We start from the raw sequence: 115,343 nt of genomic DNA on the forward strand, positions 1-115,343 counted from the left end.
CGAGAAAAATAAGGTCGATGTCGTAATTTTTTAGACCGTTTTTTGCCTCAATGGCATTACTGTATTCGGCTACCAAAGCCAGATTTGGATGGTTGTTTACCATTCTAGCTATGGCAGTTCGCTGCATGGACGAATCGTCCACTATTATACATCTCAATTTCATAATGGGGGATACACATTTTATTAATTCCAGATCAAAATACATACTTGGCTTTGATAGGAATAATAAATGATGCAAACAGTACCTTAAATGTTGTGTAAAAGAAGATATTCGTAGTATAAGAAATTGGAGAAGTACTCCAGTTTCATTTATTTTTAATGTAATTCATTCCATGAAAAATTAAACCCTGAAAATTGTAGCAGTCTTAACTAAAAATTTAATTACGCTAACTTTGACAATAGCTTTACCATTTAAAATGCAAAAACTTTTCGAGCACATCAACAAATACATCGAAATTGACCAAAATGAGTTTCAAGAAATTGCCAAATATTTTGAAACTCAAACAGTCAAAAAAAAAGAACTGCTTTATGAACCTGGAATCAAATCCTTAGGCCACTATTTTGTTTTGAGCGGCTGTCTTCATTTATACATTATTGAGGAAGGGGGAACGGAGCACACTTTGCAATTTGCCATCGAAAATTGGTGGATAACAGATTATTTGGCCTTTCATAACAATACGGATTCAGAATGTCATATTCAAGCCGTCAAAGCCTCGACCATACTTCACCTAACCAATAAAAATGAAAAGGAATTACTACTTCGATTTCCAAAAATGGAAACCTATTTCAGAAAAATATATCAAACGGCCTATGGGGCCTCACTTAATCGAATAAGGTATCTTTTTATTTATTCGAAGGAGGAAATTTATTTTAGGTTTAAAGAAGCCTTTCCAGATTTCGTAAATAATGTCCCCCAATATTTAGTGGCAAGTTTTTTAGGGTTGTCACCAGAATATGTAAGTAAATTAAAAAGAAAAGAGAATTCTTGAACCAGTTCAAGAATTTTTAAAGGAGAATCCAGGACCTTTGTTCTCTAAATTCTGCACAATGAAAAAATCAGTAATAATTGTGGGTGGAGGTTTTGCAGGCTTGGAGTTGATCAAAAGAATTGGGAATTCTCCCCGCTACGACATCATATTGGTAGATGCAAATAATTACAATTTTTTTCCACCTTTGATCTATCAGGTCTCTACGGGTTTTATGGAACCTTCTGCCATCAGCTATCCATTTAGAAAAATATTAAGGAATTTAAAAAACACTAGATTTCGGCTGGGAAGTTTAATTAAAGTTGTTCCCGGTGAAAATAAAATTATACTGAGCAATGGGGAATTGCACTATGACATTTTGGTAATGGCTACGGGTACGGAAAGTAGTTTCTTTGGCAACAAAAACATTGAAAAATATAGTTTGCCCATGAAAACCATAAGTGATGCCCTTACCTTGCGAAATACTATACTCACTCGATTGGACCGGGCCACAAGACAAGATGACCAAGAGCAGCGAAAAAGGTTGTTGACTTTTGTAATCGCTGGGGCTGGACCAACAGGAGTGGAGCTATCGGGCCAAATGAAATCCTCGATAATAAAAAAAGATTATCCTGAATTGAAAGAAAGCGATTTGGGTAAGATTTATCTGATAGATGGTCAAAATACAGTTTTGAACACCATGTCAAAAAATTCCCAGACCTATACTCATGCCAAGCTCATTGAATTAGGTGTAGAAATAAAACTTAACTGTTTGGTAAAAGATTTTAAGGATGATATTGTTCTACTTTCCAATGGCAGTAAAATCGAATCCAAAAATTTGATCTAGGCAGCAGGGGTAACGGCAAAGGCTTTCGATGGCTTTTCTCCGGATAGCTTTGGCAAAGGCAGGCGATTAAAGACAAACACTTTTAATCTGGTCAAAGGATATGATAATGTTTATGCCTTAGGGGACTGTGCGTTGGTTCTTGGAGATAACGAATATCCAGAAGGCCATCCCCAATTGGCCCAACCGGCAATCCAACAGGCCAAAAATTTAGCCTTTAATTTGGAGAAAGACCAAGGCCTATGGACTCCTTTCGCCTACAAAAACAAAGGTTCATTGGCAATAATTGGTAGGAATAAGGCTGTTTTTGACTTACCGAAAGAAAAGTATTTCATAAAAGGATTTATTGCCTGGCTTATTTGGATACTGGTACATATTATGGGGCTGGTAAATTTTAAAAATAAATTTCGCACACTGGTCAATTGGATCGGTTACTACATCTATAAGGATCAATATTTTAGAATGATCATAAAGCCTAACGATAAAAAACAAATTAATTAAAGTAATATGAAAACACATTTTAAACTACTAATGATGTCTTTAGTTGCTGTGATAGGTTGTAATACAGACAAATCCAAATCCCATACCAATGCTTGGAATTTACAACCCACAAATGTTTCGTTGGATACCTTGACAAAACACCTAAAACCTTTCAAAAAAGAATTGCCAACTATCGGTCTCCTGATGTTCAATGGCGTTCTACAAACTGAAGTAATTGCAACTTCCGATGTTTTTGCTAAACCGAGTATTGATGGCAAGCAGCTTTTTAATGTTGTTACCATTGCAGAAACCAACAGTCCGATAACTACAGAAGAAGGTATGAGGTTTTTTCCCGATTATACTTTTGAAAACTGCCCACGACTTACAGCCTTGTTTGTGCCAAGTGCTTATGACATGTACGCCCAGGTGCATAATGATAAAGTGGTAGATTTTATAAGGGAGAAAAATAACGAAACCTTATACACGGTTAGCAATTGTGCCGGAGCCCAACTTATAGGAAAAACCGGTATTGCAGATGGACATAAAATTGTAACTTGGATCGGAGGGGGCAATCAATTGCAAAAGGATTATCCAAAACTAAAAGTGCAGAATGACAGTCTGGTAACATTTGTTGAAGACGGTAAATTTAGTTCCTCGAACGGTAATTTGGCAAGTTATATATCCGCTTTGAGCTTATTGGAAAAAATGGCCGGTCATGAACATAGAAAGTTCGTGGAGGGCTACCTATACCTTGATCGCCTGCAAAACTGGAAAGATTGAGTATCGCTATTGTCCGAGTTGGCAACAAAAGAGCCTAAACATCATTCATTCTGCCGGGACATAAATATTTTGTCCACGGCAATGTTATCCAACGGCTTTTCAAAATAGCCCTTGACCAAAGAATGGTTCTTAGCACGCTGACGGTCCGTTGAATTGGAAAATGCGGAAACGACATAAATCTCGAAAGGGCTAATACTTCCTCGAAATTTTTCCAGTTCTACCAGAAAGTGCCACCCTGTTAGCACTGGTAAGCCTAAGTCCAATAAAACCTTTTCCGGAAATTCCATTTTACCATCCATACATTCCTTTAGGGCGTCTAATGCCTCCTGAACGGAATAAAATGTACTTACCCTATTGTTGGGGTAAGATTGCCCAATCTTATACTTTATGGCAAATTGTGATACCATATCATCATCAATGATCCATAGGGTTTCTTCTCTCATAATTACTTACAATAGCTTTTTATAATTCATCAACAATTTACCTCTGTGTGGAAGATCGATCGTTGCCTATGTAATCCCCGAATTCGAAAAGTCATCCAAAATAATACCCGGAATTAATGGCTGCTTTTATTATTGGCCTCAAAATAATGACTATATAGCTTCATCCCAATAAAAATTCGCCGAACGGTTTGAGTATTTGGATAATTGTATACACTTTACAATATTCCATTTATTTAAAATTAACTATTTTGGATACTCTTAGGGATCAAAAACAAGGAATGCCTTGATTGGGACAAAGAACAAGAAAAACTGTGAGTCACAATAGAAATTAATATTTAGCCTTAAGAAGTACTGTGGTAAAAAACAAGTTAAAACACATTAATTTTTAACCAAGGTACTTCTATAAGTATCGTCATATATCAATCCTGATTTTGCGATTGCAAAGGCTTGTTTTAGCAGCTTGTTGCACACTGCGATCAATGCCAGTTTTTTACTCTTCCCCTTAGCTACTATGCGCTCATAAAGTGCCCTGCAGGCCCTGTTGCATTTACAAGCGTTAAAACTGCACATAAACAATAGGTTACGGAGTTTTTGGTTACCTATCTTACTTATGCGTGGTCGTCCTTTCACGCTGCTACCGCTCTGTCTGATTATGGGGGTCAGACCGGCATAACTGCATAATTCACTTCCGCTGGTAAAACGATTGAACCCATCTGTTAGAACCACTAACATAACGGCGGTTTTGTCTCCGATTCCCGGAATAGTCTTTAGGCGTGTCAGAACATCCTGGTGCACTTGTTTAACCAGTATCAATAGTTTTTCTTCCAAGGTTTTTAATTCTTTTTGAACTTGTTTCAAACTCCGCTTCAATGATCCAATAACAAATTTACTTGGATTGCCTAAAACAGCTTCTCCGTGCAATTTATTTTTTAGCATCGTGCTCTGTTTTGTATATACAGAAAGGAGCCTGGTCATCTGGAGGCATTCTATCTGATGTTTAGAATTGCCTTGCCAGAGTTTGAGCTTCACCTGTCCTGCATACTCACAAATAAGTCTGGAATCGCTCTTATCGGTCTTGATCTTCGATAACTTCATCTGTATAAAACGTTTTACCGCTAATGGATTTTCCACCGATACTTTCATTCCGGACTCAAGTAAATAATAGGCCAACTGATAATGATAATAACCCGTAGCTTCCATTACGCAGTGACTATCAACACCCAAGATCTTTACGAACTTCTTAAATCCAGAAATATTATTTTTAAAATGATAGTAATTGCCATCGGAATCCGTGATATCGAAAACTAGATGGCTAATGTCAATCCCAAAATATTTGATATCTTTAATCATAAGAAAATGTTTTTTGAAAGGACAATCTACGCGAGTTTCAACGACTTAAAATCGAGGTCCAAAGCCTCATAGAACTGTACGAAATCTGTGTAGAAAAGAGAGGGGATTTTCAATGGTGACGAGATCTATGTCTCTGCGTACGTTATAACCTTATTCCTCTCTTTTGTCTTTTCTGTTTATATTCTAATTTAATGAATTGTAAACTTAAGCCGTACGTACGGGTCTCGTATACGGCGGTTCAATAATGAAACTTAACGATTGTAGTATTCGATTAAACTAACATAACCTTTCCTCTTTAACCGTTTTACGGCGATTGTAGTACGCAGTATTGGGCTTTGGGCTACTGCCCAACCTCCTTTTCTTGTTCTACTCCACGCATAGGCATGGTCTTGGTCTACACCCAATCGGATTAGGTTTTTCCTTTTTCTCTTGGGCTTCTTCCAATCTATCCGAATGCAATAGCGTAACCGGTTCCTAATCCCGTCGTCCATATATCAGAGCTTGCCCTGAATACTTGTACCCCGGAAATAGTTCATTCATCCCCGCTGCACTTGGTTTATCTTGGCAATACGCTGGTCAAAGGTCATCGGACTGGTTTTTCTGGTCATTCTAACAGAATCCAATGAAGTTTGGAATTAAGCAACTGGCAGTAACCACCAAGGTTCCGTGTGGTCGGTATGGCCTGTCCTCCAGACCTTGAGTATCCAAAAAATGAAGACCGTATTCCCTATACTTCAGCGGATGTCCATTGGCCTGAAAGTAATCCACTTCCTAATAATTCCGTTGTTTTTAGACCGGCACATATCAAAAACATCTCAAATTCCGGTTTCCCGCAACTTACTTTTCAAAGAATTGTTTTTCTTTAGTTGCACACAAAATAAGCCAACGAACTATAGCCAGACCCCAGAAAATAGGGTAGGGGTCAGTAGAGCTATAAACCATCTAATTAATAACCTAGGCCAACGAAAAAGTTTTATTAAATTGGACCTATAATAGGAATATAAACACTAATTACTATATTCTAATTGAGCAACAATTAAAATGACACATCCTCTAAGACAACATATAGAAGAAGTAATTAGCCTTACAGATGAGGAATTTGATTTTGTTTTGAGTCATTTTAAGCAAATCAATAAACGTAAACATCAATATCTTATTCAAGAAGGAGAAATTGTAAATAAAGAATACTGGATAATAAAAGGTTGCTTAAAAAGCTACTTTGTTGACAAAACGGGAAAGGAACATATTATCCAATTTGGAATGGAAAATTGGTGGATTACGGATTATGAATCTTTTGTAAAACAAACCAAATCTAAAACTTCTATCGACTGTGTAGAAGATTGTGAATTACTATATATCTCATTCGAAAACAGAGACAAACTAACCGCTCAAATGCATAAAATGGAACGCTTTTGGGCTAAAAAAAGTAAAATCGGTCGTATTGCACTTCAAAATAGGATTCTGTCATTGTTACAAAATTCAACGAAGGAAAGGTACAACTTACTTCTCGAACAATATCCAGAACTTTTCCAACGTGTTCCTAAAAAAATGATTGCCGCCTATTTAGGTGTCTCTAGAGAAACACTTAGTAGATTAGACTCATAACTCTACTTCTTTTTATTATCACTCAATGTGACCTACATCACTTCAAAGAAGTGACAAACCTCCTTTCTAAAATATTAGATTCACTTCACCTTTGTATGACAATTAATTTAACAAAAAAGTTATGCCATACATTAACATTAGAGTTACTGACGAACAAGTAACACAAGAACAAAAACGTCAATTAATAGAGGGTGCTACACAACTAGTAGTTGACATTCTCAACAAAAATCCACAAACAACACATGTAATTATTGATGAAGTACCTATAGCAAATTGGGGAGTAAATGGGAAACAGTATTTAGGAACTAAAAAATAAAGAAAATGAAAAACAAAACCGTAATCATTACAGGAGCATCCTCAGGAATTGGTAAAGAAATTGCAAAATATTTTATAGAACGAGAGAGTAATGTTGTAATGAACTCTTCAAATGAAGAAAATTTAAGAAGGGCTTACAAAGAATTTGGTTCTCCCTCTAATGCTCTATACTTAGCCGGAGATATTAGCAAGCTAGATACTGGGCAGAAACTTGTTGCTCTGGCATTGGAAAAATTTAATTCTATAGATGTTTTAATCAATAATGCGGGAGTATTTGCTCCAAAACCCTTTTTAGAGGTTGAAGAAAAAGATCTAGACCTATATTGGAGTGTTAACCTAAAGGGAACATATTTTACCTCTCAAGCAGTTATCCCTCAAATGATTAAACAACAAAATGGTTCTATAATAAACATAGGAACTGTATTGGTAGAACACGCCATAGATGGATTTCCAGCAACAGCGGCATTAACAAGTAAAGGTGCTATCCATTCTTTAACGAGACAATTAGCAGCAGAATTTGGTAAAAGCAATATTAAGGTTAATACTATCGCTCCTGGAATTATCAGAAGTCCATTGCAAGGAAAAATAGGAATTGAGAATGCTGACAGTTTAGCTGGGTTACACTTGCTAAACAGAATTGGAGAAGCAACTGATATTGCAGAAGCAGCTTACTATTTGGCTACTTCTAATTTTATAACAGGAGAAACAATTAACATAGCAGGAGGCCATACAGTAGGTCACGCTATCTAAAAATAGATTATGTATAAAGAAAGTATAAAAGAAATCGAAAGTATAATCACTAATTATTTCGAAGGGATTTTTCACGGAGATGTAACTAAACTTAAAGCTTGTTTTTATGAAAATGTAGCTATTTATGGAGATATTAAAGGTGTTGAGTATTTAAAAAGTATAAACGAATATCTTGAAGGAGTTAAAAGCAGACAAAGCCCGAAAGATTTAAATGAGACTTTCAAAATGAAAATCATAGGAATAGATATAATGGGTAAAATCGCAATTGCCAAATTACATGTTCCCATGTTAGGGTATAATTATTATGACTACTTATCATTGGCCAAAGTTAATGATGATTGGAAAATTGTAAATAAACTATTCACACATGAAGAATAAATAAACAGTTGCTAGCAATGTATAAAAGCAATAGCGGTTCGGGTGTAAACTCGAACCGTTTTTTTTGTTTAATTCAGTATCTTGCTATCTGAAAAGTAATAGCTTTTAGTTCGCTATTTCTCATAAACAAACACCTTGTAGGCAATTTCACGAAACACGGAAATAACAGAAAAACTGATGAAATTTGACAGATATTTTCCGACAGAAAGACTAAAACCCTACATCAAATATTTTGTAGTGTCGGAAAACGAATTGGCTAATGAATACAAGGTTTTTCCTTCATCTGGCCTGGTCATTGGTTTTCAATACAAAGGACAACTTGCTACAATAAAAGAAAATACTGTAAGCAAGCTGACTTCGGCAGGAATAACAGGAATTACTGATGAATATAAAGTGTTTAAAAATTCAGAAGACATAGGAACCATTTTAGTTTACTTTACCGAAATAGGTTTTACACATTTTGCTTCACATCCTGCCAACGAACTCTTTAATTTAAGCCTTTCGCTTGACGAAATTTTTGATAAAAACAGCATACTAGAAGTTGAAGAAAAATTGGCAATTGCCAACACAGACAAACTTCGGATAAAAATCGTTGAGCAGTTTTTAGCATCCCAGCTCAAAGACATTCAAATAGACAAATTAATAGTTGAAGCCGTAAAACTTATTTACCAAAGTAATGGAATTATCCGTGTAAAAGAGCTGAAAGAAAAGCTATTTATCAGCCAAAGCCCATTTGAAAAGCGGTTTAGAAAAGTAGTTGGAACAACACCCAAAAAATTTGCTTCTATTGTTCGTTTCAATACAGTACTTGACAATCTGAATGAAACGAAAACGTTGACTGAAATCTGCTACGAACAAAATTTCTTCGACCAGGCCCATTTTATTAAAGACTTCAAGCAATTTACGGGCTACACTCCTCAAAATTCAAACGCTTCTTTTAGAAAAACGATTTTTTACAATTATAAGGGTTTTCATCATCCCATCTTTACATCGTAATCTTAATGTAAAAACAAATAATAAAATCAATTCTAAAATCAACAAGTATACTATTAAGTTTGAGCATTATGGTTGCGTGTAATTCAACAAATCATTTAACAATTAAAAAAATAAAAAAAAAATTTTACAATAGAACAAATTAAAGAAGCTCACGGCAAAGTAAAATCAGGTGCGGATTTTCCTTCTTATATTCAAGACCTAAAAAAGTTAGGTGTAACGTACTATGAAACTTATGGAGCAGATGGACATACCGACTACTATGGAGTAAAAGATTACAAAATCATATCCCCTGCAAAATATGAGATGTTAACAGTAGCAGAAAAGTCTAATGATGAACAGTTTAAAACAGATTTAAAAATTCATCAAGACGGCAAGACTGATTATCCAACATTCTGTACTGACTGTGCCAAGTCAGGTATAGAAAAATGGGCGGTTTGTATGGAAAAAATGACCTGCACTTATTATGACAAAGCAGGAAATGAATTGTTGGTGGAAGAAATTCCGGAATAAAAGGTATTAAACCTCAGGGCAAGCCTGTCTACCGACAAAGGCAGGCCCTGAACCCAATAATAGGAATCGACGCAAGGGTCGAGGTATTGATCCTAGATCCCGCCGAAAATGGCGGGATTAGTTCAACTTGCAATTTTCAGTGCGTCTTAGTGACTTCTCAAAATTGAGTTTCACTAATAAAAAACTGCCTACAATAACCAAGCGTGCGGTCGGTACTGAATGTCCAGCAAAATCTGTAGGATCCAAACATGAAGAACGTGCTACTAGTACTTGGTCTGGTTATTATTTATTACGGTGATCACTGAAATTCCTGATTATTTGGTTGGTTTTGTGTTAATATAAAGACCATAACCATGTCGAATTACGGTTTCCTGTAACTCCCTTTTCCAGGAATTGTTTTTCTTTAACGCCCATCATTTGGCAAGCCAGTGAAACTGGACTCATCATGAATGGGGTAGTGGAGGTGCCTTCAATTGGCCCTGGAATAATCAACAGGCCAACAAAAAATATTTACTAAATTAGAGATATAAAAAAATAACTCATCAAATACATTCAGGGATTGCTATAATTTAAAAAAGCTTCTCGACACACTACAAATGACCCAAACCGAACTCATAGTTTTAAATTTTACCGAAATTAGAAGAAGAAGCTTAGAACTTTGGAATGCACTTCCCAAAAGTCAATACTATTGGAAACCGGACGAAAACGCAATGACTGCGATAGAAATGATTAGACATGTATTGGAAGCCGATTATGGTTGGAATATGATTATCAATCAAGGTGATATGACATGTTACAAGACCCCTTGGAAAGACAGACCATTTGTAAGCGTGAAGGATGAACTTGAATTTGCATCACCATATCGAAAAAGATTTCTGCAAAGTGTTCTACAATTCTCGGATCAGCAACTAAGTAAAACAGAAATCATTCATCCAGGAAATGGAGAAAAGAAAATACTCGGAAAATATTTATTACGGATTGGATATCACGAATCTGTACACGCGGGATAATTCTTGTCATATTTACGGGAAATGGGAATTAATCGCCCAGAAATATGGGACTGAACAAAAAAACACAATAGTCCATAACATAGACTTCATGCAATCTCCATTACCCAGTTCAAAATACCTGAAGTAGCCAAACATGAAGATCTTAGAGACTAAACCAAACCTATTTTGTCTTGTCCCAGAGATAGCCAAATTTCCCGATTCTCCGGATGGTTATGTCGTGCTATATAAACTAGAACCCTCAAAAATTACGGTTTTCCGCAACCAACTTCTCAAGAAATTGTTTTTCTTTAGTTCCTTAAAATTAAGCAAACCCATGACAGCCAGACCACACAAAATAGGGTAGGGGGCAGCAGAGCCATCAACCATTATATTAATAACTAGGCCAACAAAAAAGATTTGTTAAATTAGACCTATAAAGCAAAAAATGAATAGTATCAGTGATATAGAGATCTTCCAAAGTTCAGATGGACAAGCAGAGGTAGCAGTAACATTTGATAATGAGACTGTCTGGCTGAATCAAGAACAAATGAGTCAATTATTCGAACGGGATAGAACGGTCATTGGTCGACATATAGGAAATATTTTCAGGGAAGGTGAATTGGCAGAAAAAGTGGTATGTGCAGATTTTGCACATACCACTCAACATGGCGCAATTGAAGGAAAAACACAGACAAAAAAAGCTATATACTATAATTTGGATGTTATCATTTCAGTCGGATATAGGATTAAATCCAAGCGTGGCACACAATTCCGACAATGGGCGAGCCAGAGATTGAAAGACTATTTGATCAAAGGATATACCATTAATCAGAAACGATTAGAGCAAACAAACCAAGAAATCCAAATTCTAAGATCTGGGATTCGAATTCTTGGCAGAGCCATTGAAGATAAGGCTCAGGAGCAAGGGCTTCAATGGTTGACACAATTTGCAAAAGGCCTTACCCTCTTGGACGACTACGACCACGAAAGACTTGATTCAAAAGGCTTATCCAAGGGTCCAACAAACTATCCGACGAAAACAGAATATAAACTGCTTATAGATCAAATGAGGAAGGAGTTTGATTCCAATCTATTCGGGTTAGAGAAAGATCAAGGATTTGACAGTGCAATTTCCCAGATCACAAAGGGATTTGATGAAAACGATTTTTATCCTAGTATTGAGGAAAAAGCAGCAACATTACTCTACTTGATAACAAAAAACCATGCATTCACGGACGGTAATAAGAGAATTGCGGCCGCTTGCTTTCTTATGTTTCTAAAAAAAAACAGCATGTTATCAGATGGAACCGGGATGCCTATAATTAGCAATGAAGCCCTGGCCAGTGTTACACTCCTTGTGGCCGCTAGTAAACCTGAAGAAATGGAAATTGTAAAAAAGCTAATAATAAGTATCCTAAATAGAAATAAGAAATAAAACGCACGACAATAACTAAAATTTACTCCGATCAATACTGCCTGTCCCTGAAAACTGAAGAAGCCAGACTTGGACGCCGTGTAGTCTAATTGAGCCCCAATAATTTCTTCTCATTGGCGCGGTCAAATTTCCGGATTCTTAGGCTGGTTTTTTACCATTATATAACTAGAATTATTTAAAACTACGGTTTCCCGCAACCAACTTCCCAAAGAATTATTTTTCTTTAGCTTCATAAAATTAAGCAAACGTATGATAGCCAGACCCCACGGAATAAGGTAGGGGTCAGCAGAGCCTTAAACCATTAAATTAATAACTAGGCCAAGCAAAAAGTTTTATTAAATTAGGTGATTGTTTGACATCAAATATTGACACTGCTTAGGAGTATTTAAATGCTTTGGAATAAAGAAAATAAATTTACAGAGATCCCATACGAAAGGGAGTCGGAATTGGAAGATGTCGTTAATGACGTAAAAGAAGCCTTATTTGGTCCCTTGCGTATCTATTTAGATGACAAAAAGAAAATTGGAAAAAAGGGGGGTACCAATAATTTACCGGATGGTTATTTAATAGATCTCACCAATAGCCAAGATCCTAAAATTTTTGTGGTGGAAAACGACTTGGCAAGCCACCAACACTTAAAACATATAGCCGTACAGATCCTGGAATTCTCACTTTCCTTTGAAACCAGCAAGGTAAAAGTAAAAAACATCATCAAGGAGATGTTGCAGAAAAGAAAACCAGAATGGGCCAAATGCGAGGATTTTGCCAAAAAGTATGGTTATGAAAATGTAGATTATCTCCTAGAATCCATTATTCACAAAAAGGACTCCTTTAATGCCCTACTTATTATAGATGAGTTAGGCGAGGAATTGGAAACTGTGTTGATCAGTAGGTTCAAATTCCCGGTAGAAGTAACCACTTTGAAGCGTTTTAAGAACCAGAATGAAGAAATTCTTTATGATTTCCAACCCTTTCTAAATGAAGTTACGGAGGACACCGAAAAAGTGGATATCTCGGAAATAGACACCATAGTGGTCCCCGCAAGGGAAGACGGCTTTAAAGAAGTGTTCATTGATGAGAATTGTTGGTTCGCTATACGCCTGAACTCCTCCATGATTCCCAAAATAAAATATATAGCGGCCTACCAGGTGGCACCAATTTCGGCCATTACCCATATTGCAGAGGTTAAGTCTATTGAACAATGGAAAGACACCAACAAGTACATTCTATATTTTACAGAACCCGCGCTAAAGATAAAAAAGGTCCCCTTGGGCAATGCAAAGGGAAAAGCTCCACAAAGTCCAAGATATTCATCAAAGAATAAAATACTAGAGGCGACTACTTTGGACAGTGTGTTTTAAGGATATAAGCAAAAGAAATTTAGGAAAGTTTCCCCGCAATAATAAACATAATAAATAAAAATGAAGGATTGGTTTTTAGATATAAAACTATCTTAGTGTTTTTATTGGACAACAATACATTTAGCGAATAATTTATTTTAAAAATAAGGGCTGGATAAAACAAATCTGGTTGGCTAAACAACTTAGGAAGAGTTACAATATGGTACACTCTTACGCCCAAAACAAAAGACAACCGAGTTTGGAAGACTTATACAAGATTGCGGAAATCTTAAATGTAGATATTTCAGAACTTCTAGTATCAAATACAAATAAGAAATAAAATATGGCCAAAAAAAATCAAAAATCTACTGATACACAAAACCTAGAATCAATCCTATTTAATTGCCGAGAGTATTTACGAAGTAATGCATCTTTAAATGATAAAAGAGACTTGCTATTAACGCTAGTTTTCTTGCGATTTATTGGTGAGAAGTTTGAGAATACACAAGCTGAAATGAGGCAGGAATGTATTGACAATGGTATTACAGACGAAGAAGTAATAAAGTCGTTCCTTAATAGCCCAAGCCGATATAAAGGTATTGCATATGTTCCTGAAGCTGCTCGTTGGGCTACAATTATGGAAAAGCCTGGTGCAAAATTGAATGCAGCACTGGATGACGCTATACAGGAGCTTGAAAATAGTGGCGATGAGTTAAAAGGCTGTATTCGTTTAGGTTTGTTTACATCAATAAATCTCGATGCCAATGTGATTAAAAAGGTGGTAGACGAGGTAAATAAAATCTCTCACAAGACGTTTGGTGAGGAAAAGGATTTAATTGGTCGGGTTTATGAATATTTCCTAAAGTCCTTTGCGGTAAATGCAACCAAAGAAGAGGGCGAGTTTTATACACCACACGATATAGTTGAGCTGATAGCGGCTTTTATTGAACCATATGATGGTACGCTTTACGACCCTTGTTGTGGTTCAGGGGGTATGTTTATTCAGTGTGCAAAGTATGTAGAAGCAAAGCAAGGCGACATCGAAAAAGTAAACGTTTATGGACAAGAACGAGACCCTGCAACGTATCGTCTTGCAAAAATGAACCTAGCTATGCGTGGTATCTCACACCATCTTGGTGAGCAAAATGCCGATACATTTACCAATGACCTACATAAAGGTTTAAGTTTTGATTTTATTATGGCAAATCCGCCATTTAATTTAAAAAAGTGGTATGATATCTCGTTAAGCAATGATAATCGTTGGGCAGACTATGCCACACCACCTGCAGGAAATGCAAACTATGCTTGGATATTGCATATACTCTCAAAATTAAAAGCAGGTAAAGGTATTGCTGGGTTCCTATTGGCTAATGGTGCTTTGGGTGATGATGATGCTATTGCAATTCGTAAAAAACTCATTGAAAATGACAAAATAGAAGCTATCGTGGTATTGCCGCGTGAGCTGTTTTACACTACCGACATATCGGTAACCTTGTGGATACTAAATGAAAATAAAAAAGGTGGCACTTGGCATGATCGTAAATTGCGTAACCGTGAAAAAGAGATACTGTTTATGGATTTACGCCAATGGACTGATAACCCAATTAAAGGAGAACAAAAAAAGAAGATAGAGCTAAAAGCCGACCAAATTAAACGAGCTGCCGAAATCTATTTTAACTGGCAAAGCGAGGGAACAGACGGCACAAACTATACAGAACCAGAACAATACCGCTCTGTTGGGCTAAAAGAATTTGAAGAAAAGAACTACTCCCTTGTACCAAGCCGATATATTGAATTTGTTGACAGTGACTCTAAAATTAACTATAATGAAGTGCTCACCGAAACAGCATCCACTGTTTCTGATTTATTAAAACGTCAAGAAAAGAATGATAAAACACTTCGTAACGCACTAAAACAGTTGGGGTATGAATGTGAGTAATAATTTCCGCTGGGTAAGATTAGGTGACTATATTGACCGAAGTATGGTTAATAATAGGGATTTGAAATATGGTGTTGAGCTAATCGAAGGTGTAAATAGCAGCGGAGAATTTTGCTCTCCCAAAGCGAATACTGTAGGTATAAATCTTAAGCCATATAAAGTTGTACAAAATGGATACTTTGTATACAATCCATCTCGTCTTAATATAGGTTCATTGGCATATAGAACAGATGGCTTATGTATTGTATCACATCTTTATGTAGTTTTTCATCTCAATGACCTTGGTCGAGAAAAGCTGTTGCCAGAATTTCTTTTTATCTACTTTAAACGAAAAGAATTTCTAAGATTAATAGATTACCTGAATTTTGGAAGTCAACGACCTGAGTTTAACTTCTTTGAAATGAGCGAAATTCAAATCCCACTACCCGATATAGATACACAACAAGAATTAGTCAATACTTACAATGGCCTAAAAGCATTAGCAGAACAGAATGAAGCTTTAATAGAGCCACTTACCCAAGCTTGTCAAGCCTATATTGTCGATTGCAAAAAAAAGTATCCTGAAGTTGAGCTTGGTGAGTATATTGAAGAGTTAGACGAAAGAAATTCAGATGGTAAATGTACACTTGACGATGTTAAAGGTATTAGTATTTTAAAGAAACTTATACCGACTAAGGCAGATATGAAAGATGTTTCTCTATCACCTTATAAACTTCTAAAGCCAAATGATTTTAGTTATGTAACTGTAACATCTCGTAATGGCGGTAAAATATCCTTAGCAATTAATGATTCTGACAAAACATATATTGTATCGTCTTCATACAAGGTTTTTAGGTCTAAAAATGCAAAAGAATTACTACCTGAATTTCTGTTCTTATTAATAAGCAAAGATGAATTTGACCGATATTCTCGTTTCAACTCTTGGGGCAGTGCACGAGAGACTTTTGATTGGATTGAATTATGTAGAGTGCGTATTCCATTACCACCACCAGAAGTGCAACAATCTATAGTTAACCTCTACAACTGTGCCGAAGAAGCTAAGAAAATAGCCAACAAGGCTCGTAAAAAAATGAAAACACTATGTCCAGCATTAGTGCAAAAAGCAATAAACGGGTAACTTATGACGAACTTAGAGCAATTTGAAAAAGACAAAGCACTTAATGCTAAAAACATCTTGTTTACAATGTCTGATGATGAGGTTATGGGACAAAGAGAACAAGGGTTTTACGTTCGAGAGTTTGTTGATGATGGAAATGAATGTCTAAATTTCATTTTCGATAATGGACATAAATATATTTTTGATAAAGTTGAAGAAATGCTCTATTTAGGTGAGCCTATACCAGAAGAATACTTTATTCATAAATTTCTCGAAAAAGAAGTTAGTGATTTTATAAATAAATGGTCTATTGACAAATTAATAGAAGACTTTTTTCTTCATTGTTCTGAATCCGAAATTGTAGCAAAATCATTCATTAAATTGCTTCCTTATCGTGAAGAAAAAATTGTTTACCTCACAAATATCATGATACCAATAGAACTTAAACATAAGGGTCTTGGAAAGTTGCTAATAAAACAGATTTTTAATATGTGTCAACGCCTCAACTACCGTTTAATTCTTCAAGATGTTGTGGAATCTTTCAGCAAATCATTAAAGAATAGGAACGCAAAGTTCTTGGACTTTGATGCCATAGAAATTACTAAAGACACTAATTTGAACTAATACAATATGAAAGGAAAGTTTTTCGAAAGCGATTACGAAGAAGCTCTTATTGATTTATTAGAGCAACAAGGATGGATATATGCTTATGGTGGCAATATTGCTCGTAACAATCGGGAAGTTTTATTAAGCAATGATTTAAGCACCTATCTCAAAAAGAGGTACGATGATTTAACCGATTCCGATATTGAAGAGATTACAAACCACTTGCGTTTCACCAGTGGTCAAACCCATTTTGAGTTGCTTCGTAACACTTTTCATCTTATTCGTGATGGTTATCGTTATACGCGTAATAGCGATGGTAAAATATTCGATATAGAATATCTAGATTTTGAATTTGGTAACACAAATAATATTTATAGTTGTGTCAATCAATTTGAAGTTGGTTATGGCTTAAAAGCCGAAGTTCGTATACCCGATGTATTACTTTTTATCAACGGTATTCCTGTATGCATTTTTGAACTTAAAAACCCAACAGATGCCAATGCAACTATTTTTAGTGCTTATGAGCAAATTCATAACCGATACAAAAGAGATATTCCGCACCTATTGCGTTATTGCCCACTATCGTGCATAAGTGATGCAACTGTTAACAATACCAAACTAGGTACTACCTACACACCATACAATCACTATTATGCTTGGAAAAAAGTAAATAATGAAGATGAATCAGCCAAAAAAGGGATAGACCAAATAAAAACCATAGTGGCTGGTGTGTATGAACCTAATCGCTTTTTAGAAGTTATTCGTGACTATGTTTACTTTCCCGACAAAAACTCAGACAAAGAAGAAGAGATAGTATGTCGTTATCCTCAGTTTTTTGCTACCCGTATGTTAAGGGAAAGCGTACTTGAAGCACATTTAGCAAATAGCCGTAAAGGTGGTACATACTTTGGGGCAACTGGCTGCGGTAAAACCTATACAATGATGTTTTTGGCGCGTCAGTTATCCTTACGCTGCAGTGAACTTGGGTCACCAACTATAGTAATGATTGTGGATAGAGACGACTTACAAACACAAGCAGGTAAATTGTTTCTGCGTTCAGAAGAGTTTTTATCCTTGGGAGCTGCTAAAATAATTGCCGACAGACAAGACCTAAAAACAGAAATGTCCATTAGAAAGTCAGGTGGATTCCTTATTTGTACTATCCAAAAGTTTTGTGAAGAAATAGGCGAATTAAATACACGTAAAAACATTATTTGCTTTTCCGATGAGGCACATCGTACACAAGTAAAACTGAATAAGCAACTAAAAATAAAGGATAAAAAACCAGAAACTAAAGCAGAAATTGCAGAAAATAATTTAATAAACACCCCTGGCAAAAAAGACACGTCTTTAGGTGCATTCGTTACAAAGCCTTATGCAGAGCATCTACGTATTGCATTCCCCAATGCAACATTTGTCGGTTTCACAGGCACACCAATAGAAGAAACAATTCAAGTTTTTGGTGAGGTAGTAGATAGTTATACAATGCAACAATCTGTTGACGATGATATTACTGTTGCGTTGAAATACATTCCTCGCATTGCAAATGTTACCCTCGATAGTCAAAAAGTAAAACAGATAGATGCGTATTATAAACAGTGTGCTGATGAAGGTGCTACCGAAGATGATGTGGCAGCAAGTAAAAAAGCAATGAGTGCTATGGAAGTAATTCTTGGCGATGACGAACGTTTAGAACGTTTAGCTAAAGATATTATAATACATTACTCCAATGCTTGCGAAAACAAAGTTGATGTTGTACAAAAAGCAATGATTGTATGTAGCAAACGTAAAATTGCCTACCGCTTATTACAAAAGTTTAGAGTACAAAACCCTGAATGGTTTGAAGAGAAGAAATCACCAAACGACAGCAAGTTAACAAAGGAAGACCTTAAGAAACTTCCGAAAATGCCTACCATTGCAATGGTGGCTACTCGTGGTCCAAATGACATAGCGGATATGTATAAATACATAGGTGATAAATCTAGAATTAAAAAGCTAGATGACGCCTTTAAAATGGAGCATTCAAACTTCCGTATTGTTATAGTTGTAGATATGTGGATTACTGGATTTGACGTTCCAAGTTTAACGTATCTTTATAATGATAAGCCACTTCAAAAACAGACGCTTATTCAAACCATAAGTCGTGTAAATCGCAAATACGAAGGTAAAGAGTTTGGATATGTAATTGACTACATCGGTATTCGTGAAAATATGATGAAGGCTATGCGTAAGTTTGGAGGCGATTCATTTGGCCCCAGTGAAGATGATGTTCAACAAGCTTTGGAGGCTCTAATTATTGAGTTAAAAATAATTAGCGATGTCTTTACTGATTTTGATATAACGCCATTTACAGATTCCAATACAACACCATTGGAGAGATTGGAATGTTTGTCTTCTGCAGCGGACTATATAATAACACTTACTGAACAACTAAATCTTAGCAACGAAAAAGACAAACCAAAAAAAGTTAGTGTAAAGACATTTTTTATGGCTCACATCAAACGATTAAGGACAGCTTATGATATTTGCCAACCATCAAATGTGCTTACAAATGAGCAACTTTCCTTATCGCAGTGTTTTATGGCAGTAGCTTCGTATATCAGAAAAACATCAGGAGATAGACACGATACTGAAAGTATGAACCTTGCGGTGGAAAAAATGGTTGCCGAAGCCTTGAAATGTAATTCAGTAGTAAATATTCTAGATACTGATGTTGAAGAGAACATATTTAGCCCTGAGTTTGTCGAGCAATTAAACAACATAAAACTACCAGCCACAAAACTTGAAGTTTTAATTAAGATGCTTCGTAAGTCTATAAAAGAATACGAAGACACAAATAAGATAGCCGCAGAAAAGTATGAAGAGCTACTAAATAGAACGCTTGAAGAATATCATAATAGAAGAGCAAGTTTATCTTCTGAAGAAGCCACTTCTACACAGGCAGAGGCGGTAGATTCTATTATCAGATATGCTACCCAACAGGCTTTAGAAATAATGTCGAAATTAGGAGAAGATAAAGATAGCTTTAGAAAATTAGGTTTAACTTTTGAGGAAAAAGCTTTTTACGATATTCTTATGCATCTGCGCGACAAATATAACTTTGAGTTCGGTGAGGATAAAAAAGTTGGTAGCTTAATTATAAACGAAAAATGTAAACTCTTGGCTCAGAAAATTAAAGAGCTAATTGATATGCAATCTTCGTTTACAGATTGGCTCAACAATAGTAATGTGAGAGCAGACTTGAATCAAAAAATATTCTTCTGCTTACATAAAAATGGTTACCCACCCCAACATAACGATGAGGTGTTCGATCAGGTAATGGAACAGGTTGAAAATTTTAAACACAAAAATTAATAACGAATAGAATAAGCCAACGCAAGTTCAAGCACATTGCAATCCTCCTACGTGCGGTTGCAAAGAGCTTTCTCGCCAACGCTAAAAGCGAAATGAATAAATGGTCTTGCTACATTTGTTGGGACACTTAGTTAAGGGCAATATTGAAAAATCCTTAACTTGGTAAAACGATGAAAGAAAACAGAAGAATCTACAGTAAAGAATTTAAACAAAAGGCGGTGGAATTGAGCCACGTTCGTGGCAATGTGAACGATATTGCCCGTGAACTGGGTGTCAGATCGGAACTTCTCTATCGCTGGAGACGAGAGTTTGCCCATGATCCTTCCCTGTCCTTTAGTGGCAACGGGAATAAACAGCTCACCCCGGAAGCAAAAGAAGTTGCCAGGTTAAAAAGGGAGCTCGCCGATGTAACCATGGAGCGGGATATCTTAAAAAAGGCGATAGGCATCTTCTCCGCGAGCGACAGGAAATCTACAAATTCATGAAGGACCACCGATTGGAATTTCCTGTTGGGAAGATGTGCAAAGTTTTTAAAGTGAGCAAAAGTGGGTTTTACAGAAGTCAAAGAATGCTTCCTTGCGACCGGGACAATGAGAACCGGATGCTACTTTTTCAAATTGGGCGGATACACCAGAAAAGTAAGGCGACCTACGTAAGCCCGCGGATAACCGATGAGCTCAGGGCCCAAGGATTCGATGTGTCCAGGCCACGGGTGGCCCGGCTGATGAAACAAAAAGGTATACGGGCCGTGCATGCTAAAAAGTTTGTGGTCACCACCGATTCCAAACACAAATATCCGGTAGCAGAAAATAAATTGGACAGAAACTTTTCAGCGCAAGCTAAAGCCCGGGCCTGGGTATCGGACATCACCTACATAAAGACCGGGAGGGGATGGCTTTACTTAACGATAATTATTGACCTTTTCGACCGTAAGGTCATAGGTTGGTCACTCAGTAGCGATCTGAGTGCCGCAAACACTTGTATGGCCGCATGGAGAATGGCTGTTAAAAACAGACCGCTTTCGGGAAAATTGATATTCCATTCGGATAGGGGCGTACAATATGCCTGCAATGCCTTTAGAAACCTATTGGGCAGTTATGAAGGAGTTCAGCAGAGTATGAGCAGGAAAGGGAACTGTTGGGACAATGCCGTTGCGGAAAGCTTCTTTAAATCCATAAAGGTAGAACTCATATACAGGACCCGTTATAAGAGAAAAGAACAGGCCGCTATATCTGTGTTCGAGTGGATAGAAACCTGGTATAACCGAAACAGAAGACATTCAGCTCTGGGTAACCGCACAATACTAGAATTTGAACAAATAATGCAATTTAAAAATGTAGCTTAACTTTTTGTCCCGTTTTTTGTTGCAAGTTCAAAAATAAAATCGACATACAACAATGTGTCCCGAAATTCATTAGTCTTGTCCAATTAACTTAATGTTTATTTTAAATTATTCCTTCAGAAAATTTAAGAGATAAAGCCAGCAGGTAACAACCTATCCAATGAAAAGCACTAGCCCATCCGGATAATTATATGGACCTCAATTTCAAGGTTTTATTTTTTGTCGCTCCTGCACCCAATATGTTATGTGCTGTTTCCCTTTGCGGTTTCCCGCAACTTACTTTTAAATATTTCTTTTTCTTTATGAGAAAAATTGGATAAGTCAATTTATGTCTGGGCTAAAAAATAGGGTAGTGTAAGTAAGGTTTATAAGCCCATAAAAAACAACCAGCCCAACAAAAAGATTTACTAAAATAGGCCTATAAGAGAAATATAATCAATAACCATATCCAATTATTGGCTATTATTTTAAAACAGGCAATCCATAAAGAAATAGTACTTTTATAAAATGAAAATAATTTCAGTTTTTAACAACAAGGGCGGTGTAGGAAAATCAACCTTAACTTATCATTTAGGAAACGCGTTAGCAGAACTTGGACAAAGAGTTCTTATGGTTGACCTTGACCCACAATGTAACTTGACAATTTGTGCAATGATGGAAGAAACACTTCATAAAATTTGGGCACAAGAAGATAGTTACATTGATGATTTTGAAAGTGCTTTCAATCAAAATCCTGACATTATAAATTCACCAAGAAGTATTCACTTTATCCTAAAGCCGGCCGAGGATGGTATTAGCGAACCGACAAATCTTCCACCAGTTTTTTCATTAGGCAACAATATTGACATTTTACCGGGCAGATTGTCTTTGCACAAATACGAAAACAAAATTGCTGAAAGATGGAGTGGTGTTTACCAAGGCGACAATTTATCTATTCGTACAATTACAAACATTAGAAACATATGTCAACGTTATGCCGAAATAAACAATTATGACTACGTCTTAATTGACACGTCACCAAGTTTGGGCATTTTGAATAAAGTTATTATGTCCACTGTTGACGGTTTCTTTATACCAGCACAACCTGATATGTTTAGTTTATATGGAATTAGAAATATTGGTAACGCATTACAATTGTGGCAAAGAGAATTTATTTCTATTTACACATTGATTTCAGAAGAAAAACGCTCAAAATTTCCTTCTAATTTCGTTCAGTTTCTTGGTTATACAATATACAACGCCAAAAGGTATACGAGAGATAACGAGCCATTCAATGAATATAATTTGGCTCAAGCCCATTACCAATACGTTACTCAAATTCCAGAAACTATTGTTGAATATATTCAGGAGAGTAATCGGACAAGTGTTTCAAATGATTTAATTGCAAGTCCTATTGGCGGTAGCTCAATTATTCACTCCCACAACACATTTCCTGCAATGGCTCAAGCATTAAAATGTCCTATGTGGAAAGTTCCTGAAGTTTATGCAGGCTTACAAAGAACCAATCCTGAATACTTGGCATTTCTAAATCAAAATGGATTTGAATATAATAGAGGAAACAATGGTCGATTGGCTGAGATTGGTGTAAATTATAGAACATTCACAAACGAATTATTAATAAGAATAAATTCGTTATGAGTGAGAACGTAGACGAAATAAATTCTGTTGTAGAGTTTTACAAAGACAATCAACATAGATTGATTCAGTTTCAAGCTTCTGTTGAAGCTTTTTTTTTCAAAACACCCTAAATTGACTCAAAAGCCATTTCCTATAATTCATTCTATAAAGACAAGGCTTAAAGACCCAGACCATTTAAAAGACAAAATAGAACGCAAATTAAGAGATGGTGTCCAAATATCTAACGACAACTTATTCGGAAAAATTACTGATTTAATAGGTATAAGAGTTTTGCATTTATATCAAGACCAGTTTCCCATAATTCATAATGAAATTCTGAAATACATTGAACAAGGTGATTGGACTTTTGTAGAAGAACCCAAAGCAATGACGTGGGACCCTGAATCCAAAAAAATGTATGACGACCTAAAAATCACAACAGAAATAAGATCTACATTTTACACAAGTGTACATTATCTAATTAAACCAAACAATAACAATCCAAATCCGATTTGTTGTGAAATACAAGTAAGGACACTTTTTGAAGAGATTTGGGGTGAAATTGATCATAGTATTAATTATCCTCACCCAACGGACAATGTTGCGTGTAGGGAACAATTAAGAGTTCTCTCAAAACTTGTTGGTACTGGAACACGTCTAGCAGACTCAATATTCAGAACGTTAAACGACCATAATAAAAATGGAATTGACAGCATTAACAAATAAAAATACAAACCGCAAACAACGGCTTCAATGAAAAGCACAAGTCCAGTTCTCTTACGTTACTATTTAGATAATTTAATGTACTCTTTCATATCAAAATCAAAAAGCTGATTGATTGTAACATTAAGTTCTTTTGAAATCATTAGTAAGGTCTCATACCTTGGGTTAGTATTCCCTCTTTCAAGTTCACCAATTGTCTTTTTAGCGTGACCAGTCCTAAAACCTAATTCCTCTTGAGAAATAGGTTTTCCTGTTTTAGGGTTGAGTACTGTTTTTCTAAGTTCAGCAATTCTATATCCTAAAGCCCTTTTTTCATTCTTAAGGTCAAAATTCTTCATTAGGATAAAATTCCTTCATTAGAGTTAAAATTTAGGATACTTATAAGTATCCTTTGTTGTTTTTTTATTATATTTGTCTCATTAACATATGTTTGCGATTCTTCTTTGTTTGAATTAGTCTAGAAGCAGTCGCTTGGATTCCCGGTCTAAAAACTGGTAACTTAATGCACGGGATGATAAGCAAGATGCCCATGACCCGGGGCGTGGGTTTTCTTATCAAAGTGTACTACACCAGTATATAGACCTTAAAGTGAGATTCAATCCACTTTATCTGAGCGTTGTTTTACTCAGAAGTTTTGCAAGCAGTAACCAAAAGGCTAAAAGAGCTATGAAACACACCTTATGTAACTTAAATGGTAAAACAGCCACTGGGCAACTTACCGTTCTTTTGCAGCATACCGCGTACGACATTCTCTTTACCAAAAAGCCCAAGAACCCAATATAGGTTTGCACAGAACTGGTTAGAAAAAGTAAACCGGTTCATCAATTATGGGATTTGTGTTGTACCCTTTTTTCCGGAACTCGAAAATCCTTTTATCCCATAATCACGATCCACACATTTCTTGGCATCCGGCCAAATAACGACCAAGCAGCCTAACATCATTTAAGGCCAGCCCTTTGCTGATTCAGCTGTGCTATAATATAGCATTGTTGACAGGCTAGGGGAGTAGCCATAAAAGTGAGCTAGCTGAGGTATGCCGATAGGGCAGCCATAATCTTGCACACCAAACAGCAATACCAACTAATAGATCCTTATTGCCTATGACATAGAACATATACAAAAATAGCCTCCCAAACCCTGTTTGACCGACTAGTTTGGAAGGCCTTGACAAAGAATTCATTTGGAATTTTTCAATTGGCTAAAAAATCGCCCTTTTTCACCCACTTTTTGTCTTTTTTTCCTTCCGTAGCCCTGCTATGCAACTCAAAAAAGCCTTCAATAGGGCAAAAAATGACAGATTTTCGCTTCAATCCAAAAAGTCTAAACGAATTCATAAATAAAACTAAGTTTCATCTAATCTTCAAAATTATGAAAAATAATCTTGAGTACAGGGGCTTTATACGCCTATGTTTACTATATATCTGCTTTCTTGTTCCCCCACCTTACTTTGCCCATTTCCCCCATGGGCATTGTTTTAATTCTTTTTCCAACCTTGATACCCAACAACAGCACCAGATCTCCGGTACCGTTACCGACAGCTACGGTCCCATGCCCGGGGTACATGTACTTATCAAGGGTACTAATACCGGTACTTTTACCGATCCAAACGGGAACTATTCCCTTATGGTAAACAACAAGGACATCCTGGTCTTTTCCTATCTGGGCCACCACAGCAGGGAACTCTCCGTATTGGGCCGTACTACACTGGACGTGCAACTATTGTCCGAGGTCACCGAACTACAGGAGGTGGAAGTAAATGCCGGCTATTATACCGTAAAGGAAAAGGAACGCACCGGGAGCATCAGTAGGGTCACCGCCAAGGAAATAGAGCTACAGCCTATTATTAGTCCGTTAGAAGCCCTGCAGGGCCGCATGGCAGGGGTAGAGGTGGTACCCAATGGAAACTTACCGGGTATGGCATCCACTATTCGCATAAGGGGGACCAACAGTCTCCGTGCAGAAGGGAACCTACCCTTATATATTATTGACGGTGTACCCATTATTTCTACTCCTATTGGGAGCAATTCATTGATCGGCAATTTTGGACCTGGAGCCGATCCCCTGAATATGTTGAACCTTTCCAATATACAGAGTATAGAGGTCCTGAAAGATGCAGATGCTACTGCCATCTATGGTTCTCGGGGAGCCAATGGGGTAATCCTGATCACCACTAAAAAAGGGAATCAAACGGGGACCAAAATAGAGGCCCAGGCGTATTCCGGAATGTCAACGGTCCCCAATAGAGTTAAAGTTTTGGATACCCAGGAATATTTGAAGGTCAGAAATTCAGCCTTCGAAAATGATGGCTTGGAACCTACACCTTTCAATGCATACGATTTGGTGGTATGGGACCAAAACCGCCAAACGGACTGGCAGGATGTCTTTTTTGGAGGGGTTTCACCGGTTACCGATCTTAATTTGTCCTTTTCCGGCGGAAATGCTTCTACCAACTATAGTCTGAGAGGATCCTATCATAACCAAGGTACTGTCTTCCCGGGCGATTTCAAATACAACAAGGTTACCACAGCCCTTAATTTGAACCACTTGTCCGAAAATCAAAAACTGGGCATCAATCTATCCGTTAATTATGGTGTGGATACCAATGATTTGGTAGGTAGTGTTAATTTGACCACTAGAGGGTTGAGTCTACCTCCCAATGCCCCACCTATTTTTAACCAAGATGGCAGTCTTCATTGGGAAGAATGGAGCGATGTTGGACAGAACAACCCCTTGATGGGCTTTCACAATTCAAGCGAAACATTGTCCAATCACCTGGTGGGCAATATGGGCATCACCTATCAGCTTGCAAAAGGCCTCAGTCTTAAGGCCAATTTAGGATACACTGACTTTGAAAGTAGGGAAGTGGTAAAATACCCCAAAAGATCCTATAACCCTGCCTGGAGTTTTATTGAACACCAATCCGAGCACCTTCAGTTCAATAGAAAATCTTGGATCATAGAACCTCAATTAATATATGGCAACAACTTTTTGGGTGGCAAAATCGACATCTTGTTGGGTACCACCTTTCAGCAAAGTACCAACAATATGTTATCCATAAATGCAACGGATTATGTATCCGAAAGCCAAATAGGCAATCTCAGGGCCGCCAGTGCGGTTACTGTTAGGGCCAATGAAAATATAGACTATAGATACAATGCAATCTTTGCTCGCCTGGGACTTAACTGGAACCAAAAATATTACCTGAATTTCACTGGAAGAAGGGATGGTTCCTCCCGATTTGGTCCCGGCAAGCGTTTTGCCAATTTTGGTGCCATAGGAGGGGCATGGATATTTACCGATTACAATTCACAAAAGGGAAAGGCCTCATTTTTGAGTTTTGGGAAACTACGGGGAAGTTACGGTATTACAGGAAATGACCAAATAGGGGACTACGGATATCTGGACACTTACGAACCCACACCGGGTCCTGGAGGTCTTTATCCTACCCAATTGGCGAATACCGATTATTCTTGGGAAGAGAACAAGAAATTGGAAGCGGCCCTTGATCTTGGATTTCTAAGGGATAGGATCAATTTAGCAATTAATTGGTACCGCAACAGGTCCTCCAACCAATTGGTAGGATATCCTTTGCCTGCAATGACGGGCTTTAATTCCGTACAGGCCAACCTGCCGGCCACAGTCCAGAACACCGGATGGGAGGTAGGACTTACCACTTTGAACATAAAGAACAAGGCAATACGTTGGCAGACTTCTCTAAATATAAGTTTCCCCGAGAACAAACTTTTAAGCTATCCCGATATTGAACAATCCTCTCACGCAAATACGTATAGGGTAGGCCAGCCGTTGAACATTGCACTATTGTACCAATACGATGGTCTGGATCCACAAACCGGATTTTATAAGATGGCAGATATTAATGGGGACAATAGGTTGGATTATAAAGACCGTGTTGTTATAAAGGATTTGGGGCGACAATATTTTGGAGGTATAAACAACAGTTTGAGCTTCAAAAATTTTTACCTTAATTTCTTATGGGAATTTGTTAAGCAGGAAGGAAGCCTTCATATGTTCAATGCAGGAAACCTAAGTATGCAGCGGCAGGAGGTGGTGGAGGCCTTGGAAGAAGGAAGCAAATTTCAAAAAGTTTCCCGATCCATACAGGCGTTGATTGCCTATTCCAATGCTCAGAATTCCTCCTTTCCCTATACGGACGCCTCCTTTATTCGCTTAAAGACCCTTTCCGTTGGATATGATCTACCATCTAATATCATAAAAGAAGTTGGACTCAGTGCTTGCCAACTTTTTGTGAACGGACAGAACCTAATAACGATCAGCAATTATGGTGGTCTGGATCCTGAAATGCCAATTGGCGGAACACAGTTTTCCGCACTGCGCACGATCACCTGTGGAATAAAACTGAATTTCTAAAATAAACCCTATGAAAACACAAGTATATATCAAGCAATTCATGGTGATCATTTTCTTTTGCCATTTTGCCTCCTGTGAAGAATTCGTTGAACTGGAGTCTCCTGACCTAAAAATAGTCAGCGAGGTAGTTTTTAACAACGATGCAACGGCCATAAGCGCTATGAAGGGCGTTTATAATGAGCTGGTCCGTGCCTCTTTTAGCGGTGGATGGCAAAATAGTGTTACGGCCTTGGCAAGTTTGTCCGCAGATGAATGTAGCGGTTTAAGTACGACCAATTTAACCTATACAGAGTTTGAAGAGAATGAAATAATGCCATCCAACACAAGAAACCTGGAGGTTTGGTCCAGTGCCTACAATATTATTTATATGACCAACTCACTGTTGGAAGGCTTGGAAAATTCCAAAGATCTGACCGAGGAAATCCGTTTACAGTTGGTAGGTGAGGCAAAGTTTGTCAGGGCCTTCTCCTATTTCTATTTGGTGAACCTTTATGGCCCTGTACCACTACTGTTATCCACAGAGTATCAAATAAATGCCCGAGCCTCCCAAAATACGGAAGAGGAGGTATATAGGCTGATGGTCAAGGATCTTCAAGAGGCCATAGGGGTTTTGGGAGACGAATACGAAGAGGGGGAAAGAACATATATAAATCGTTTTGCCGCTATGGCCCTAATGTCCAGGATAAACCTATATCAACAAAATTGGGCAGAGGCCGAAAATTGGAGCAGTCAGGTAATTGCTGAAACTGCTAGGTATGAAATATTGGAGAATTTGGATGAGGTCTTCCTGGCCAATAGCAAGGAAGCAATTTGGCAATTGTCCCCTGTGGGCAACGGGGATTCTTCAACACAGACGAATGAAGGGTCTATATTTATAATCCACCCAACATCTCCTTCGGCATCATTATTAAAACTGAACGATGATTTGGTGGGGTCATTTGAATCCCAGGACAAACGACTGACCCACTGGATAAACTTACATGAAGGGATCAATGCATACTATCCTTATAAATACAAGGATAGAAACAGCACCAACAATCTAACGGAATATTCTATGGTGTTTCGGTTGGCCGAACAATATTTAATAAGGGCGGAGGCCAGGGCAATGATGGACAATCTGCCCGGTGCAATCGCCGATCTCAACACCATACTAAATCGTGCAAACATTGCGACCATTTTAGAAACGGATCCATCCTTAAATAAAGAGACTCTTTTGCAATTGATAATAAGCGAGCGAAGAAATGAACTGTTTACGGAATGGGGGCATCGTTGGTTGGATCTGAAACGGACCGGAATGGCATCTCAAGTATTATCTCCCAGAAAGCCATTGTGGCAGGAGCCGGATATGTTGTATCCCATTCCTGAACAGGAACGTTTAAAAAATGCTAACCTTGGGCAGAACCCTGGCTATTAAAAGTTTGCAAAATGATGAACGTAAAATTAAAGTTCGTTTTTCTCCTTACAATGGTTCTTCACTCCTTGAGTACCGCCAAGGCGCAATCCTACATACCAAATAAAATTGATGATTCGTCTATAGATAATAGCATTAGGCAGGGTAAATTACCCAATGGATTCACATACTATATAAAATCCTTGGAAGAACCCCAGGCCAAGACCTATTTACGGTTTTACGTCAAGGCCGGTTATGAATGTGAGGATGGTGATCAGTTGCACCTATCCCATTTCCTGGAACACATGGCTTTTAAAGGGAGTGAGCATTTTCCTTTGGGTATTGCCAACGAAACCAAACTTTTGAAGGAAATAGGAATGGATGCCATAGGCCGTGACTTTTATGCAAATGCCGGGGATAAATCTGTGAACTATGTATTCAATGCCAATCCAGCCAACAAAAAATCATTGGAGACGGGATTGTTATGGTTCAGGGATATCGCTACTGGTCTAAAGTTGGATGGGAAGGATATAGATTCGGAAAGAGGTGCACTGAAGCAGGAAATTATTATCCGGGCCGAACCTAACTTAAATGAAGTTTTTGCAAAATCAGCACTATATGCCAAGTTATTTCCTTGTAAAAGAGATGAAAGCAACTATTTTGAGCACATGGCAACGTTTCCCCCAGAGGCCCTTAGGCGTTTTTACATGGATTGGTATAGACCTGATTTAATGGCTGTTTGTGTAATAGGCAATATAGAGAACGTGGTTGGCCTTGAAGAATTGATAAGGGAAGTGTTTGTAGATATTAGGCCTTCCAATAATCCCAGAAAGTCTCCCAACTGCGATTCCCTTTATCTTAACAGTCCTCCCCAGTTTGCTGTAGTGGGGTTAGAGCCGGATTCTATTGATGCAGAAACTAAGGAAAAAACGGAATTCCAATTGTTTTACCGGGATAGACCGGATGGGTCAAGCACAACCAAATTTGAAGAAACTACGAAGAAATTATTGTGGAAATCGATCGTTGGAATTATGAATAGTCGATTTGAAGACTTGAACAATAATTACAATAATGGCTTAAGAGCATTGGCTTGGGACCCAAAAGAATATAAAAGTGTACCCTCCACTTGCATGGTAAATATCATTACAGAAAATGGAAAGGAAAGGGAAGCCATATCGAGTACCATGGAAATCGTTGGCCAGTTTCAAAAATTTGGTGCCACTAGTTTGGAATGGGAAAGGGAGAAGGCCAGGCAACTTAAAAAGTTGTCCGTTGAACCCCCTTACTTGGCGAATTATTGGATCAAGGAAATTTGGGATCACTATACATTGCAAGAGCCCTTACCTTCCAATAAACTTTCTTCTGCGGAACAGTGGCTTAGTAAACTGTCTTTAGATGATTTTAACGATCAGGCAGCAAAACTTTTTTATGGAATGCCACAGGATATTGGGATAATAGCCCCTATGGGCAACAAAATGTTGTCCTGCCCAGAAGAAGATGTGCGTTCATGGATCAATAAGGCAATCAAAACTCCTAAGGGACCATATATCCCACCAGCGATTCCATCAAAATTGATCAATAACAACAAGATTGCCGAACTAAGGGAAAAAGGATATACGTTTAAAGGTAAAACAGAATCCGGAGCCTCTGAGTTCATATTGGACAACGGGGTAAGGGTAGTACTACTGCCCAATGCCCCATCCTCCGATGTAAAGGAAGATAAGGTTAAGCTGCATGGGTTCAGTGCCGTTGGAGCATCCTGTTTGCCGGAAGAGGAATACTATTCCGCTATTAGTGCACCCAGGATTGTCTTAAACGCCGGGGTAGGTAAATTTGATAAATTTGAAATAAATAGATTTCTTGCCGATAAGGGAGTACAAGGGGTTGCACCTTATGTGAAAGCACAGGAATCAGGCATTAGAGGAGAAACAATAGTCGATGGCCTGGAAAGTTTGTTGCAAATGGTATACCTATATTACACACGGACCCGAAAAGATAAGGATGCCAATCTAGACTGGATGAAAATGGTGAATTCATCGTATTCCGACCCCACGTATAACTTGGCATATACCGATTTTAATAACTATATACAGGAATTTATTGCCGGTTGGCCAACAGCTTTGGTGGATGGAACACATTATTTTAATGGCACTAGGAATACGAACTTTAAAAAGGCATATAAGAACTACCAAGAGCTCTTTGGAAATGCCAGGGATTTTACTTTTTTGATAAGTGGAAGTTTTGACCAAGATAAAATACTTCCATTACTACAAAAATACTTGGGAAATCTTCCGAATACATCCGAACCTAAGCTATGTAATTTCAAATCATCTGCCCAGGACCATCTGCCCAAAGGGCCGATAGTTAAGAAATTTCCGATCCCTACTGAATATAGTAGAAACAATATCCTATATAGCATGATGTTCATTAAGGCCAGAGGGGCCAATGTAAATTGGAGGAAACAGATCAAAACTGAATTGTTGGGAGCATTTGTTTGGGAGTTAGCCTGGGCCTTGCGCTTTGAGAAAGGTTACTCTATTTATCATATAGAAGGCTATGGCCAATACAACAAAGAAATGTCCCGTTATGAAGTCGGTATAAAAGTGGATTGTGAACCTGAGGAATGGAAAAAAGTACAAAAAGAATGTCGACAAATTTTTTCGGACATAAAGAAGGGCAATGTACAGGAAGAGCTATTTGATCGTGTGTATAAGCGTTTGTCCGCAAAATATGACGCCAACAAATCGGGAAATCCGGAACAAAGGTGGTCAAAAACCTTTGAACATTACCGCTACAATATGCCTTGGACGGATCCACAAGACATGGAAACCTATATGAAATCTATTAGTTTCACGGATATTGTAGAATTTTCGCTTGCATTTTTCGATGAGCTTGATCAATATGAATTTATTATGGGTGAGGACTTATAGTTACACTATATACTATTAAAACCAAAAGCACACAGTGGAAAAATCCACTGTGTGCTAATGTTGACTCCATTCCCTACCTAGGGCAGAATAATAAGTGTACCGTTACCCTTCTTTTGAGTAGATAGATTCTGCTCATCATAGACTTCAAAAGGACCATCTCCACCAACTGTTGCTTCACAAGGTTGTGTTCCTGTACCACAGTCCACCTCGGTAATGGCTTCCCATTGACCATTCCTTAGAATGTAATCGTTATTGGCCTCGTCATCCAAAATGGTGAACGCAAAAGACAATCCAATGGCAAAAACAAATGCCAACATCGGTAAAATTATTTTCAACTTTTTCATGATAATATAATTTTAATTAATAATAAGTGCCTACTCTTTTCTACAGGTTTTCGGTCTTTCTCCTGCTTTTGTTGCAACAAAATATCTTCATTATTTCACTTTTAATGTTTAGATCCTATGGCCATTTAAGGGCCTTGGTGGATCTTGTTCCATGTATTATTTTTATGTTTGGGGGAGAGCAATATGGCCAGTAAGGCCAATAGGAGCAATATCAGATTGAGCAACAAATGCTGTTCCCAGGACAAGAGGGAGATAATGCCCCCACAGGAACAAGGTTTATAGGGGGCAAAAAATAGAATGGCCACGGTGTAGCCGGTAAATAGGAGCATCAGGACTGCTGCTCCGTAAAGACCTCTCAATCTGGTTTTTTTCAAAATCAATAACAGGGCAACGGCCAGTTCCGACAACGGTACGGCCCAAGAGGCGAGGGAAGCTATGGCCTTGCCCCGAAGTACGGGGGAGTTCCTGATGTTGTCATAGAATAGATGCCCTTCCAGGAGTTTGGTAAGTCCGGCATAAGCAAATAGGATAATGAATAACAAACTGGTGACCTCGACAATTATCTCCCTTTGCTTTTGATACCATTTCATATTATTTGTATCGTTTTGATATTGAATGGTATAAAATTAAGTTGGTTGAATTATCTCTCTGGGATAATAACTGTTCTGAAAAGGATTAGTTGAAATATTTATTGCGGTCAGGAGTTGAGCCTTAGGTCTCTAGGCGTGTACCCATACCTTGCTTTAAATTCCCTTGAAAAATGGGTAGCATTCTTAAATCCATTTTGCCGTGCAATGCGTTTAAAAGGTTCATTGGAACTTTTAACCAAAACATGTGCATTTCTAAGTCGCTCATTTTTTAGAAACTGAAACACCGTCATACCAAACAACTCCTTGAAGCCCTTCTTTAGTTTATATTCATTGGTGCCAAATTCATGGGCCAACTCCTGAAGGGATGGGGCATTTTTATCTAGATTGTTTTTGAGATAGGTTCCTATGGCCCTAAAGGTTTCCAAATCGGATACGTTTAAGAATGACTTTTCAACCAAAGAATGTTTGGCTCTAGGAAGTCGTATCTGTTTTAATATTCTGGATTGTAATTTTCTTTCGTAAAGTTTGGTGTTTTTTATAATATCCGCTGACAATAGCATATACCTGGCTTTAGGATATTTCTCTTCGGGGAGCTCAACTATCTTACAATATGCTGGAAGCTGCAAATTCATTTTAGTCTTAAATACAAGCCTCAGATTACTATCAAAATCATGGTCCGAGCTTAGCGATTTTGTATAATCGACCCATTTTATGACCGATTCTTTTTCAAGTAGATTCACCAAGGGTAGATCAAGTAGCTCTTTGCTTTCCCAATGTAATAATTGGGTGACATCTTTATTTGCATAGCTTATATTGAAGTTCTTGTCCAAGAAAAAAATCATTTGCACCAAATGCATATACGAGTCGTGCATATTAACATACCCCTGATGTAAAAAGGAATCCTTTATTTCTTCAGCAACAATATTCACTATGGCGGTAAGTGCCTCCATCTCGTCCCGCTTATCCGTTCTTTCCAACCGATAGGAAAAGTTACCCCTTGATATTTCGATCAAGAGTTGAAATACTTTATTAAGCCTGCCATTGTACGTTACATTTTCCATAGATATTGGCTATTTTACCTAATTGCACTTACTATTTACGGACACTCTATTCAGTTCAGATTTAGATGCTACAATCATTCGATGAAGTCAGATAGGAATTGTAATCCTTCCAACTCACTACTTACGACCTTAGTGGGAATAGGGGGCATATTGGCCAACATGTATAGATCGGTCAAAATTTGGGATAAGGGATTATCGGAAATAAAAGCTACGGCTATTGTAAGCGACGAGCCTTCGTTAGCCAGAAATCTTCTGGCATCTTTATTAATGTCTATTATGCCTCGAATATCACAGAGTATAGGATATGCCCTGCCTTTTTGCAGTTTTAAACGATCCGACACTATTTCCATGGCACCGGCCAATTGAATCGCAATATTTTGCTTGTAAGTAAATCGGACTATTCCATTATCTATACCATACTCAGCATATTCATTTTCGAAACTTTTTTTCATGGTAACTTTCCAAAAATGCAACTCAAAGTAATAATTTTTATACAAATTTTGTAGGATTATCGATAAAAAGCTTCAGAACTTATCTGTAAGGGATTATTAATGATCTATAAAGGATTTAATATAGTTCCCGGATAGCCTTAGCTAGGTTTATAACCTTGATTTTATGTAGTTTATAGGTCTAAAATTGATTGTTCGATAAATGAATAACCCATAAACCAACTTGAAAATGGCAAAGATAAAACCCAATAATTTTCTTGATACCGTAGATAGTGTATTTAACGATGCTAAAAAGCAGGGGATATTACATCTGTATGCAGAAGGTGATTGGTTTACCGGGAGACATATAAGAATAGGGGATAAGGATTTATTTCATTTCGGAACTACCGGATACCTCGGTTTGGAACAAGATCCAAGATTAAAAAAAGCAGCTGTGGACGCCATCAATAGGTACGGGACCCAATTTCCGCTCTCCAAAACCTATATCTCACACCCCTTGTACAAGACATTGGAGGACAAGGTAACTGAAATGTATTCCAGTCCTGTTATTATTACTAAAAACAGCACTTTGGGACATTTGGGAGTCATACCCAGTGCCGTTGAGGACCAAGATGCCATAATTCTAGATCACCAAGTTCATTGGAGCGTGCAAAGTGCCGCAAAACTTCTAAAAGCCAGGAGCATTCCCATAGATATGATCAGGCACAATAATCTGGAAATGCTAGAGGACAAAATTAGAAAACTTTCTTCTAAACATAAGAGGATCTGGTACATGGCAGATGGAGTATATTCCATGTTCGGCGATGTTTCTCCAGTGATGGAGCTTATGGAGCTTTGCAATAAATACCCCCAGTTACACCTTTATTTTGATGATGTGCACGGCATGAGCTGGATAGGGAAGAATGGTACCGGATATGTCCTGGACATTTTAAAGGAGCTACCGGAACAGGTATTGCTTTTTGGAACTTTAAGTAAGACATTTGGCGCAAGCGGTTCAGTATTTACATGTGCCAATGCCAAAATGTACGCAAAAATCAAAAACTTTGGCGGACCCTTGACTTTTTCGGCCCAATTGGAACCAGCATCAGTAGCAGCCGCGATTGCCTCGGCTGATATACATTTATCTTCCGAAATCTATTCCTTACAGGCCGATCTTATGGATCGTATAGCGTATTTTAATTTGCTCCTTTCCCAATCGGAGCTCCCACTGGTCGAACAGAACAATTCACCGGTATTCTATATAGGCACCGGAATGCCGGTAACGGGATATAATTTTGTAAACCGAATGATGAAGGAAGGATATTTTGTCAATTTAGGATTATTCCCTGCCGTACCTGTAAAAAATACCGGTGTTCGCATTACTATTTCAAGGCACAATCAAAAGGAAGAAATCAAAGGTTTGGTGGAAGCCATGCAATATCATTATCCCCGTGCCTTAGAAGCCACCAATACAACGGATAAAACTGTAAGATCGGCATTTAAACTTCCAGTAATTGAAAAAGGAAAAATTGACACAAAGCCTAAAATTGAACTCAATGTGCAATATGCCAATAGTATTTTCAAAATACAGAAAAATGAGTGGGATGCTTTATTAGGGGAATACGGCATTTTCGATTGGGAAGGTCTTCGATTTTTAGAAGCGGTTTTTTCAAAAAACAAGAAAAAGGAGGAAAATTGGAAATTCCATTATTACATTGTTCGAGACCTATTGGACAAGCCTATATTGGCCACTTTTTTTACCTACTCCCTTTGGAAGGACGATATGTTGGCTCCGGTATCGGTCTCCCAGAAAGTAGAGGAAATGAGAAAACAACATCCCTACCACATGACTTCGCATGTTCTTGGGATGGGTTCATTGTTTACGGAAGGTAAGCACTTATATTTGGACACCTCCCATCCATTATGGCATGAAGCCTTACACCAATTACTTGACGAACTGGAAAAGTTGGATCTTAAATTCAATGCCAAAATGTTAGTGTTCAGGGATTTTATCAAGGACGAAAAGCTATATGAGTTTTTCCATAATCATGGTTTCATAAAAGTGTCAATGCCGGACTCCAGCAGAATATCCAATCTCAACTGGAAAGATAACACTACCTATATTTCAAACCTATCCAAACGCTCCAGAAGTCATTTTAGAAAAGATATTGAGCCTTATATAGAAAGATTTAAAGTAGTGGTCACGGATAAAATCGAACCTAGTCAACATAACAATTTATTTGAACTAATGGAAAATGTTAGACAAAACAATCTAGGCCTCAATACCTTTCCGTTTCCGAAAAAAATATTTAAAATAATGAGCGATCACCCAGGTTGGGAGTTTATAATACTTAGCCTTAAGGCAGCATTTGCCAAGGATGGCAGGGAGCTGGTGGTAGGAGTAATGTTTTGTTACAAAAATATTGATAATGCCTATGTTCCTGCATTTATTGGAATGGACTATGAATATGCCAAAGTTCATCAAGTATATCGTCAGCTATTATACCAGACCATAAAGAGGGCAGGGGAGACAGGATTTGAAAAAATACCATTTGGAATGACTTCTGCCTTTGAAAAAAGAAAGCTTGGGGCAATGACCATATCACAGATTGCCTATGTCCAATCCAAGGACAATTATAATTTGGAATTGGTAGGGATGCTTGAAAACAGCGGTTGAAAAAGTGAATTAGCCCCACTAAAATATAATATACCGGAACTTAATCTTCTGAATTGCTTTTCACCAACATAGCATTAAAAGTTAGTAGGATGGATAATCGATTCAAGCACATTATTGATGGCTATTTTGAGAAACTTGAGGAAATTCTACCAAGTAAAAGGATAGACCTAAAAAAAAGCAATGAAGGAATTCATCTGAGCAATAATGCCCTTTATTTGCTGAAATTAATAGTGGAAAAGAAAGGTTTCAAATCCATTGAGGAAGAAATATATTTCTTTAAAAGGGTAAAATCTGAGCCCTTAAGCTATTTGGTCTATTTTAGCGAAGTCAGGTCTTGTGAACTCTTGATGCCCAAGATAGGTCTTGGAAATCAATTGAACTTTTTGGAAAAGAAAATTAAGCGCATCAATAAATTCTTCAATAGAAATTGGGACTTTGTCCATTATATGGAACAAGAACTTACCTACCTGGACGTTCAATACTTTACAAGGTCCAATCAAGTATTTCCCCTTTACTCCCTACCAGAAGCCTGTTACCTGGATCCCAAGTTCTTTACTTCTCATGATATGCTCTGGGCAAGAATAAAGGGAATGAATAGGTTTATCCTATACCTCCAAGAACTTATAAAACTATTAAAATTACAGAAACACAAAGCTTTACTAATTGAGAAGCCCAAGAGAGCATTGGTTTGGAGTGCCTCCAAAGCCGCCCTAACAGAATTGATATATGCCCTTTATTCCAGTTCTGCGGTTAACAATGGCAAGGAGGATATAAAAGGTATTGCATCGGCATTTGAGGACTTGTTCAATATTCGTTTGGACAACATTTATAAAACATATGCTGAGATAAAAAGTAGAAAAGATAGCAAAACACGATTTTTGGAGGAGCTCATCATAAGGTTCAATCAAAAAGTATATGAAGATGACGGTATATAAAAAAATCCGTCTCGAATTGTTATTGTTCCTATTAAAGATTGGCAATATGATCAATTTTAAATAGAAAAGAGGACGCACCCCTACGTCCTCTTTTTTTGAAGTTTGAAAAATAGATTCGTTCATACAAACTTATTTTTCAAGTCTTAACTTATGAATAACAAATATAGCCTCCAACTGTTATCATGATGTTCTTATTAAAAAAGAAAATTGCCCCAATCGCTAAACAACAACTTATATTGCTTGGGTAAAGGCGTTAAAAATCTCACAATAAATTTCTAATAATTCTATAAATATTTATAAATTTAGTTAAGATTTAAATTAAGTAATTGATTTTGAATAATTTATTTAAACTTAAGGTACAGTCTTATTTTGTGGATCAAGATATCCTTAAAAAAATTCAGTTGGTAGAACTCATCAAAAATGATTATCCTAAAATGAAATATAGCACGATCATGGCCTATATTTCCTTATTAAAGACGCAAGGGGTTTTAGATAATCCCTCTAGAGGAATGTACACCCTTAAGTATAAAGATTGATCTTATATTTCAATATATATTATCAAAATAGGAGACTAAAAAAATGTTTCTAAGTTACAGCTATGATCTAGCTATTAAATTTTAATCTCTTCCTCAACATTTTCATATCATCGCTTACCTTTCTATCAAGTATTTTGGCATAATGTTGGGTGGTTTTCAAGGATTTATGTCCCAACATCTTACTTACAGATTCAATAGACACACCATTGGTCAAAGTTACCGTGGTAGCAAAAGTATGTCTGGCCAAATGAAAGGTTAAATTTTTATTTATGCTACATAGATCAGCTATCTCTTTAAGATAGGCGTTCATTTTTTGATTGCTCAATACAGGTAATATTCTATCTCCATTTAGAATAGCAGGATGCTCGGCATACTTGTCAATAATAGCCTGTGCCGAAGGCAGGATGGGTATATTGCTGCGGGTGTCTGTTTTGGATCTTTTTATTTTTATCCAATTTTCACCGTCTATTCCCAAAACTAGGTTGTCATTGGAAAGCTTTTTGACGTCCGAATAGGCCAATCCCGTAAAGCAGGAAAAAAGAAAGATATCCTTTACTTGATCCAACCTGGCATTACTGATTTCTTTTTCCAACATCTGCTGAATTTCAGATTCGGTTAAAAATTCACGGTCTACAATTTTTAATCTACCTTTCCAATGAAGGAAAGGATCTTTTTGGATCCAATCATTCGCAAATGCAATCCGGACTATCTTTTTAAAATTGGTAATATACTTTACCGCAGTATTATGGGAACAATCGCGTTCAGTTTTTAAATAATACTCAAACCCATCAATAAAGGCGTGATCAACTTTCTTGATTGGAATATCCTCTACCTTATACTCCTTTTTAATATATTCTTCTACATGCTTTTTGGCCGTACAATAACGCTCTATAGTACCAGGGGCAAAATCTTTGCCTACCAATGCAGCTATCTTGTCATTGTGATCTTGGAAAATGTCCAAGGTCATTTTACTAGTTTTACTTTTTCCTAGGTAAGCATTTTTAATTAGTATCGGTGTAACTTCCAGTCCCTCCTCCATAAGGCGCTCATAAATCATATTCACCTTAGCTCTTGTATGGTCCATAAACCGATTCAATTCTCGGACTTCATGAGTTGTACCCTTCATTTTACCTGCCTGTGAATTCCATTTTTCAGGATTAATTTTGCGTTTAACACTTAATTCTGAACGCTTACCATCAACGGTAATCCTCATATATAAGGGGATTAAGCCATTTTTATCAACGTCGTTTCCTTTAGGATAAAATAGGGTAGAGAAAGAACTATTCATCGGTGAGTAATTTTATTGGTAAAAAATGCGTTATAAATATAATAATTTTTTACAAAAAAAATGCCTTGAAATTACTATATATCAGTTAGTTACAAGCTTTCGCGGTGAGTAATTTTTAAAATCAAAATTACTCACCGATTTACTCACCTTTTTTATGATATTTTATGGTTTTATTTGATATTTTGGAAAATTAAAAAAGCCCGAAAACATAATGTTTACGGGCTTTTGGTGGAATTTGGTAAATTCCCAGCGGAGAAAGAGGGATTCGAACCCCCGGAGGTGTGACCCTCAACAGTTTTCAAGACTGCCGCATTCGACCACTCTGCCATTTCTCCTTAGCGGGTGCAAATATAGAAACCTTTTTATTCTTTTTAAAAGAAAATCCATTTTTTATTTCATAATTTAAATTAGGCTAGATTCTTTCCAAGCACTTACTTTTGCCTAATGGAAGAATGGTACCATTATGTGCTTTTGGCTTTGGTAGGTCTCGCAGTTGGTGCGCTCAATACTTTGGCTGCCGGTGGCTCCCTTCTTACATTGCCCATTCTAATTTTTCTTGGCCTGCCCGCCAGTGTTGCCAATGGCACCAACAGGATAGCCGTACTTACCCAGGGAATTGCCAATGTTGCAGGCTACAAGAGTAAGGGCAAGGCAATAGCCAGTCCGTTTATTTTGTATCTTTCCATAGTAGCCACAGTAGGTACTCTAATTGGTTCCAAACTGGCCATAGATATTAATGAGAATGCCTTTAATAAGATACTGGCCATTGTAATGGTCCTAATAGTTATTGTGATGCTTGTACAACCCAGAATACGCATTAACGATTTTGAGGAAATCATTACGGGAAAACGACAATTTTGGGCCATTGTCTCCTTTTTCTTTATAGGTATTTACGGTGGCTTCATACAAGCAGGAACCGGTATTTTTGTGTTATTGGCGTTATCAACTATCAATCACCTTACATTGATGAAATCCAACGTCATTAAGGCTGTGGTCATGGTGGTGTACACCAGTGCAGCTTTGATACTTTTCGGGTTGAACGGTAAACTGGATTGGGAAATAGGCTTAACTTTGGCCTCCGGACAAACACTCGGAGGATGGTTGACCAGCAGATGGTCCGTGGACAAAGGGGACAAAATCGTAAAAATATTACTGATTATTGTGGTTATTTTCATGTCCATTAAACTATGGTTTTTTAATTAAAAGAGAATAAATTTTGGATATTATCAAGAAATTGGAATGGCGATATGCAGTGAAGAAGTTCAATGCCGATAAGATGTTGACAGAGGAAAAGCTGGAAAAATTAAAGCAGGCCTTTAATTTAACAGCCACTTCCTATGGATTACAACCCATCAAATTATTGGTGGTTCAAAATAAGGAGCTACAAAAGGAGTTGGTGAAGTTTTCCTATGGCCAAAAGCAGGTGGCCCAAGCATCGCACGTTCTTGTTATTTGTATTGAAAAGCAAATTGACCAGAAATTTATCCATGACTATTTTGCCAGGGTACAGCAAATTAGAAATACTTCGGATGAAATACTTGATCCCTTTAAGGGGGCACTGGTCGAAAGCTTCTCCAAAAAGGAAAGGGAAGAGGTCAGGGTATGGGCCACCAATCAGGCCTATCTAGCGTTGGGTACGCTGCTTACCGTTTGCGCCTTGGAGGAAATCGATGCCTGTCCTATGGAAGGGTTTCAACCAACGTCCTATGACGAGCTGTTGGGACTGGATAAACTAAAACTTACTTCTGTATTGGTACTTCCTGTTGGCTACAGGTCCACCGATGATATGTTTGCTACCTTAAAAAAAGTGCGTAGGGACTTGGATGAAAGTATCATTCATATACCCTGATCCAATCACAAAAAATCAATTTAATAACCTAATAATTAAGAATTAAAATATGCCAGGATTTGAACTTTTTGGAGATAAGGAACGGAAACAGGTCAATGACGTTTTGGATTCAGGAGTATTAATGCGGTATGGATTTGATGGCATGAGGAATGGCCATTGGAAAGCAAAAGAACTGGAAAAGGCCCTGGAAAAGCGAATGCAAGTGAACCATGCCCAATTGGTGAGCAGTGGAACTGCGGCCCTGACAGTGGCTTTGGCCTGTGCCAAAGTAGGTGCGGGGGATGAAGTTATTTTGCCGACATTTACTTTTGTAGCAAGCTTTGAAGCAGTCCTCTCCATAGGGGCTGTTCCCATCCTAGTAGATGTAGACGACACACTTACACTAGACCCCCTTGCCGTGGAGAACGCAATTACCGATAAAACCAAAGTAGTGATGCCTGTTCATATGTGTGGATCCATGGCAGATCTGGCACCATTAAAAGTGATTTGTGAAAAACACGGCCTAATTCTCTTGGAAGATGCCTGTCAGGCCATTGGTGGCAGTTACGACGGTAAACCTTTGGGCAGTTACGGGGATTTGGGATGTTTTTCGTTCGACTATGTGAAGACCATTACCTGTGGAGAGGGGGGTGCAGTGATTACCAATAACCAGGAGTTTTATAAACTCGCCGACCAATATTCAGATCATGGACATGATCATATTGGTAAGGATAGGGGAGCGGAAGGCCATCCGATCTTGGGCTATAACTATAGGATTTCAGAACTGCATGCCGCCGTAGGCCTTGCTCAAATAGAACGTTTGGACGATTTTATAGCTACCCAGAAAAGAAACTATACCATCTTAAAAGAGGCACTAGAACAAATTCCAGAAGTTAGCTTTAGGCGAGTCCCAAAAAATGGTGTTGAGAACTATTCCTTTCTCAGTTTCTTTCTGCCAACAGAAGAAATGGCCAGAAAGACAATCAAGGCTTTTTCTGAAAATGGCGTGGATGCCTGCTTTTATTGGTTCGACAACAATTGGCATTACTATAGGAAATGGGAGCATTTAAAGGATTTTAATAGCCTGAATGGTTTTTCCAAGGAATTAAGAGAGGGATTGCCGAATTATAATATGTCCGATTTTTCCATATCTGATCAATGGGTGGGCAGAAATATTTCCTGTTTAATCAAATTGGGTTGGTCCGAAGATGAAGTAATAGCCCGTGCCAACAATATGTCCAACCTCATTAAAAAACAGCTGTCCTAAAATGATTAGTTTCCTTGTTTATGTTATTTTTCATATCGATTATATTTTAATGCCGTCCAAGGAAATAGTTGACTATAGCTCATAAAAATGAAGCATTATCCCTATATTTAATTTTTTTATCACAAACTATTAAACCAATATCAAAATACCAAAAAATCATGAATACCAAGACTCTTTTCCTTTGCCTATTTACAGCTGCACTATCAATACAAATGATAGGTCAAAACAAACATGGGGGAACCCCTCCAGAAGTATCCCCAATGCCCATGAAACCACAAATGACCGAGATATGGGAACCGGAGGTTGAAGTTGTGGTACCGGCAAAAAAATTAGGGGATGCTCCGTCTGATGCCATTATATTATTTGACGGTAAAAATTTGGACCAATGGACCAGTCAGAAAGATAATTCCAAGCCGGCCCCATGGAAAATTGTAGACAATGACCATTTGGAGGTAGTACCAGGATCGGGCGGTATTAGCACGAAAATGAAATTTGGGGACTGTCAAATACATTTGGAGTTCAGTGCTCCGGATGTGGTTGAAGGAGAGAGTCAGGGCCGGGGCAATAGTGGATTGTTTTTACAGAATAGATACGAACTTCAAATATTGGACTCCTACAACAACAGAACTTACCGTAACGGACAGGCTGCAAGTATCTATAAGGACGAGGCCCCTTTGGTAAATGCCATGAAAAGTCCGTTGGAATGGAATACCTACGACATAATTTATACGGCTCCCCGATTTAAGGAAGACGGTCGTTTGGATGCAAAAGCAAGAATAACAGTGCTACACAATGGCGTTCTGGTACAAAATAATACCGTGATAAATGGAATTACCTACTATATAGGTTTACATAATTATCCCTCTGCCCATGGGGATGATGTAATTTCCCTTCAAGATCACGGCAACAAAACACAGTTCAGGAACATTTGGTTGAGAAAATTATAGATCTTTTATAAGGATTACCTTAATATTTAGAAATTCCTATTTTATTAAAAATAGCATAATCAGTTTCAAGAAATAAAGCCAAAAAAACGTATAGTTCATTTAATTAATACCTCCTTACTTGGGGGTATTTTTTTGCGCTCAATTGATTTTAGAATAATACCCCAAACATATCCCATATAATCATTTCCTAATCTTATTTGGCAATTATCACCTCCTTCGCCCTACCAATAAGACAGATAAATGCTTGTTATTTTCTTCATATATCAGAAAATTATCCTCAATTTAGTGATTTTCACTAGTTCGAACAAGGCCCTAACACCCCTAAATATGGGGGTTTGACAATTCTATCCATGTTTTTGGGAAATATGTCCATCCCTTCACGTTTTCTTAACATAAGCTTAGCCTTGAATAATTAACAAACTAATGTAATATGAACAAACTGAAATCTTTAATGCTCGTCCTTTTGATGGGTGTATCAACGGTTTCCTGGGCACAAACCACTGTGACGGGAACCGTACTGGATGAACAAAATATTCCGCTCCCAGGAGCCAACGTTGTGGTAAAAAACACTACCAATGGGGTAGTGACAGACTTTGATGGAAATTTTTCCATATCCGTAAGTAATACCAATGCGGTATTGGTAGTATCCTATATAGGATATGTTGGTAAGGAAGTAAAATTGGACGGTTCCTCTTCCTATACCATAACCTTAGCCGAAGATGCTACAGGTCTTGAAGAGGTGGTCGTTATTGGTTATGGATCTGTTAAAAGAACCGACTTAACTGGAGCAGTCGCCTCATTGGATGCCCAGGCAATTACCGAGCAGAAAAAAACCGATATTAGTCAGGCATTGCAAGGGCATGTAGCCGGTGTTGATGTAAGAGCCAATAACAACAAACCCGGTGCACCAATATCAATTGATATTAGGGGTAATACCGTTATACAGAACACCAATGAAACCCGTGATGGGTTAAATGATGACCTTGCTGCCGACCTTTCTAGCCCATTATACGTGGTCGATGGCGTTTTTTTTGATGATATAAACATTTTAAACCCGGCTGATATCCAACAAATAGATATTTTAAAGGATGCTTCAGCTACGGCAATTTATGGCTCTAGAGGTGCCAATGGTGTAGTAATTATATCTACTAAAAATGGTGTTGAGGGAAGAACGGTCTTTACTTACGAAACTACTGTAGGTATAAACTCAGTTGCTAATAAGCCTGACATGTACAATGGAGATGAGTTTGTAGGTTTTGTTGAAGATGTCATAAGGAGTAGAAACTGGCAAGGGCTTTTTGATTTTAATACACCTTATTACCCAACGGTGGACGATTATAACAACACACCTGTAGATTATTCGGACGAATTTAGATCATCAAATGAAGAAGCCGATAATGTGGCTAACCGCCGCTATACCGATTGGCAAAACGATTATATAAAAACAGGTATACAAACCAGTCATAATGTAGGTATGTCCGGTGGTAGAAATGGGTTGACATATAATGGATCAATAGGTTACTTGAGCAATGAAGGGGTAATGGGAATAGAAAAATTCGACCGATACAACTTAAATACTTCCATAACCAAAAAAGTGTCCGATAAGTTTACGGTAGGATTAAAAGCATATTTATCGCTATCAGAACGTGAAACAGGTAGTAATGAATTGTTTAGAAGTACCTTGCGTTTATCGCCTACGGTGAATCCTCGTGATCCCAATGGCGATCTTATTCTATTCCCTGACGATCAAGATGGTCGTTTCTTAAACCCATATTACGAAGCTAACGAAAACGCATGGTTAAGTAATACCAAAACGCTGGACGTCATAACCAATGTCTTTCTACAGTACCAACCAGCAGATTGGATAAGCTTTAAAACACAATTTGCCCCTAATTTAAGAACTACTCGATATGGATCACAATTCGGACTGTTAACAAAATCTGCCAGAAATGAGGAGGCTCGTACACGTGCGTACTATAATGCGTTTTTTAATACTTCTTATTCATGGGATAATATTGTTGATTTAAACTTTGATATCGCTGAAGGACATAACTTAAAAACTACCTTAATATCGTCGGTATATTATAGACAAGACGAGGGTAGCCGGATTGAAACCAGAAACTTTGATACTGACTCATATCGATATTATAATACAGCTGCCGGATTAGATGTACAAACTTACGCAACGGACTATGAAAAAGAAACCTTGTCCTCTTTTGCTGGTAGATTAAATTATAGTATTAACGATAAATATCTGTTCACCTTTACGGGAAGGTATGATGGGTCTTCCAAACTGGCAGTTGGGCATGAGTGGGCATTTTTCCCATCGGCCGCATTTGCTTGGAAAGTTAGCGAGGAAAACTTCTTACAAGACTTAGACTGGTTGAGCAATCTTAAACTACGTTTAAGTTACGGTGAGTCCGGTAACGACAATGTGGCTCAACCTTATCAATCATTAGCGTTTTTAAATGGAACCGACTATGTTTTTGGAAGCGACCACTTAAATGGTGTGCAAGTTGCAGGATTGGCCAACTATGATTTAACATGGGAACGCTCCAAAGAGTATAACTTTGGTGTAGACTTAAGTATACTTAACAATAGAGTACGTTTAGGACTGGAAGTTTACAACAAAAAAACAGTGGATGCCATCTTAGGCAAAACCTTATCGGCAATATCAGGTTATAGCACGGCAATTGGTAATTATGGATCTGTAAGCAACAAAGGTGTCGAAATAACCCTAAACACCACCAATATCCAAACAGAAAATTTTAAATGGACTACAAGTTTAAACTATGCACGGAACAAAAATGAAATTTTAGAACTTGATGGAGGTATAGACAAACTTCCTTATGGAAATCATGGTGTACGCCAAATTGGAGAGCCTGTAGATGCTATTTACAGTTACAAAATAGAAGGAATATGGCAATTGGATGAAGCTGCGGAAGCACATAGTTACAATGCCTTTCCCGGGCAATGGAAGTATGCCGATCTTAATAACGATGGGGTTTTAAATCAAGATGACAACACTGTTATTGGATCCATATCACCTGATTGGATTGGAGGCATGACAAACACTTTTGCCTATAAAAATTTGGATTTATCTGTACAAATGTACACCAGACAAGGTTCTTATGGACATTCGGAGTTTTATAACAACTTTGTTCCATGGCAAAACGATAGGGCAAAATTTAACAAGTTAGATATGGATTATTGGACACCCAACAATCCGGATGCCAAATTCCCTGCAGCTCATTATGCCTCAACTGGAGATAATTATTACACTAGTTTCGATTTTGTTAAAATCGGGAACATCGGTTTAGGATATAATGCTTCTCAAGCCTTGTTGGACAAGCTCAAAATGTCCAGCTTAAGGTTGACGCTAGATGTTCAGAATCCGTTTACGTTTACCGATTATGCCGGCCCAGATCCTGAAACCGGATTGAATAATTCATATAACGCTGGTTATATGATAAAAACAGTATTATTCGGACTTAAGTTGTCGTTATAATTTTAAAAATGTTAAAGATGAAAATAAACAAAAATATAAAACAAGGTATAGCCTTACTGGTTTTTTCAATAGTATTGAATTCCTGTAATGAATTTATCCAAGAGGACGCATATTCGGATGTAACCAGTGAAACTTTTATAAATGAAGGTAATGCGGATCAATTGGTAGTTGGAGTTTATACAGCTACACGGGGCTATTATAGAAATCACGGCTATAAATTTGAAGGAACCGACCTATTTACCACAAAGAGTGAACTGTCTTCGTTTAGCAGTTCAAACGATTACAATAATTTTGAGGCACCCGAAACCAATGGGGTATGGAGTAGTAATTATAACGTAATTGCCAAAGCGAATACAGCGATTAACCGTTTTGAAAACCAAATTAGTTGGAGCGATGCCAATCTAAATGCCAAAGCCTATGGTATAGCCCAAGCACGTGCCTTAAGAGCATTGGCATTTTTTAATTTGGCCGTACAATACGGTGGTGTAGCTTTAGATTTGGAAGAGCCGTTAAGTATACGTAATGATTATACACGTTCAACGGAAGAAGAAACATTTGCTTTAATTATTAGTGAATTGGAAGCCGCTATTCCAACACTTGAAGATGATCCGGAAACAGGGCGATTCTCAAAAAGGGCTGCGCAACATCTATTGTCAGAAGTGTACTTGACTAGGGCATATAAATCATTTGCCGGAAGCAACGATTTTCAAACAGCGGCAGATTTAGCTGTTCAAGCTATCGATGGGTATGATATTAGAAGTCAATCGTTTGCTGATGTGTTTTCTTATGATAATCAAGTAAATGACGAAGTACTTTTTGCTGCTCAGTGGGAAAACAATGAATTTACAGATGATAGAAATAATAACAAACATTCCTTATTTATGTTTGGTGTGCAGGAATTACCAGGTGTAAGTAGATCAAATCAATATGGTGTATCATCTGGTAATCAAATGATGACGCCATATTTCTATTCCTTATTCGCTGCCAACGATACTCGTGAAGACGCAACCATACATCGCGTACTTTATGCGGACGAAGAGGCTGCATGGGGCGATGATACAATTGTTCCCGGTGATACTGTAGTATATTTCCCGAAACAAGCACTTGATGTAACGGAACTTACCGATAAATTGGATAGATACTGGGTATATCAACCAGATCAATACTTATTCGGTAAGCCAAGTGATATTCCGGGGGTAAATTATTTGTATTCTACTGGACTTTTTACACACTTCCCGATCATGAAAAAATTTGATGACGAGGTTTATAATGATGAAAACGGTGGTGCGCGGGATACCTTTATCTTTAGGGTTGCCGGAACTCATTTACTAGCCGCAGAAGCCTTCCTGGGAGCCGGAAATACTGCTCAGGCCTTATTACATTTGAATAGGGTTAGGGAAAGGGCAACAGGCGTAGCCGATCATTATGCGGCCATTGATTTAGATGTCATCTTAGAGGAGCGCGCATTGGAATTAGCAGGAGAAGCTAACCGTTGGGCAGTGCTCAAACGTATGGGTAAGTTGGAAGAAAGAATTAATTTGTACAACCCACATGTCATAGACCATGGTGCTTTTGATTCTACAAAACATTTATTACGACCAATACCCACTAGAGAAATAGCTCTATCTCCAAACACGATGGAGCAAAATCCTAATTATTAATAGGAACTGAATATAGAAATTATTGTTTGAGTTAGTTGTTGTTAAAAATATGGACGGGGTTGATCCCTGTCCATATTTTTTAAACTTAATAAATATTTCTATAAGACAGCCACAATAGGATATATTTGGGTCAAGAAGGGATAATTATAAAAGACCCGGGCAAGAGCAATAGCAATCTCTATATATAAATTTGGACAAATTATCCTGCCAACATGGAGTAACTATTGCTAAAACAGCCAAACGGGTAACAGGTTATTGCCCTAAATCTATAAGACCTAACAATGGATTTCCTACTTTTGAAATATTGGAATCCAATCCATTGAATTTTGAACTGAACAATAAATTAAACAATAAATGAAAGTAGTCAAAGTATCCTTATCGGCTATACTGGGCACCTTGCTATTAGCAACGTTCCTTAATTCGTGCAAAGAAAATAAAACAGCAGAAACCGTCGAGGCCACCGCCATAAGTCCTGTAGACTTGGTATACCCACAATTGGACACCGAAAATTCGCGATGGTTTTTCTTTTCATCGGCTAGCCGTCCGTTCGGCATGGTGAACCTTAGCCCAGATACCGAGGTGGATGGTGCATGGGGAAGCGGGTATAGGTATAAGGTAGATACCATTCAGGGTTTTAGCCATATCCATGCCTGGCAACTTTCGGGACTGTCCGTAATTCCAGTAACCACAACCGAAGAAAACAAAAAGTCCATTTTTAAGGATTTCAAATCCAAATTCAGTCATGACAAGGAAAAAGTATCTCCCGGTCATCATTCTTTAGCTTTGGAGAAATATGGAATTAATGTTGAGCTGACCAGCACCAAAAGGGTTGGTTTTCATAAATATACCTATCCAAAAAATAAGGAGTCTGCTATTCTTTTCAACCTTAACGGCATGTTGGGACCTTGTGAAAATATAGAAGGCAATCTAATTAAAATAGATGATAAAAATCTTTCAGGAGAACTGGTTATGGCCCCTACTTCCAGAAGACCCAAACCCACCAAATTATTTTTCTATATCAATTTAGACCAGGAAGTGGCGTCGATCGAAAAGGATGAAGAAACTGGAAACTATTTGATCGGATTGGGCAATAACAATGAACAGCTTATGATGAAAGTAGGCATATCCTATACTTCTGTAGAGAATGCCAAAGCCAACATAGATGCGGAACTATCCCATTGGGATTTTGAAAGGGTAGTAAAGGAATCCAAGGAAGAATGGAACAATGCCTTGGACAGAATAAAAATATCCGGTGGTACGGAAATGGCCCAAAAAAGGTTTTATACGGATCTATGGCATGCCTTGCAAGGTAGAAGGGTTATCAGTGATGTTAACGGGGCATATCCGGATAATACTGGGGATACTTTTGGGGTTGGGCAACTTCCTTTGGATACGGCAGGAAAGCCAAAATTCAATCACTATAATTCCGATTCCTTCTGGGGTGCCCAATGGACTATAAACACGCTTTGGGGCTTGGTCTATCCTGAAATTATGGAAGAGTTTGTCCAATCCCTATTGCAGTACCAAAAAGATGGGGGATTGGTTCCCCGTGGGCCTTCAGGCGGTAATTACACCTATGTAATGACCGGGGCCTCATCTACTCCTTTTATTGTCAGCGCCATACAAAAAGGTATAGTGACGGAAAATTTGGAGGATATATATCAGGCCTTAAAGATAAATCATATGCCAGGAGGAATTATGGAAAAGGCAGGCTATGAGCATAATACCGCCTTAGGAGGTGGATTGAAATACTACATCCGGGATGGTTACGTACCCTATCCCATTCCGGAAGGAAAATTTGGTGGCCATCAGGAAGGCGCAGGCGTAACCATGGAGTATGCCTATCAGGATTGGACCTTGGCACAACTGGCTAAAAAATTAGGAAATGAAGAAGATTACAACTATTTCATGAAGCGTTCCTTAAATTACAAAAATGTATTTGATAAGAGTGTAGGTTGGATGAGACCAAAAAATGTAGATGGTGAATGGGCACCAAACTTCGATCCGAACCAACATCAGCACGGCTTTGTAGAATCCAATGCTGCCCAGGCAACTTGGTTTGTACCCCACGATCTTAGCGGTCTGGCAAATCTTATGGGAGGTAATGAAAAGGCCGTGGAGAAACTCAACCTTCAATTTGAAACGGCGGAAAAACTTGGATTCACCTCTGGTAATTCACATGCCCTGGAATTGCATCCGGAATATAGAAAAATCCCGATCAATTATGGCAACCAGCCTTCCATGCAGACTGCCTTTGTCTTCAATAAATTGGAAAGACCGGATTTAACACAGTTCTGGTCCAGAAAGGTAGTGGATAGAGCCTTTAGCGGTTTGTCTCCCTCGACCGGTTACAACGGGGATGAAGACCAAGGATTAATGGGCAGTTTGGCAGTACTGATGAAAATAGGGCTTTTTCAAATGAACGGTGGTACCGAGGACAATCCTATTTATGAATTTGGCAGTCCCATTTTTGATAAAATAACCATAAGTTTGCAAAATGGCAAAGTATTGGTTATCAATGCCCCAGGTACGGCTTCGGATAAACCTTATTTAAATTCTGTAAAGATAAACGGCATGGTATCGGACCAAAATCACATTAGCCATTCCAATGTTCTAAAAGGGGCTACTTTGGACTTTACCATGGGATCTGTACCTTCAATGAATTCACAGCAATAATAAGGATAAAGTGATGCATTAGATTTTTTCAGGAACAATACATAAAACACCTCAAATATATTGGTCCACTTTAGGTCTAATTTATTTGAGGTTTTTAAACTAGAGCAACCAAAGACCATAAATTGGCTTTTTAATAGTTAGTATAATTACATTATGGGAAACAAACTTAAAATTCTCTTGGCATTTATGGTCTCCGTTTGGAGCCTTCACGCCCAGAAAATAAAGTTTGAACACTACAATGATCACAATGGTCTGTCCCATAATTCCGTAAGGCATATTATTCAGGACGATCAGGGTTTTTTGTGGTTGGGTACTTTTTCAGGACTAAACCGTTTTGACGGTTATGAATTTAAAACTTATACCAGCTCTCCCGAACTTAACAACACCATCCCGGACGATGATATAACAGATTTGGAATTGGATAGAGAATCCAATCAATTATGGATCGGTACAAGAAAGGGACTTGTCCTTTATAAGTTGGATTCCCACATCTTCAGAACCTTCCTTCCAAATGTTAATGATCCAAATGCCCTGCAGGACGGGGAGGTCAGGGCCGTGCATGTAGATCGCTTTAAGCAAGTGTGGGTGGGAACCAGGGATAAAGGCCTTTTTATCTATAATCCCGAAAACCAGCACTTTAAGAAAGTTGAACTGGATGGTTATAATTACATCAAGGACATTTTTGAAGATTCCAAAGGATATATCTGGCTTGCAAGCTATGGAAGCGCGGGAATTGCCAAAATTTCCTTGGACAATACAGGTAACATTGCACAAATAAGGGAGTACACCTTGGAAGTTCCGGAGTCGACCGAAAAAAACCCATACGTCAATTTCGTCTATGAAGACCACAAATCGGATATATTTGTGGGGAGTAGGAGAGGACTATATAAATTGGACGTTCAGGCCGATTCTTTTAAAAATATGTATTTAAAAGATTCCAAGGTCAGGGATAAATTGGGGCCATACTTTATCTCCGTAGCCAGGGCGCCCAGCGGTGAATATTGGTTGGGGACCTTGGGCGGTATCCTAGTCGTAGATGAACTGGAGGACATTATGCTGCAAAAATACCGATGGTATTACTCAGAATTATCAGATGATGATTCCCTAGTAGACAATTTGGTGGCAGCATTGTATTTTGACGCCTCAGGTGTGCTATGGATTGGAACGGAAGATGGCCTAGAGAAATACGATCCTTATAATAATCAATTTAATTATAACTCGGATATTTCCCAATATATAGGCAATCAAGTACCCCGTATTCGTGGATTTGCAAAAACCAAGGATAACAGAATCATAGTGGCAACAAGACACAATGGTTTGTTTATTTCAGATAATGGTGGTTACCGACCCCTATTCAATAACCAAAAGGACATTGCCAGTATTTTTACTATTGATGGTAACATCTTTTATTGTGGTCTTTGGGAAGGCCATATTTTACGTTACGACTACAGTTCTGGTAAAGCGTCCGTGAAGGATGTTGGCTTTAATAGGTCACCAATTCTTGCTTTTGCAGACTTAGGAAACAAATCCATGGTAGTTGGGGCCCACGGAGAAGGGGCGGCAATTATCAATACAGAAACTTTGCTACCTGAAGGTGGATCCGGGGTGCTGCTACCTTCACGCCCCATAAATAAATGTGTAGTAGATAAGAGAGGTATTATTTGGTTTGCCACCCAAACAGGAGTTATTAAATTTGACCCAGTAAGTGGAGACACGCATGTATATAACGCCGATTTAGGGGAAAACATGGGTCTTTCACATAAAAATGTCAGCGATATCACTATTGATCCAACAGGGAAAATTTGGGCCGCAACTCGCAAAGGATTGGATTACTACGATCCCGACTTGGATGATTTTGTCCCCTTATCCGAGCCTGTTGAATTACGGAGCAGCTGGATAACCGATGTAGTATCCGATACCATCGGAAACCTTTGGCTAAATATGAACAATAACCGGATTGCGCAATACAAAACACAATCCGATGAACTAAAAATATATTATACCGATAGTGGTAATAGGTTGGACGTATTTAGCCTAACCGGCTTTTACTACGCCGATGATTCCCATATCTATTTGGGAGGCAAAAACGAAATTATCTCCTTTTCACCCTCGGATATCAAGGACAATGACATTTCACCAGCTCCCCTGATTACGAATATCAAAATTCAAAATACCGATTTGGAAGTAGGAAGTACTTTGAACGATCAGCAAATACTTGCCTCCGACATAAATTTAAGTCGAGAACTGGTTTTGGAAAATGTAAACAAGAATTTTTCACTCACTTTTTCCAGTCCTTCCTACACCAGTGAGCGCTTTAACAAGTATAGTTATAGATTAGTGGGTTTTGACAAGGGGTGGAATACCGTCGACATACGGCAACGCACAGTCCAATATACCAATCTATTTTTTGGCGATTATACCTTTGAGGTAAAAGCCATGAACGGTCATGGGGTATGGAGTGATGTCTCTTCCTACCAAATAAAAATCCTTCCACCTTTTTGGCTTACCTACCAGTCCTTGATCATCTTTATACTACTGTTGTCCCTAATATTCTATGTGGTACGCAAACAGATGAAAGCACGACTTGAATTAAAACACCAATTGTTGCTGGAGAAAGTAAAAAGGGAACGGGATGAAAAATTGAGCAATGAAAAACTAAGGTTTTTTACCAATATATCCCATGAACTTAGAACCCCCTTAACCCTTATACTAGGCCCTACCAAGCAACTAATAGATGAAAGTAAGGGGAGCGGTAACCAGTTTCAATTGAGCAGATATCAAATGATTCTACAAAATGCCAATCGACTGCTGAACCTAGTGAATCAGGTATTGGATTTTAGAAGGGCACAATCTGGCGAATTAAGTTTAAAGGTTACCCTAACGGATATCTTATTGCACACCAGAAATACCTTCCGCTCTTTTGAGGAACTGGCCGACGACAAAAAAATTGAATTTAACCTTATTTGTGAAAGTGAAAAGATCGAGGGTTACGTGGATCGTGACAAGTATGATAAAATGCTGTATAATTTGTTGTCCAATGCCCTAAAGTTTACCCATAAATATGGCCATGTTGACCTTTTCGTGGGCACCCAATTGGTACATGGTCGCACGGAATTGGTTGTTGAAGTAAGTGATGACGGTATTGGTATTCCAATGGAAAGCCAGGAAAAAATATTTACCCGTTTTTATCAGGCGCCCAACAGCAAATTGAACAATACAGGGTCCGGAATAGGACTCTCCCTGGTTCAGGTATTGGTTGAACTTCACAAAGGGAGCATAGCTGTGCAGAGTCAACCCGATAAGGGCAGTATATTTACCATAAAGATTCCAACAGATTATGAGGCTTATGACGAGAGTGAAATTTTTGAGTATGGTCAGAGCCCTGTTATAGAACATTCACCCCATTTAATTCCCAGTAAGAAAATAATACAGAGTACCCATTTAAAGGAAAGGATACTAATTGTAGAGGACAATGCCGAATTGCGTAATTATTTGGTGGGCTATTTGTCCGATTATTACAAAGTCTTTGAGGCCGAAAATGGGGAAAAGGGACTTGAGATATGCAGGCAAACAAAACCAGCACTGTGCGTTGCCGATATAATGATGCCCGTTTTGGACGGACTTGAGTTCTGTAGAGTACTAAAAAATGATGAGGATATAAGCCATATACCCGTAATTCTCCTAACAGCACTATCCGATAATGACGATAAGATTAGGGGCTATAGTTCCGGAGCAGATGGATATCTGGTAAAACCATTTGATCCGTCCCTATTAAAAACGAGGATCGAAAATATTATCCAATCCAGAATGGATCTGAAAGGTAAATTCTCCGGGGAGGTAGAAAGCGATGCAACAACCTTGACACACTCGCCCATTGACGAAAAATTCATGGAAAAACTCATTCAATTGATAGAGGGAGATATAGATAACTTGGAAATGAGTACTGCATATCTGTGCCAGGAATTGGGAATGAGTTCTTCTAAATTGTACAGAAAAATAAAAGAACTTACAGATCTTGCTCCAAACGAATTTATAAGGACCATCCGGTTAAAAAAGGCAGCACAATTTTTAAATACCAAAAAGTACAATGTTTCCGAAGTATCTACCATGGTAGGTTTTAACGACCCCTACTATTTTAGCCGTTGTTTTAAGAAGCAGTTCGGATATCCTCCCAGTGTTGTGATCAAATAGCCGTAGTATAAACTAATCTCTACTTTAATGGGATTACAGTCCGTAATTTGAAATTCGTTTTAAGTCGAACCCCGTTTAATAGTTTACGTAATCCACAATTTCCAGTCCGTAACCTACAAGCCCAACTCTTTTGGTGTGACTAGAATTGCTCAACAACCTAATTTTGGCTATATCCAAATCGTGCAAAATTTGGGCTCCAACACCAAAATCCTTGGCGTCCATATCCACTTTGGGAGCTTTGTAAATTCCTTGTTTTTGTAATTCTTTCAGTTCACCCAGGCGGCCCAATAGGTTCAAGGATTCGGTTTCCTGATTAATAAAGACTATTGCCCCTTTGCCTTCTTCATTGATGGCGTTGAACATATCTTCCAATTTTTTGTCCGGATTGTTTGTAAGGGTGCCAAGAATATCATTGTTGATCAAAGTAGAATTAATCCTGGTCAGGACTTTGTCTTCTTTCTTCCATGAGCCTTTGGTCAACGCTAAATGTATCTGATTATTCGTGGTCTGTTGGTAGGCCCTCAATCTAAATTCGCCAAATCTGGTAACAATATTAAAATCTTCCTTTTTACGGATAAGACTATCATGCTCCATACGATATGCTATCAAGGCTTCGATAGACACAATTTTTAGATCAAATGTCTTGGCCACTTTTACCAACTGGGGCAATCTGGCCATAGATCCATCCTCGTTCATAATCTCAACGATAACCCCGGCAGGTTTTAGTCCGGCCAAACGGGCAAAATCAATGGCGGCTTCGGTATGTCCCGTTCTTCTTAATACCCCCCCTTCTTTAGCTACCAAAGGAAATATATGCCCAGGCCTACCCAAATCATGGGCCTTAATACTTAAATCTGTTAACGCTTTAACGGTACTCGCACGATCTGCGGCAGAAATGCCCGTGGTAACACCATGGCCCCTTAAATCTACAGAAACTGTGAACGCGGTTTCCATAGGATCAGTATTATTGTGCACCATCATATGCAGACCCAGTTCTTTACATCTACCTTCGGTAAGTGGTGCACAGATAAGTCCTCTACCATGGGTAGCCATAAAGTTGATCAACTCTGGTGTAGCCAATTCTGCGGCTGCCAAGAAATCTCCTTCATTTTCCCTATTTTCATCATCCACTACAATAATTACCTTACCCTTCCTTATATCCTCAATAGCCTCTTCAATGGTATTTAGCGTAATGGTCTTTTCAACTTTTGTTGTCATGTTACAGCAATTTTTTCTTTCTTCTTAAATACGCTCTTAAAATAATCCAAAATACTCCCAAAGGACATTAACCCCTTGTCCGCCGTTGCCCTTCTAGTTAGGAAAACACCTAAAGGTAACATTATAAATGTAGAAAGCCATGCCCCTATAATTGGATTTATATTCCCCTCCTTGGCATAATTTCCGGCAAATACCCCAATAAAATAATAAGTTAGGAACAGAATAATTGCAATAACCATAGGCAAACCTAAACCACCTTTTCTGATGATGGCACCCAAAGGGGCCCCAACAAAAAACAAAATAATACAGGATAATGCCAATGCGTATTTTTTGTGGAGCGACAAAATATGAAGACGATATATCTTGTATTTTATTTGAAGCTCATTTTTCTTTCCTTGAATACTTGTTATAATATTGGAAGTAGCACTTTTTGCAGAGCTTAAAATCTGTGTCTGGTGCCATGAGGGATAGAGAGCCAATATACTATCTGTACCCATCTTGGTTCCCAAAGAATCCATTTCTTTCTTTTTTTTATCGATTGTAATTTGGGCTAACGAATCTGGTTTTTTCAGGGGCACGAAAGCGCCCATTCTTCCTACGATATTCTTGGAAAAAGCAGTTACCAATTTTACATTGTCTTCCTTTAGAGAGTCTATATCTTTGGTTAAGCGGGAAATGTTTTTCATCTTATCCGTACTTACATCCCGCTCCTCATCCAAGTCAACATCGTTAAGATCTGAAAGATCCTTGTTAATGGTATAAGTCTTAAAATTGGCCTTGGTAAATGGATTTTTCTTCTTCTCCTTGTTATTTTTAGTGCTTACATCCCAGTAATAATGCCCTTCCTTTAATACCAACTGCAAAATATCCGAGTCCTCACTACTGATAAGCTCACCTGATTTGGCCTTGATTACTGTGGTATTGACCTTTGTTTTGGATTTTTCATGAATGATGACATTTTCCAAGAACCTATCATTTTCCCCATACTTACGATCCACCTTCATGTTCATTTCCGTACCTTCCAAATCACTAAAAACTCCCTCAGAAATAATCGCCGCAGGTTTAACCTTGGCAATATTCCTTCTTAGATTATATATTTTTTGTTCGGAAATAGGAATAATGTTATTGGCAAAATAAAAAGTGACCCCACCTAGAAATGTAACAAAAACAATAAGAGGCAACATGGCCCTTTGTAAGGAAATACCAGAGGCCTTCATGGCCGCAAATTCATAATTTTCCGCAAACGAACCAAAAGTAAGTATGGAAGAAAGTAATACGGTCAAGGGAATTACCCGTTCCATTAGGTTGGGCATAAGGTAAAACAGGAATTTTCCTATTATGAAAATGTCCAGGCCCTTACCTGCAAAATCATCAATAAACAACCATATCGTTTGAAATACGAAGATAAACATCAGTATTACGAACGAACTGAGAAAATTAAAAAGGAACCTCGATAATATATATCGGTCTAGAATTCTCAATGTCTAATTTCTTATGATGTAATACCCATCATTTTTATACTTGTTCTCGTCAAAAGTAAATAAGGTTTTGGACAAGGGCTGGTCTATTTTAAAAGAATTAACAGTAATCGTCGTTTTTGTACCGTTTTTTCCCGTTTCAATAAGCTTGTAGATATGTTTGGTCTCCACATCTATGCCCAACAAAATAGATTTGATTTCTGAGTTGGTATCAATTGGTGTCAACTTCACAAACTGTATTTTTCTTCCCTGGATATTTTGCAAAATGTCCCAGTCATAGTTATGCCCCTGCTTGTAAAATGTAAGCATTTTAGATGGTGTAATGGTGTTTTCATCATCCAATTTCTCTTCAATGGTCACCTCTTCATTTTCTGGAACAACGGTATATACCTTTTTACCGTCATACATTTGCTTGGAACCCAAATAATTGAATAAATACTTATCTCCCTGCATGGTTACATCCCCTCTCGTTTCTGTATTTATATTGGCCTCCTCGTTATTGAGACTGTATTTAAAGTCTACAAAAATATTGTCATAACTTTTTACTTTATTATACACTTCATCCAACAAAGTTTTGGCCTTTGCCGAGTTTTGGGCCATAGATATTGAAGTAGATAATACCAATAATATAATAGATAATTTAATTTTCATTTTCTTCCATTTAAATTTTTAACATGTCACCTATGCACTTTCATTGCTCAATAGTTGATCCAAGGCATAAATATCAGGTACTAGGACCTGACGAGCCTTGCTACCTTCAAAAGGACCAACAATACCTGCTGCTTCCAACTGATCTATAATTCTCCCGGCCCTATTGTATCCCAATTTCAACTTGCGTTGTATCAAGGAGGCCGAACCCTGTTGGGCAATTACAATAACTTCGGCTGCTTCCCTAAACATGGCATCCCGATCGGAAATATTATAATCAATACTTGTGCCAGAATCATCATTTCCCAAGTATTCAGGAAGTAGATGCGCATCTGGATAGGCCCTTTGGGAACCAATAAATTCAGTAATCTTAGCAACCTCCGGCGTGTCAACAAAGGCACATTGAATTCTGGTAACATCATTTCCCTGTGTAAACAACATATCCCCACGTCCTATCAATTGATCGGCCCCCTGGGTATCCAGAATGGTTCTTGAATCTATTTTTGAGGTAACCCTAAAAGCTATCCTAGCCGGGAAGTTGGCTTTTATGATCCCTGTAATTACGTTAACCGAAGGTCTTTGGGTTGCAATGATCAAGTGTATCCCAATAGCCCTGGCCAACTGTGCCAATCTGGCAATAGGGGTTTCCACTTCCTTACCCGCGGTCATAATAAGATCTGCAAACTCATCAATTACCAATACAATATAAGGCAAGAACATGTGTCCGTCATTAGGGTTCAGTTTACGCGCCTTGAACTTGGCGTTGTATTCCTTGATATTACGAACCATGGCCACCTTTAACAACTCGTAACGGTTGTCCATTTCAATACAAAGCGAATTTAAGGTATTGATTACCTTATTGTTATCCGTAATAATAGCCTCCTCAGAATCCGGTAATTTGGCCAGATAATGTCTTTCAATCTTATTGAACAACGTAAGTTCTACCTTTTTGGGGTCTATAAGAACAAACTTCACCTCTGCAGGATGCTTCTTATAGAGCAAAGAGGTCAATACTGCATTTAGACCAACAGATTTCCCTTGCCCGGTAGCCCCTGCCATCAGCAAATGGGGCATTTTAGCCAAATCTACCACAAAGGTTTCATTGCTAATGGTTTTTCCAAAGGCAATGGGCAACTGCATTTCTGCCTTCTGAAATTTACTGGAGGCAATAACGGAACGCATGGATACGATGGTGGCATTTTTATTGGGCACTTCTATACCAATGGTTCCCTTTCCAGGTATAGGAGCTATAATCCTTATGCCAAGTGCCGCCAAGGACAGGGCAATATCATCCTCAAGGTTTTTGATTTTTGAAATTCGCACCCCTGCATCAGGTACAATCTCATATAGCGTAACCGTTGGTCCAATAGTAGCCTTAATCTGTGCTATACCAATCTTATAGTTCTTTAAGGTCTCAACAATTTTATTCTTATTTTCTTCCAGTTCCTCCTGGTTAATGGTAATGCCACCGCTGGCACCATGCTGATCCAAAAGATCCAATGGAGGGAATTTAAAATTGCCCAATTCCAGGGTAGGGTCAAATTCACCAAAATCCTCCACCAACTTGTCGGAAATATTGTCGGACTCCTCTTTCTCTTCTTTGATTTTTTCCACTTCCATGGCAATAGTATCCTCTTCTACACCCACCTTTACTTCAAATTCCTCCTCATCATCTTCTTTTGCCAAAACGGGAATATCTTTCTTATGGGTGTAGGTATCTATTACCACGGGGGTTTCTTCCTTTTCCTTGGTATATAAAATATCGTTCTCCCTGTCGCTGTCATCAACCTTGACCGACTTACCATTTTTAAATTCGTTAGCCAAAGATTTTCCTTTATCGTTTAAATAGGCAACTGCCTTGTCCGGGGAAAATTGGAACAACCTTACCAAAATAACTATCAGACCAAAAAGTAGTAAGAGAAAGACTCCAACTTTCCCTCCATAATCTTGTAGAAAATCGTTCATCTCGTACCCAACCATACCGCCCAACAACGGTTGTCCCGACGCAAAGAAGCCAAGGGCAACGGAGAACCAAATTATAAAAACCAAGCCCCATATCCATTTACGAAGCAGCCCTTGTTTCTGCATGCTCAAAAATAGGTACAGCCCCGTTATAAATAGTAAAAAGGTAAATATGATGGAAGAAACGCCAAATCCTTTATAGAGCACAAAATGACTTACGTTGGCTCCAAATTTATTCAATAAATTTCTGGCCTGTTCATTCCTGTTTGCAAATTCTGTCAGCAAGCTTTGATCTTCCTGCCAGGTAAAATAAAAGGAGACAAAGGAAAAGAATAAGGCAATACTTAAAAGCATTAACAACCCCCCAAAAATTATTTTGTTCTGTTGCGATAATTTTAAGGAAAAGCCTTTTTTATTGGGTGTTGACTTTGGTTTTTTTACCTTTTTTGCCATTAAATCTTAAATTCTGGTGGCTAAATTACAAATTTACTTATGAACTCATCAGAACTTTTCCTATTGAAATAGCATTTTACGGAAACTCTGTACAAGCTAGATTGGGATTCTGGAAAAACTAATAGTCTTTAAAAGATTTTGGGAATATAGATGATAAGGCCAATAATGGATGCAGCAATGGATACCAACATAACGGCACCGGCAGAGACATCCTTAATAAACCCGATTTTTTCATCAAATTCGGGTTGCACAAAATCTGCTATTTTCTCCACGGCTGTGTTTAACCCCTCTATTCCCAGGACCAATCCAATAGCCAAAATTTGAAGAATCCATTCGGTATTGGAAATTTCAAAATAGAATCCAGCAGCAGTCATCACCAAAGTAATAAAAACCTGAATCTTGATACTGGATTCCGTTCTTATTAAGAGTAAAGCTCCCTTTATTGCGAAACCTACGCTCTTAATGCGATTCACCAAAAAGCTTTCCTTAGGCATCCATCAATACTTCTAAGGCCGCCTTGTAATTGGGCTCATCAACGATTTCCCCAACCTGCTCCGTATAGATAACCTTTCCTTCTTCATCCAATACCACCACCGCTCTGGAGTGCAGGGATTTTAATGGACCGTCAACAAATTCCAAACCAAAGGCCTTTCCGAAGTTACCGTCCCTGAAATCGGACAACATTTCCACGTTTGCTATTCCTTCTGCACCACAAAAACGACCTTGGGCAAAGGGAAGGTCTTTGGAAACACATAAGACCTTAGTGTTTTTCAATTCGGTAGCTTCCTTATTAAATTGTCTTACAGATTGTGCACATGTTCCAGTATCTACACTGGGAAAAATATTTAATACCACTTTTGCACCTTTGTAATCGTCCAATTGTATATTGGACAAATCTCCCTTGGTCAAAGAAAATCCAGGGGCTTTACTTCCTGGTTCAGGTAGTGCGCCAATAGTGTTTATAGGATTTCCTTTAAGTGTTACTGTAGCCATAATTAATTTTTTAAATTTTGCGTGAAAATAAAAAATATATGCTTGATAAATAAGGAATATAGGATAAAAAGTAGGACAATAATTAGACTTGCTTAATTACATAAATAATTAAAATACCCCTATCCTATGTAGTAACATAAAAATAGAGGTATTTGCCTTTATTGGGATTTGAATCCTACACCAATTATTTGTCTATAGAACCAACGACCCTTTGCATAAATTCGTTCAAAGCCTCTTTTTGGGGCTTACCTTCCTTTATGGATTTTTGTACCTCCAAGGCTCCGTACAGATTGGAAATCAGTTCACCAATAACATCCAATTCCTCATCCTTTAATGAAGAGACTTCGGTAATGGACTCCAAGGTTTCTATTGTTTCCAATACATAATCCTCATCGTTTTCCGCTATAAAGCCGGTAAGATGTTTAATTACTGGTAACTTCACTGATCAATTCCTTTAAAACTTCATACTTATTGGTCTGTACCTGATTCTTGAATTCGCCATCGCTAAAAATGGCAAAAGTGGGAAGGTTGTCCACATTGGCCAACTTTCTGGATTCAGGAAATTTCTCTGCATCTGCAAGAACAAAGGTGATATCCTCATTAACGGAGGCTTCCTTTTTGAACTTTGGCTTCATTATTCTACAGTTGCCACACCAAGTAGCCGAATATTGAACAACCACATTTTTATTTTGATCAATAATCTCTTTCAGATTATCATTTTCCAATTCTACTATCATAAATTCTAAGTTTAATTTTATAAAAAAGGAGTCAATTCAAAATATCAATTGACCCCTTATATTTAATTCTTGAATTTAGTTTGCGTGTGCGGACAAATAATTGGCCACACCATTTCTATCCGCAGTCATGGCATCTTTACCTTCTTCCCAATTGGCAGGACAAACTTCTCCTTTTTGTTGAACGTGGGTATATGCATCGATCAAACGCAAATACTCATTTACATTTCTACCCAAAGGCATATGATTTATTCCTTCATGGAACACAGTACCTTCCTCATCTATTAAATAGGTAGCTCTGTAAGTTACATTATCGCCATCTACCATAACAACACCTGTTTCCTCATTATACTGCTCATTGGTGATATCCAATATACCCAAAGTGGAGGCTAGGTTTCTGTTGCTATCTGCAAGAATAGGGTAGGTAACCCCTTCAATTCCTCCATTATCCTTAGCCGTATTCAACCATGCAAAATGAACTTCGGCAGTGTCACAAGAAGCTCCGATAACCAGTGTGTTCCTTTTTTCAAATTCACCCAAAGCAGCTTGAAAAGCATGTAATTCTGTTGGACAAACAAAAGTGAAATCTTTTGGGTACCAGAATAAGATAACTTTCTTATTATTTTTTTGAGCCTCTTCCAATACATTCAATTTGAAAGTATCGCCTAAATCGTTCATTGCATTTACGCTTAGGTTTGGAAATTTTTTACCTACTAAAGTCATATTTATAAAATTTATACAATTAATTTCTGACGTAAAATTACATCTAATTATAGGGGTTTCTGCTAATATGGATTTAAAAAACTTATGCCAATATAACTATTGTATATACCTATGCCGAAAACTATATTTACTTGTGAAGTTGGAAAAATTTACACCCTTAATTTCTTTATTCCACAATACAAATAGGTTAAAATTATCAAGTTCGTTTTTGAATAAATTAATTGACTTAATAATAATTTGATTTGTTAAAAAACAACCCACTTTGCCTCTTACGGAAGTTGGTTTTTATTTTTATTGAAATATCTTGATATATAGTAATAGTAAAGGGGGAAATCGAGGAATCGCAATAGGTAAATGGGCATGTTATTTAGCAAAAGCCAAGATAATTGCATGCATCACACAAATCTAATTAAGAAATAATTACTGACGATTATTAACCAGCCACCTTGGATGTCTTAAGCTGTCTTATCTTTAAGTGCAAGGCCGCAAAGAAGAGGGTCGTAAAAGGACTCAACCAATTGAATATGGCATATACAAAATATTCGGCAACCCCAACGCCCAATACCCCTGACTGATAAGCTCCACAGGTATTCCACGGAATCAATACCGAAGTTACCGTTCCAGAATCTTCTAGCGTCCTACTCAAATTTTCTGGGGCCAGACCCTTATCCTGAAAGGCTTTCTTAAACATTTTACCAGGGATAACAATAGCCAGGTATTGATCACTGGCTATAGCGTTTAGACCAATACAGCTCATTACAGTACTGGCAAACAATCCAAAAACGGAACTTGCAATGGACAATAACGATTTTGTAATTCTGGCCAATGCCCCAATGCCGTCCATAATACCCCCAAATACCATAGCACAGCATATAAGCAATATGGTCCATATCATACCTTGCATACCCCCGGCGCTGAACAGATCGTTCAACTTTTCGTTTTCCGTGACTATGGCAGTATCAGTAAAAATAGCGTTGAAAATTGCCGTTACGTTGGAATCCGATAGGGTTTTTAATACCTCTGTCTGAAAAAATAGGGCAAATACCCCAGCCAAGGCTACCCCTGAACCCAGTGCAATCAATGGTTTGGTTTTTAAAAGTATTAGCGCAATAACAACGCCGGGGACAATAAACAAATATGGGTTTATATTAAAGGTATCATTAATAGTAACCAAGAGCGCACTTACATCTGCGCTCCCTGAAGTCTCTATATTCAAACTTATCACAGCAAAAACCGTCAATGTTATTAAAATTGTAGGGACCGTGGTTATAGTCATGTATTTAATATGTGTAAATAGGTCTGTCCCTGCCATGGCCGGGGCCAAATTGGTAGTATCGCTCAAGGGAGACATCTTATCCCCGAAATAGGCCCCTGAAATCACAGCACCAGCTATCATGCCAGGATAAATGCCCAAGGCAGTTCCAATTCCAACAAGAGCTATCCCCACTGTAGCAGAGGTAGTCCAGGAGCTACCTGTAGCCACAGAAATAATTGCAGCAATTACAACCGAAGCCGGTAAAAAAATGGAGGGATTCAAAACTTGTAGACCGTAATATACCATGGCAGGGATAACGCCACTCACCAACCAAGTACCCGCCAATGCCCCCACCAGAAACAAAATCATAATGGGGACAAGAACGCTTTTAAGGTTTTCCAAAACTTCTAGTCCCATAGTTTTTATGGAAGTTTTATTAAAGAACCCTACAATGGCACTTATGGCACCTCCCAATAATAAAATAATCTGATTGGAATATTCCCCGAACCATTCTCCGTCAGCATAGAAAATGTTATAGGCCAACATCATCATCAAAAGAACTACTGGGATAAGGGCTTCCCAAATATTCAATTCCTTGTTTTCTACTATATGTTCATTTTCGGGTCCAGCGGGATTGGTACTCAGGTTCTGCATTTAGAAGCTATTTGTTTCTTCGTAATATTACGATTTTGATATCTCTTCTGCAAACCCAATATTACACCTTAGTACTTATAGATTTAATAATATCCAATTTAATCAGACAGTCCTTCATGGCCATATAGGTCCTATCAATATGGTCATCCAACCCTATGGAAAACCGAATTAAACCGTTGGACAGTCCCATCTCAATTTGCTCCTCCATTGGAATTTCCGAAGAGGTGGATGTTCCAGGCGCACTAAACAAGGTTTTGTAAAAGCCCAAGCTAACCGCTAAATATCCCAAATGTTTTTTTTGCATTAATTCCATTAGGGCATTGGCCTTCTCCAGAGACCCCACGTCCAAAGTCAATAGCCCACCAAAGCCATATTCCATGTTGTATTGCTTTTTCATCACCTCGTGACCCACATGCGATTTTAATCCAGGATATACTACCCGCAATCCGTCCTTTTCAAAATTTTTGGACAGGTACATCGCATTCTCACTATGTTTCTTCATCCTTATATGAAGGGTTCTCATATTTTTCAATATAGAAGATGCCCTTAGACTATCCAAAGTACTGCCCAATAACATCCCCGCTCCGTTATTTACATCCTTGAGGCCCAAACAAAATTCTTTGGTACCGCAGACCGCCCCAGCTACGCAATCACTTGTGCCATTTATAAACTTTGTTAAACTGTGGATAACAATATCGGCTCCCAATTTTGCTGGGGAAATGGATAGGGGCGAAAAAGTATTGTCGACCACCAAGGGGATGTCATGTTTTTTAGCAAGTTTGGAAAGTGCCTGTAAATCGGCCACTTCCAATAATGGGTTACTTACCGACTCGCAATAGAGCATTTTGGTTTTTGGGGTAATGGACTTGGCCACTGCATCCAAATTAGTAGTATCCACAAAGGAAATCCCAATATTGAATTTCTTTAGAAAATTCTTCATAAGGGCATAGGTACCCCCATAGATGGTCCTACTACTAACAATATGGTCTCCAGCATTGCACAATTGTAGAATTACAGCACTTATGGCCCCCATACCGCTCGCAGTTACATTGGCCGTTTCCGTTCCTTCCAAAGCGGCCAAAGCTTCTCCCAAATATAAGTTGGAAGGGGAGGAGTGCCTACTGTAAAGATAACATCCTTCTGTATTTCCCTCAAAAGTATCGAACATGGTTTTTGCCGATAAAAAAGTATAGGTGGAAGAGTCGGATATAGAGGGATTAACACCCCCATATTCTCCAAAATATTGTAAATCCTGTAAATCATCAGCTGCCTTAAAATCCATAATAACATATTTAATTTTCTATAAAATTAAAGTTAATACAGTAATTAATCAACCATTTACAACTATCTTAGAATATAAAACTATATTTTTATCAATATTTAGATTTTAATTACATGAGTTAGTAAAATTAAACTTGACTGTAGAAAATATATCACCATGAAATTTGATGAAATCGATACCAAACTTTTGGGATTACTACAAAATGACAGTAAAAGGACTACCAAAGAATATGCCCTGCACTTAAATTTATCCGTTACCGCGGTATATGAACGAATAAAGAGGCTGGAGAAACTGGGAGTAATTACCAATTATGTGGCCCTGGTTGACAAAAAAAAGGTAAATAAGGCCTTTACGGTATTTTGCCATGTGAAATTGGTACAACATATTAAGGAATATGTACTTCAATTTGAGCGGGAAGTACTTAAATTAAATGAGGTTGCGGAATGTTATCACACCAGTGGGGATTATGATTATATCCTTAAAATATACGTGGCGGATATGGAAGAGTATAGAGAGTTCATGATTACCAAACTCACGGCCATAAACCACATTGGAAGTACTCAAAGTTCCTTCGTCATCAATGAAGTAAAAAGCACTACGGAAGTATTTATTTAACAAAAACAGTACATAATACGTTAATATCCCATCTAGTATGAATGTTGCCCAACAATAAAACATTCGTATTTTTGTATTCACATTAATGAAACTAATCTTTTCAATACAATAATAATATGACCCAATACGATGTAGCCATTATAGGCTCAGGTCCTGGTGGATATGTTGCAGCAATCCGTTGTGCCCAGTTAGGAATGAAAACTGCTATAATAGAAAAATATTCAACTTTGGGCGGAACATGCCTTAATGTAGGATGTATTCCTTCCAAAGCTTTGTTGGACTCTTCCCACCATTACGAAGATGCGGTAAAGCATTTTGAAGATCACGGAATTGAAATTCCTGGGGAAATCAAGATCAACCTAGAGAAAATGATCGGAAGGAAACAGGCAGTGGTAGACCAGACCTGTGCCGGGGTAAAGTTCCTTATGGACAAGAATAAAATTGAGGTTTACGAAGGCCTTGGGAGTTTTAAGGATGCAACCCACATCAATATTAAAAAGAACGACGGCAAAACAGAGACCATTGAGGCAAAAAACATAATTATTGCCACAGGATCCAAGCCATCTAGCCTTCCCTTTATCAAATTGGACAAGGAGCGCGTTATAACTTCAACAGAAGCCCTAAAACTGAAGGAAATACCCAAACACCTTATAGTCATTGGCGGTGGCGTAATAGGATTGGAATTGGGACAGGTCTACAAAAGATTGGGGGCAGAGGTAACGGTAATCGAATTCATGGACCGTATTATTCCTGGAATGGATGGAGCACTTTCAAAAGAATTATTGAAAGTAATGAAGAAGCAAAAGGTAAAATTTAATCTATCCCATAAAGTTAAATCGGTAGAGGCCAAAGGCAAGGAAGTAATTGTTATAGCGGAGGATAAAAAAGGCGAAGAGATAACTTTTAAAGGAGACTATTGTTTGGTTTCTGTTGGAAGGAAGCCTTATACAGATGGATTGAACATTGAAGCTTCCGGAGTTAAACTGGAAAAGAACGGTACCATTGCCGTAAATGACCATTTACAGACCAATGTATCCAATATTTATGCCCTAGGTGATGTGGTAAGGGGAGCCATGTTGGCTCATAAGGCCGAAGAAGAGGGAACCTTTGTAGCTGAAATTTTAGCCGGACAAAAACCACATATAGATTACAACTTAATTCCTGGTGTGGTATATACCTGGCCCGAAGTTGCAGCGGTAGGAAAAACCGAAGAGCAACTTAAGGAGGCCGGAGTAGCCTATAAGGTAGGGCAGTTTCCAATGCGCGCTTTGGGACGGGCTAGGGCCAGTATGGATTTGGATGGTTTTGTTAAAATATTGGCAGATAAAGAAACCGATGAAGTTTTGGGAGTACATATGATCGGAGCCAGAATGGCCGATTTAATTGCCGAGGCAGTTACAGCAATGGAGTTTAGGGCATCCGCCGAGGATATCTCCAGAATGAGCCACGCACACCCAACCTTTGCAGAGGCTGTGAAAGAGGCGGCTTTGGCGGCAACCGACAATAGAGCCCTACATGTTTAGATAATAAAAACAAGTTGGTAATAGAAGAGCCCCGTTAGACAAAATCTAACAGGGCTCTTCTATTATTACTAATTCCTTAAATATTGCTTATTGGGACACAAATTGTATTTATAACTTATGGGTACCGTCGCAATAAGGTGGGTTTTTGGTTAACTTACAGGTACACAAATGGGCCCTTTTGTCTTCTACAGCTTCAAAAATTAAAGGGGGCGTAGCATTTTCGGCCTTGTGGGAACCATCACAAAAAGGTTGAACCTTGCTATGGCTACAAGTACACCACTTGTATTTTTTATCCTTCTCCAATTCCACCGCAATTGGTGAAAATTTATTGTTCATCTCGCTCATTTATATTTTTTGTGCGAAAATAAGCGAAACTCAAATAGCAAAAAGATATAACATCTAATTTTTTACCATTCTAAATAAGCGAATCAAAGTTAGCTTGGATTTAAGGACAAAGGCTTTTAGCAAGGGCTGACCTTCCTCGTTCAACCAGGCCTCTCCCTTTTGCTGAACCAACCTAACAGCTGATGACAATTGCAATTTTATATAAACTTTGTTCCTTTCATATTGTAGCGCCAACATTGTGGTGATCACCATAAAGGCCAAGGCCCCAGGAATTACAATAGTAGGGGACAGGCTGTGGTTCAAGAAATAGTATAGCCCCAAACCTGTAAAACTTCCGTACAAAATAATATAATGGATCACATAGATAGATAGGGTACTTTGTCCTATCTTAAGTACACTACTATGGCTCATTAATTTTCTAAACAGCATAAATACGGCAAATACCAAAGAGACATCCCCCAACCGTATGAACAGATAGTTATTAAAATAAACTTTGGAAAATACAAGCATTCCGGTCCAGTTATATAACTTTAAAAAGAAGCCCGAAGAATAAAACAATAGACCAATACCTACAATAATAAAACTGGCAATGGCAGCAGGATATAAATATTTAAAATTCCTGAATCTATTGAATAGTACGGACATAAAGGCCCCAATAGAAGCATACCCGAACCATGGTATTATTGTGAACACAGACCCGTTGGCCTTGGTCAGATAATTGGCCATCATCTCTGGCAGATAATGATGGGCATATTGTTTATAATTGGGTTCCAGTACAAATAATACTATGGTAGTGGCCAATAATACACCAGGAAACAAATATTTATTTCTAGAAATGGTAAGAAGATAAATACCAATAATTCCCAAAATAGAAAGACCTATACAATGTAGAACATCTACCAAATAAAAAGAACCATAAATCTGGCCCTTTAACAATCCAAAAAAGTTTAATCTAAGCAAGTAGCCTATGGCCAATAACTGTAATCCCCTTTTAATTCCTTTTTTTACCCTTGGGTTATTAAAACCAATCTCATTACCTTTAATTAGGAGGTAAGTAAATATGAATCCGGAAACCGTAAAAAAGACTGGTGCGGTAACCCCTCTGAAATATTTCCAAACAGAATAAACCCCATTGGAATTATCCCTAAATGCATTGTCCAGCAATCCATCCACGAAATGTCCCTGTAACATCATAAGGATGGCCCATGCCCTCATAGCATCAATAAAATACAATCTCAGGTTGTTATTCCCCATATTAACTTTTGTATACATCCTATATACTTGTAAAACAGTGGCTTTGGATGTTTTCGCGTGCAAAATTATGCAATTTCCTCGCAATTCAATCTATTTTACGGTATTTTCGTTGTGTAAACATTAAAATAATCAAGATGTCCCATATACTGGCCTTTGCCGGAAGCAATTCCAGCACCTCCATCAATTATAAATTGGTAAAATATACCACATCCCTTATTACGCATCATGAGATTGAGCTTATAAATATGGTGGACTATAATTTTCCTGTCTTTAGTGAGGATTTGGAAAGGGAAGAAGGATATTCTGATTTACTAAAAGAGCTAAAAGATAAAATAGTCAAAGCCAATGCCCTGATTATTTCCGTAAACGAACACAACAGCAATCCTTCCGCCTATTTTAAGAACGTGTTGGATTGGTTATCCCGAGTGGATAGGAATTTCTTGGCGGACACAAAGATTTTGTTAATGTCCTGTTCTGGAGGCAGAAGGGGAGCTATTGGCTCTTTAGAGGTAGTTAAGGGAATTTTAAATCGGTTTGGGGGCGAAATTACAGCTACCTTTTCTTTACCATCCTTTAAACATACCTTTGACAAGGCGAAGGGTATAACCGACCCTGAGCTTGCCGAAGGCCATAAAAAAGCTTTGGAAATATTCTTATCACAAATTTAAAAGTCTTTGCGAAAAAAGGTTTCATTTACAGTTCCGGACATTGTAAGTTTTAAGCAATCCCTACTAAATTGGTCCCAACAATATTATGAGGTTGTTTGGCTGGACAGCAACGGGCATAAAAGCAAGTACAGCTCATTTGATGGTATGATAGCCGTGGATGCACTTACGTCTATTGTAACGGATACCCAAAACGCCTTTGAAGATTTAAGTAACTACCAATCCAATACCAAAGATTGGATTTTTGGCTACCTGTCCTATGACCTAAAAAATGATACGGAACTACTTTCTTCTTCCAATGCAGATAGTTTGAATTTTCCTGCACTATATTTTTTTCAACCCAAAAAACTAATAGAAATAGAGGGTACAACAGTTACCTTCCATTACCTTAATATGGTGGCGGACGAAATTGAAGAAGATTTCAAGAACATTCTTGTAGCACCCACACCATTTGCCCCGGAATTGGGAAATAAATCCGATATCAAAATTAAACTTAGAATATTTAAGGACGAATATTTTAGTCGCGTAAATAGAATGCTGAACCATATCCATAGAGGGGATATCTATGAAGCCAACTTCTGCCAGGAATTTTATGCGGAAAATACAGAAATAGATGCTTTAAAAACTTATCTAAAACTGAATTCCATAACCAGGGCTCCATTTTCAGCCTTTTTAAAAATAAACGATAAATATCTATTATCCTCATCCCCGGAGCGTTACATTAGAAAATTGGGCAACAAGGTTATATCCCAGCCTATTAAGGGCACTGCAAAACGCTCTTCTAACCCAATCGAGGACCAACTTTTGGTAAAAGCTTTGGAAAAGGACGAAAAGGAAAGAGCAGAAAATATTATGATCGTAGATTTGGTAAGGAACGATCTATCCAAAAGTGCTTTGAAAGGTTCTGTTGAAGTTGAAGAGCTTTGTAAGGTATATTCCTTTGATCAGGTGCACCAAATGATCTCCACTGTAACCGCCGAGGTTTCCAATACCAAAGATCCGGTGGATATTATCAAGGAAACATTTCCCATGGGCAGTATGACCGGGGCTCCAAAAGTGTCTGCCATGCGGATCATAGAGGAGCTGGAAGCTTCCAAAAGAGGACTCTATTCCGGGACTGTGGGTTACTTTACCCCGGAAAACGATTTCGATTTTAACGTTGTCATCCGAAGTATTCTCTATAACCATACTGCCCAATATGTTTCATTTTCCGTAGGAAGTGCCATAACTGCCATGGCAATTCCAGAAAAGGAATATGAGGAATGCCTCCTTAAGGCCAAGGCCATGAGACAAGTGCTTGAAAATTTATAGGTCATTTGGTTATAATCAATTTTCAATCTACCTTAAGCGTTTATAAATCTAGGTATACCTAATATTCTATATTTAAAACTATGGATGTAAGAATGCTTGATCTTCAATATAAGAACATCCCTATTAATGCATGGTATGCCAGACCCAAGATAGTTAGAGGGAGCATTGTCTTGGTCCATGGATTTGGCGAACATTCGGACCGCTATATGGAAGGCGTGATCCCAAGACTTTTGGAGGAAAATTTGGCTGTCTTTTGTTATGACAATATAGGTCATGGTAAATCGGGTGGAAAAAGGGGACATTGCCCAAGTTATTCCTCATTATTGGAATTATTGGACAATATTATTGCAAAAGCAAGATTACTAAATCCCAATAAGCCTATATTCCTTTATGGACACAGTATGGGGGGAAATTTAGTGTTAAACTACGACCTTAGAATAAAATCGGATTTGGCGGGCATTGTGGCGACAAGTCCCTATCTTAAATTGGCGTTCGCACCCCCTAAATGGAAAATGATCTTGGGCAAGCTTATGTTGAAAATAATTCCTTCCATTACAATGTCATCTGGCCTAAATCCCCAACATATCTCCAGAATAGATCAAGAGGTGGAGAAGTACATTGCAGACCCTTTGGTTCATGATAGAGTAAGCCCCATGTACTCTTTTCCTATAATGGAAGCAGGGGAGTGGGCTATACAGAATGCCGACAAGCTAAGGACCAAAACCCTTATACTGCACGGCACCGGAGATAAAATTATAGATTATAGGGCTACCGAAAAATTACACAACAACTCCAATTCTACCGAACTGCATTTAATAGAAGGTGGCTATCACGAATTACACAAGGACGTTGGAAGTAAAAATACTTTGGATATGATCGGCATTTGGTTAAGGTACCGCTTGGACCTCTTCTATACACTAAAGTAGTTGCTATCATTTTTCTTATGTAAATTAGCCGTGTGTTAGAAAACTTTAGGAATCACATAGACCTGCACTTTCCCCATCTAAAAGAAGGTAAATTTTTATTGGCCTGTAGTGGAGGTGTAGACAGTGTTGTTCTGGCTCATTTATCTGCTTCCTACGAGTTGGATTTTTCAATAGCGCATTGCAACTTCAAATTGCGCGGTGCGGAAAGTGAAAAGGATGAAGAACTGGTCAGGAAATTGGCTATCTATCTGGGCAAGGAAATTTTTGTGACCAGTTTTGATACCCAAGGGTATATGGCCCAACATAAAACCAACTTGCAAATTGCTGCCCGGGAACTCCGGTATAATTGGTTTTCACAAATAATGACAACGCATCATATTAAAACCCTTGTCACGGCCCATCACGCCGACGACAGTTTGGAAACTTTCCTTATCAACCTCTCAAGGGGAACGGGAATTGAAGGGCTCACCGGAATACCATCGCTTACCGATACCATCTCCAGACCCTTGTTACAATTTTCCCGAACCGAGATCAAAACATATGCGGAAGCAAACGCCATTTATTGGAGGGAGGATGCCAGTAATGAGAATACCAAATACTTAAGGAATAACATTAGACATAATATTATTCCGAAGCTAAAGGAGCTCAATCCTAATTTTCTGGAAAATTTTTTAAAAACCCAGGAATACCTAGGGCAGACCCAAGAAATATCAAATCAACATATAGTCCAATTAAGAAAGCAACTTTTTTCAAAAGAGGGGAAGGTGGAAAAGGTAAAGGCAACCTCACTATTGGCCCTTAAACCTACCAAAGCATATCTTTTTCATTTCTTTCGGGAATATGGATTTACACAATGGGATGACATTTATGGACTTCTAAGTGCCAACAGCGGAAAAGAAGTGCACTCCAATACCCATAGGTTACTGAAGGACAGGGACTTTTTGTTATTAAAACCAATAGCACTTAAAAACTCTGGGGTTTTTAATATTGAAGAGGAACAAGAGGCGGTATCAGAACCTATTTCCCTAAAATTTAACATTGTTGAAGCCATAAAGGAGACCTCTTCAAACATAATTTATGTAGATAAAGAAACGTTAAAGTACCCTTTAACAGTCCGTAAATGCCAAAAAGGAGATTATTTTTACCCCCTTGGAATGTCCGGCAAGAAAAAAATATCCAAATATTTCAAAGACGAGAAGATGGATATTTTTGCCAAGGAAAACCAATGGTTGTTGTGTTCTGGCGATAATACTGTCTGGATCATAGGAAAACGTTCCGACGACCGTTATAAAATTACGGATAGGACTAAAGAAATTTTAAAGATTATTTTAGAATAATGAAACATATATCGGGATTGATTTTAATGGTGTTCAGTTTTTTCTTGGGGTTTTCCCAGTCGGATGACAATCCGGCCATATGGACCTATGAAGCTGAAAAAATAACGGATACCGAATACAATCTGATCTTTAAGGCCGATATATATGAAGGATGGCACATCTATTCCCAATTTACGGATGAAAATGGCTCCTTGCCCAGCGAATTTACCTTTGAAAAAGCAGGTGAGGACTATGAGCTGGTAGGAACCACAGCAGAAAGCGAAACCCTTGTTGAATACTCCGATATTTTTGAGGTGGATGAAACTTTCTTCAAGGAAAAGGCTGTCTTTACCCAAAGAATAAAATTATTGAATCCGGAGGTAAATCAGATTACCGTGGATTTGTTCTACCAAATATGTAAGGAAGTCTGCATCCCAAAAGATGAAATATTCCATATTTCCCTGACCGGAGAGGAAATAGTTGTTGCGGAACAGCATGTGGACCAGCGCAGCCTGGATATGAGTGCTGCCTTAATGCTGGATTTAAAAAACAAGGAATTGTTGGTCAACGGCGATGAAAATGCTGTGAACGAAAAATCCGGTCTGTGGACCATTTTCGTGTTAGGCTTTTTGGGTGGCTTAATTGCCTTACTTACCCCCTGTGTATTTCCGATGATACCATTAACAGTATCCTTTTTCACCAAGCAAGGAGCCAACAGATCCAAAGGCATTGCAAATGCATTGCTTTATGGGTTTTTTATAGTATTGATTTATTTTCTATTGAGTTTACCCTTTCATTTGTTCGATTCCGTGGATTCACAAATATTGAATACCATTGCTACCAATGTTTGGTTAAACCTATTTTTCTTTCTCATTTTTATATTTTTCGCCTTCTCTTTTTTCGGATATTATGAATTGACACTGCCTAGTTCTTGGGCCAATAAAATGGACTCGGCCTCCTCTAAGGTGGGAGGCGCTTTCGGAATCTTTTTTATGGCAGTTACTTTGGCCATAGTGTCCTTTTCCTGTACCGGTCCCATTTTAGGAGGATTGTTGGGTAGTACTGCTTTGGCAGAAGGGGATGTTGCTACCAACCTGTCCATGGGAATGACTGGATTTGGAGTGGCCCTGGCGTTGCCCTTTGGCCTTTTCGCATTATTCCCTACCTGGCTAAATTCCCTTCCCAAATCAGGGGGATGGATGACTACGGTGAAAGTGACCCTTGGGTTCTTGGAGTTGGTCTTGGCTTTTAAATTTTTGTCCAATGCGGATTTGGTGGGGAACTGGGGAATTTTTAAACGGGAAATTTTCTTGGGGATCTGGATATTATTATTTGTCTTGCTTTCCCTTTACCTATTTGGAATATTGAAATTTCCGCATGACGGACCAAAACAACGATTGTCCACTGGAAGGAAGCTTACGGCAGTCCTCAGCACTGCTTTCGCTGTATATCTAATAATGGGCCTGTCAAAAATTACTGATTTAAAATTATTGAGCGGTTTTCCGCCACCCCATTTTTATAGCATTTTCGAAACAGAAAGCGATTGTCCTTTGGGGATAGATTGTTTTAAGGATTTTGACAAAGGCATTGCCCATGCCAAACAGCTAAACAAACCGGTATTGTTGGATTTTACAGGCTGGGCCTGTGTAAATTGCAGGAAAATGGAGGAAACGGTCTGGAGCGAGCCGGATATTTATCCTATCCTCAAGGAGGAATACGTTTTGATATCGCTCTACATAGATGACCGAAAGGAACTACCTGTCGAAGAACAGTTCGATTTTAAATACGAATCCGGACGCGTAAAAAAAATCAATACCGTGGGTGAAAAATGGGGTACTTTCCAGACGTTGAACTTTAATGCCGCCTCGCAACCATACTATGTAATAATGTCCCCTGATCTGGAAATTTTAAATACTGCCGTGCAATATACAGATCGGGATACCTATAAGGAATGGTTAAAAAAAGGGGTGAGTAATTTTAAGCAATTGGGGCTGTTAAAATAAGCCAACATTATGATGACTTTGAGATGTTTTCTTCTAATAAATATTTTAATGGAAAACATTTCTAGTAACTAGGTTTAGTATTCTACATATACAGTAAAAGCAAATTCCAACGCTATGAACAAAATTTTAATCCTCTTATTGGCCATCGTCCTAATTTCCTGTGGAAGAACGGGAATTCAGACCACCACCAACAAAACCAATACCGGAATAGTCGACACGTACAACCCCAGGGATTTTTACAACAAAAAAGAGGTCGTTATTCCCATGCGGGACGGGATAAAATTACACACCACCATTTATTCCCCAAAGGACACTTCCAAGAAGTATCCCATTCTAATGTCCAGAACGCCTTATAGTTCCCGGCCTTATGGTTCCAATCAATATAAGGCCTTGATATCTCCCAATAGAAAAATGATGAAAGAGGGAAATATCATAGTATACCAAGATGTTCGGGGCAGATGGAACAGTGAAGGCGTCTATGACAATATGAGGGCCTTTATTCCCAATAAAAAGGAAGGGGAGGTAGATGAGGCTTCCGACACTTACGACACCATAGAATGGTTAATAAACAACGTTGACAACCACAATGGCAATGTAGGTGTTTGGGGAATTTCCTATCCCGGATTTTATGCCACATATTCTTTATTGGATGCCCATCCGGCACTTAAGGCCGTTTCTCCCCAAGCCCCAATCGGGGATTTCTTCTTTGACGATTTTCATCATAACGGCGCCTATTTATTGAGCTACTGGAGAGCTACAGCCGTATTTGGCTATATGAAAGACCAACCTACCACCGAAGAATGGTATTCCTTCCCCGAACTGGGCACGGAAGACCAATACCAGTTTTTCTTGGATGCCGGTCCCTTGTCCAACTTGGACCAATATTACAAAGAGGACAATGTTTTTTGGCAACAGCTTAAGGAACACCCGAATTACGATGAATTCTGGCAGCAACGAGGCATAATCCAACATCTGGAAAATATTAAACCGGCGGTAATGACCGTAGGAGGCTGGTTTGATGCCGAAGACCTTTATGGCCCCTTAAATACCTATGGGCATATAGAAAAGAACAGCTCTAATTACAACACTATTGTAATGGGTCCATGGAGCCACGGCGATTGGTCCAAGGAAACAAAGCGCCAAGCCATTGGCAATGTCTACTTTGGGGATGATATCTCAAAATTCTATCAGGAAAATATTGAAACTAAATTTTTCAATCACTTCCTAAAAGGAGAGGGGGCAACCAGCAATTTGCCCGAAGCCTATGTTTTTGATACGGGTACCAAGGAATGGAAAACTTTTGATGCCTGGCCTCCCAAAAATACAGCTAAGGAAACCTATTCCCTACAGCGCAATCAACGTTTGGGACAAATTGCGACCCGGGAATACTCATTTCAGGAATTTATAAGCGACCCCAATAAACCTGTTCCTTATTCCGAAGATATAAAAATGGTCTTTACCCCTCGTAAGTTCATGACCGATGATCAGCGCTTTGCAGCCCGTAGACCCGATGTTTTAGTATTTGAAACCGAACCCTTGGATGAGCCACTTACCCTTGCCGGTGATATTATGGCGAAGCTTAACGTTTCCACCACTGGTACGGATGCGGATTGGATCGTCAAGGTTATTGACGTTTATCCTGCGGACCATAAGGATTATGAAGAGACCCAGGCGTACTTAAAAATGGGCAACTACCATCAAATGGTCCGAAGTGAAGTAATGCGTGGCCGATTTAGAAATGATTTTTCAAAACCCGAACCTTTTGTTCCGGATGAGGCAACTAAGGTAAACATTCAATTACAGGATGTTTTCCATACTTTTAAAAAGGGCCATAAAATACAGGTACAGGTCCAAAGTACCATGTTTCCCTATATAGATATCAATCCTCAAACCTATGTAGATAATATATTTAAGGCTAAACCTGAAGACTTTCAAAAACAAACACATCGCGTGTACAACACTTCATTAATAGAATTTACCATCCTTAAACCATAAAAGCATTATCACTTTAAGAAATTAAAAGTACCCTTAGGAGTACTTTTTTTATATTCTAAATTGCCATACCTTTAAACTAAAACCTATAAGTGTGAAAGTATTTAAGAAGCTGCTCTGGATAGTTTTGGGCATTATCGCAATCTTGGCCTTGAGTAGTGCCGTTTATGTTTACACCCATACGCCGGAATATGTCGGCAACATTGAAACGGATAAATTAAATAATAAGGTAGAAGTTTACTTTGACACCTATGGAATACCACATATTTATGCCAAAAAGGAAGAAGATGCCCTAAGAGTTCTGGGGTATGTCCATGCGCAGGACAGGTTGTGGCAAATGGAATTGCTTCGCAGGATTGCAAAAGGCGGGCTTTCGGAAGTTTTTGGTGAGGACATGCTTAAAACGGATAAATTCTTTCTGTCCTTGGGTATAGATGATGCTTCACAACAAACGGTGGAAAAAGCTTCAAAAGATAGCCCTATGGTCCAGCTTTCCCAAGCATATTTGGACGGGATCAACCAATTTATAGCAGAAGGCCCAACTCCTATCGAGTTTCATCTTACCAGTTTGGAAAAAACTCCATTTACTCTAAAGGATATCTATAATACCGTTGGATATATGGCCTTTAGTTTCGCCATGGCCCATAAAACCGATCCCTTATTGACGAATATTAAGAATAAATTAGGGCCTGCCTATCTAACCGATTTGGAAATTGGCGCCGACCCCAAAAAAACATTGATCAAGAATTTTAAACCCAGCATTCGCGATTCCATAAAAAATGAGATAGCCAGCTTAGTTTCGGAGGTGTTAAAAGATTTTCCGGTCCCTCAGTTCGAAGGGAGCAATAGTTGGGTAATAGCTCCCAATAAGACCAAAAATGGCAAGGTTATCTTGGCCAATGACCCACATATTGGTTTTGCCCAACCCTCGGTGTGGTATGAAGCCCATGTAAATGTACCCAACTACGAAAAATATGGCTATCACTTGGCAGGGGTACCATTTCCTTTATTGGGGCATGACCGAAAATTGGCCTACGGACTTACCATGTTCGAGAACGATGATATTGATTTTTACTATGAAGAAGAAAACCCAAATGACCCCAACTCCTACAAAACCTCTACTGGGTGGGAAAATTATGAGCTGGTTTCCAAAACTATAAAAGTAAAAGGGGAGGACGATGTTAGTTTCACCTTTAAGAAATCCCATCATGGTACCATTCTCAACGGAATAGCCGACCAGGTAATGGACCAGCGCCCAATAGCCATGTCCTGGATCTATACCAAGTTGGAAAATAAGGTTATGGATGCCCTTTATGGCATGTCCCATGCCCAGAACTTATCGGAATTCAAAGAATCCCTACCGGATATTCATGCCCCAGGCCTAAATATTATGTACGGGGATGCTGTGGGCAATGTGGGGTGGTTTGCAACAGCTAAACTATACCAAATGCCGGATAGTACCAATACCAAATTTATATTGGACGGTAGTTCAGGACAGGATGAGCCTCTTCGTTACCTGGACTTTACCGAAAACCCTATGGCCATTAATCCCTCATGGAATTATGTGTATTCCGCCAACAATCAGCCCGATTCCATTAACGGAAAATTTTATCCCGGTTATTACTTGCCAGAGAATAGGGCCAAAAGGATAGTAGCCCTTTTGGAACCTAAAAATGATTGGGACAGGGTTGCCGTACAGGAAATGTTGTTGGATGCCACTTCCGGTGTAAATGCCAAAGTGGTAACCAATTTGGCTAAAAGTATGGAAGTAAAGGAAATGACAGAGGCACAGATTAGCGTCTTGGACAATATGATTGTTTGGGATGGCAATAGTCAATTACAGCAAATAGAACCTACCGTTTATCACCGTTGGATCTATTTCTTACTGAAAAATACGTTCGAAGACGAATTGGGAACCCAGATGTTCCAGCAATTGTTGGACACCCATTTTCACAAACGACTAATAGCCCCAATGGCTGCAAAAGATATTTCCGTTTGGTGGGACGATGTAAACACTCCTGACAGTGTAGAAACAAAAAATGATAGGGTAAACCTCTCGTTTAGACAAGCATTTCAGTCTTTGGAGGAAGATTTTGGCGAAGACCCGTACCAATGGACTTGGGATAAGGTACACACTTTGGAACACGGTCATCCCATAGGGCAGATCAAGGTACTTAGATCATTTTTTAATGTGGGCCCTTACCCTGTTTCGGGAACCAGGGAGGTAATCAATAATATGTACTTCAAATATGACGACACCGGTTTATACCCAGCTACTTCAGGCCCTTCCACAAGACGGGTAATCGATTTTTCCGATGTTGAAAATAGCACCAGTATCCTACCTACAGGTCAGTCCGGAAATCCTTTCAGTGAACATTATGATGATCAGGCCGAAATGTACATTCAAGGTAAATTTCGAAAAATGATGATGAACAAGGAGGAAATCATTAAAACCCAGAAGTCCTTACTGATCTTTGAACCAAGAAAGTGATTTATTTGTTGCAGTGGCTATTTGATGGTGCAATTATCAGTGAGCAGTTGGTAGTGGCATGTTCAAAGTTCAAAGTTCAAGGTTCAAAAAAAAGTTGACAGTGGCAGTTCGCAGTGGGCAGAAATAGGATCAAGAGTGAACGTTTAATGTTTCTAACGAGCCTGTCTTGCCGTAAGACCTTATGGAATTCTAGGACCCTGATTCCGTTCAATTACTTTGGTTATTGCTACATAGATTTGGGTTTTCAAAACCCTCCCGTCTGTAACCTTAATTTGGACAGTGATAAAAAGGCCAGTTTTTTGAATATAGCTTCGACGCTGCTAAGCTACCACGGTCTATAGGAAATAGAACAATTACCAATTAAAAACTAGTGAAAGCTCCTTATCGTGAAAAGAAAAAGGTGACTTCGACAGAGGACAAGATTGAAGGGGTAGGCCGGTTAGCAATCCGTTTATAAAAATGGGTTGTGGTCAGTTCTAATTACAAATCCACTGTTTTAATTATAATCTCCTCTAATTTAGCTCATTATCAACCCCTCAAAATTTATTTTATTTGTTTACATTTAAGACAAATAACAAGTAAATGCTTACAAAGATTTACGGTAGCGCGGTTTTTGGGGTAGAGGCAACTACCATTACCGTAGAAGTAAATATCGACAAAGGTATAGGTTACCATTTAGTGGGTTTGCCAGATAATGCTATAAAAGAGAGTAATTACCGTATAGCCGCTGCACTACAGAACAATGGCTACAAAATTCCCGGAAAAAAAATCACCATCAATATGGCACCCGCCGATCTTCGCAAAGAAGGTTCGGCCTACGACCTTACCCTTGCTTTGGGAATTCTAGCCGCCTCCAATCAGATTAAATCGGAATCAATAGAAAAGTACATTATCATGGGAGAGCTTTCTTTGGACGGGAGTTTACAGCCCATAAAGGGGGCCTTGCCCATAGCCATTAAAGCCAAGGAGGAAGGATTCAAGGGATTTATTTTACCCAATGAAAATGCAAGGGAGGCCGCTATTGTAGATGATTTGGAAGTGTATGGCATAGACAATATTAAAGAAGTGATGGATTTCTTTGACAAGGGCACCCCTTTGCAGCAAACCATAATAGATACCAAAGAAGAATTTTATAAAAGCTTGGATTTCCCTGAATTCGATTTTTCGGATGTGAAGGGGCAGGAGAGCATAAAGCGTTGTATGGAAATCGCCGCTGCGGGTGGACATAATATTATTCTGATAGGTCCCCCTGGTGCTGGAAAGACCATGTTGGCCAAACGCTTGCCTTCCATTTTGCCGCCCATGACCTTGCACGAAGCCTTGGAGACCACCAAAATTCACTCTGTAGTAGGGAAAATAAAGAATATGGGCCTTATGAATCAAAGACCATTTAGAAGTCCCCATCACACTATTTCGGATGTTGCCCTTGTTGGCGGGGGGGCCTATCCCCAACCTGGGGAAATATCCTTGAGCCATAACGGAGTCCTGTTTTTGGATGAATTGCCCGAGTTTAAACGGGGAGTACTGGAGGTAATGCGCCAACCTTTGGAGGACCGTGAGGTGACGATCTCCAGAGCACGTTTTACCGTAACATATCCCAGTAGTTTTATGTTGGTGGCCAGTATGAATCCCAGCCCGGGAGGTTATTTTAACGACCCCGATGCCCCAGTGACTTCCTCGCCAGCGGAGATGCAACGTTATTTAAGCAAGATTTCAGGGCCGCTGCTGGACCGAATCGATATCCACATAGAAGTTACTCCGGTACCCTTTGAAAAGCTGTCAGAAGAACGCAAAGGAGAGGGAAGTGTCGAAATACGGAAGCGGGTTACGGCCGCCAGGGAAATACAGACCCAACGCTTTGCGGAAATAGAGAACGTGCATTATAATGCCCAGATGAACACCAAACACATAAGGAAATATTGCATAATGGACGATGCTTCCAAGGAATTGCTCAAAAATGCCATGGAACGCTTAAATCTCTCTGCCAGGGCCTACGATAGGATCCTAAAAGTAGCCAGAACCATCGCCGATCTGGAAAATGCCACGGATGTCAGTGGATCCCATATCGGAGAAGCCATTCAATACCGTAGCCTTGACCGCGAAGGCTGGTTAGGGTAACAAATTGTAAAAAGGACTAATGCAAATTATCTAATTCGTATTTCATTTGTCAGAGTCAAATTCTGACTACCTTTCATCCCCCTCCTTAGGAGAGGTTAGGGGAGGTCCAATCACATAGGCGAAGCTGTTCATAACCGTAGCCTTGACCGTGAAGGCTGGTTAGGGTAACAAATTGTAAAAAGGACTAATGCAAATTATCTAATTCGTATTTCATTTGTCAGAGTCAAATTCTGACTACCTTTCATCCCCCTCCTTGGGAGAGGTTAGGGGAGGTCCAATCACATAGGCGAAGCTGTTCATAACCGTAGCCTTGACCGTGAAGGCTGGTTGGAGCAACAAATTGTAAAAAAGACTTATGCAAATTATCTAATTCGTATTTCAATTGTCAGAGTCAAATTCTGACTACCTTTCATCCCCCTCCTTGGGAGGGGTTAGGGGAGGTCCAATCACATTGGCGAAGCCCTTCAATACCGTAGCCTTGACCGTGAAAGCTGGTTAGGGTAACAAATTGTAAAAAAGACTAATGCAAATTATCTAATTCGTATTTCATTTGTCAGAGTCAAATTCTGACAACCTTTCATCCCCCTCCTTGGGAGGGGTTAGGGGAGGTCGGTTCTCATAGGAGAAGCTGTTCAAAACCGTAGCTTTGACCGTGAAGGCTGGTTGGAGTAGTAAAAGTTAGGAAATCTCAATAGTAGCCAAACTAGCGGTAAAAATCCTGATCAATATGTTCTCCAAGGAGGAGGGGGGAAATCATGAATATTGTTGGACCATGGTGAAATCAAGGCCACAATCAACATAATACTAATTTCACCAAGGTTGCAGTCCGTTAAAGCCAGAACCAAGTTAATAATTGATCTATCCGAATTCAAGTGGTTTTTAGGAAGGATAGGACAGGTTCGCGCTAGGATTTTTTTTTAGTGTTAGTTTTTAATGACGATGTTTTTCTAAATGTTGTCTTAGCAAATCCTTGCCATAATCATTGCCATTTGGTGTTCTTACCACAGTGTGGATATGATTTCTTGATGGTTTGCCATCATCAGTATTTGGAACGCCTATTACTCTCTGGTGATCAAATTCAATTAAAAGAACTGGGCTATGAATGCGATAATAGAATACTGCATCCTCAGACGTGTCTCCCACCCAGGAAAACCATGTATTTTCTAGGTGACTTTTTACTTCCTCCATTTTAATCTGTTCATGGCCTTCTCTCATATTACTAATATATTGATAAACCAAATCCAATATTCCCTCCTTGCCTGAAGTTGAAAGGCCAGAAACATTAAGTCCTTCGTAATTAAGATTTAAATTGTCCTTATTTGCCTCTGCAACATTGTTATTATTAATTTTTGACTTAGAAATTGTTGCCTTGATTTGCTCATCAGCCGATAGGGATCGCATAAATGCCAATCCTAAGTTTTGTTCATCCTGAAATAAAGTGTTCCCCTTATATTTACCTGTAGTAGTTATGATAGGTTCTGCACCCATAAATACGGGAGACATTACCACTTGATCACCAAGTACAAAGTAATTAATTACTAAATGATGACCATCCAATTGCCAACCCCAAGGCTCCGTTTCAGATGGTTCTCCCATAACCGTAAAGAAATAAAGTTCTTCGTCATAGTCAGAAGACCCATTATTCAGCTCTTTTAGGGTTTGATCTGTCTTCATTATATCCTTGCTCAACTGTAAGCCTTTGGCACTTAGTGAAACTTGCATTAGACCGTAGGCTTCGTTTTTTTCGTTTGCGGTCATTTCCTTTAAACTAATCCCCTGCCTATCATATATACCATTATCTACATTGCACCATTTTCTCCATTCTTCATCGTTAATATCAAATCTTATGCGCATTAGTTGATCAGTGTTTAAGCTGCTCAAGAATGTCCTGGCTGCGTCGACAATTGGTTTTGTTGTAACACCGGTTACTTGAATGGGAAATAAATTCTCATAGGTTTCATCTTCCGTGAAGATACCTCTATAAGGTTTTTTTAACGCATTAATTTCCATTTCTGCAAAATGTTGTTTCCAATCCTTTGCTTCTGTAGCTTTTGGTTCGTCGCTATTACTTACCTCTTGGCTTGACTTTTGTTTGCACCCAAAAAAAATAACGATCAAGATTATTAATAGTGTTTTTTGCATAATAATAGTTTAATGGGAGGGAATAGCTGTCCATTATATCATAAGGTTATGTCCTAAAATGAACAGCACTATTTGGCCATTGGCAAGGAAAGATATTTAGTACACCAACACGCAATTCTCTAAAGTTAAGGATTTCCGGCTTGCAATGCCTAAAAAGAGCTTAGATAATCTAACCGCACCCGCTGGCTCGAGTGTCTCGCTTGCCTGGCAGCGAGGCAGGCTAGTGTCCACAACCCAAAGATCAACTAATGTAATAATATTCATAAAACTTGTTGCCAATAGGCTAGCTGTTCTCTCGGGTTATAGAAATCTCCTTGGGGAGAGCTAATTAAAATGGTAATAGTACGAGCCTGACGCTCGCACTAGCGGGGGCTGGACAAATGCGAGAAATCTATCTTCAAGGGAATGAAGCCGTAAAACCAATTTTTGAAGAAATGTTGGATCCTTATGAGTATTTGGATGTGAACAATCTAACCATTCAAAACACCAATTTTACCGATCATGATGTTTTTGACTATTATAAGATTCTCGGATTTCAGATAATTCAGGATGGGCTAAACTATAGTACTGTAACCCATCACACCAATATGGATGCTTTGGAATATGTACCTGAACGAGATATGATGATCAACGCAACCGTAATTGCAGTGCTGGTTTATCAGATTGGGGAACTGAATTCCCGTTTGCCCAGAGAAGATTAAAGGATTCTTATTTGTGATGGGGCAAAAACTTGGCGAAATTGGCCTTATATTGATTTGGCTCTTGATTGCACCTAAGTCAAACAATATGCATGAATCCCTCCCCTCCTTGGAGGGGATTGAGGGGTGGGTAAAATGATGACAAAAATTATACCTTATAACCCAGACTTAATTCCTATTGCGAAGAAACTTCGCAAAAACATGACTATGGGCGAAATTGCATTATGGCACGAATTAAAAAACAAAAAACTTGGAGTCAGGTTTAGTCGACAAATACCCATTGATAATTATATAGTAGACTTCTATTGCAAAGAACTTCAGCTTGCACTGGAGGTGGATGGTTCCGTTCACTTTATTGAAGGACAACAAGAAAAAGATACTTATCGCCAAAATCGCTTGGAATATTTAGGGGTATACTTTATTAGATTCAGTGATTTGGATGTGAAGAACAATTTGAACTGGGTACTGGAAGAGATTGAAAAAATGATTTTGAAAATTAAACACACCCCTAACCCCTCCCAAGAGGGGAAAAAATAATTTATATGATATTTCATTTTATCAGCCTGTGGATGTAGTATTCCTAGTCTTGCCCTGCTCGCACGAGCACCATGCCTGCCACAAGGCGGAGCAGGATAATGGCTAAAGTACAAAGCCGCACTATTATTAGGCTTACAATGTTCAACAGATATGTTTATTAACTATATTTAATGGTTATATATCCTTAAATCAAGTATGTATGAAATCAATTTTACATAGCATTTTATTTTCAGTGCTCATACTTTCGTGTTCCTCCCCCAAGAAATCCGATCAACTACTAGTTGTAAATCAACCTGCCGAATTCGAATCCCAAGAAGCAATTTGGCTAATATGGCCATCAACCGATCATAAGGAAGGAGAGTCCGTTGAACAAGTTACTCTTGCCATTGTAGAAGCTTTATTAGGGGATATTGATATAGTGATAACTTGCAAGGACAAAGAACTTTTGGCCCATGCCCAAGAAAACCTAAAGAAGCATTTTGGGGAATTGCCAAAACTTAAACTTCTGGTAGTCCCCTCCATTGAGATCTGGGCACGTGACATGGGCCCTATATTTGTAGAGACCGATCAAAATACTTTGGCCATTGCCGATTTTAATTTTAATTCCTGGGGTTATTCCGATACTTTGAACATAGATACCAAAACAGAGGAATTGTATGACGAACGGGTGGCAAAACATTTTAATCTGCCCGTGATTTCGAGTGCCATGATCAGCGAAGGGGGAAATAGGGAGGTAAATGGAAGAGGTACCCTAATTACAACAGAAGCCGTTGAAATGGACAGAAATCCGCATATGACCAAGGCCGAGATGGAGAGTGAATACAAAAGGCTCCTGGGTGTTAAGAAGATTATCTGGTTGAAGCAGGGTTTGGTGGAAGATGATCATACTTTCCTTGGCCCAATAACCACTTTGGACGGACACAGTGCTTACACAGTAGTTACTACCAATGGTCATGTTGATGAATTTGCCCGATTTGTAAATGATTCCACCATCCTCATGGCAAAGGTAGATAGCGTGGAATATAACGATCCCATAGCATGGGAAAACCATAAACGAATGGAAGAGAATTACAAAATATTGTCAGGATCAACGGATCAGGACGGCAAGCCATTTACCATTATCAGAATGCCTCTTCCTGGAACTATTTTTTCAACCATGAATCCAGGAGACTATGTTTATGAGTACATTAAAACACTCGATTACAGGAACGGCAGTACTTTCCCCAATGGAGAACCCATAAAAGTCATGGCCGCACTCAGCTACCTTAATTTCATAATTACCAACAAGGTGGTTATTGGTCAAAGTTGTTGGCGGGAAGGAATGCCCGATGAACTAAAACTAAAGGATGAAAACGCAGCTCAAATTTTGCAGTCCGTTTTTCCCGATCGAAAAATAATCATGATCGATGCCCTTGCCGTAAATTTAGGTGGTGGAGGCATTCATTGCATCAGTATGCACCAGCCGTTATTTTCTTCCAATTAGAGATAATAAGGTATAAGTTTTCTCATCAGTTTACCCTACACTCAATCCCCTACAGGGAGGGGAATAATTCATGATTATTGTTGGACTTAGGTGAAATCAAAACTCCAATCAAAATAAGTCAGATCTCAGTAAGGATGTATTCAATGAAAGCATGCGGATTTTCCAGTCAACAAACAACGTCCTTCCATTAATTCCGGTTCCCATATGTTAATGTTGAAAGGTGCAGAGAAACTGATTAGCAAATACGAAAAGCACCAACTGGGACATTGAAAAACCAAAAAGGGCTTTCAACTTAAGGGGTGTAGTGTATTGTAAGGATGAGATTTTGCGTAGCGGTCAATGCTATATAGGCATGGACCAGCTTTGAACCTAGAACCTTGAACCTTGAACTCCTTATTCCCAATGCAACTGGACCAGATCATTGGCGGTATTCAGTTTGTTATGAGGGGTAGTCTGTCCATATATTTCCTTCACTATTGCATACAGATCCGGGATCACGGTTTTGGCAATTTTACTATTGTTGCTCAATAGTACACAGATTCCCAGATCGGCTTCCGGATAAATAGCTATTTCATTTCTATAGTTGTTGACACTTCCCCCATGATGCCAAATAGTTTTTTCTTGGTCCGAGTCCTTCTCCATGAATTTATGTATTCTCCAACCATAGCCATAGTAAGATGTTTTATGTCCAGGCCAATGTTGGTAATACTTACTTTCCCCTTTAATTTCTATAAAAGGGGAGAAAGTTTCTGCCAGCGCAGATTTGCTCATTAATTCCGGGTTGTGCCCCAGTAAAAATCGCATCCATTTGGCCATATCAACAGAGCTGGCACTAATACCCCCAGCTGCAATGGCATTGTAATAATTATTTGTAAGTGGCAATGTTTTCCAGCCATTTCTTCTTTTGGAGTGTGGCATGGCCACATTTTCCATAAGCGCCAAGGTTTCATAATCCATGGTGGTTGAACACATACCCAAAGGATTAAAAAAGGTATTGGTCAACACCTCACTTATATCCTGTCCGGTTGCTTTATATATCATTTCCCCACATAGCGCAAACATGGCGTTCTGGTAGCTATACATGGATCCTGGCTCACTTATCGGTGTAATTTCCTTAAAGCGCCGGGCAATATCCTGTAATGGCAAGCCCGCCTCTACAAGGTTGGTATAGCTATGATAAGGTGTGCCAGCGGTGTGCGATAAAATATTGGCAAGGGTAATTTTACTGGTATTGTTGCTATCACCAAATTTAAATTCCGGTATAAAATCACTTACCTTATCCTCCCAATGTAATTTGCCTTCATCCTTTAATTCAGCTGCCAACACCCCTGCAAATCCCTTGGAAAGTGACCCAAGTCTAAAAATAGTCCCGCCATCTACAGGGTAATCACGGTTAATATTTCTTTTGCCATAGCCATCCGACAGTATAATAGAATCATCCTTTACAATACTCACTCCAGCTCCAACAATATCCCCTGCCGAGATCGCATTATCAAAATAGGCATTAATGGCTAATTCCAACTCTTCTTGATGCCTTTTATAAAGTAGCCCCTCCTTGGCGGTCAATGCATCCTTTAAATGATCAATACTTGTAACGGCTACCTCGGACCCTGGATCGGGGGCCGACATAAAGGCGTTTAAAACAAGGGTTACGATTGTAAGGATTAAAAGCGAAATTCCTATTAAGATTTTGCTTCTCTTCATAAGGGGTGCATTTTTTTTTGATGTAATATTTCCTAAATATAGGATGATATACTTAAATAACGGACGAAATGCTCGAATTCTTATAAATATCCCTCTTTTTTAACACTAACATCCAGCTTTTTAAGACTCAATATTAGGAGGTTAGGAAATACTTCCAAAAAGCTTAAAACATTTCCAATAAAAATAAACCATAAACAAGCACATAAATAATTCTATACATTGCAGTGACCAATATTATTTCAAAACCACTTCAATATGAAAAAACACCTATACCATACCACGGTGCAATGGACGGGAAATGAAGGAAAAGGCACTTTAGATCCCAAATCCTATAATAGAAACCATGAAATCTCCTGTCCAGAAAAATATAATGCAATAAGGGGATCGTCAGATGCCGCTTTCTCGGGGGACGGTAAAAGGTATAATCCAGAAGATTTACTGGTTTCCTCCATCTCGGCCTGTCACATGCTTTGGTATCTTCATTTATGTGCAATAAACAAAATAGTAGTTACGGAATATACCGATAAGGCTGTTGGACTAATGCAGGAAACATACAATGGCTGTGGAAGATTTAAGGAAGTTACACTTAACCCTAATATCAAAATAACGGATGCGCAATTGATCCAAAAGGCGATTCAACTTCATTCGGAAGCCAATAAAATGTGCTTCATCTCCAATTCCTGCAATTTCAAAATCAATCATAAACCCACTATTACGGTTGAATAATAATTTCAACTTATATTTGGGAGGCCATGTAAAGACAATATCCGTATGATCAATAGAGTATTTCAACTTACCATAGTTTTATTTTCCATGCTATCCTTGAGTTATGGACAGGACACAAACGAAAGGACCCAATTTTTCCCGAAAGTAGAACTGTCGGTAGAAAATGTTCCAAATAAAGAGAACCTATGGGTTTTTATACTCGCGGGACAATCCAATATGGCCGGAAGAGGACTAGTGGAACCTCAGGATACCGTTCCCAACAATAGAGTTTATACCCTGAACAAACAGGGCAATATCATCTTCGCCAAGGAGCCCCTACATTTTTATGAACCAACAATGGCCGGGTTGGACAGCGGGCTTTCGTTCGGCAAAGCCTTGATCAAACATATTCCTGACAGTATTTCGGTGCTATTAATTCCCACTGCGGTAGGGGGAAGCTCAATTTCACAATGGTTAAACGATTCTATCCATAGAGAGGTTAAACTATTCTCCAATTTCAAACAAAAAGCGGAGTTGGGTATGCGTTTTGGGACAGTAAAAGGAATTCTTTGGCATCAGGGTGAAAGTGATGCCAAAACCAAGGAGGCTCCATTGTACCAAATCAAATTATCGGAGTTGTTCTATCAATTCAGAAAGATAATTGGGAACCAAGAGACAACAGTTGTAATAGGGCAATTGGGCAGTTATTCTACCAATCCATTGTGGTCAAAGATTAATGACCACATTAAATACTATGTATCTACTGATCAATATTCAGGGATGATCAATACGCAGGACCTAAAGGACAAAGGGGATAAGGTGCACTTTAATTCCGAAGCCCAGCGGCTCATGGGTGAAAGATTTGCCAATGAATTTATTAAAATACAGCATTAGCCTATTTTGCATGTGCGTTACTGTATTAAGCATAATACACCGCTACTAGGTATACTGTGATTTACACTGCATTAGTTCTACTTGCCTATATAATGACCATAAACCAATATGGTCAACTTAACCATGCCCTACGTTTTAACCCCAAATATGTGCAACCTCAATCTAAGACGTAAGCACATAAATGGCCCAAGCAAAGCAAAAGGCGCAATAGAGATAAAATAAAAATTCGTTAAATGTAGTATTTTCCTTCATAATATGGGGTTTATATATAAAACCCCATAATCAAGGGAAAAGGATTTTCGTATCCATGTATGGAACAAAATTTCGACAACCTGACCCCAATTCGGATAAAGGGTCAAAATCATCTATGAAAGTAAAATCCTACAAAACCATAAAACCTAGAAAGACAACTGTTTACCGATAATTTATTGATCCGAAACCTCAGAAAAACTACAATTTGACCACACAATTCTGTGCGGCCGATTTGTAGATGGCCTCAACAACACGAATATCCCTCAGTCCTTCTTCCCCTGGGACAATTAAGTCGGTTTTGTCCATAATAGCCATGGCATCCTCATCCATTTGCTTGGCCTGCTGGTTGGGGATGGAAAATTTAATAATCGTTCCATCGGACATACTTCCATTATTGCCATTATAGGAGCTGTGTGGTTCCATTTTCAACCAACCTTTTTCATAATTGACCTGAAGATGGTTCATATTTATACCAAAACTGGTCTGGCAGGATGCTAGGGCGCCACTGGGAAATTCCAGTTGAAACATCATGGTTTCCTCTACTTCGTGATAAATTTCTGGTCGGGTAGTGGAGGCCTGCGCCAGTACCGAAATCGGTTCTTCCCCGGTAGCCAATCGGGCACCTTGTAATGCATAAACACCCATATCGCCCATGGCACCACCCCCTAATTTTTTATTTTGCTTCCAATGGTTGGTCCGGCCGTCAAAATATCCCGCGGCAGAAGTCACCATCCGTACTTTCCCAAAAGGTCTTTCCTTGCCCACTTTCATATAGGCTTGAATATTTGGGTCGTGCTGACAACGGTACCCGATAGCAAGTTTTACCTTATTATCTTTACAGGCCTTGATCATTGCCTCACAATCGGCTACAGAGGGTGCCATTGGTTTTTCACACCAAACATGCTTACCCGCCTTGGCCGCCCTAATCGTATACTCTGCATGCATGGAAGGAGGCAGAACCACGTATACAACATCTATATCTGGGTTATTGGCAATGGTATCAAAATTTTTGTAATTGTAAACGTTCTTGTCCTTAATCCCATATTTTTCCTGCCAGATCGGAATTTTTTCAGGACTACCGGTGACTATACCCCTTAATTCGCAGTTATTGGTCAATTGTAGGGCAAGTGCAAGAAGATCTGTACTATAATAGCCCAATCCAACAAGGGCTACCCCTAATTTTTTCTTTTGTGCCTTGGTTGAAGACAGTAGTATTTGAGGAGTAAATGCGCTTGCTGCTGCAATTAATCCTGCTTTTTGAATAAATATTCTCCTTTGTTTTTCCATGGTTCTAATTTGAAGGAGAAAATACCACAAAAAAATTAAAATTCCATGAAAATATGTGAAGCTTTTAAATCAGAAAAAGTACTCTACTAATATAGTGATTGCATACCCGCTTTCTGGATCATTCCCAAAAACTGACCGTGAATTGGAAAAGTCGGAAAGATGAACCTATGAAAACACCCTTATTCCTTTTTCTGAAGGTTTTGGACCAGTAGATCCTTTAAAACATATGCAGCTACAAGAATAAAGCCCGTTATCAGGGTTGGGGTAGCATATTCCCATTCCAATATTTTGGTCAGGCTTCCAATAATTATGGCCAATATGCCAATGATCATCATTGTATTCCACATAAAATATGCAATATCACTCCTATTGTCGTCCTTGTCGTCAATGAGATATGTTGTGCCTTCCATGATGATCCAAATTATGAACGCCAAGCTACCTATAACCTGAAAAAAATCATTGTGGGATATGTCCAGTATTTTGAAAATTCCATTTAAAGACCAAGAGGTAACTAAAATTAATTTGTTGTACTGCAGAAATCCTTTTTTTGTTTTTTTCCAAAATCGCCAAGCGTACAATACACCTATAGCGGCAAGAGAAATTAATATTATAGGATTAGCGACGGTCGTAAAATGTAAAATTTTACAAAGAAAGCCTAGTACAAGGAGGGAAATGGCAATTCTTAAAGGTGTTCTCAAAATCTTCTTTTCTGTTTCCATAAAATTGTTTTTAAGATTCATGGCATTTCAGTTTTGGTTTTGCTGAATTGCTTTGTCCTTTCTTCAATAGACATTTCCCTATGGTATCACTAACTACAGCACCTTGATATTGGCCTTTAGCCCTTCCATTATTCCTAATATATTATCTACCGTTTCTTTTAAATAATATTTAATGAGTACGTGGGGGATACGAATGGTGGTAAATCCATTTCTAAACGAATGCATGGCTTCTTCCAAATCGTTGATGGCTTGTTCGTGGGTTATAGAATGGTATTCCGTATCGATTTCTATATTAAGTTTTACCCTAGATATAGCAATATCCACTGATTTTTTTCCATCCCACCATTCCAGCATTGGATTTACACCTGCATTTTTTAAACCATAATATAATTGTATGGCTTCTTTGGGGGTCCTTTTAAGTTTGATCAGCTTTTCCATGCGATCTTTGTGCTTCGCACAAAGCTCTAATCCTAAGAGATCCATCGCACTTTTGTGGTCAAGATAATCAAGCTCTTTGTTACAATCTAAACATGTCATTCAAGTAGGTTAAAAATTTAATTTGGGACTATTATAACCGTAATATTTTTGGATTATTATGTGGGGGTTATGCAAAAAGGCCATCTTTTAGACGAACTGCAACTTTTTAGATGAACTGCCTACTTTTCAAACCACATGGCCTTTAAAAAACAAATATTCTTCCGCATTTTAGAATATCCCTATATATTTACATATTCGCTATTTCAAACCTAAAGAATGGACTGTAGAACAATGCTTAAAACAATAGCCACGATTTTTATCTTTTTTATTATTCTTTTGGGCTGTAAGGACAGTCAAAATACAAAGCCCAAAGTTGTGATATCCTCTGCACTGCCAGAACTGACCTTTAATGAAGCCAATCGACTTGTACGCCTGCCATTGGAATGCCTACAAACGGAATACCCCAACAAATTAAATCAGTCTCTTCAGGATTCGACCCATTTGGGCAGTCCTAAACAATTGCACCCGGCATTTTATGGTTGTTATGATTGGCATTCCTCTGTTCACGGTCACTGGTCCTTGGTTTCGCTATTAAAACAGTTCCCTAGTTTAAATCAGGCTTCCACAATTCGTAATAAATTGGTGGAAAATATTTCCAAGGAAAATATATTGGCAGAGATGGACTATTTTAATATGGTAGGAAATAAGTCATATGAACGGACTTATGGATGGGCCTGGATCCTGAAATTGGCCGAAGAGCTTCATACATGGCAGGACCCCTTGGCCCGTGACCTTGAGGTTAATTTACAGCCGTTGACAAACTATATAGTAGAAGCCTACATAGAATTTTTGCCAAAATTAAATTATCCCATTAGGGTGGGGGAGCATACCAATACCGCATTTGGACTTTCCTTGGCTTGGGACTATGCGGTTGTTCTTGAGGACGAGGCCTTAAAAATTGCTATTACCTCCAGTGTTGCACGCTTTTATGAAAACGATGCAGATTGTCCCATAATCTGGGAGCCCAGTGGATTCGATTTTTTGTCGCCCTGTCTGGAGGAAGCCAATCTGGTGAGAAAAATTTATGGCCCAGAAAAGTTTAAAAAATGGCTGGATAAATTCCTGCCCCAATTGGCAGATCCCCAATTTAATCTGGAACCTGGAAAAGTGTCGGATAGAACAGATGGAAAATTAGTTCATTTGGATGGTCTCAATTTTAGTAGGGCTTGGTGTTTGTACGGTATTGCGGAGACACTTCCCCAATACTCCCATTTAAAACAAATTGCCACTGAGCATATTAATTACTCCCTCCCCAGTATTGTTGATGATAATTACAGTGGTACCCATTGGTTGGGAAGCTTTGCCTTATACGCCTTAAATACAGCCCAATAGAATGAAATGGAAAATGGGGCCAGGAGTTTTGGTAGCGGCAGCCTTTATAGGTCCCGGTACCGTTACTGTGTGTTCCATTGCCGGTGTAAAATATGGATATTTACTTCTTTGGGCCCTGTTGCTGTCCGTATTGGCCACCGTGATATTACAGGAAATGGCTGCGAGATTGGGAATCGTCACCCAAAAGGGATTGGCCCATGTTATAAAAGAAGAGATAGGTGTCCGCTGGATTAAGATTTTGGTACTGGGCCTTATCTTATCGGCAATCGTTGTAGGTAATGCAGCTTATGAAGGAGGCAATATAGGTGGTGCTTCCTTGGGATTAGAGGCTATATTTGGGCAAGAACATCTAAGTTTTTATCCTTGGGTAGTGGGAAGTTTTGCATTTCTACTTCTGTTTTTTGGTAATTATAAGGTTTTGGAAAAGGTGCTGGTTTCTCTGGTAATGGTCATGAGCATATCCTTCTTATTAACGGCCATAATTACAAAACCGAATATTTCGGCCATATTGCAAGGTCTTATTATCCCCAAAACTCCAGATGGAAGTATTTTGACCATTATTGCGCTGGTAGGCACTACGGTAGTACCCTATAATTTATTCCTACATACCTCACTGGTAAGTGAAAAATGGAAATCCAAGGAGAATTTGAAGGAAGCCCGTAGGGATACCGTCTTATCCATTTTACTGGGAGGTATGGTTTCCATGGCCATAGTGGTTACTGCAACTGCCATACCGTCCGGCGAAATAAGTAATATTATGGATATGACCAAAGGCCTGGAACCACTTTACGGGGAAAGTGCTAAATATTTTATGGGAATTGGACTTTTTGCGGCCGGGATAACCTCTGCCATTACGGCACCCTTAGCCGCTGCCTATGTGGCCAGTAGCTGTTTTGGATGGGGCACCACTATGAATAACTTAGGCTTCAAAATGGTCTGGATGATCATTCTATTGGTAGGTGTCCTGTTTATGTCCGTAGGAATAAAACCTTTGGAGATTATTAAATTTGCCCAGATAACCAATGGGATGCTATTGCCAATTATCGCTATTTTTCTATTATGGATCGTTAACAGGAAAACAGTCATGCTGGAATATCAAAATACCAAATTTCAAAATATATTGGGGATTATCATTATAATTTTGTCCATTATTCTGGGGGCAAAGAGTATATTAACTGTTTTTGGGCTATTTTAAGGATATGATCAATATTGATATAAATTGTGATATAGGGGAGGGTGTAGACAATGAAGAAGAGCTATTGCCCTTAATTACCTCCTGTAATATTGCCTGTGGTGGCCATGCCGGGGATGCCGATACCATGATGAAGGTAGCCTTATTGGCCAAAGAACACAAGGTGCTGATAGGAGCACATCCATCATATCCGGATAGGGCGAATTTTGGAAGAACCAGCATCAAAATGGCTAAGGATGAGTTAAAAAAAAGTATTCTTGTCCAAATAGAGGATTTGAACGCTGTCCTCATAACTTTAGGTATTTCGCTGAACCATATAAAACCCCATGGTGCCCTATACAATGACGTGGCCAAGGACAGGGAATTGGCATTGGTGTTTTTGGATAGTATTTCAAAATATAAGAAGGAGGTATTTTTGTTTGTGCCCTATGATTCCAAAATAGCGGAGGAGGCTCTGCGTTTGGGATTTCGAATAAAATATGAGGCGTTTGCCGATCGCAATTATAATGAAGACCTCTCCCTAGTGTCCCGAAAAGACCCTAAGGCCTTGATACAAGAACCCAAAGAAGTTATGGATCATTTGCTCCATATGGTTACAAAAGGTGCGGTTTTGACCCTTTCTGGGAAGGCCGTAAAAACCCAAGCGGACACCTATTGTATTCACGGGGATTCTCCTTCAACATTGCAAATATTAGTGTATCTTTCCAAACATTTACCAGAAAACCAAATCTTAATAAAAAAGTGAGTAGTTTCAAAATTTCTGTAAGGCAATTTGGTGTCCACGCCATATTGGTGGAATGGCCCAATAGGGTGGAAGAATCCATATTGGACGAGATTCTCCAATTCATTCAGTACTTAAAAAAAAATCAGCTGGATGAAAAGGAGTGGGAGTTTATTCCTGCCTATAATTCACTTACTTTGATATGTAAGGACACCGTCCTAGATTTCGATTATTTAAAACCAAAGATAAAGGAGTGGTATGCTATAAAAGGAAAGATAGAACCTGCCACCAGGTATCTTTGGCGATTACCAGTATGTTATGATCTTGAATTCGGGCTGGATCTCGAGGAGATTTCCGTGGAATTGGGCCTGTCAGTGGAACGTATCACCGAATTGCACTCAAAGAGTATTTATACTGTCTATGGTATCGGATTCTTACCAGGGTTTATGTATTTGGGAGGCGTGCCAGAAGTTCTGGAGGTTCCGCGTAAATCCACCCCCAGACCTAAAGTACTAAAAGGCTCGGTTGGACTAGCCGCAAAACTAACGGGAATTTACCCCCAGGATTCACCAGGAGGATGGAACATAATTGGGAAATGTCCCGTACCTATGTTCGACGTTAAAAAGGAAAATCCCTGTTTTGTCCAAGTGGGGGATAAAATACAATTTTACCCTATTTCAATGGCAGAATACCAATTGCACAAGATTGAAGGTGAGGTAGGGATTTATAACTTAGAAAAAAAAGTGCTGGATGCTTAACATTATAAAATCGGGCTTTTTCACCACAGTTCAGGATACCGGTAGATTTGGGTACAGGGATAAAGGTGTTCCAGTTTCAGGAGTTATGGACTCATTCTCTGTCTCCAAGGTAAATACTTTGCTGGAAAACGACGAAAACAGTGCCGTATTGGAAATAACCATGACCGGACCAACATTGGAATTTGAACAAGATACCTATATTGTTTTGGGAGGGGCGGAAATGTCGGTAACTCTTAACGATATTACCATAGAAAACTACAAAGTCTATAAAGTAAATGCAGGTGACATCTTAACCTATGGCAAATTATTAAAAGGATTCAGGGCGTATTTGGGGATTAAGGACGGATTCAACACTGCATCGGTATTGGGAAGTAGATCCTATTATAAACCAATTACGGAGAGGGATTCCATTAAGAAAATGTCCAGTCTTCCGTATACCGAGTGTAAACTGTTCAGTCCCAAAATTTCGAAACTTAAAGTAGACTCCGTTTTGGACAAAACCGAATTGGAAGTATATAAGGGCCCTGAATATAAGCTATTGACCGATAAACAATTGGCCCAATTATTTTACAGGGAATTTACGGTGGCTAATGAGAATAACCGAATGGCATATCAGCTCAATGAGATAATTGAGGGCAATAAAGTATCCATGTTAACCTCGGCAACCCTGCCTGGAACTATACAACTGACTCCTGCTGGAAAATTGATCATTTTAATGAAAGATGGTCAGACCACAGGTGGCTATCCAAGAATATTACAGTTGTCGGACATGGCCATGTCCATTTTGGCGCAAAAAAGATCTGGAAACCATATTAGTTTTAAACTAAGGTAGGCGACGGAAATTTATTTCTTTGTCAATTAAATTTTAATACTTAATTTTACAGTAATGAAAATAAATAGAAGCATAATCAAATTGGTCATTATCGTCCCATAACTGGGATGATACGGATTTCTATTTATTAAAAAGCCTGTATCAGATATATTTGATACAGGCTTTTTTTTTAGGTTTAGCAGAACTAAAGTTAGGAATTAAGTTCTTTATTAAGTCACCACCCAAAGGTTTATCAAAGAATAAAAACCTACTGAATATGATATGGTTTATGTATATAAACACCTGATTATTAGATGGTTAAAATTAAATCGTTATTATTGAATTTAAATCAAACTTTTATGTTAAAAATCTAAGGGTTTTTAAACTTTTATCTTTGGTAGTCGTAGTTTATATAGAATAGTATTAAAATACAAAGTATACAAATTAATGGAATTAAATAAATTTAGCAAAAACGTTACCCAGGACCCCACACAACCTGCCGCACAGGCTATGTTATACGCCATAGGACTGGAAGAAGAAGATCTAAAAAAACCTTTGATCGGAATCGGTAGTACAGGTTATGAGGGCAATCCTTGTAACATGCACTTAAATGATCTGGCTCAAGAAGTAAAATTGGGAACCGAAAAAGGGGGCTTGGTTGGACTTGTGTTCAATACTATAGGTGTCAGTGATGGTATTTCAATGGGTACTTATGGTATGAGATACTCATTGCCTTCTAGGGATATTATTGCGGATTCTATGGAAACTGTGGTACAAGCTATGAACTATGACGGACTTGTAACTGTTGTAGGTTGCGACAAAAATATGCCTGGAGCCCTTATGGCCATGATAAGATTAAACAGACCTTCTGTTTTGGTTTATGGTGGTACAATTGCCTCTGGCTGTTTTAAGGACAAAAAATTGGACATTGTTTCGGCCTTTGAGGCTTGGGGCGAAAAGGTAGCCGGAACCATGAACGAGGAGGATTACAAAGGAGTAATTCAGAACGCATGCCCGGGAGCAGGTGCCTGTGGTGGTATGTACACCGCCAATACCATGGCTTCCGCTATTGAAGCTTTGGGAATGGCCTTGCCTTACAATTCTTCAAACCCAGCTATTGGTAAGGAAAAGAAACAAGATGCCATTAGCGCTGGTTTTGCATTAAGGCATCTATTGGAAAACGATATAAAGCCCAGCGATATCATTACAAGAAAATCTTTTGAAAATGCAGTGCGCTTGCTTACCCTCTTAGGAGGATCCACCAACGCCGTACTACACTTTTTGGCCATAGCAAAAGCAGCAAATGTTGATTTTACTTTGGACGACTTTCAGAAAATTAGTGATAGCACCCCGTTCTTGGCAGATTTGAAACCTAGTGGCAAATACCTAATGGAAGATCTACATCGTGTTGGTGGTACCCCTGCAGTGATGAAATTTATGTTGGAAAACGGTATGTTACACGGCGATTGTATGACCATAACCGGTAAAACCGTTGCCGAAAACCTTGCAGAGGTTCCAAGTTTAAAAGAAGGCCAGCAGATTATTAAACCGTTGAACGCTCCGATCAAGGAATCAGGACATTTAAGAATCCTTTACGGGAATCTTGCAGAAGACGGTGCCGTAGCTAAGATTACAGGTAAAGAAGGATTGCACTTTACCGGTCCCGCAAAAGTTTTTGATGATGAGTTTTTGGCAAATGCCGGTATTGGCAAAGGATTGGTGAAAAAAGGAGACGTTGTGGTTATTAGGTATGAGGGGCCAAAAGGTGGTCCGGGAATGCCAGAGATGTTGAAACCTACTGCTGCCATTATGGGGGCCGGACTAGGGAAGGACGTAGCCTTGATTACAGATGGTCGCTTTTCGGGGGGTACACACGGCTTTGTTGTTGGTCACGTATGCCCAGAAGCCCAAGATGGTGGAACTATCGCCCTCTTGCAAGATGGGGATGTCATCACTATTGATGCCGAAAAAAATAGTATCTCAGTGGCCTTGTCAGAAGAAGAGATTAAAACGCGTAGGGCAAACTGGGTTCAACCGCCCCTAAAGGTTAAAAAAGGAAGTCTTTACAAATATGCGAAAACGGTATCCTCGGCCTCACAAGGTTGCGTAACCGATGAAATATAATATTAAAGGGGTTTACACCCAGTATGTTAACCGATTAGGTCTACAATTATGGAAACATTGAAAAAGGAAAAAACAGCATCAACTAAGCAGATCACGAAGAGAATAAGTGGTGCGGAGGCTATAATCCATTGCCTATTGGCTGAGGGTGTAGACTTGATTTATGGATATCCTGGCGGAGCCATAATGCCACTGTATGATGAATTATACAAGTTTCAGGATAAACTTACCCATATTCTAACAAGACATGAGCAGGGAGCAACCCACGCTGCACAGGGCTATGCCAGAGTAACCGGAAAAGTTGGTGTAGCAGTGGCCACCTCAGGCCCAGGGGCTACCAATTTGATTACCGGTATTGCCGACGCCCAGATAGATTCTACACCCATGGTCTGCATTACAGGCCAGGTAGCTAGACATTTGTTGGGTTCCGATGCTTTTCAGGAAACCGATATTATCGGAATTTCCACACCTGTAACCAAATGGAACTGTCAGGTTACCAAAGCTTCTGAAATTCCTGAAGTCTTGGCCAAGGCGTTCTATATTGCCAGATCGGGCAGGCCAGGACCCGTATTGGTGGATATTACCAAAAATGCACAAATTGATGAGTTCGACTTTTCATACGAGCATTGTGCCGGGGTACGTAGTTACAACCCTTACCCTAAACCAGACATAAAGGCCATTGAGGAAGCGGCCAATTTAATCAACGCTGCCAAGAAACCTTTTATAGTTTTTGGACAGGGAGTAATTTTAGGAGAAGCCGAGGAACAACTAAAAACCTTGGTCGAGAAGGCTGGTATTCCTGCTGCTTGGACCATACTTGGACTTTCGGCCATGGATACGGAACATCCATTAAATGTTGGAATGGTAGGGATGCACGGTAATTACGGACCCAATTTATTGACCAATGAGTGCGATGTACTCATTGCCATAGGTATGCGCTTTGACGATAGGGTAACCGGAAGTTTGGACACCTACGCCAAACAGGCAAAAATTATCCATTTCGATATAGATCCGGCCGAAATAAATAAAAACGTTAAGGCAGATGTAGCCGTATTGGGCGATTCCAAGGTTACCTTGGACCTATTGCTGCCAATGATCAAGACCAACACTCATGAATCTTGGCACAATGAGTTTAAGAAAAAATATGAGATAGAGTTTGACCAGATCATTAAAAATGATGTTTATCCTACCAAGGACAGACTTACCATGGCAGAAGTTATTGAGGAAATCAATATAGCCAGTGGTCATAAAGCCATAATAGTTTCGGACGTTGGGCAGCATCAAATGATTGCCTGTAGATACGCTAAATTTAAACAGACCAAAAGTAATGTTACCTCAGGTGGACTGGGAACTATGGGCTTCGCCTTACCAGCGGCTATCGGAGCCAAAATGGGAGCAATGGATAGGGAAGTAGTTGCCATTATTGGTGATGGCGGATACCAAATGACCATTCAGGAATTGGGGACTATCTTCCAGAACAAGACCCCTGTTAAGATAGTCGTACTAAATAACGATCATTTGGGAATGGTACGCCAATGGCAGGAACTTTTCTTTGAAAGTAGATATGCCTCTACCGTCATGGTAAATCCTGACTTTGTAAAAATTGCGGAAGGTTACCATATTCAATCAAAGCGCATAAGCGAGAGAAAGGATTTAAAGGCTACCATTAAAGAAATGTTGGCCTCCAAGGATGCTTACTTCTTGGAAGTTAAAGTAGAAAAAGAGGACAATGTTTTTCCTATGATTCCTTCTGGGGCATCAGTATCGGATATACGTTTGAAATAAAATAATTATTAATTAAAAATACCCATAACTTCATATTTTTGATGGAGGATTGGGATAAGGAGATGGAAAAAAAATGGTTTACAATTTCAGTATACTCCGAGAACAGCGTTGGACTACTGAACAGAATATCAGGGATATTTTTAAAACGTCACATAAACATTGAGAGTCTAAATGTTTCAAAATCGGAAATAGACCACGTTTCAAAATTCACCATTGTGGTATACACTACAGAAGATTGGGTGCGTAATATTGTGGGACAGGTGGAAAAGCAAATTGAGGTAATCAAAGCTTTCTATCATACCGATGAAGAAACCATATATCAGGAGTCGGCATTATTCAAAGTGGCTTCCACCTTATTGTTCGATGAGCGAAATATCCAAAATATTATAAAGGATAGTAATTCCCAAATTGTTACGGTGTCACGAGATTTCTTTGTTTTGGCAAAGACCGGAAGAAGAAATGAAATTGATGACATGTACCAACAACTGAAGCCCTATGGCATTATGCAATTTGTGCGTTCCGGAAGAATTGCGGTTACAAAATCCGAAATGAAAATTTCATCATTATTAAAAGAGTTTAATCAATAAATAATCAACCCCGAGACAGATCGGGAAATAAAATCGAGTTTAAAAAATGGCAAATTACTTTAATACACTATCATTAAGGGAACAACTTACTCAATTAGGGAAATGTAGATTTATGGATTCTACGGAATTTTCTGATGGTGTATCCGCTTTAAAAGGGAAGAAAATTGTAATCGTAGGTTGTGGTGCCCAAGGTCTTAACCAAGGTCTAAATATGCGCGATTCCGGATTGGACATTTCATATGCCTTAAGAGGTGCGGCTATAAAGGAAAAAAGACAGTCTTTTATAAACGCAAGTGAAAATGGCTTTAACGTAGGCACCTACGAGGAACTTATTCCAACAGCCGATGTAGTTATCAACTTAACTCCGGACAAACAACACACCAGTGTGGTTTCTACAGTTATGCCCCTAATGAAAAAAGGAGCTACATTATCCTACTCGCACGGTTTTAATATTGTAGAGGAAGGTATGCAGATCCGTGAAGACTTAACCGTTATTATGGTGGCACCAAAATGCCCAGGATCTGAAGTACGTGAAGAATACAAAAGAGGCTTTGGTGTTCCTACCCTTATTGCTGTACACCCGGACAACGACCCTCAAGATAAAGGATTGGCCCAGGCAAAAGCCTATGCAGTTGCCACTGGCGGACATAAGGCCGGTGTTTTGGAATCATCCTTTGTTGCTGAAGTAAAATCCGATTTAATGGGTGAGCAGACCATACTTTGTGGCTTGCTGCAAACAGGTTCTATTCTTTGTTTTGATAAAATGATTGAAAAGGGAATCGACGCTGGATATGCTTCCAAGTTGATTCAGTACGGATGGGAAACCATTACAGAAGGTCTTAAATATGGCGGTATCACCCATATGATGGATCGTTTGTCCAACCCTGCAAAGATCAAGGCTTTTGAACTTTCAGAAGAATTAAAAGATATAATGCGTCCTCTTTTCCATAAGCATATGGACGACATCATGAGCGGCCATTTTTCAAAAACTATGATGGAAGACTGGGCCAATGATGATAAAAACCTATTGACCTGGAGAGCAGCAACCGGAGAGACCGCTTTCGAAAAAACTCCAGCTGGATCAATGAAAATTTCTGAACAGGAATTTTATGACCACGGTGTACTAATGGTGGCTATGGTAAGAGCAGGTGTAGAACTGGCTTTTGAATCCATGACCGAATCGGGAATTATTGCCGAATCCGCTTACTACGAGTCATTACATGAAACTCCATTGATAGCCAATACCATTGCTAGAAAAAAATTGTTTGAAATGAACAGGGTTATATCCGACACAGCTGAATACGGCTGCTATTTGTTTGATCACGCCTGTAAGCCTCTATTGGCCGATTTCATGAAAACAATAGATACAGATGTCATAGGAAAACATTTTGCCGACCAAAAACATCTAAGTGTGGACAACGCAAAACTAATTGCTGTAAACAAAGCTTTACGCGAGCATCCCGTAGAGATTGTAGGAGCAAGGTTGCGTGCATCCATGACCGCTATGAAACCTATAGTATAATTAAACTTAACTAATTATGAGGCCTGCCAAGTTTAATTAACTCGGCAGGCCTTTGTTTATATATGCATTTATGAAACCTTATTTTCCCAAAATAGAAGACATCAGGAAGGCGGCCGAAACCATTAGGCAAGTTGCAGATATCACTCCATTGACTCAGAGCATTAGATATTCCAAGGCTTATGATGCCAATATTCTTTTAAAAAGGGAAGATTTACATAGGGTAAGAAGTTATAAAATAAGAGGGGCATTCAATAAGATCAGTTCCCTAACCAAAGAAGAAACGGTGAACGGAGTGGTATGTGCCAGCGCCGGAAACCATGCCCAGGGTGTTGCTTTTGCCTGTAATCATTTAGGAATAAAAGGAACCATATATATGCCATCGGTGACCCCTAAACAAAAGGTTGAACAAACAAAGTTGTTTGGAGGGGATTGGGTAACTGTGGTCCTTGAAGGGGATACCTTTGATGATTCCTCCAATGCGGCAAAAAAGTTCTGTGCTGCTGAAAAAAAGACATATATCCATCCTTTTGATGACCCCAAAATTATTGAGGGACAGGCTACAGTTGGCTTGGAAATATTGGAACAGACCAAAAAGCCTATAGACTATGTCTTTGTGGCTGTTGGTGGCGGCGGATTGGCCTCGGGCCTCTGTGCTGTATTCAAGACATTATCGCCACAAACAAAAATTATTGGCGTAGAACCGGAAGGAGCCCCGTCTATGAAAACTTCCATAGAAAAGGGAGTTAACACCGAACTGGAACACATAGACAAATTTATTGACGGTGCGGCCGTAAAACGCGTGGGAAACCTTACGTTTAATATTTGTAAGGAATACCTTCACGATATGGTAACCGTTCCGGAAGGCAAGGTTTGCCAGACCATTTTGGATCTTTACAACAGGGACGCCATAGTTGTGGAACCGGCAGGAGCACTTACGATTACCGTTTTGGACGATTTTAAGGAAGAAATAAAAGGTAAAAACGTGATCTGCATTGTAAGTGGAAGTAACAATGATATTACACGAACGGCTGAGATAAAGGAACGCGCCTTGCTTTACGGCAAATTAAAACATTACTTTATTATACGCTTTCCCCAAAGACCGGGTGCGTTGAAGGAGTTCGTTGTGGATATTTTAGGGCCCACGGATGATATTACCCATTTTGAATATTCAAAAAAATCGAGTCGGGAGAATGCTCCGGCAGTGGTGGGCATAGAATTAAAAAGCCCAGAAGATTTGGCACCCCTAATTAAAAGGATGAAGGACAATAATTTTTTTGGGGACTACATTAACGATAAACCAGATTTGTTTCAGTATTTAATTTAATAACATTTGGGACAATTTTTATGATATTGCAAAATGCGAAATCCTTTTCGTGACTTTACTTCAAATATTCTACCAGATTTATAGGGAATTAAAATTATCGTTTTATTAATTTAGTGGTCTGATAGTTTAATTTCAATAGTTTCATCTTTCAAAAAAAAAGAATCACTTATGGGCAAATCGGGCATACCTGCAGAACACACAATAAACGAGGTTATTCATCAAAGAACCTATCTTATCAATGGTGAATTAAGGGCTTGGAACGGGAACACCTCTGAGGTGTACTCCACCATATCCAGCACAGAAAAATATGCCCCAACATTACTGGGAAGTATCCCGGACATGGAGGAAAAGGAAGCTTTGGAAGCTCTGGATGCAGCCCTAGTGGCATACAACAAAGGTAAGGGCATCTGGCCTACCATGCGGGTAAAGGAACGCATAGACTGCATGGAGATTTTTGTAAAGAAAATGCAGACCAAGAGGGATGAAATTGTTAAACTTTTAATGTGGGAAATTGGAAAATCGCTTCCAGACTCCCAGAAGGAGTTCGACAGAACCGTGGAGTATATTAATGATACCATCGAGGATTACAAGCAACTTGATCGGGATAACGCCAAATTTGAAAAAAACGATGGTGTTTATGCACATATTAGGCGGGGACCTCTTGGGGTCGTACTCTGTTTAGGACCATACAACTATCCTTTGAACGAAACTTTTGCCTTGCTTATTCCTGCTATAATTATGGGGAATACTACCATTTTTAAGCCAGCGAAACATGGGGTTTTATTGATCACACCATTGTTGGAGGCTTTTCAATCCAGTTTCCCAAAAGGGGTAGTGAATATTGTATTTGGTAGGGGTAGGGCAGTAGCCGCCCCAATAATGAAGACAGGAAAAGTTGATGTTTTGGCCTTGATAGGCAATAGTAAATCGGCGAATGCGCTGCAAAATCAACATCCTAAAAGCAATAGATTGCGCTTGGTACTTGGATTGGAAGCTAAAAACCCGGCTATAATACTACCCGACGCCGATTTGGATTTAACCATAGACGAATGTATTGCAGGTACCTTGTCCTTTAACGGTCAACGTTGTACCGCACTAAAAATAATCTATGTACACGAGGATATTGCCGCGGAATTTAATAAAAGATTTTCTGAAAGGGTAGATGCTTTAAAATTTGGAAACCCCTGGGAAGATGGTGTTAAGTTAACCCCTTTGCCCGAACCAGGTAAGCCCGCCTATATACAGGAATTGATAGATGACGCCAGGGAAAAAGGTGCCAAGATATTGAATAAAAAAGGGGGCACACATTCCGACAATTATATTTGGCCAGCTATATTATTTCCCGTTAACAAGGAAATGCGGGTCTATCAGGAAGAGCAATTTGGTCCGGTAATTCCAATCGTGACCTTTAAGGATATTGAAGAACCTTTAGACGATATGGCAGAATCCAATTATGGACAACAGGTGAGTTTGTTCGGAAGGGATGTATACGCCATAGCTCCCTTAATAGATACCTTGGTGAACTTGGTATGTAGGGTAAACCTGAACAGTTCTTGTCAACGTGGCCCGGATGTTTATCCATTTACCGGACGAAAGGATTCTGCCCAAGCCACCCTAAGTGTCTATGATGCATTACGTTCCTTTTCTATTAGAACCTTTGTAGCCTTTAAGGACAACGAACTTAATAATGAAACCGTAGAACAGCTGTTAGAGTCCAAATTGTCCAATTTTATTAGTACCGACTACATTCTATAGCCGATATTTTATTTTAGTTTTATCGGAACTTGAAAATTTTCTAAAAACTAAAGCCCAACTTGATATTTATCTCGTGGGCTTTAGTTTTTTTTATATCATATCTGTACAGATGACTATTGAATATACTTTTGCTGCAGAATGGATGTCAATGTTTTGAATAATTCCGTTGGATTAAAAGGTTTGCATATAAGCCCATCTATTCCGTATTCCCCCAGCTGATTTTTAATATCCATTCCTGTGGAAGCAGACAGCGCGTAAATGGGCATAACCTTATTGAGCGGATTGTTCGAGTCCCTAATTGCCTTGCTGGCCTCAAAACCATTCATTACCGGCATTTGAAGGTCCATCAAAATCATATCATAGGTATTCTCCAGGGCCTTATTAAGTGCAATTAGTCCATTTTCGGCTATTTCAAAATCTACCTGCCATTTGGAGAGAAATTTTTCAATGACCATAATATTCACCTTATTATCCTCGGCCACGAGAATTCTGGTCCCTTTTAGATTATCCTGCTCATGAAATGACTTGGCGTCAAAGGAATAGATATCCTCCTGATGATCGGTCATGCTGCTCTTTTGAAGTTTCAACTTAAAACTAAAGGTAGATCCTTTGCCAACCTCGCTCTCCAATTCAAGATCGCTGTCCATAATTTCCAACAATCGCTTACAGATGGCCAGTCCCAGACCTGTACCTCCATACTTTCTTGTAGTATCGGAATTGGCCTGGGCGAACGAGAGAAATATTTTATCCTTTTTATCTTCGGGAATACCAATTCCCGTATCCGATATTACAAATTCCAAAAAGTAGAAATCCTCCTTTACTTCCAGCACTTCTATATCCACCTTAACCTTACCCTCTTCGGTAAACTTAATGGCATTACTTACCAAATTGGTCAGGATTTGTGACAATCTGGTACTGTCACCGATAAATGTTTTTGGAATTGAAGTATCCTTCTTGATAAGCAACCGAATATCCTTTTCTTTTGCCGTATTGTGGAATATACTTCCCAAACCGTTCAGCACCTGATTTAAACTAAAATCCCTTTCTTCCAATTCCAATTGTCCGGATGCAATTTTGTTAAAATCCAAAATATCATTTACCAAACACAGTAAATGCTCGGAAGAGTGCTTTAAAGTACTTAGGTTTTCCAACTGCTCCGGTTTAGGATTTTCCAAAAGTAGCAGGTGACTTATACCTATGACCGCATTTAACGGAGTTCTTATCTCATGAGACATAGTGGTCAAAAACTCGTCCTTGGCCTTATTGGCCATAGATTCCTTCTCCTTGGCTTCAATTAGGGCCAATTCTGTTTCCTTTATTTTGCTAATATCTACAATAGCCCCTATATACCCCTCAATATTTCCGTCTTCGGACATAATGACCTTCAAGGAAAAATCCAACCATTTATGTTCTCCGGTAATAATTTGAGACTTAAACGATTTGCTTATGGTCTTAAAATTGGGAGTCCTAAGGTCTATAAGGTTTTTTAAATCGTTTCCTTGCTCATCCTTTAGGAATTGGTAGTAAGGTTTCCCTAAACAATCTTTAACCTTATAACCTGTCAACTTTCTCCAGGCAGGGTTCAGATAGGACCAATTGCCATTCAGGTCCATTTCAAAAATAACATCCTTGATGTTTCCGGCCACTTTGGACAATTGTCCTGAAATGGACTCCACACTGTTTTTTAACTGCTGGTTCGTCTGGAACAACTCTTGCGAACTTTTCTCCAAAACATTCTCAACCTGCTCCAAATCACAATCATAAGCCTTGTATGCTTCATCCACTTGATGCAATAAAGGGGCGATAAGATCTAGAGTACTATCATCCAAATCTATCTTTTTTAACTGTCTTTTGAGAAGTCTGTGGTAATTATTGCTCATTCAGAAAATGTTGTTATCGTCATTGTTTGATTGTGCAGTGTACATGGCGAAAACTTATCAAAGGGGGCAATTTCCCCGTACGAATAGAAACCCGTGGTATAGATATCATTGCCAAATACTTCATTTACTGCCTCTACCTCTTCCTCCACCAATTGTTTCATAACCAATCTTCGCCCTACACAGCTTATCAAGAAAGCCAACTGATGTTGATCTTCCGTACTATTCTTGGCAGTTATGGCAGATTGTTCCGCACCACCTATAATTCTATCAATATTGGCCTTCATTAGTCTTACATAGGAACCTTGGGGAATGTTTCCCGCAAAAGTGAGACTTCCATTTTTCTCATCAACGGACAAAATAGTCCTTACCACTGGTATTTGATTATCTTCATCCCTCATGCTCAAAGGAAATAACAGACCCGATCCAGGCAAATCCTTTGCCATGTCTCCTAAAAATGATTTATACAGCTCCAATGCCGGTTGCCCATCCAATTCATAGAGCACATTGTTGGTAGATTTCGTTACCAATCTTTCAATACCAAAACTGTCCCAACCTCCCTTGGATGCAAATCCTATACTTAGTTCCGGGCCGTACAAACCCAGGGCAACTATCTTTTTGGAAGCCACTTTATTCCCGGAAATGACAAGGGTATTCTCAAAGTTTGAACAATCGCCTGCCAAACCGCCAGTAATACTTACAGACTTATCCAAATCGGAATGCAACCCCTTTACCAATTCTGCCCCATTTACAATAAGTCCATCGCTGAGTACGAAAATATGTCTCAAATCTGGCCCCATTAATTTGCTACTAATAGCCTTACCTGCCTCATAACTATCCAGATTGCAAGCAACTAGATCAACTTCCTCGATTCTCAGTTTCGTCTTTTCAAACTTAACCGCAGTTAGGGCAATCGTAGAATCCAACACCTCATTTCCCAAGATCTCTCCAGCAGTGGAACAACCAATTAGAATAGCACCTTCAAATTTACATGCAAGTTTGCTTACAAATTCTTCCGTACCAATAAAGGTTGGAGACGCGAAAAGAAAAAACACATCAGGAACAAATTTCAAATCCAAATGATCAAGGTCCTGGAGATGAAGTACTTTATGCTGATATATTTTCATGATGATAAATTTTGTAAGAAAAATCTTCTTTTATATATGGTATCAACGTTTAATAATCATAAATCGTATAGATTTTGAAATTTAATGGGAGATACCACTAGTCTAATGTATTTATGATTTATGCAAAAAAAATTACTACCCTTCCGACTGGCAATTAGTCCTTTTGGCCGCCATTGATAAAAAATTTAGACCATAGAGGCTGTAAAAAGTCGAACCCATTAAGTATTAAATGTTTGCCAAAAAAACACCAAAACTACTATAAACACACGCAGTGTGATTAAAGAGTATTACTTTTGCCGATTTTTGCAGGATATAAATGAATATAAATAGGATAATTATCCATAGCTACACGAAAATACCTTGTAGTAATATTGTACCTGTATTAATGTCTTAAATAATAATATTATGAGTATGGACAAATCGAACAAAAAAGCGCTACTTGCCCTAGGGGTAGGAGGCTTTGGTATAGGGATGACCGAGTTTGTGATAATGGGTATTCTACCGGACGTGGCCAATTCTCTTCAAATAAGTATACCTCAAGCAGGTCATTTTATATCGGCCTATGCCTTGGGCGTAGTAATTGGTGCCCCAACTTTAACAGCTCTGAGCGGAAAGTGGCCAGCACATAAAGTGTTGTTATATCTAATGATATGGTTTACGGTTTTCAACACCCTTTCAGCATTTTCAACGAACTATGTTACTTTAATGGTTGCTAGATTCTTGTCTGGATTGCCACATGGAGCATTTTTTGGAATTGGTGCTGTAGTGGCCGGAAAGTTGGCGAAAGAAGGGAAAGCAGCACAGGCCATAGCCACCATGTTTGCCGGCCTAACCATAGCCAACGTTATAGGGGTCCCGATTGGCACCTACTTAGGTCATCATTATAACTGGAACCTATCATTTCTAATGGTTGGTATTGTAGGAGTCATAGCACTTCTCAGCATCTACTTTTGGATGCCTAAAATGGAAAAATCGTCTTCCGACGGATTCTTCAAGGATTTAAAGGTTTTTAAGAGAGTGGAAATTTGGTTGCTCATTTTACTTACCACTATTGGGACTGGGGGATTCTTTGCCTGGTATAGCTATATAGCCCCCTTGTTGACCAACGTATCCGGACATTCTGAAAGTATGGTGAGTTATGCCATGATTTTGGCCGGTGTAGGAATGGTGTTCGGTAATTTCATTGGCGCTAAAATGGCAGAGATTTTTAGCCCCTTGAAGGCAGTTATCATCAGCTTATCCTTAATGGTAATGGTACTGCTGATAAACTTCCTGGTTGCTGCAAATCCAGTAGCCATATTAATCTTAACCTTCATAATAGGAATCGTTTCCTTTATGGTAGGCACACCAATTCAATTGGCCATTATAAAGGCTTCCAAAGGATCTGAGATGTTGGGGTCTTCCATGAATCAGAGTGCCTTCAATATGGGCAATGCCTCTGGAGCATTCTTTGCCGGATTGCCCATAGCCATGGGATTTGGATTTACCTCTGCAAGCTTGGTCGGGGCCTTAATGGCCGGCACAGGCATTACAATTGCCGTATTGATCTTGGTGTTTTCTAAAAATAGAGCCGTCAACACCAAACGAAAAATCGCTTTTAATTCTTAAGGTTCAGAAAAAACCATTAAAACATAAAAGAGGGCGGCTAATTGTTTTTAGGCGCCCTCTTTTTATAGATTCCTGTCTACACAGGAATGACAGTTATATTATTAAACATTTTTAGCCAACCAATCGCCAACTTCACTAGTCTTATAAGCATTTCCTCCTTCTGCCAAATCTTCAGTAACAAAACCTTCTGCAAGAGATTTGTTTACTACATCACGAATGGCCTGTGCCTCTTCCTTCAAGTCAAAATCTTCGAACATCATGGCAGCTGATAGTACCGTGGCCAATGGGTTTGCTATATCCTTACCTGCAGCCTGTGGATATGACCCGTGAATAGGTTCATATAACCTAACTTTGCTTCCTACGGAAGCCGATGGCATCAATCCCATAGACCCAGATATTACTGAGGCCTCATCCGTTAAAATATCCCCAAAAAGATTTTCAGTTATTATTACATCATACCCTTTTGGCCATTGCACCAATCGCATAGCTACGGCATCTACAAATTCATAGGAAACTGTTACTTCTGGGTAATCTTTTTCCATGGCTTGAACTGTTTCACGCCATAGACGTGAAGATTCCAAAACATTGGCCTTATCAACACAACAAAGTCTTTTGGATCGGGACATAGCCATTTCAAAGCCTTTTTTTGCCAAACGCTGAATTTCCGCACGGGTATAGGTCATTGTGTCAAAGGCAGTATTCCCATTATCCTTACGCCCACGTTCCCCAAAATACACGCCGCCTGTCAATTCCCTGAGAATAATCAAATCCGTACCCTCGATGCGCTCACGTTTCAAAGGGGATTTATCTATAAGTGAAGGGAAAGTAAAAGTAGGTCTAACATTGGCAAACAAACCTAATTTTTGTCTCATTTTCAACAATCCCTGTTCTGGACGTACCTTGGCAGAGGGATCGTTGTCGAATCTTGGGTGCCCGATCGCCCCGAATAAAACGGCATCCGCAGCTTCACAAACGGCATGGGTTTCATCCGGATAAGGCTCTCCAACCGCATCAATTGCTGCTGCACCGGTAAGGGCAGGCGTCCAGCTTATCTCGTGATTGTATTTCTTGGCTATGGCATTGGATACTTTTACCGCTTGATCAATTACTTCAGGACCTATTCCATCTCCTGCTAAAAGGGCAATATTTAATTTCATTCAGTTTTGCTTTTTGCCAAACGTTTATTCGACTGGCTTGGTTATAATTGTTTGTGTTTTTCCTAGATTATATTCAACATTTTCTCGGTGGCCTTTATGGCTGAAACAGTTTGATCGGAGTCCAGCCCCCTGGAAATAAATTCCTTATCGCCCCTTTTCCAAGTAATAATGGTTTCACAGAGTGCATCGGAATTACTGCCTGGCGGAATTCGCACCGCGTAATCCACCAAAGTGGGCAATTCCAAT

The 115,343-nt window shown here is 38.9% G+C and carries 92 protein-coding genes, 1 tRNA gene and 1 pseudogene (2 of these 94 running past the window's edge); 61 read left to right on the forward strand and 33 right to left on the reverse strand.

Annotated elements, in window-relative coordinates:
• Nucleotides 1–163, reverse strand: partial view of a LytR/AlgR family response regulator transcription factor gene (locus tag U735_RS0111670; RefSeq protein WP_031443987.1) — the 5' portion only. The gene continues 530 nt to the left of window position 1, outside the view; the window shows 163 of its 693 coding nt (coding positions 1–163); it begins with the start codon at nt 161–163; its stop codon lies off the left edge, out of view.
• 253 nt (nt 164–416) lie between these two features.
• Between U735_RS0111670 and U735_RS0111675 the strand changes: the two genes are divergently transcribed.
• The 3 genes and pseudogenes from U735_RS0111675 (at nt 417) to U735_RS0111685 (ending at nt 3,069) form a co-directional block, all read left to right on the forward strand.
• Nucleotides 417–989, forward strand: coding sequence for a Crp/Fnr family transcriptional regulator (locus U735_RS0111675; protein WP_031443988.1), 573 nt, complete (start codon nt 417–419; stop codon nt 987–989).
• Nucleotides 990–1,047: 58 nt separating this feature from the next.
• Nucleotides 1,048–2,310 (forward strand): annotated as a pseudogene (locus U735_RS24605) (NAD(P)/FAD-dependent oxidoreductase).
• A 6-nt stretch (nt 2,311–2,316) separates the two neighbouring features.
• A complete protein-coding gene (locus U735_RS0111685; protein WP_031443989.1) occupies nt 2,317–3,069 on the forward strand; it encodes a DJ-1/PfpI family protein in 753 nt (250 codons plus the stop codon).
• A gap of 41 nt (nt 3,070–3,110) precedes the next feature.
• On the opposite strand, the gene U735_RS0111690 is transcribed toward U735_RS0111685, so the two are convergent.
• The 3 genes from U735_RS0111690 to U735_RS25585 form a co-directional block, all read right to left on the reverse strand.
• Nucleotides 3,111–3,512: a response regulator gene (locus U735_RS0111690; RefSeq protein ID WP_031443990.1), complete on the reverse strand. Its 402-nt coding sequence runs from the start codon at nt 3,510–3,512 to the stop codon at nt 3,111–3,113.
• Between the two features lie 378 nt (nt 3,513–3,890).
• On the reverse strand, nt 3,891–4,862 hold the full coding sequence (locus U735_RS0111695) for an IS110 family RNA-guided transposase (RefSeq protein WP_031443991.1): 972 nt from the start codon (nt 4,860–4,862) through the stop codon (nt 3,891–3,893).
• 251 nt (nt 4,863–5,113) lie between these two features.
• The gene (locus U735_RS25585) at nt 5,114–5,353 is read right to left on the reverse strand and encodes a hypothetical protein (protein WP_232233252.1); all 240 of its coding nucleotides are present in this window, start codon (nt 5,351–5,353) and stop codon (nt 5,114–5,116) included.
• A gap of 550 nt (nt 5,354–5,903) precedes the next feature.
• Here U735_RS25585 and U735_RS0111700 point away from each other — a divergent pair.
• The 17 genes from U735_RS0111700 to U735_RS24615 all read left to right on the forward strand — a co-directional run bounded on the left by U735_RS0111700 (nt 5,904) and on the right by U735_RS24615 (nt 23,860).
• On the forward strand, nt 5,904–6,467 hold the full coding sequence (locus U735_RS0111700) for a Crp/Fnr family transcriptional regulator (protein ID WP_031443992.1): 564 nt from the start codon (nt 5,904–5,906) through the stop codon (nt 6,465–6,467).
• A 121-nt stretch (nt 6,468–6,588) separates the two neighbouring features.
• The gene (locus U735_RS0111705) at nt 6,589–6,783 is read left to right on the forward strand and encodes a tautomerase family protein (protein WP_031443993.1); all 195 of its coding nucleotides are present in this window, start codon (nt 6,589–6,591) and stop codon (nt 6,781–6,783) included.
• 5 nt (nt 6,784–6,788) lie between these two features.
• A complete protein-coding gene (locus U735_RS0111710; RefSeq protein ID WP_031443994.1) occupies nt 6,789–7,532 on the forward strand; it encodes an SDR family NAD(P)-dependent oxidoreductase in 744 nt (247 codons plus the stop codon).
• Between the two features lie 9 nt (nt 7,533–7,541).
• Nucleotides 7,542–7,910, forward strand: a complete 369-nt coding sequence (locus tag U735_RS0111715) for a nuclear transport factor 2 family protein (RefSeq protein ID WP_031443995.1) — start codon at nt 7,542–7,544, stop codon at nt 7,908–7,910.
• A gap of 177 nt (nt 7,911–8,087) precedes the next feature.
• On the forward strand, nt 8,088–8,906 hold the full coding sequence (locus tag U735_RS0111720; RefSeq protein ID WP_084681108.1) for a helix-turn-helix domain-containing protein: 819 nt from the start codon (nt 8,088–8,090) through the stop codon (nt 8,904–8,906).
• Between the two features lie 138 nt (nt 8,907–9,044).
• On the forward strand, nt 9,045–9,416 hold the full coding sequence (locus tag U735_RS0111725; RefSeq protein ID WP_262482710.1) for a DUF1398 domain-containing protein: 372 nt from the start codon (nt 9,045–9,047) through the stop codon (nt 9,414–9,416).
• A 596-nt stretch (nt 9,417–10,012) separates the two neighbouring features.
• On the forward strand, nt 10,013–10,426 hold the full coding sequence (locus tag U735_RS24610; RefSeq protein WP_051892106.1) for a DinB family protein: 414 nt from the start codon (nt 10,013–10,015) through the stop codon (nt 10,424–10,426).
• 424 nt (nt 10,427–10,850) lie between these two features.
• The gene (gene rhuM, locus U735_RS0111740) at nt 10,851–11,840 is read left to right on the forward strand and encodes a virulence protein RhuM/Fic/DOC family protein (protein WP_031443999.1); all 990 of its coding nucleotides are present in this window, start codon (nt 10,851–10,853) and stop codon (nt 11,838–11,840) included.
• Between the two features lie 389 nt (nt 11,841–12,229).
• Nucleotides 12,230–13,201 (forward strand): hypothetical protein, encoded by a 972-nt coding sequence (locus U735_RS25760; protein ID WP_034248449.1) that lies wholly within the window; start codon nt 12,230–12,232, stop codon nt 13,199–13,201.
• 169 nt (nt 13,202–13,370) lie between these two features.
• The gene (locus U735_RS25315) at nt 13,371–13,520 is read left to right on the forward strand and encodes a helix-turn-helix domain-containing protein (protein WP_394357439.1); all 150 of its coding nucleotides are present in this window, start codon (nt 13,371–13,373) and stop codon (nt 13,518–13,520) included.
• Nucleotides 13,521–13,523: 3 nt separating this feature from the next.
• Nucleotides 13,524–15,119, forward strand: coding sequence for a class I SAM-dependent DNA methyltransferase (locus U735_RS0111760; protein ID WP_031444002.1), 1,596 nt, complete (start codon nt 13,524–13,526; stop codon nt 15,117–15,119).
• Nucleotides 15,106–16,236, forward strand: coding sequence for a restriction endonuclease subunit S (locus tag U735_RS0111765; RefSeq protein ID WP_031444003.1), 1,131 nt, complete (start codon nt 15,106–15,108; stop codon nt 16,234–16,236). Before U735_RS0111760 ends, U735_RS0111765 begins: the two co-directional genes overlap by 14 nt.
• Before the next feature lie 3 nt (nt 16,237–16,239).
• Complete coding sequence (locus tag U735_RS0111770; RefSeq protein WP_031444004.1) at nt 16,240–16,839, forward strand: hypothetical protein; 600 nt, start codon at nt 16,240–16,242, stop codon at nt 16,837–16,839.
• Nucleotides 16,840–16,845: 6 nt separating this feature from the next.
• Nucleotides 16,846–20,175, forward strand: a complete 3,330-nt coding sequence (locus U735_RS0111775) for a type I restriction endonuclease subunit R (RefSeq protein WP_031444005.1) — start codon at nt 16,846–16,848, stop codon at nt 20,173–20,175.
• A 170-nt stretch (nt 20,176–20,345) separates the two neighbouring features.
• Nucleotides 20,346–21,520, forward strand: a protein-coding gene (locus U735_RS0111785) for an IS3 family transposase (protein ID WP_232233255.1) whose coding sequence is annotated in 2 segments (ribosomal slippage) — nt 20,346–20,601 and nt 20,601–21,520 — 1,176 coding nt in all. Because the reading frame shifts where the segments join, the coding sequence is not laid out codon by codon here.
• Between the two features lie 504 nt (nt 21,521–22,024).
• Nucleotides 22,025–23,155 carry a ParA family protein gene (locus U735_RS0111790; RefSeq protein WP_031444007.1) on the forward strand — a complete coding sequence of 377 codons (1,131 nt, stop codon included), beginning with the start codon at nt 22,025–22,027 and terminating at the stop codon, nt 23,153–23,155.
• A gap of 111 nt (nt 23,156–23,266) precedes the next feature.
• On the forward strand, nt 23,267–23,860 hold the full coding sequence (locus U735_RS24615; protein ID WP_198036652.1) for a RelA/SpoT domain-containing protein: 594 nt from the start codon (nt 23,267–23,269) through the stop codon (nt 23,858–23,860).
• 59 nt (nt 23,861–23,919) lie between these two features.
• Here U735_RS24615 and U735_RS0111800 read toward each other — a convergent pair whose 3' ends face one another.
• A complete protein-coding gene (locus U735_RS0111800) occupies nt 23,920–24,195 on the reverse strand; it encodes a helix-turn-helix domain-containing protein (RefSeq protein WP_031444008.1) in 276 nt (91 codons plus the stop codon).
• A 1,030-nt stretch (nt 24,196–25,225) separates the two neighbouring features.
• Between U735_RS0111800 and U735_RS0111810 the strand changes: the two genes are divergently transcribed.
• The 3 genes from U735_RS0111810 to U735_RS0111820 are packed head-to-tail and all read left to right on the forward strand — an operon-like array spanning nt 25,226 to nt 32,566.
• Entirely contained in the window at nt 25,226–28,246 is a 3,021-nt protein-coding gene (locus U735_RS0111810) for a SusC/RagA family TonB-linked outer membrane protein (protein ID WP_031444009.1), read from the forward strand.
• Between the two features lie 10 nt (nt 28,247–28,256).
• Entirely contained in the window at nt 28,257–29,660 is a 1,404-nt protein-coding gene (locus tag U735_RS0111815) for a RagB/SusD family nutrient uptake outer membrane protein (protein ID WP_031444010.1), read from the forward strand.
• Nucleotides 29,661–29,671: 11 nt separating this feature from the next.
• Complete coding sequence (locus tag U735_RS0111820) at nt 29,672–32,566, forward strand: insulinase family protein (RefSeq protein WP_084681113.1); 2,895 nt, start codon at nt 29,672–29,674, stop codon at nt 32,564–32,566.
• 77 nt (nt 32,567–32,643) lie between these two features.
• Here the strand turns inward: U735_RS0111820 and U735_RS0111825 are convergent, their stop codons facing one another.
• The 4 genes from U735_RS0111825 to U735_RS0111840 form a co-directional block, all read right to left on the reverse strand.
• Entirely contained in the window at nt 32,644–32,910 is a 267-nt protein-coding gene (locus tag U735_RS0111825) for a DUF6520 family protein (RefSeq protein WP_031444012.1), read from the reverse strand.
• Between the two features lie 125 nt (nt 32,911–33,035).
• On the reverse strand, nt 33,036–33,500 hold the full coding sequence (locus U735_RS0111830) for a MauE/DoxX family redox-associated membrane protein (protein ID WP_051892108.1): 465 nt from the start codon (nt 33,498–33,500) through the stop codon (nt 33,036–33,038).
• A 107-nt stretch (nt 33,501–33,607) separates the two neighbouring features.
• Nucleotides 33,608–34,561, reverse strand: a complete 954-nt coding sequence (locus U735_RS25025) for a helix-turn-helix transcriptional regulator (protein ID WP_031444014.1) — start codon at nt 34,559–34,561, stop codon at nt 33,608–33,610.
• Nucleotides 34,562–34,635: 74 nt separating this feature from the next.
• The gene (locus tag U735_RS0111840; protein WP_031444015.1) at nt 34,636–35,013 is read right to left on the reverse strand and encodes a DUF7793 family protein; all 378 of its coding nucleotides are present in this window, start codon (nt 35,011–35,013) and stop codon (nt 34,636–34,638) included.
• Between the two features lie 226 nt (nt 35,014–35,239).
• Here U735_RS0111840 and U735_RS0111845 point away from each other — a divergent pair, with 226 nt between their 5' ends.
• The 3 genes from U735_RS0111845 to U735_RS0111855 all read left to right on the forward strand — a co-directional run bounded on the left by U735_RS0111845 (nt 35,240) and on the right by U735_RS0111855 (nt 39,137).
• Nucleotides 35,240–37,666 (forward strand): aminotransferase class I/II-fold pyridoxal phosphate-dependent enzyme, encoded by a 2,427-nt coding sequence (locus U735_RS0111845; RefSeq protein ID WP_031444016.1) that lies wholly within the window; start codon nt 35,240–35,242, stop codon nt 37,664–37,666.
• Between the two features lie 89 nt (nt 37,667–37,755).
• Nucleotides 37,756–38,601, forward strand: coding sequence for an RteC domain-containing protein (locus U735_RS0111850; protein WP_034248451.1), 846 nt, complete (start codon nt 37,756–37,758; stop codon nt 38,599–38,601).
• Nucleotides 38,602–38,933: 332 nt separating this feature from the next.
• Entirely contained in the window at nt 38,934–39,137 is a 204-nt protein-coding gene (locus U735_RS0111855) for a hypothetical protein (RefSeq protein WP_157365022.1), read from the forward strand.
• Nucleotides 39,138–39,204: 67 nt separating this feature from the next.
• Here the strand turns inward: U735_RS0111855 and U735_RS0111860 are convergent, their stop codons facing one another.
• Both U735_RS0111860 and U735_RS0111865 read right to left on the reverse strand, forming a co-directional pair.
• On the reverse strand, nt 39,205–40,425 hold the full coding sequence (locus U735_RS0111860; RefSeq protein ID WP_031444019.1) for a site-specific integrase: 1,221 nt from the start codon (nt 40,423–40,425) through the stop codon (nt 39,205–39,207).
• 250 nt (nt 40,426–40,675) lie between these two features.
• Nucleotides 40,676–40,760 (reverse strand) — tRNA-Ser (locus U735_RS0111865).
• 109 nt (nt 40,761–40,869) lie between these two features.
• On the opposite strand from U735_RS0111865, the gene U735_RS0111870 reads away from it, so the two are divergent.
• The 8 genes from U735_RS0111870 to U735_RS0111910 all read left to right on the forward strand — a co-directional run bounded on the left by U735_RS0111870 (nt 40,870) and on the right by U735_RS0111910 (nt 56,503).
• Nucleotides 40,870–41,628 carry a sulfite exporter TauE/SafE family protein gene (locus U735_RS0111870; RefSeq protein WP_031444020.1) on the forward strand — a complete coding sequence of 253 codons (759 nt, stop codon included), beginning with the start codon at nt 40,870–40,872 and terminating at the stop codon, nt 41,626–41,628.
• A gap of 13 nt (nt 41,629–41,641) precedes the next feature.
• Nucleotides 41,642–42,274: an NAD(P)H-dependent oxidoreductase gene (locus tag U735_RS0111875; protein WP_031444021.1), complete on the forward strand. Its 633-nt coding sequence runs from the start codon at nt 41,642–41,644 to the stop codon at nt 42,272–42,274.
• A gap of 49 nt (nt 42,275–42,323) precedes the next feature.
• Nucleotides 42,324–43,520, forward strand: coding sequence for a DegT/DnrJ/EryC1/StrS family aminotransferase (locus U735_RS0111880; RefSeq protein ID WP_031444022.1), 1,197 nt, complete (start codon nt 42,324–42,326; stop codon nt 43,518–43,520).
• 158 nt (nt 43,521–43,678) lie between these two features.
• Nucleotides 43,679–44,467, forward strand: a complete 789-nt coding sequence (locus U735_RS0111885; RefSeq protein WP_031444023.1) for a 3-keto-disaccharide hydrolase — start codon at nt 43,679–43,681, stop codon at nt 44,465–44,467.
• A 430-nt stretch (nt 44,468–44,897) separates the two neighbouring features.
• Entirely contained in the window at nt 44,898–47,975 is a 3,078-nt protein-coding gene (locus tag U735_RS0111890) for a SusC/RagA family TonB-linked outer membrane protein (protein ID WP_031444024.1), read from the forward strand.
• Between the two features lie 17 nt (nt 47,976–47,992).
• Nucleotides 47,993–49,636 carry a RagB/SusD family nutrient uptake outer membrane protein gene (locus tag U735_RS0111895; protein ID WP_031444025.1) on the forward strand — a complete coding sequence of 548 codons (1,644 nt, stop codon included), beginning with the start codon at nt 47,993–47,995 and terminating at the stop codon, nt 49,634–49,636.
• A 354-nt stretch (nt 49,637–49,990) separates the two neighbouring features.
• The gene (locus U735_RS0111905) at nt 49,991–52,312 is read left to right on the forward strand and encodes a GH92 family glycosyl hydrolase (RefSeq protein ID WP_031444026.1); all 2,322 of its coding nucleotides are present in this window, start codon (nt 49,991–49,993) and stop codon (nt 52,310–52,312) included.
• A gap of 153 nt (nt 52,313–52,465) precedes the next feature.
• On the forward strand, nt 52,466–56,503 hold the full coding sequence (locus U735_RS0111910; protein ID WP_031444027.1) for a two-component regulator propeller domain-containing protein: 4,038 nt from the start codon (nt 52,466–52,468) through the stop codon (nt 56,501–56,503).
• A gap of 75 nt (nt 56,504–56,578) precedes the next feature.
• On the opposite strand, the gene ribB is transcribed toward U735_RS0111910, so the two are convergent.
• From ribB to U735_RS0111965, 11 genes are all read right to left on the reverse strand, one after another.
• Nucleotides 56,579–57,721, reverse strand: coding sequence for a 3,4-dihydroxy-2-butanone-4-phosphate synthase (ribB, locus tag U735_RS0111915; RefSeq protein WP_031444028.1), 1,143 nt, complete (start codon nt 57,719–57,721; stop codon nt 56,579–56,581).
• Nucleotides 57,718–59,133 (reverse strand): LptF/LptG family permease, encoded by a 1,416-nt coding sequence (locus tag U735_RS0111920; protein WP_031444029.1) that lies wholly within the window; start codon nt 59,131–59,133, stop codon nt 57,718–57,720. The genes ribB and U735_RS0111920 overlap by 4 nt, the downstream gene beginning before the upstream one ends.
• A gap of 72 nt (nt 59,134–59,205) precedes the next feature.
• Nucleotides 59,206–59,850, reverse strand: a complete 645-nt coding sequence (locus tag U735_RS0111925) for a LolA family protein (protein WP_031444030.1) — start codon at nt 59,848–59,850, stop codon at nt 59,206–59,208.
• Nucleotides 59,851–59,880: 30 nt separating this feature from the next.
• Nucleotides 59,881–62,262 carry an FtsK/SpoIIIE family DNA translocase gene (locus U735_RS0111930; RefSeq protein WP_031444031.1) on the reverse strand — a complete coding sequence of 794 codons (2,382 nt, stop codon included), beginning with the start codon at nt 62,260–62,262 and terminating at the stop codon, nt 59,881–59,883.
• A 128-nt stretch (nt 62,263–62,390) separates the two neighbouring features.
• Nucleotides 62,391–62,756, reverse strand: a complete 366-nt coding sequence (locus tag U735_RS0111935; RefSeq protein WP_031444032.1) for a diacylglycerol kinase — start codon at nt 62,754–62,756, stop codon at nt 62,391–62,393.
• Nucleotides 62,749–63,255, reverse strand: a complete 507-nt coding sequence (tpx, locus tag U735_RS0111940) for a thiol peroxidase (RefSeq protein WP_031444033.1) — start codon at nt 63,253–63,255, stop codon at nt 62,749–62,751. Before tpx ends, U735_RS0111935 begins: the two co-directional genes overlap by 8 nt.
• A gap of 184 nt (nt 63,256–63,439) precedes the next feature.
• The gene (locus U735_RS0111945) at nt 63,440–63,697 is read right to left on the reverse strand and encodes a DUF6952 family protein (RefSeq protein WP_031444034.1); all 258 of its coding nucleotides are present in this window, start codon (nt 63,695–63,697) and stop codon (nt 63,440–63,442) included.
• Nucleotides 63,678–63,992: a thioredoxin family protein gene (locus U735_RS0111950; RefSeq protein ID WP_031444035.1), complete on the reverse strand. Its 315-nt coding sequence runs from the start codon at nt 63,990–63,992 to the stop codon at nt 63,678–63,680. Before U735_RS0111950 ends, U735_RS0111945 begins: the two co-directional genes overlap by 20 nt.
• A 75-nt stretch (nt 63,993–64,067) precedes the next feature.
• Nucleotides 64,068–64,712, reverse strand: a complete 645-nt coding sequence (locus U735_RS0111955; RefSeq protein WP_031444036.1) for a peroxiredoxin — start codon at nt 64,710–64,712, stop codon at nt 64,068–64,070.
• Between the two features lie 433 nt (nt 64,713–65,145).
• The gene (locus tag U735_RS0111960; RefSeq protein ID WP_031444037.1) at nt 65,146–66,621 is read right to left on the reverse strand and encodes a Na+/H+ antiporter NhaC family protein; all 1,476 of its coding nucleotides are present in this window, start codon (nt 66,619–66,621) and stop codon (nt 65,146–65,148) included.
• A 61-nt stretch (nt 66,622–66,682) separates the two neighbouring features.
• Nucleotides 66,683–67,903, reverse strand: a complete 1,221-nt coding sequence (locus tag U735_RS0111965; RefSeq protein ID WP_031444038.1) for an aminotransferase class I/II-fold pyridoxal phosphate-dependent enzyme — start codon at nt 67,901–67,903, stop codon at nt 66,683–66,685.
• Nucleotides 67,904–68,059: 156 nt separating this feature from the next.
• Here U735_RS0111965 and U735_RS0111970 point away from each other — a divergent pair, with 156 nt between their 5' ends.
• Complete coding sequence (locus U735_RS0111970; protein ID WP_031444039.1) at nt 68,060–68,518, forward strand: Lrp/AsnC family transcriptional regulator; 459 nt, start codon at nt 68,060–68,062, stop codon at nt 68,516–68,518.
• 116 nt (nt 68,519–68,634) lie between these two features.
• Nucleotides 68,635–70,041 (forward strand): dihydrolipoyl dehydrogenase, encoded by a 1,407-nt coding sequence (gene lpdA / locus U735_RS0111975; protein WP_031444040.1) that lies wholly within the window; start codon nt 68,635–68,637, stop codon nt 70,039–70,041.
• A 108-nt stretch (nt 70,042–70,149) separates the two neighbouring features.
• Here lpdA and U735_RS0111980 read toward each other — a convergent pair whose 3' ends face one another.
• Both U735_RS0111980 and U735_RS0111985 read right to left on the reverse strand, forming a co-directional pair.
• Complete coding sequence (locus U735_RS0111980; protein WP_198036653.1) at nt 70,150–70,377, reverse strand: CDGSH iron-sulfur domain-containing protein; 228 nt, start codon at nt 70,375–70,377, stop codon at nt 70,150–70,152.
• A 63-nt stretch (nt 70,378–70,440) separates the two neighbouring features.
• Nucleotides 70,441–71,658 (reverse strand): heparan-alpha-glucosaminide N-acetyltransferase domain-containing protein, encoded by a 1,218-nt coding sequence (locus U735_RS0111985; protein WP_232233257.1) that lies wholly within the window; start codon nt 71,656–71,658, stop codon nt 70,441–70,443.
• 116 nt (nt 71,659–71,774) lie between these two features.
• On the opposite strand from U735_RS0111985, the gene U735_RS0111990 reads away from it, so the two are divergent.
• From U735_RS0111990 to U735_RS0112025, 8 genes are all read left to right on the forward strand, one after another.
• A complete protein-coding gene (locus U735_RS0111990) occupies nt 71,775–72,308 on the forward strand; it encodes an NADPH-dependent FMN reductase (RefSeq protein ID WP_031444043.1) in 534 nt (177 codons plus the stop codon).
• A gap of 6 nt (nt 72,309–72,314) precedes the next feature.
• Nucleotides 72,315–73,616: an anthranilate synthase component I family protein gene (locus U735_RS0111995; RefSeq protein WP_031444044.1), complete on the forward strand. Its 1,302-nt coding sequence runs from the start codon at nt 72,315–72,317 to the stop codon at nt 73,614–73,616.
• A gap of 80 nt (nt 73,617–73,696) precedes the next feature.
• Nucleotides 73,697–74,542 carry an alpha/beta hydrolase gene (locus U735_RS0112000; RefSeq protein ID WP_034248454.1) on the forward strand — a complete coding sequence of 282 codons (846 nt, stop codon included), beginning with the start codon at nt 73,697–73,699 and terminating at the stop codon, nt 74,540–74,542.
• 32 nt (nt 74,543–74,574) lie between these two features.
• Entirely contained in the window at nt 74,575–75,879 is a 1,305-nt protein-coding gene (gene tilS / locus U735_RS0112005; protein ID WP_031444046.1) for a tRNA lysidine(34) synthetase TilS, read from the forward strand.
• Nucleotides 75,879–77,861, forward strand: coding sequence for a protein-disulfide reductase DsbD family protein (locus U735_RS0112010; protein ID WP_031444047.1), 1,983 nt, complete (start codon nt 75,879–75,881; stop codon nt 77,859–77,861). Before tilS ends, U735_RS0112010 begins: the two co-directional genes overlap by 1 nt.
• A 114-nt stretch (nt 77,862–77,975) precedes the next feature.
• Entirely contained in the window at nt 77,976–79,856 is a 1,881-nt protein-coding gene (locus U735_RS0112015) for a CocE/NonD family hydrolase (protein WP_034248456.1), read from the forward strand.
• 91 nt (nt 79,857–79,947) lie between these two features.
• On the forward strand, nt 79,948–82,344 hold the full coding sequence (locus U735_RS0112020; RefSeq protein ID WP_031444049.1) for a penicillin acylase family protein: 2,397 nt from the start codon (nt 79,948–79,950) through the stop codon (nt 82,342–82,344).
• Between the two features lie 582 nt (nt 82,345–82,926).
• Nucleotides 82,927–84,462 carry a YifB family Mg chelatase-like AAA ATPase gene (locus U735_RS0112025; protein WP_031444050.1) on the forward strand — a complete coding sequence of 512 codons (1,536 nt, stop codon included), beginning with the start codon at nt 82,927–82,929 and terminating at the stop codon, nt 84,460–84,462.
• A 930-nt stretch (nt 84,463–85,392) separates the two neighbouring features.
• Here the strand turns inward: U735_RS0112025 and U735_RS0112030 are convergent.
• On the reverse strand, nt 85,393–86,604 hold the full coding sequence (locus U735_RS0112030) for a DUF3500 domain-containing protein (RefSeq protein WP_034248459.1): 1,212 nt from the start codon (nt 86,602–86,604) through the stop codon (nt 85,393–85,395).
• Nucleotides 86,605–86,984: 380 nt separating this feature from the next.
• Here U735_RS0112030 and U735_RS0112035 point away from each other — a divergent pair, with 380 nt between their 5' ends.
• The 3 genes from U735_RS0112035 to U735_RS0112050 all read left to right on the forward strand — a co-directional run bounded on the left by U735_RS0112035 (nt 86,985) and on the right by U735_RS0112050 (nt 89,322).
• Nucleotides 86,985–87,305, forward strand: a complete 321-nt coding sequence (locus tag U735_RS0112035; RefSeq protein ID WP_031444052.1) for a zinc-binding metallopeptidase family protein — start codon at nt 86,985–86,987, stop codon at nt 87,303–87,305.
• A gap of 135 nt (nt 87,306–87,440) precedes the next feature.
• Entirely contained in the window at nt 87,441–87,839 is a 399-nt protein-coding gene (locus U735_RS0112045) for an endonuclease domain-containing protein (RefSeq protein ID WP_031444053.1), read from the forward strand.
• Between the two features lie 199 nt (nt 87,840–88,038).
• Nucleotides 88,039–89,322, forward strand: a complete 1,284-nt coding sequence (locus U735_RS0112050) for an agmatine deiminase family protein (protein ID WP_034248461.1) — start codon at nt 88,039–88,041, stop codon at nt 89,320–89,322.
• 393 nt (nt 89,323–89,715) lie between these two features.
• On the opposite strand, the gene U735_RS0112055 is transcribed toward U735_RS0112050, so the two are convergent.
• Nucleotides 89,716–91,026 (reverse strand): serine hydrolase domain-containing protein, encoded by a 1,311-nt coding sequence (locus U735_RS0112055; protein ID WP_034248463.1) that lies wholly within the window; start codon nt 91,024–91,026, stop codon nt 89,716–89,718.
• A gap of 255 nt (nt 91,027–91,281) precedes the next feature.
• Between U735_RS0112055 and U735_RS0112060 the strand changes: the two genes are divergently transcribed.
• Complete coding sequence (locus U735_RS0112060) at nt 91,282–91,752, forward strand: OsmC family protein (RefSeq protein WP_031444056.1); 471 nt, start codon at nt 91,282–91,284, stop codon at nt 91,750–91,752.
• Between the two features lie 45 nt (nt 91,753–91,797).
• Entirely contained in the window at nt 91,798–92,625 is an 828-nt protein-coding gene (locus U735_RS0112065) for a sialate O-acetylesterase (protein ID WP_198036654.1), read from the forward strand.
• A gap of 450 nt (nt 92,626–93,075) precedes the next feature.
• Here U735_RS0112065 and U735_RS0112070 read toward each other — a convergent pair whose 3' ends face one another.
• The 3 genes from U735_RS0112070 to U735_RS0112080 all read right to left on the reverse strand — a co-directional run bounded on the left by U735_RS0112070 (nt 93,076) and on the right by U735_RS0112080 (nt 95,321).
• On the reverse strand, nt 93,076–94,164 hold the full coding sequence (locus U735_RS0112070; protein WP_031444058.1) for a Gfo/Idh/MocA family protein: 1,089 nt from the start codon (nt 94,162–94,164) through the stop codon (nt 93,076–93,078).
• A gap of 179 nt (nt 94,165–94,343) precedes the next feature.
• Complete coding sequence (locus tag U735_RS0112075; RefSeq protein ID WP_093979816.1) at nt 94,344–94,883, reverse strand: hypothetical protein; 540 nt, start codon at nt 94,881–94,883, stop codon at nt 94,344–94,346.
• A gap of 93 nt (nt 94,884–94,976) precedes the next feature.
• Entirely contained in the window at nt 94,977–95,321 is a 345-nt protein-coding gene (locus U735_RS0112080; RefSeq protein WP_316933016.1) for a hypothetical protein, read from the reverse strand.
• 315 nt (nt 95,322–95,636) lie between these two features.
• On the opposite strand from U735_RS0112080, the gene U735_RS0112085 reads away from it, so the two are divergent.
• From U735_RS0112085 to U735_RS0112135, 11 genes are all read left to right on the forward strand, one after another.
• Nucleotides 95,637–96,752: a DUF2891 domain-containing protein gene (locus U735_RS0112085; protein WP_232233259.1), complete on the forward strand. Its 1,116-nt coding sequence runs from the start codon at nt 95,637–95,639 to the stop codon at nt 96,750–96,752.
• Nucleotide 96,753: 1 nt separating this feature from the next.
• The gene (locus U735_RS0112090; RefSeq protein WP_031444062.1) at nt 96,754–97,947 is read left to right on the forward strand and encodes an Nramp family divalent metal transporter; all 1,194 of its coding nucleotides are present in this window, start codon (nt 96,754–96,756) and stop codon (nt 97,945–97,947) included.
• A gap of 4 nt (nt 97,948–97,951) precedes the next feature.
• Nucleotides 97,952–98,689, forward strand: a complete 738-nt coding sequence (gene pxpA, locus U735_RS0112095; protein ID WP_031444063.1) for a 5-oxoprolinase subunit PxpA — start codon at nt 97,952–97,954, stop codon at nt 98,687–98,689.
• Nucleotides 98,686–99,423 (forward strand): 5-oxoprolinase subunit PxpB, encoded by a 738-nt coding sequence (gene pxpB / locus U735_RS0112100; RefSeq protein ID WP_031444064.1) that lies wholly within the window; start codon nt 98,686–98,688, stop codon nt 99,421–99,423. The genes pxpA and pxpB overlap by 4 nt, the downstream gene beginning before the upstream one ends.
• Nucleotides 99,416–100,255, forward strand: coding sequence for a 5-oxoprolinase subunit C family protein (locus tag U735_RS0112105; RefSeq protein WP_031444065.1), 840 nt, complete (start codon nt 99,416–99,418; stop codon nt 100,253–100,255). The genes pxpB and U735_RS0112105 overlap by 8 nt, the downstream gene beginning before the upstream one ends.
• 426 nt (nt 100,256–100,681) lie before the next feature.
• On the forward strand, nt 100,682–102,358 hold the full coding sequence (gene ilvD / locus U735_RS0112110) for a dihydroxy-acid dehydratase (protein WP_031444066.1): 1,677 nt from the start codon (nt 100,682–100,684) through the stop codon (nt 102,356–102,358).
• A 48-nt stretch (nt 102,359–102,406) separates the two neighbouring features.
• Nucleotides 102,407–104,140, forward strand: coding sequence for a biosynthetic-type acetolactate synthase large subunit (gene ilvB / locus U735_RS0112115; RefSeq protein ID WP_031444067.1), 1,734 nt, complete (start codon nt 102,407–102,409; stop codon nt 104,138–104,140).
• A gap of 62 nt (nt 104,141–104,202) precedes the next feature.
• Nucleotides 104,203–104,727 (forward strand): acetolactate synthase small subunit, encoded by a 525-nt coding sequence (gene ilvN, locus U735_RS0112120; protein ID WP_031444068.1) that lies wholly within the window; start codon nt 104,203–104,205, stop codon nt 104,725–104,727.
• A gap of 46 nt (nt 104,728–104,773) precedes the next feature.
• Nucleotides 104,774–106,249 (forward strand): ketol-acid reductoisomerase, encoded by a 1,476-nt coding sequence (gene ilvC, locus U735_RS0112125; protein ID WP_031444069.1) that lies wholly within the window; start codon nt 104,774–104,776, stop codon nt 106,247–106,249.
• 70 nt (nt 106,250–106,319) lie between these two features.
• A complete protein-coding gene (ilvA, locus tag U735_RS0112130) occupies nt 106,320–107,573 on the forward strand; it encodes a threonine ammonia-lyase IlvA (RefSeq protein ID WP_031444070.1) in 1,254 nt (417 codons plus the stop codon).
• Between the two features lie 168 nt (nt 107,574–107,741).
• Nucleotides 107,742–109,328 (forward strand): NADP-dependent glyceraldehyde-3-phosphate dehydrogenase, encoded by a 1,587-nt coding sequence (locus U735_RS0112135; protein ID WP_031444071.1) that lies wholly within the window; start codon nt 107,742–107,744, stop codon nt 109,326–109,328.
• A 113-nt stretch (nt 109,329–109,441) separates the two neighbouring features.
• On the opposite strand, the gene U735_RS0112140 is transcribed toward U735_RS0112135, so the two are convergent.
• Both U735_RS0112140 and U735_RS0112145 read right to left on the reverse strand, forming a co-directional pair.
• Nucleotides 109,442–111,208, reverse strand: coding sequence for a PAS domain-containing hybrid sensor histidine kinase/response regulator (locus tag U735_RS0112140; protein ID WP_051892116.1), 1,767 nt, complete (start codon nt 111,206–111,208; stop codon nt 109,442–109,444).
• On the reverse strand, nt 111,205–112,332 hold the full coding sequence (locus U735_RS0112145; RefSeq protein ID WP_031444073.1) for an FIST signal transduction protein: 1,128 nt from the start codon (nt 112,330–112,332) through the stop codon (nt 111,205–111,207). The genes U735_RS0112140 and U735_RS0112145 overlap by 4 nt, the downstream gene beginning before the upstream one ends.
• 411 nt (nt 112,333–112,743) lie before the next feature.
• Here U735_RS0112145 and U735_RS0112150 point away from each other — a divergent pair, with 411 nt between their 5' ends.
• Nucleotides 112,744–113,940, forward strand: a complete 1,197-nt coding sequence (locus U735_RS0112150) for an MFS transporter (protein ID WP_146032795.1) — start codon at nt 112,744–112,746, stop codon at nt 113,938–113,940.
• A gap of 101 nt (nt 113,941–114,041) precedes the next feature.
• Here the strand turns inward: U735_RS0112150 and leuB are convergent, their stop codons facing one another.
• On the reverse strand, nt 114,042–115,097 hold the full coding sequence (leuB, locus tag U735_RS0112155; protein WP_031444075.1) for a 3-isopropylmalate dehydrogenase: 1,056 nt from the start codon (nt 115,095–115,097) through the stop codon (nt 114,042–114,044).
• Between the two features lie 62 nt (nt 115,098–115,159).
• Nucleotides 115,160–115,343, reverse strand: partial view of an alpha-isopropylmalate synthase regulatory domain-containing protein gene (locus U735_RS0112160; RefSeq protein WP_031444076.1) — the final stretch only. Its footprint extends 1,334 nt past the window's final position; 184 of the gene's 1,518 nt are visible here — the last part of the coding sequence; its start codon lies off the right edge, out of view — the gene reads right to left on this strand; its stop codon occupies nt 115,160–115,162.

The organism is Arenibacter algicola, assembly GCF_000733925.1.
GTDB classification, from domain to species: domain Bacteria; phylum Bacteroidota; class Bacteroidia; order Flavobacteriales; family Flavobacteriaceae; genus Arenibacter; species Arenibacter algicola.

What these genes read in the sequence shown, in the direction of transcription:
- U735_RS0111675 (WP_031443988.1), top strand. Translation starts at nt 417, where the DNA reads ATGCAAAAACTTTTCGAGCACATCAACAAATACATCGAAATTGACCAA.
- U735_RS0111685 (WP_031443989.1), top strand. Translation starts at nt 2,317, where the DNA reads ATGAAAACACATTTTAAACTACTAATGATGTCTTTAGTTGCTGTGATA.
- U735_RS0111690 (WP_031443990.1), bottom strand. Translation starts at nt 3,512, where the DNA reads ATGAGAGAAGAAACCCTATGGATCATTGATGATGATATGGTATCACAA.
- U735_RS0111695 (WP_031443991.1), bottom strand. Translation starts at nt 4,862, where the DNA reads ATGATTAAAGATATCAAATATTTTGGGATTGACATTAGCCATCTAGTT.
- U735_RS25585 (WP_232233252.1), bottom strand. Translation starts at nt 5,353, where the DNA reads ATGGACGACGGGATTAGGAACCGGTTACGCTATTGCATTCGGATAGAT.
- U735_RS0111700 (WP_031443992.1), top strand. Translation starts at nt 5,904, where the DNA reads ATGACACATCCTCTAAGACAACATATAGAAGAAGTAATTAGCCTTACA.
- U735_RS0111705 (WP_031443993.1), top strand. Translation starts at nt 6,589, where the DNA reads ATGCCATACATTAACATTAGAGTTACTGACGAACAAGTAACACAAGAA.
- U735_RS0111710 (WP_031443994.1), top strand. Translation starts at nt 6,789, where the DNA reads ATGAAAAACAAAACCGTAATCATTACAGGAGCATCCTCAGGAATTGGT.
- U735_RS0111715 (WP_031443995.1), top strand. Translation starts at nt 7,542, where the DNA reads ATGTATAAAGAAAGTATAAAAGAAATCGAAAGTATAATCACTAATTAT.
- U735_RS0111720 (WP_084681108.1), top strand. Translation starts at nt 8,088, where the DNA reads ATGAAATTTGACAGATATTTTCCGACAGAAAGACTAAAACCCTACATC.
- U735_RS24610 (WP_051892106.1), top strand. Translation starts at nt 10,013, where the DNA reads ATGACCCAAACCGAACTCATAGTTTTAAATTTTACCGAAATTAGAAGA.
- rhuM (WP_031443999.1), top strand. Translation starts at nt 10,851, where the DNA reads ATGAATAGTATCAGTGATATAGAGATCTTCCAAAGTTCAGATGGACAA.
- U735_RS25760 (WP_034248449.1), top strand. Translation starts at nt 12,230, where the DNA reads ATGCTTTGGAATAAAGAAAATAAATTTACAGAGATCCCATACGAAAGG.
- U735_RS0111760 (WP_031444002.1), top strand. Translation starts at nt 13,524, where the DNA reads ATGGCCAAAAAAAATCAAAAATCTACTGATACACAAAACCTAGAATCA.
- U735_RS0111765 (WP_031444003.1), top strand. Translation starts at nt 15,106, where the DNA reads ATGAATGTGAGTAATAATTTCCGCTGGGTAAGATTAGGTGACTATATT.
- U735_RS0111770 (WP_031444004.1), top strand. Translation starts at nt 16,240, where the DNA reads ATGACGAACTTAGAGCAATTTGAAAAAGACAAAGCACTTAATGCTAAA.
- U735_RS0111775 (WP_031444005.1), top strand. Translation starts at nt 16,846, where the DNA reads ATGAAAGGAAAGTTTTTCGAAAGCGATTACGAAGAAGCTCTTATTGAT.
- U735_RS0111790 (WP_031444007.1), top strand. Translation starts at nt 22,025, where the DNA reads ATGAAAATAATTTCAGTTTTTAACAACAAGGGCGGTGTAGGAAAATCA.
- U735_RS0111800 (WP_031444008.1), bottom strand. Translation starts at nt 24,195, where the DNA reads ATGAAGAATTTTGACCTTAAGAATGAAAAAAGGGCTTTAGGATATAGA.
- U735_RS0111810 (WP_031444009.1), top strand. Translation starts at nt 25,226, where the DNA reads ATGAAAAATAATCTTGAGTACAGGGGCTTTATACGCCTATGTTTACTA.
- U735_RS0111815 (WP_031444010.1), top strand. Translation starts at nt 28,257, where the DNA reads ATGAAAACACAAGTATATATCAAGCAATTCATGGTGATCATTTTCTTT.
- U735_RS0111820 (WP_084681113.1), top strand. Translation starts at nt 29,672, where the DNA reads ATGATGAACGTAAAATTAAAGTTCGTTTTTCTCCTTACAATGGTTCTT.
- U735_RS0111825 (WP_031444012.1), bottom strand. Translation starts at nt 32,910, where the DNA reads ATGAAAAAGTTGAAAATAATTTTACCGATGTTGGCATTTGTTTTTGCC.
- U735_RS0111830 (WP_051892108.1), bottom strand. Translation starts at nt 33,500, where the DNA reads ATGAAATGGTATCAAAAGCAAAGGGAGATAATTGTCGAGGTCACCAGT.
- U735_RS25025 (WP_031444014.1), bottom strand. Translation starts at nt 34,561, where the DNA reads ATGGAAAATGTAACGTACAATGGCAGGCTTAATAAAGTATTTCAACTC.
- U735_RS0111840 (WP_031444015.1), bottom strand. Translation starts at nt 35,013, where the DNA reads ATGAAAAAAAGTTTCGAAAATGAATATGCTGAGTATGGTATAGATAAT.
- U735_RS0111845 (WP_031444016.1), top strand. Translation starts at nt 35,240, where the DNA reads ATGGCAAAGATAAAACCCAATAATTTTCTTGATACCGTAGATAGTGTA.
- U735_RS0111850 (WP_034248451.1), top strand. Translation starts at nt 37,756, where the DNA reads ATGGATAATCGATTCAAGCACATTATTGATGGCTATTTTGAGAAACTT.
- U735_RS0111860 (WP_031444019.1), bottom strand. Translation starts at nt 40,425, where the DNA reads ATGAATAGTTCTTTCTCTACCCTATTTTATCCTAAAGGAAACGACGTT.
- U735_RS0111870 (WP_031444020.1), top strand. Translation starts at nt 40,870, where the DNA reads ATGGAAGAATGGTACCATTATGTGCTTTTGGCTTTGGTAGGTCTCGCA.
- U735_RS0111880 (WP_031444022.1), top strand. Translation starts at nt 42,324, where the DNA reads ATGCCAGGATTTGAACTTTTTGGAGATAAGGAACGGAAACAGGTCAAT.
- U735_RS0111885 (WP_031444023.1), top strand. Translation starts at nt 43,679, where the DNA reads ATGAATACCAAGACTCTTTTCCTTTGCCTATTTACAGCTGCACTATCA.
- U735_RS0111890 (WP_031444024.1), top strand. Translation starts at nt 44,898, where the DNA reads ATGAACAAACTGAAATCTTTAATGCTCGTCCTTTTGATGGGTGTATCA.
- U735_RS0111895 (WP_031444025.1), top strand. Translation starts at nt 47,993, where the DNA reads ATGAAAATAAACAAAAATATAAAACAAGGTATAGCCTTACTGGTTTTT.
- U735_RS0111905 (WP_031444026.1), top strand. Translation starts at nt 49,991, where the DNA reads ATGAAAGTAGTCAAAGTATCCTTATCGGCTATACTGGGCACCTTGCTA.
- U735_RS0111910 (WP_031444027.1), top strand. Translation starts at nt 52,466, where the DNA reads ATGGGAAACAAACTTAAAATTCTCTTGGCATTTATGGTCTCCGTTTGG.
- ribB (WP_031444028.1), bottom strand. Translation starts at nt 57,721, where the DNA reads ATGACAACAAAAGTTGAAAAGACCATTACGCTAAATACCATTGAAGAG.
- U735_RS0111920 (WP_031444029.1), bottom strand. Translation starts at nt 59,133, where the DNA reads ATGTTTATCTTCGTATTTCAAACGATATGGTTGTTTATTGATGATTTT.
- U735_RS0111925 (WP_031444030.1), bottom strand. Translation starts at nt 59,850, where the DNA reads ATGAAAATTAAATTATCTATTATATTATTGGTATTATCTACTTCAATA.
- U735_RS0111930 (WP_031444031.1), bottom strand. Translation starts at nt 62,262, where the DNA reads ATGGCAAAAAAGGTAAAAAAACCAAAGTCAACACCCAATAAAAAAGGC.
- U735_RS0111935 (WP_031444032.1), bottom strand. Translation starts at nt 62,756, where the DNA reads ATGCCTAAGGAAAGCTTTTTGGTGAATCGCATTAAGAGCGTAGGTTTC.
- tpx (WP_031444033.1), bottom strand. Translation starts at nt 63,255, where the DNA reads ATGGCTACAGTAACACTTAAAGGAAATCCTATAAACACTATTGGCGCA.
- U735_RS0111950 (WP_031444035.1), bottom strand. Translation starts at nt 63,992, where the DNA reads ATGATAGTAGAATTGGAAAATGATAATCTGAAAGAGATTATTGATCAA.
- U735_RS0111955 (WP_031444036.1), bottom strand. Translation starts at nt 64,712, where the DNA reads ATGACTTTAGTAGGTAAAAAATTTCCAAACCTAAGCGTAAATGCAATG.
- U735_RS0111960 (WP_031444037.1), bottom strand. Translation starts at nt 66,621, where the DNA reads ATGCAGAACCTGAGTACCAATCCCGCTGGACCCGAAAATGAACATATA.
- U735_RS0111965 (WP_031444038.1), bottom strand. Translation starts at nt 67,903, where the DNA reads ATGGATTTTAAGGCAGCTGATGATTTACAGGATTTACAATATTTTGGA.
- U735_RS0111970 (WP_031444039.1), top strand. Translation starts at nt 68,060, where the DNA reads ATGAAATTTGATGAAATCGATACCAAACTTTTGGGATTACTACAAAAT.
- lpdA (WP_031444040.1), top strand. Translation starts at nt 68,635, where the DNA reads ATGACCCAATACGATGTAGCCATTATAGGCTCAGGTCCTGGTGGATAT.
- U735_RS0111980 (WP_198036653.1), bottom strand. Translation starts at nt 70,377, where the DNA reads ATGAACAATAAATTTTCACCAATTGCGGTGGAATTGGAGAAGGATAAA.
- U735_RS0111985 (WP_232233257.1), bottom strand. Translation starts at nt 71,658, where the DNA reads ATGTATACAAAAGTTAATATGGGGAATAACAACCTGAGATTGTATTTT.
- U735_RS0111990 (WP_031444043.1), top strand. Translation starts at nt 71,775, where the DNA reads ATGTCCCATATACTGGCCTTTGCCGGAAGCAATTCCAGCACCTCCATC.
- U735_RS0112000 (WP_034248454.1), top strand. Translation starts at nt 73,697, where the DNA reads ATGGATGTAAGAATGCTTGATCTTCAATATAAGAACATCCCTATTAAT.
- U735_RS0112010 (WP_031444047.1), top strand. Translation starts at nt 75,879, where the DNA reads ATGAAACATATATCGGGATTGATTTTAATGGTGTTCAGTTTTTTCTTG.
- U735_RS0112015 (WP_034248456.1), top strand. Translation starts at nt 77,976, where the DNA reads ATGAACAAAATTTTAATCCTCTTATTGGCCATCGTCCTAATTTCCTGT.
- U735_RS0112025 (WP_031444050.1), top strand. Translation starts at nt 82,927, where the DNA reads ATGCTTACAAAGATTTACGGTAGCGCGGTTTTTGGGGTAGAGGCAACT.
- U735_RS0112030 (WP_034248459.1), bottom strand. Translation starts at nt 86,604, where the DNA reads ATGCAAAAAACACTATTAATAATCTTGATCGTTATTTTTTTTGGGTGC.
- U735_RS0112035 (WP_031444052.1), top strand. Translation starts at nt 86,985, where the DNA reads ATGCGAGAAATCTATCTTCAAGGGAATGAAGCCGTAAAACCAATTTTT.
- U735_RS0112045 (WP_031444053.1), top strand. Translation starts at nt 87,441, where the DNA reads ATGACAAAAATTATACCTTATAACCCAGACTTAATTCCTATTGCGAAG.
- U735_RS0112050 (WP_034248461.1), top strand. Translation starts at nt 88,039, where the DNA reads ATGAAATCAATTTTACATAGCATTTTATTTTCAGTGCTCATACTTTCG.
- U735_RS0112055 (WP_034248463.1), bottom strand. Translation starts at nt 91,026, where the DNA reads ATGAAGAGAAGCAAAATCTTAATAGGAATTTCGCTTTTAATCCTTACA.
- U735_RS0112060 (WP_031444056.1), top strand. Translation starts at nt 91,282, where the DNA reads ATGAAAAAACACCTATACCATACCACGGTGCAATGGACGGGAAATGAA.
- U735_RS0112065 (WP_198036654.1), top strand. Translation starts at nt 91,798, where the DNA reads ATGATCAATAGAGTATTTCAACTTACCATAGTTTTATTTTCCATGCTA.
- U735_RS0112070 (WP_031444058.1), bottom strand. Translation starts at nt 94,164, where the DNA reads ATGGAAAAACAAAGGAGAATATTTATTCAAAAAGCAGGATTAATTGCA.
- U735_RS0112075 (WP_093979816.1), bottom strand. Translation starts at nt 94,883, where the DNA reads ATGGAAACAGAAAAGAAGATTTTGAGAACACCTTTAAGAATTGCCATT.
- U735_RS0112080 (WP_316933016.1), bottom strand. Translation starts at nt 95,321, where the DNA reads ATGGAAAAGCTGATCAAACTTAAAAGGACCCCCAAAGAAGCCATACAA.
- U735_RS0112085 (WP_232233259.1), top strand. Translation starts at nt 95,637, where the DNA reads ATGGACTGTAGAACAATGCTTAAAACAATAGCCACGATTTTTATCTTT.
- U735_RS0112090 (WP_031444062.1), top strand. Translation starts at nt 96,754, where the DNA reads ATGAAATGGAAAATGGGGCCAGGAGTTTTGGTAGCGGCAGCCTTTATA.
- pxpA (WP_031444063.1), top strand. Translation starts at nt 97,952, where the DNA reads ATGATCAATATTGATATAAATTGTGATATAGGGGAGGGTGTAGACAAT.
- U735_RS0112105 (WP_031444065.1), top strand. Translation starts at nt 99,416, where the DNA reads ATGCTTAACATTATAAAATCGGGCTTTTTCACCACAGTTCAGGATACC.
- ilvD (WP_031444066.1), top strand. Translation starts at nt 100,682, where the DNA reads ATGGAATTAAATAAATTTAGCAAAAACGTTACCCAGGACCCCACACAA.
- ilvB (WP_031444067.1), top strand. Translation starts at nt 102,407, where the DNA reads ATGGAAACATTGAAAAAGGAAAAAACAGCATCAACTAAGCAGATCACG.
- ilvN (WP_031444068.1), top strand. Translation starts at nt 104,203, where the DNA reads ATGGAAAAAAAATGGTTTACAATTTCAGTATACTCCGAGAACAGCGTT.
- ilvC (WP_031444069.1), top strand. Translation starts at nt 104,774, where the DNA reads ATGGCAAATTACTTTAATACACTATCATTAAGGGAACAACTTACTCAA.
- ilvA (WP_031444070.1), top strand. Translation starts at nt 106,320, where the DNA reads ATGAAACCTTATTTTCCCAAAATAGAAGACATCAGGAAGGCGGCCGAA.
- U735_RS0112135 (WP_031444071.1), top strand. Translation starts at nt 107,742, where the DNA reads ATGGGCAAATCGGGCATACCTGCAGAACACACAATAAACGAGGTTATT.
- U735_RS0112140 (WP_051892116.1), bottom strand. Translation starts at nt 111,208, where the DNA reads ATGAGCAATAATTACCACAGACTTCTCAAAAGACAGTTAAAAAAGATA.
- U735_RS0112145 (WP_031444073.1), bottom strand. Translation starts at nt 112,332, where the DNA reads ATGAAAATATATCAGCATAAAGTACTTCATCTCCAGGACCTTGATCAT.
- U735_RS0112150 (WP_146032795.1), top strand. Translation starts at nt 112,744, where the DNA reads ATGGACAAATCGAACAAAAAAGCGCTACTTGCCCTAGGGGTAGGAGGC.
- leuB (WP_031444075.1), bottom strand. Translation starts at nt 115,097, where the DNA reads ATGAAATTAAATATTGCCCTTTTAGCAGGAGATGGAATAGGTCCTGAA.